This window comes from Spirulina major PCC 6313 (genome assembly GCF_001890765.1).
Lineage (GTDB): Bacteria > Cyanobacteriota > Cyanobacteriia > Cyanobacteriales > Spirulinaceae > Spirulina > Spirulina major.
The window spans coordinates 4,767,695-4,883,037 of record NZ_KV878783.1; the positions used below are offsets into that span (position 1 = coordinate 4,767,695).

Sequence of the window (115,343 nt, forward strand, 5' to 3'; positions counted from 1 at the left end):
CCCCCGTTGATGGCCTCACCGAGGCCGGATTCATCACTAACGAGCAAGTTTTCGCCCTCACCGAATGCCCTAAAACCCTCGCGTTAATCGGTGCGGGGCCCATCGGCTGCGAACTGGGCCAAGCCCTCCATCGTTTAGGGTCGAAAGTGACCATTCTTTCCAGTCGCGATCGCATCTTGCCCAAAGAAGATCCCGACGCTGCGATCGTCGTTGAAAAACAACTCGAATCCGAAGGCATCCGCATCCTCAACAACACCCGCGCCGAAAAAGTCCGCATCATCGACGGCAAAAAACACATCTGGGCCGCCGGCGAAGAAATCATCGTCGATGAAATTCTCGTTTCCGCCGGTCGCCTGCCCAACGTCGATAGCCTCAACCTTGCCGCCGCCGGAGTCGCCTACGACAAAACCGGCGTTAACGTTGACGCTGCCCTCCGCACCAGCAACCCCCGCATCTACGCCTGCGGCGACGTGATCGGCGGCTATCAATTCACCCATGTCGCGGGCTACGAAGCCGTTTACGTCCTCACCAATGCCCTGTTTAGCCCAATCAAAAAATTCTTCCCCAGTAAAATCAACTATCGCGTCATTCCCTGGGCCACCTTCACCGATCCTGAACTGGCACGGGTGGGACTGAGTGAACAACAGGCCCGCGATCGCTACGGCGACGACATCACCATTCTCAAACAACCCTTCTCCGGCGTTGACCGCGCCCAAGCCGAAGGCTCCACCGACGGATTTTGCAAAATCATCACCCGCAAAAATGGCGAAATCCTCGGCGCTCACATGGTCGGTCCCATGGCGGGTGAACTAATCCATGAAATCGTTCTCGCCATGGCCAATAATCTCCCCGTCGCCAAACTCACCGGCATCCACATCTACCCCACCCTCGCCGAAGTCACCAGCAAAACCGCCCTCCTCCACCAAAAACAACGCTACGCCCAACAAACCGGCTTACAAAATTTCCTGTGTAACCTCTTCACTTTCTTCCGTCGCTTTTGATGGGATGTAGGACGGTAATGAGAGGCGATCGCTGTCCTAGGGAGATGCGATCGCCCGACGCAATTTGTCCCGAAAATAACAAAAACTAGGCGATCGATTTCGATCAACCTCCATCTGCGGAGGAATGGTCTGGGCCCACATCATTTTTTCTTGACCAACACTTTTACCCCCTTGGCTCGTTAACCGTTTCGCTCCTCCAGTTGCGATCGCATCCGCTAAAAGTTCCCAAGTGCCACAAATCGCATCATTCTCATAGGAATTCAAAACAGACTCTTTCACCTGTGGATATGCGGATTTAATAGCATTGAAATCCCCTAAATACCATGCCTCTCCCTCCTCAATTGCAAGACAAAAATATGTTTCTGGTTGAGGCGATGACCGCTCCAAGCAGGCGATCAACTCTTGGCGAAACTGATGTAAGCAGCGATCGTCCAAATCACAAATAATCATCAATACGGCGGGATAGCTCGTAGGATACTTGGCAAATGTTTGACCATAGCCCTGAATCAGTCGAGGCAGTTGATCGAGCAAAACTCGTTTTTTGGGATCTAGATTAGGATTTAGGTTTGGCGGAATACGCCCAGTACCTTTATAGGCGTGAACGGTAAAAGTATGTTGATCACAATCGATGATTTTCGGAATGAGAATCTCTAGGGCTGTTTTTCCTGATTGGTCTTCAATCAAAACTTCAAAATGCATACATTATCTTGAGTCTAAGTAATCACTATACCAAAGACCACCTAAAGGCAGACCCTGATCCACAAAACTCTGAATTAAAGGATCATCGCTGGCCCGTCTCATCTGCGAAAACCCATCCTCTCCTTTTTCTAAAACCCACACTTCATCCGGTTTTAGCGCATCCACAAAATAGGGCTGATGGGTTGTGATAAAAACCTGAGACCCTCCTTTTCTTCCGGTGGCATGGTTCCGGAATTCCTGCGCCAAGGTTTCGAGTAACTTATGATATAAACCGTTTTCCGGTTCTTCAATGCAAATAAACGGGGGGGGTGATGGATCTTCTAACAGGAGTAAGTAGGCAAAAACTTTCAATGTCCCATCTGACATTTGCTGAACATAGAACGGATCATCAAACCCTTTATCATTGAACTTCAGTAAGAGCCGACCATCAGGACTTTTTTCGGTGCTTATTTGATGAATTCCCGGTATTTTTTGCGAAATGCTCTCAAGCACCGCACGGAATTTGCGTGGATGCTCTCGCTCCATAAATTGCACCACATTGCCTAAATTATCGCCGTGAATATTCAGATGTTTTTGCGGCCCTGCTAACGGTAAACTACGAGCCGCATCAGGCGTAAAGTAACTGAGATACCACCCTTCAATAAATCTCCGAAATAGGGTAATCCGGGGATGTTGCTTTAATGCACCTAATGTCGCGATACCGAGACGACGTTGATCGCTCAGTTCAACTACCTCAGTTTCCTTGCTTTCCTCAGAATTACTCTGATTAAGCTGCTTAATGAGCGTGATTAAATCGAATGGTTCTTGATCTTCATTCACTTGTTGCCCTTCTTCTTCCCCTTTCCAGGCTATCCCTTTTCCCTCATTGAGCATTAAAAATGACAATGGCCAACCTGTTTTTTGCCCCTTCCGTCGCTGCCGTAGTCGTTCTTTTTTGACAAAGGGCCGACCCGATGGATCAAGATCAATCGCGAGTTCATAGGTGATGGGGCGTGACGTTTGATCTTCTTTGTAATAGAGTTCAAATTCAATGCTGCCGTTTTCACCTTGAGACCGAATGCGCTGAAATCCCCCGCGTCCCCGTGCATCACAGGCTTCTTCCACGCCATTTTTGAGACAATCTGCCAAAAACCCAAAGGCATCAAAAAGGGTACTTTTTCCGGCTCCATTTTTACCAATCACGGCAGTCATGGGGGTGAGGGATTTTTTCGCTTGACTATTCCAGAGTTTGCCGAGGGTGATGTTTTTGAGGGTGCGGTAGTTTTTGATTTTAATGCCTTCAATTCCGGCCATGGTGGAGTTGTTCTATTTTGAGTTAAGCGGGTAGGTTGATGATTTCGACGGGGGGGAGGGATTCGGCGGGGGTGAAGTTGAAGACGCGGCTGTAGAAGTAGAATTCGCCGTCGAGGGCGCGTTTGATGTTTTCGGCTTTGCGGAAGCCGTGTTGTTCGCCCTCGAAGGGGACGTAGGCGACGGGGAGACCTTTGGTTTTGAGGGCGTTGACCATCAGTTCGGCTTGGTTGGGGGGGACGACTTTGTCTTCGAGGCCTTGGAAGAAGATGACGGGGCAGGCGAGTTGTGCGGTGTGGTGGATGGGCGATCGCGCTTCATACACTGCTTTATCCTCAGGATATTTGCCGATCAAGCCGTCCAGATAGCGGGCTTCAAATTTGTGGGTATCTTGGGCGAGGGCTTCGAGGTCGCTCACGCCGTAGTAACTCGCGCCGGCTTTAAACACATCTTTAAAGGTCAAGGCCGCGAGGGTGGTGTAGCCGCCCGCACTGCCGCCGGCGATCGCTAACCGTTCGCGATCCACTCGGCCCTGTTCGGCAAGATAAACCGCCACATTCGTGCAGTCATCCACATCCACAATCCCCCAATTCCCGTTTAAGCGTTGGCGATAGGCGCGTCCGTAGCCGGTGCTGCCGCCATAGTTCACATCCACATAGGCAAAGCCGCGACTAGTCCAATATTGAATCCGGAGGTTGAGGGTGGCTGAGGCGGCGGCGGTGGGCCCGCCGTGGCTTTTCACCAGGAGGGGGGGCTGTTCGCCGTCGGGGGCGGTGTAGTCTTGGTTTTGGGGGGGGTAATACCAGGCGTGGGCGGTGTGGCCGTCGGTGGTGGGGAAGGCGATCGCTTCGGGGCTGGAGAGATAGCCGGGGTCAACGGTGAGGCTGCTGGCGGTTTTCAGGGTTTCATGGTCGCCGCTGGGGAGGTGGAGGCGGATCAGTTGGGTGGGTTGGGTGGGGGAACCGGCGATCGCATAGACCACATCGCCGCTGATTTGCAGCGATCCTAAACTCGTAAAGGGTAGATCGATCGGGGTTAATGTGCCGCTGGTGAGATCCAACTGGGCGAGGTAGTCCTGGCCGTTTTGGCTATAGGTGCAAATCAGGCTCTGGGCATTGCGGAAGCGGTAGGGCTGCACGCCAAAAACCCAATGGGGGTAGCCAAATTCTGCTGCCTGTTCATAAACAAGCTCAATCCCGTTCTGATCGCGGTACAGATTCCACCAATTATTGCGATCGCTGACAAAATACAGCACCCCATCCGGTGACCACAGCGGCGCACAGATCGACTCAGTTTTATTCCCTGCCACGCGGCGCGGTAGCCCTAGTTTCCCGGATCTATCAAATTCCGCCACCCAAAGCTGTGTCCCGTCCCAGGGCATTTGGGGATGGTGCCAATCCACCCAGGCCAGGCGCGAGCCATCGGGACTGAGACGGGGTGAGGCGTAGAAATCGCTGCCGGTGACAATTGGGGTAACAGTTCCTGTGGTGAGGTCAACACTCACCAGTAAATTTTTAGGCTCGTGACCCCCTTGGCTGTGGTCTTCGCCGACGGCAATTAAGCGGTTGCGATCGCGATCCAGTTGCATTTCAGCGTAGCGGTGCTGATTTTCGGGGGTGAGGGGTTGGGGTTCTGCTCCGGGGGCGTGGTGATAGATGCGTTGATCGGCAAAATTGACAAAATAAATCACCCCATCGGCAATCAACGACGCACCGCCGCCGTATTCATGGACACGCGATCGCACATTAAACGGCGCTGGCGTGCAGTCCTGCTCCCCCTGGGCTTGGACAATCACCGTCCGTCCCCCTTCCGAGGGCCGACTTTCCACCCAATACAAAGCCTCTCCATCGAGGGCGACTCCTCCCAAACCAATGGAACTCGACACAATCAAATCAGACGTAATCGGAGATTGCCACGTACCAAAGGGAGCCGTATTCATAGGGGTTTTTAGGAATCAGGAACGATCAAAGCATGACTGGCCAATATTTTACGGGGGATTGTCCCTTGATAGTAAGCTTGATTCCACAGAATATTCAGATCGATGAAGATCTCCCACCATCAGGGCAGCAACGGCGATCGCAACCGGGCCTGCTCAACCGAGACGGGGCGATCGTCGTTAGAATAGGTCAGAATTTTCTGTTGTTGCCATGGCCTCAGAGTCTGATCATCGCCCGCCCACCCCAGAAACCCGCATTCTCAACAGCTACTATGGGATCTTGGGGATTCACCCCTCCGCATCGGTGCTAGAAATCCGTCGCACCTATCGAGACTTGAGCAAAAAATACCACCCCGACACCACCGAATTACCCCAAGCCGTGGCCACGGCCAAGTTTCAACAACTCAACGAAGCCTACGCCACCCTGAGCAATCCCCAACGCCGTTTGCTCTATGATGCTCAAATTGGCTATTCTCGCTGGAACGTGATTCAGCCCGATCCCCCCGATTGGTCAGCCGCTGCGGATCAAGATTGGCCCCGCTCGGCCTATCTCGACCCCAGCGATCGCCCCCTATCTTCCGGGGAACTCTTCGCCCTCTGTATCTTGGGGGTGACGTTTCTCGGTTGTTTGCTCGTCGCGATCGCCGTTGGTCTCGCCCAAGGAGAGACCGCGTTTCAACTGCCCACCCCGTAACTCAAGACCGAACCCATGACTGCCCTACCCACCCCCGAAACCCCCCTGTATAACCACCCCCTCCCCGCCCTCGAACAGTGGCTCACCACCATGGGCTGTCACCAAGACCGCGACCAACTCAACCGCTGGACGATCGCCTGTCCCACCTGGCAAGCCGAAATTCTCTTAGAAGTCGAAGAAGTATCGGTGCGCTACATCGATGCGGGAGACGGGATGAAGGATATTGTGCGATCGTTTAAATATTCCCTCAGTCGCAATGATGTGGAAGCAGCCGTGTTTTCCGGTCCCTAGAGTGCGATCGGTAGGTTGTGACTTCACGTGAACGCGAGAGGCTTGCCCAACATTTCCGCCCCAAAAGCCCAACCATCTCCGGACTGTTGATGTCCCCTGACCCGCCCAAATGATAGTTGAGAGTTGCTCGATCTATTGTGTTAACTGTTGGAGTTGTTCGGTTTCGAGGTAACAATGCAGGCGAGAGGTGTGCTGAGCTCAATCACAACAATGAACGCTGGAGCAATTCCATCTTTGCGTGAAATTCACATTTTTTGAACTCAATTCGTACCATCGATTTTTTGTATCAAGTCTCATCATACAATAGGAACAATATGTAATCATGATCCAGAGACTTGTATGACTCCTTTCACAATATTTGACAGCACGAAAGAATCGCTATCAGATGTCCTCCAAAGTATCAAAACAGGAAAATCACAGCTTCCTGATTTTCAACGTGGTTGGGTCTGGGATGATGAACATATTCGGGGTTTATTAGCCAGTATTGCCTTGTCCTACCCAATTGGTACTGTCATGCTACTCCAAACTGGCAATCCTGATGTGAAGTTTCGACCACGCCTTGTCGAAGGGGTAGAACTTGACTCTCCACCAGAACCAGAACGCTTAATTTTAGACGGGCAGCAACGGTTAACTTCCTTATTTCAAGCCCTATTTTCAAATCGTCCCGTCTTAACATATGACACTCGAAAAAGGAAAATAAAGCGTTGGTATTATCTCGATATTAATAAAGCCATTGATCCTTATTGTGATGCCGAAGACTATATCATTAGTCTTCCTGAAGGTCGAAAACTCTTTAACTTTCGCAATGAACTGCAATATGACTATTCAACACGAGAAAAAGAATGTGAGTCAGAACTCTTACCTCTACCTTTGATTTTTGATGGCGATCTAACACAATGGCAAATGTGTTATTTGAATAGCAAGCCTGAAGGCGTACAAGAAAGACTAAAAAAATGGAATGATTTAGATCGTGTTATCCAGCGTTACAAGCAATATCAAGTTCCGATTATTTCACTGCGCAAAGAAACCCCCAAAGAAGCAGTATGTCAAGTTTTTGAGAAAGTCAATACAGGTGGTGTTGCGCTGACAGTTTTTGAACTCATCACAGCAACATTTGCGACAGACAATTTTAGTTTACGGGATGATTGGTCAGAGCGTGAAAAACGATTCCGTCATCATAATGTTTTAGATTCTCTTGAAAGTACCGATTTTCTGCAAGCTATCAGTTTATTGGTAACCAGAGAACGACGCATTGATTTTCTGGAAAATCAAAGTGAGTCAGACCGTTCGCCTGCGATTAGCTGTAAGCGTAAGGATGTACTGCGTCTCACATTAAAGGACTATCAAAAATGGGCAGATTTGGTCACAAAGGGATTTGAAAAAGCAGCTCGACTATTACAATCAGAATATATTTTCTCAGCACGTGATCTGCCATATCGAACGCAGCTAACCCCCATGGCAGCAATGTTTGCCGTGTTGGGCGATCGCGCTGATAATGATGGTATTCGGCGCAAAATTGCCCGGTGGTATTGGTGTGGTGTCTTTGGTGAGTTGTATGGTGGCTCAATTGAGACCCGGTTTGCGAAAGATTTGCCCGAAGTTTTAGCTTGGATTGATGGAGGCACAGAGCCTGACACGATTAATGATTCTAATTTTGCTCAATCTCGATTAATGACATTAAAAACGCGGAATAGTGCAGCGTATAAGGGCTTATTCGCGTTGTTAATGCGTGATGGTGGTCAGGATTTTCGTACAGGTGAGCCGATGGGTTCTCAGTTGTATTTTGAAGACACAGTGGATATTCATCATATCTTTCCAAAGCAGTGGTGCCAGAAAAATAAAATCGATGATAAACGCTGTAATAGTATTATCAACAAAACACCAATTTCCGCTAAGACCAACCGTATGATTGGAGGCAATGATCCATCTAGATATTTAAAACGCCTACAGGAAAACGCCGAAATTCCAGATACTCGTATGGATGAAATTTTAAAGTCTCATTGCATCAATCCAAATGCACTACGCAGTGATGATTTTAATGTTTTTTTTGAAGATCGCGAGAATGCACTAATTTCTAGGATTGAACGTGCAACGGGTAAGGTTGTGGCGCGTGATGCAGTCTGGACGAATCCGGAGGAGGATGCGGAGGAGTGATGGACAGGACTGATCCCTATGGATGGTTGGAAAAATCCTTGGCGACGATTCGGCGGGCGCAGTGGCATCGGGCGGTGAAGCCGTTGGCGGGGAAGGCGGGGCCGACGATTACCCTAGAGGGGCGATCGCTGCTTAATTTTGCCAGTAATGATTACTTGGGGTTGGCGGGGGATGAACGGCTGATCGCGGCGGCCGTGGCAGCGGTGCGCACTTATGGGACGGGGAGTACGGGGTCGCGGCTCACCAGTGGTCAGCGGGAGATTCATCAGGCCCTCGAAACCGCGATCGCCGCTCTCAAGCAGACCGAAGCCGCCCTGGTGTTTAGCTCTGGTTATTTGGCGAATCTGGGGGCGATCGCGGCGTTGATGGGCCCACGGGATCTGATTGTGGGCGATCGCTATAACCATTCCAGTCTTAAGGCTGGGGCGACCTTGAGCGGCGCGACGGTGCTGGATTTTGCCCATAATGATCTCGCGGATCTGGCCGCTGTGCTCGCCCAACACCGCCCCCACCATCGCCGCTGCCTGATTACCGCTGATAGCGTCTTTAGTATGGATGGGGATCTGTGCCCACTGCCGGGCCTGTTACAACTAGCGCGGGACTATGACGCGATGGTGCTCGTTGATGAAGCCCACGGCACGGGGGTGATGGGGGCAACGGGGGCGGGGGTGGTGGAGCATTTTGGTTGTACAGGACAGCCGTTGATTCAAGTGGGGACGCTGAGTAAGGGTCTGGGGAGTTTGGGGGGGTATGTGGCGGGGTCGGCGATGGTGATTGATTTTCTGCGCAATCGGGCCCCCAGTTGGATCTATACGACGGGGCTATCGCCGGGGGATACGGCGGCGGCCTTGGCAGCGGTGCAGGTGGTGAAGACAGAACCGGAACGGCGATCGCACCTCTGGCGCAATGTGGCCCAATTGCGAGACATACTAGGGGCAACGTTTGACCTGCTGCCTTCGGAGTCCCCGATTCTCTGTGCGAAGATGGCGAGTCCCGCAACGGCGTTACAGATGTCGGCTCAGTTGAGCGATCGCGGCATTTTCGTGCCCGCCATTCGTCCCCCCACCGTTCCCACAAGCCGCCTCCGCTTTTCCGTGATGGCCACCCATACCCCGGCCCAGTTAGAACAAGTGCGGCAGGCGTTGCCGGGGTGATCGAGAGGAACAGGAGTGAGCCAGATTAGCAGGAGTGAGCCAGAGGCTCACACTACCCCATTGCTGTCATTCCCTGGAGTGCGAGCTTCTAGCTCGCTGCCCTAATTAGGGGGAGCAAGTACGACCACGACTGTTAGAGCAGGAGTGAGCCAGAGGCTCACACTACCCCATTGCTGTCATTCCCTGGAGTGCGAGCTTCTAGCTCGCTGCCCTAATTAGGAGGAGCAATTGCAGGCTAGGTCAACATTTGCACGCTATGGATAAGCAGTAGCTCACGCGAAGAGGCTTAACTGTTCATAGCCCTCATCTAAGGGAGTAAGACCTAACGAGGTGGGTTGTTCTGGCCAGCCGTCGGGGTCGCAGGGGGTTTCGCGTTGGAGCCAGGCGGTGAAGACGGCAGCGCGGCCATCGTTGGGGGGTTCGATTTGGTAGACGCGGATGCGCTTGCTGCGGCTGCGTTTGGTCTTACCGGGAATGCGTTGGCCTTCGCACTTGATGCACTGCACCCCATAGCCCAATTGTTCTAAACAGCGCCGCAAAATCAAGACCGCACTGGCATTTTTAGCAATGCCGACCCCCAGAGCGGCTTTGATGAAGGTGCGATTGGCGATCGCTAACTGTTGCAGCGCCACTAAATCCGCGTCGGTGTTGCGAAGCTGGCGCTGGGGATTGTTCAACAGCGTTGAAATTCCTAAAACATCAAGCGTGCCAATCACCGCCCCCAACTGCGACCGATTAAAGTCCGGCGCAAAAATGGCCCCATCTCCCTGCAAAATCATCTGTTGGGCGAGGTTCGCATCCCGTTCCGTCAGGTAGGGACGGCCCAGGGTGAGGTAGTAATGGAGGCGCAGTTGTTGATACCAACCTTGGTCATCCCGTTCCACGAGATCCGGCGTGACTTCGATGCCGTAGCGGAGTTTAAGGTCATGTTTGCGCACTTGGCGGCGTTGGTCAGGGGTTTTGACCAGTTGTTTTTTGAGGTGTTGATAGTCGGGGGTGGTGAGGTCGGCGGCGGTGGCGATCGCACTGCATTCATCCTGATAGTTGCGATCGCGCACCTCCGCCACCACATCCCCCAGGGACGGGCTAGGCTCTTGGCCGGGGTCATGCTCCGCTATGGGGAGGGGGACAGGTTCGAGCACCGGGATCAGGTGATGGCCTTCGCCCCGGAGTGCCGCCAAGACGCGATCGCGATAGTGGATCATCGCCGCATTCACCCGCACCGCCAACTGTGCCCAACAGAGCAACGATTCCGCCTGAAACCCCGTTTCAAGATCATCTAACCCCGTGAGATCCGACTGTTGCAAGAGGCGGATATTCAGTTGGGTCAGCCGTTGTCCCGAATCGAGGAGAGAGGCGATCGACGTAGACCCATTCCCCACCGTATTAAACCCAAAGGGCGCGATCCACAGATGCCGCGACACATTTTCCCGCACCCGACTCAAGGCCTGCCGCACCGAATTTTCCGCCTGCACCCCCTGGGCAATCCCCCACACCGAGGTGAAATGTCCCCGCAGATCAATACTCACCCCCGTTTCCAAACAGGGACTGGTCAGCACCACATCATACTGCTGTAAGAGAACATCGAGTTGCTCCAAACATTGGGCGGCGGGATGGGTGGCATCGGCGAGGGATTCCGAATCAATGCGGAGAATTTTCAGGGTGGGAAACTGTTGGCACAGATAGGCTTCGAGGTTGGAGGTTCCCCATTGACTGCGCACTTTTTGCGCCGACAAACAGACGAAGGGCTTGCCGCCGTCCCGAATGTGCTGCTCTAGATCGTGAACGAGGCGATCGGGGGTGGGGTCGGAATAGTGATAAACGTCCCAGGCTTCGGTGGTGGGTTGCCAACGGTTTTCGACGATGAACGGGGTGAAATCCACCCCCGCGAGGGATCGAAGGTAGTCAATGGATACATCGCTGAGATCCGCATCGGCCACATAGACCTGACCCCGCCCCCCCAAGACGTTTTGCATCAAGGTTTTGAAGGATTTTAAAATGGCGACGCGGTTGCCGCTACAGGTGCTGGAGTTTAAGCCATGCCAGAGGACTTGCTCAATTTCATCAATAATCACTACGCCATCTTGCCAGTCAGCGGCGTTAAAACTGGCGCGGGAATGGGGATGCAGCGAATCAATGCAGAGACCATAACCGCCGGTGGAGCCGTCGGGGTGGGTTTGGACTTCGCTGATGTATTGGAGGCCGAACCGTTGGCAGAGGTCTTCCACGAGGCGGACGCGGTGGCCGATGACGAGCACCCATTGGTGACGGGCGATCGCATCGGCTACCACTTTCTCTAAAAACTGGGTTTTGCCGGTTCCCTTGGGGGATTTAATCCCAATTAATTGGGCTTGGTGGGGAATGCTGAGGGGGGGAATGTAGCGATCGTTGAGGGAAATTTGGGCCGGGTGGGTGAGTTGGGTGAAGGTGGTGGCCTTCCAGGTTTCAAAGGGCAGCGCCTCACGATAGGCGGCTTCAAATTCTGCTTGGCCCATCTGGGCAATCAGATCATCGACACCTTTGCCATCCTGCGCATCCCAGGACACAATCCGCACCTCACACTCTTGCTGATGGAGGAGATAGGCGGTTTGGCGGATCGCGGCGTTGACGGCTTTGATCGTGTGGGGTTTGCGGTCTTGGTCGAAGACGATGTACACCGGGCGGCGTTGGGCGAGTTTGGCCAGTTGGGGAATGAGGCGCGATCGCCCCGTGCGTTCTCCATGGTCATTGCGGGGGGTACGATAGCCGCCATTGACTCCCGGCAGGGCGATCGCCGCAAACCCAGCGGTGAGCAATGCCCCGGCTTTTTTCGCCCCTTCGGTTAAACAAAGGGGAATATCAGGATGATCAGCGAACCATTGCCAAAACGCGGTATCCGAATGGGTGGCGGCATCGTAGGGATGATCATAACGAGCGGCGATTTTTTGGGCGATGTGGAGGGGAACTCGCAGGGCGAACACGCCCGTTTCAGCCTGGGGCGGGTGTTCGTACTTAATCACTTTGCGGCGATCGGCACTGTGGCGCGGGGTAATCGGTTTAAAACAGCCCCAGAGGTCTTCGTTACCGGTGAGCAGATCTACCCCAGAACACCACCAGCCGCCTTGGTCTAAATGGTGGTAACGGTTGAGGATGCGATCGCGCAATCGCCCATCATTCCGGCGGGGCAGCGTGTCGGCATAGAACAAATAATCGTAGCTACTATTGCCGGTTAACGCACGGACGTTTAATTGGGTGAGTTCATGATCCACGCCACTCGCGGCCCATTCCTGTAGATGATTCATGGTGTATGGCTCTCCCTTCTCTGATGCGGACTCTTATCCTACGCTATATCTAGCGTATCAGATTGTTTTTTTTTATAAAAAACACTAGACGTGGAGAAGTTCTAGCAACGTGCGGCTCTGGGTCACTGCCCCACGAGATGCGCACCAACGACGGGAAATTCATTGTAGAGCATGATCCGACAGGCAATCCCACTATTGCCAACGCAAGATCGGCATCCCCTCCGGCAACTCCGCAATTGCCCCTGCTTGCGGCTTTGCTGATGTTGCTCGTTCACCCCTCACCCCAAATCCTTCTCCCACGGGGCTATTGCTTATCTATAGCAGTGGTCGAGATCGTTAGGCCAGGCAAGGCAGCGAGCTAGAAGCTCGCACTACAGAGGATTCCAGGCAAGGCAAGCAAAGGGCTGGAAGTCAGAGAGCATCACTGCCCTGAGTGTGGGTATCGGACTCATCGTGAGCATGCCGCAGCAGAGATGGTTTTGCATCGCGGACTAGAGAACGTAGTAGCCCAGGGACTCTGGGGAACGGAAACAGCCTGTCAAGTCGATCTGTCGGGGGTCTACGACCTAGATAAGTGGCGTGGGGCAGGAATTCCTAATCGTGAGGTTAGGAAGCCCGCGCTCTACCCGTTAGGGTGAGTGTCGGGAGGATGTCACCCAGGGTTCGTAAATTTCGACCCGAAGTTTATCCTTCTGACTCCTGGGGGGACAGCGATCGCCCCAAATTTCTAGCATGTCAAACTCTACCAGGTAGAGGGGCAGGCGTAACACCGTGGACTTGAAATGGGCGAGATCTTCAGGGTTGAGAAAAAAGCCTTGGAGCTGGGCGATGCGTCCTGTTTTCCCTAATAGATAGAGAGGCGTTCTGATATGACCGGGCTGCACCTGGTCTCGCACCTGCACGCAATCCCCGACCTGATAGCGGGCCTCTGGATAGGTTTCGTGATCAATGGCAGGGGCATAGGGATTGTCTGGCGTTGGCTTCGGGGTCTTGGGGGTTGCTGCGGGGGGTTCGGCTCGTTCCAAGGCTTGGCGGAGTTCTGCGGGGGTGAGGTAATTGAGTTCGCACAGAACCGTTTCCACCGCCAAAATTCGCCGCTCTCCATAGGCTGGCAAGCGATCGCGCAAAAAGGTCGGAATATCAAGAGTAAAGTTGTGAGTCGCAAAGCGACCGTCTACTTCCTCGGCGGCTCTGCGGATCGAATCAAAGCTAGGAAGCTGCTTCTTGGCCCGCATCAGGTTATGAATCGAGGTAATCTGCTTCTCGAAAAAGCCAATGGTTTCCTCTGCGGTGCAGATCGTCTCTGTGCTGTCTGGATTGTGGGGAATATGCTGGTGATAGGCTTTTGAGGGAATGTCCTGCATCGGTTTCAATGGAGTGATCTGAGCACATCGGATAGAGGGGCAGATGATACCCGCCGTTAACAATTTACCGGAAAAGGGCGGGAGGTCTGAACGCCCTGTCTCCTGAGAGCCGGAATGAAAGATGACAGGAGCAACTTTAGCCGCCTACCCTCTTTGTTCGTTGAGTGGATGAAGGCATGGCGGCGAGATGCGGGTGTTAAAATTGCGGGCAACTTGAGTCTGGGGTTGGGAGTGGCAGGATGAAGGCGCGGGATGTATTGCAACGCTATGCAGCAGGGGAGCGGGAGTTTCAGGGCGCAAACTTGCGCGGGCGATCGTTTCGGGGGAAATGTTTAGCAGGGGCAGATTTTAGCGGTGCGGATATTCGCGGGACGGATTTTACACAAGCCGATTTGACCGGGGTGAAGTTTTGTAGAGCAACGGCTGGATTGCAGCAACGGCAATGGGTCTTGAGTATATTGATTGCATGGGTCATGGCTGCATTTTCTGGATTTTTGTACTGGATACCAGAAGGTCTGATTGGTTGGCTTTTCAGCGCAGAATCCACGGAAGCGATCGCCGGTTGGATAGCAATTGTAATTTTGCTGGCTTACTTTGCCACGTTAATTCACAGCGGTGTGTTGGCTGGAATTAGCACACTTGCCGTGATCGTTGCAGTCACAGTTGTAATGGCAGTGGCCAGTACAAGCTTATTGCTCATCATCAGTGAAGATATCGTCAGTTTAGTGGCAACGGCTATTGCGGGAGCAGGTGCCAGATCGGCTGCCGTTGCAGTCGTCGTTTTAGGAAGCATCACAATTGCCATTACCATTGCCATGACAGAACAGCTTGTCATTGTCGGAGCTGTCGCCATTGCGTTCATTGTTGCGATGATCGGAGTGATCGCGCTGGCCGCCGTAGAGGCGATCCCCCTTGCCGTGATCGTAGAAATTGCCGCTGCATTGTTCTTAACGGGCCTGAATATTTATTTGGCATGGCGAGCGATGCGCGGTGATCCCCGTGACCTGTGGATTCGTGCGACTGCTGTTGCTGTTGCCGCTTGGGGAGGAACCTGCTTCCGGGGTGCTGATTTAACGGATGCTGATTTCAGCCACGCTCAACTCAAATGTTGCGATTTTAGAGAGTACAAAGGTGAACCCACAACATTGATTCGCACTGTTTTTAAAGCCTCGACTAAAATCGATCTGGCCCGTCCGGGTAAAACACTTCTCGCTCACCCCAATATTCGCAATATTTTGATTAACCCAGGCAACGGCTACAATCAAAATTTCTACAAAATGGATCTTCGTGGTGCGTCTCTAGTGGGGGGGAATTTTGAAAAGGCAAATTTCAAACAAGCTGACCTGAGTGAGGCTGATGTGCGTGGTGCAAATTTGAAAGAAGCCAACTTCACCGATACACTTGTGGTGGGCACCAACTTCACCCATGCCTATCTAACTGGGGCCTGTCTCGAAGCCTGGAATCTCGACCCCACCACCATTTTCAAAGACGTAGACTGCCAATATATTTACCTCCGCGAATATCCCAATACCTTAGGCAGTCGTGAACGTCGTCCCCACGATCCTGACAAAGTTTTTGCACCGGGCGACTTTGAGCGGCTCTATACCCAACTGATGCACACTGTTGAGATTTTGCTCAAAGGTGGCATGGACAATGAAGCCTTCGCCGTTGCTTTTCAGAAAATCGTTGCAGAAAACTCTGAGATTACCTGGGATTCGGTGCAATCCATCGAGAAAAAAGGTGAAGACGTGTTGCTCACCCTCGAAGTCCCCCCCGACACGGATAAAGCCCAGGTTGAGCGCACCTTTGATGCGGCCTATGTTGCCCGTCTCGAAGCTCAAGCCGAAGCCCAGACACTCCGCGCTCAGGATATGAAAGACCTGGCCCTGGCGTTGGCGAATCAACAGAATACAATCAACGTAAAAGCAGAAAGTAAAGCCATGAGTGATAACCCGAATATTTCAGTCGGTGGTGATTTCAAAGGCAACCTCGCCGGGGGTGATCTCGATGCCAGTAGTTCCGTGCAGAACTTCGACAACCTCAACAGCACGATCAGCACTGCCCTGAACCAACTTCCGGAACCCACCGAATCCGACAAACCCAACCTCAAAACCATTCTGAGCGAACTCCACACCGCAATCAACGACAGCGAACTGGAGGACGACGACAAAGCCGAAGCCCTTGCCCAACTGGATATCCTTGTGCAAGCGGGTCAAACCCCCAGCGCCAACGGTATTAAAAAACAGGTGAAACGCGCCACCACAATGCTCACCGGCTTGATCGCCAGCTTACCCGCTGCGGCGAAACTCGTAGACACCGCGAAGACCCTCTTACCTGCGATCGCTACCTACTTCGGCCTCTAATCCCAAACAGAAAAAATCCCCCGCCACTGTGCCGAGGGATTTTGCGCAGGGATGAGAACAGCCTTAGAACAAGGTCAAAATGTAAAGGAGGACGAAGAGAATGATCCAGATAATATCGACGAAGTGCCAATAAATTTCAGTCATTTCAACGCCGGTGTGCTTTGTGGCGCTGTAGTGGCCGGGGCGGCGCGATCGCCACAAGACCCCCACCATCATCAACACGCCCACCAAGACGTGCAACCCGTGGAATCCCGTCATTACATAGAAACAACTGGAAAACACATTGGTTGACAGTCCATACCCCAATTCGGTGTATTCATACACCTGTCCACCGAGGAAGACCAAGCCCATCACAATCGTGGCGGCGTACCAAAGGCGCATTTGTTGCACCTTTCCTTTTTTGATCGCCAGATCGCCCATGTGAATTACAAAGCTACTGGACACCAGAATGATCGTGTTGATCGCGGGTAAAAAGAGTTCGACTTCGGTGCCTTCTGGGGGCCAGACTTCCGCCGTAGAGCGATAGATTAAGTAAGCCGTGAAAATCCCGAAAAACATCAGGGATTCGGAGGCGAGGAAGGTCATCAGACCAAGGACGCGATGGTCGCCGTGTTCACCGTGGCTTTCGCTCGCAGCAGCGATCGTTTCGGCGGGATAGGCTCCATTTTGAGACGCATCTAGGGTGGTGGTCATCGATTGGTTAACTCCTGAATTCGGCAATGGTTCAACCAGGGGGAGGCGGCTCAATGGATGGCCTTAACCATCCGCCTCCCCGATCGCTAGGGTGTAGATTATTTCATTTCTTGACCGACTTCGGCGAGGATTTCCTCGACCGTGGGATCATCGGCTTCAAAGGTTTGGGTATCCACCCCGTAATCGTAGGGGCCAGCCCAGACGATGGGTTCTTCATCGAAGTTTTCGATGGCCGGGGGGGAGGTGGTTTGCCATTCGAGGGTGAGCGATCGCCAGGGATTGCGGCCCGCAGGTGTGCCTTGACTCCAACTCCAAATCATATTGAAGAAGAAGGGCAAAATCGAAATCCCCAGGATCATCGACCCGTAGGTACAGATTTTGTTGATAAATTCAAACTGCGGGTCGTACATGGCGATCCGGCGCGGCATCCCCTGCAAGCCCAAGTTATGCATCGGCAAGAAGGTGAGGTTCGTGCCGATGAAGGTGAGGACAAAGTGAATCCGGCCGAGGGTTTCGTTGTACATCCGCCCTGTGATTTTCGGGAACCAGTGGTAAATCGCGGCGTACAGCCCAAAGACGGAGCCGCCAAAGAGGACGTAGTGGAAATGCGCCACCACATAGTAGGTATCGTGGACATGGATGTCGAAGGGAGCCGCGCCGAGGGTGACCCCGCTTAAGCCGCCGAAGACGAACATGGCCAACAGACCGACGGCAAAGAGCAGGGGACTGGTGAGACGGATTTTACCGCCCCAGAGGGTGGCGACCCAACTGAAGATTTTGACTCCGGTGGGGACGGCGACGATCAGGGTGGAGATCGTGAAGAACATCCGCATCCAGGCGGGGGTGCCGCTGGTGAACATGTGGTGAACCCAGACGAAGAGACCGACGACGCAGATGGCGAGGCTGGAATAGGCGATCGCTTTATAGCCAAAAATCGGCTTGCGGGCGTGGGTGGAAATCACCTCGGACATAATCCCAAAGATCGGCAGAATCATCAGATACACCGCCGGGTGGGAATAGAACCAAAACAGGTGTTGATAGACCACCACATCGCCGCCCATTTCGGGCCGGAAAAAGCCGGTGCCGAAGTTGATATCAAACAAGAGCATGATCAGGCCAATGGCCAAAACCGGGGTGGAGAAGAGGGCTAACAGCGAGGTGGCCACCATGGCCCAACAGAACAGGGGCAACTCATCCCACTGCATGTTTGGCGTTTTGAGTTTGTAGATCGTGACGAGGAAGTTGAGTGCCCCCAAGATCGACGAAGTACCAATCAAGGCAATGGCGAGAATCCAAAGGCTCTGCCCCATGTTGTTGGTGATCAAGCTCAAGGGCGGGTAGGATGTCCAGCCGGCCTGTGCTCCCCCGTAGAACAAACTAGCAAATAGAAAAATGGCGGCAATGGGGTTGAGCCAGAAGGCGATCGCATTCAAATTCGGAAACGCCATATCCTTCGCCCCGATCATCAACGGCACGAGGTAGTTACCAAACCCCCCGATCGCCGCCGGGACAATCCAGAAAAAGATCATCAACGTGCCGTGGTTCGTCAGCAGCATGTTGTAGACTTCCGGCGCGAGGAAATCCGGATCGGCGGTATATAGCTCCGTCCGCATTAGCAGAGCCATCACCCCGGCAATGAGATAAAACACAAACGCCGTGACGAGATATTGAATCCCGATCACCTTGTGGTCTGTGTTGTAGAGAAAGTAGTGATACCAAGACCACTGCTCAGGATGGTGATGACCACTCTGCTCCTGAGGCTGCGGTGATGGCGATTGCATTGGAAGTTGTGCTTGTGCCATACGTTAGTTTTGAGAATCGATCAAGGTCAGAATAATAGGTGAACCGACGGCATTAGAGGGCCGTGGGGGTGGGGATTTGGTCGAGCATCGTTGGGGTGATGGGTTGATCGGCGGTGTGGGCCAGGATGCGATCGCTGTCGGTCAGTTCAGACGCGATCGCCACAGACTCCGTTGCCAAACCCTGGGCCACGGTATTCGATGCCACCCAATCGGCATAGTCTTCGGGGCTATGGACGATAATTTGCGATCGCATCCCGCCATGATACGCCCCACACAACTCTGCACAAACAATCGGGTACGTCCCCGTTTGCGTCGCCACAAAGCGGAGTTGAGTCGTTTTGCCCGGAATCGCATCCTGCTTAATCCGAAACTCCGGTAACCAGAAGGCATGGAGCACATCTTTCGCTTCGATGTTGAGCTTGATATCTTGATCCACCGGCACATGCAATTCCCCGGTGACAATCCCCGTCTCTGGATAGGTGAAAATCCAGGCGTACTGCATCCCCGCCACATCAACTTCTAAATCCGCCATCCGCATTCCTTCTTCCGGCGTTGCCCCGATGCCATAGGCATTGGGGTCTGCACTAGCCAGCAGAGGCATCGCGTCCCCATCCCTGGGTAAGCTTGCCACCTGGACTGCGTGGTGGTGGGTATGGTTGTGGGCCATTTGCCCGGCCGTATCAAAGCCTCCCATCTGGTTGTAGACCTGGACGCTGTAAATCCCTAGTCCAATGACTAAAAAGGCCGGGATCGCCGTCCAAAAAATTTCTAGGGAAAAATTACCTTTGACCGGAAAGCTATCACTTTCATCCCCCGGACGATGGCGAAACTTGATCACGGCATAGACAATCGCCCCCTCGACTACCAAAAATAGAGCTGTCCCAATCGTGACCATGACGTTGAACAAGTCATCGACCAAGGGAGCTTGGAGCGAAACTTGGGCCGGGAGAAGGCCGTTATTCTTTCCGTACCAAACGCTGACGGCTGTGACGACAACCCCAATCGTCAGCGTAATTAATGTACCGGGTACTGTTTCTTTTTCGTTAGCCATAAGAGATTTTATTGTCGCTGTGTTGAACCAGTAGACGCTGGCTTGACACGGAATAAGACCAGGATCGATGCCCCCAGATTCTCATGGGTCTTGGAATCTGGACATTTGACCCTAGCCCCCCTTAAAATTTAGCGAATTTCTCTTTTGAAAATGCAGTGAATCCTACGAGAAGGGGCAATTTTAAGATTCTTTTACGCTTTGGGGAAGGTGATGGGGGGGTGCGCTTGAATTTTCGTGACAAACCACGAGACGCGATACACTAATAGCCAATCTGGGTTATGGTCTGGACTTTTTTCGTTTTCCCTTGACTTAATGGTTCTGAAATTAGGGCTTCAGCGACGTTCTGGGGCGGTGCATCAATCTTCGCAACATCGAGTGTCCCTGTGGTTTTTACCGCTGGTGGTGTTGGCATTAATCGTGGCGTACAAACAGGTGCGGATGATCGTGGCTGAACCTCGTGCGGCCTTGGTGCTGGGGGGGTTGGAGGCGCGAGAATCCTACGCGGCTCAGTTGGCCCATGATGATCCGGGTTTGGAGGTGTGGGTGTCGTCGGGGAGTCCGGAGGCCTATGTCCAGGGGGTCTTTGCGTCGGCGGGGGTGGAGCGCGATCGCCTCCATCTCAACTACGATGCTGAAGATACTGTCACCAACTTCACCACCTTGGTGGATGACCTAGAGGCTGCGGGCATCAAGAGCATTTACCTGATTACCTCCGCTAACCATATGCACCGCGCTCGGATTATTGGGGAAGTGGTGCTCGGTAGTCGGGGCATTGTGATTAAACCCCTGCCCATTGAGGAAGGGGGAATCGCTCAAGAGTCTTGGGCAAAAAGTATGGTGGATGGGGGGCGGGCTATTTTATGGCTTTTCACCGGCCATACGGCGACCGAGTTGAAAGAGGATCTCGGCCAGAAGCTGCGATCATGGTAGGGCCATGGCGTTAGAGAGTGCCGCGATCGTCTAATCCGGGCCGGGGCATGGGGGGGATCACCTGTTGATCCAACTTCCGCAGCCAGAACCAGGCGAGAATGCCTAGGATTAGCCAGATCCAACCAGTGAGCGATCGCAACAACAAGAACCCCCCCACGGAAAACATCGCCCCAAACAGCACAAAGGTCGCCGCAATCACCCGCAAACTATCCAGCTTCAGGTTTTGAATCGGTGCAATCCCGGTGCGCTCCCGTTGTCGTCGCCAGCCAATCCCCGCCGGACGGACTTTGCAATAGAACGCATCGAGGGTTTCGTCAGATTCCGGGGGCGTGACCAACATTACCGTAATCCACACCACCGCCGTGATCCCTGAAATCACCAGCAGGCGCGTCCCAAAGTCGGGGATCGCGCTCAGGGCTTCGGGGTTCAAACTGGTGATGAGGCCAATCACAAAGCCGCAGACCATCGCCGCCCATTCTGCCGCTGCGTTAATCCGCCACCAAAACCAGCGCAACATCAACACCAACCCCGGCCCCGTGCCGATCGCAATGACCAACCGGAAGACCGTGCTCACATCTTCGGTAAAGAAGGCTGCCACACCGCCTAAGACCGTGACGAGGATCGATGCGAGCCGACCGACGAGTACCAGTTCCGTTTGAGGGGCTTCGGGGCGGAAAAAGCGGAGATAGAGATCATTGGTGAGGTAGGACGCGCCCCAGTTGATCGAGGTGGAAACGGTGCTCATGAACGCCGCCACGAGGGAGGCGACGGCTAAGCCGAGTAACCCCGTGGGGAGAAAGTCGAGCATTAGTTTTGGATAACCGAGTTCGCGATCGCTCAAATCCGGATAGATCACCAACGCCACCAACGCCACCAAAATCCACGGCCAGGTCCGCACCACATAATGGAGGATATTAAATAACCACGCCGACTTTTCCGCCTCGGCTTCGTCCTTGGCCGCCGCGAGTCGTTGAATAAATTCGCCACCCCCATCACTGCGCCGGAACGACCACCACTGCACAAACACATAGGCGGAAAAGGTGGTGAGACTAATCCCGGCGGTGTCGCTCCAACCCCAGTTTTCTGTTAAGGGAATGAAGGAAAGAGCATCAAAATCGGTGCTGGCCTGAACCATGGGAATTAATTCGTGAATGCCGCCCACATGGTTGACGGCGATCACCGCCACCATGATCGCCCCCAATAGACCGAGGAAAAACTGAAAAAAGTCCGTGGCCACCACACCCCACAGCCCTGAAAACCCGGAATAGACCAACACAAAAATGCTCACCCCGACCACACTCCAGAGCTTCACATTTTGCCCCGGTTCAATGCCGACGCTCTGCCACAGTTCGAGGGCATCGACGACCTTGACCATCGCCAGCATCGCGTAGCCGATGCCGATACAGTTAATCGGCAGGGCAAAGAGAAAGGCTTTCGTTCCGCGCAGGAAGGCGGCGGGCTTGCCGCCGTAGCGCATTTCTGTTAGTTGGGCATCGGTGACAATTTCCGACCGTCGCCACAGCCGCGCAAACACATAGATGAGGATGACATGGGCGATCGCAAAACTCCACCATTCCCAATTGCCCACGATTCCCCGTGTTCCCACCACACCGGCAATATACAGGGGCGTATCAATGGAAAAGGTCGTCGCCGCCATACTCGTCCCGGCGAGCCACCAGGGGAGCGATCGCCCCGACACGAAAAAGTCCACCAAACTTTTCGACCCCTTCTGAGTCAAAAACAAGCCCAACCCCATCGCCAAGACGAGATAGAGCAGCACAATTAACCAATCCAACAGTTGCATAATCCTCTGGGTTTCCCGTTCTCGTTGCTCAGTCTATGGGCAAGTCTACCGATTAATCGACCCTCTGCAAGATGAACTACACAATAGGATCAACAGACGGTGGATGCCAACCCGCTTTAACCCAGTTACGCCGAACAACCACAGCTAACGGATTATTCAACTGCAATGCGATCGCCGTGGCTCGTCCCACAGCCGTTAAACCCACGATATGCGTTCCCTCTTGATTCCAGGCAAAATGCTCTGACCACGTTTGGTGACGAGGATGAAATATCTTCATGGTTTCACCGGTTTCCGGATCAACAGCATCGGTTTTTGTCCATTTGTATTGATTACAAAGTTCACACGCCAGGCAAAGATTATCGAGATCATCACTACCCCCTTTGGCCACCGGTTGAACATGGTCAATCTGCAAACGCCCCATAATGTAGTCTTGATGGCTGAGGCAATATTCACAATAATTCTTTGCCCGGGCTCGAACCTGTTGGCGAATCGTGTCGGAAAGAGGCATCAGTGAATCGCTAAGCCCCGTTGATGAGCTTCGGCGAGCGCCTCTGATTTACGCAATAGTCCGAGGCGATAAATTTGCATGAGGGTAAACAGTTCGTACCGTTCTGCGGGTGGGAGACCCTGGGCTTTGCCGTGGGCTTGTAACTCACCCAGGCGATGATTTTGGGCAGCATTCATCTTGAGCGCGGCAAGTTCCATCACCTCGGCATCGGTGAGTTGCGCGACTGGGGTGTAGAAGTGGATGGGCAAAGCGTCGTCAAGCTCGGAGGGGTCTGGGTTGAGGGCTTGGTGTAACAGTTGCCCGATCAGATAGTTAAGGTCTTGTCCTTGCTGCTCAGCTTGCGATCGCAATTGAGCTTCCATTTCAGGATTGAGCGTAATCGTGAACGTCATGGGAGGCAGGATATAGAGAGATGTGCCTTTCATTGTAAAGCGCGGAGATTTGTCCCAAGCTGCGATCGCGCCAGGATCCGCCTAGGGGAGACTTGATCAAATTTCAGGGCTAGTCCCCCTAAAATTCTGGCTTGTGCGTGGCAACGTAAGATCGGTGCAGAGTGAAAACTCTTTTCTACTAACTCATGCCGAGTACGACAAAGGGAGATGGAAAAATGATCCCTACTTTTGATCAACAGCGCTATGGTCAACTGTTGGCAGATGCCCTGCCAGCGGTGATCACGACAGAGAATGAATACGATCGCCTCCTAGCGATCGCTGAAAAGCTCACCTTTTCAGAAACGCTAGAACCCGAAGCAGAAATGCTGTTAGATCTGTTGGTTCACCTCATCGAGCAGTATGAAAAAAACACTACTCGATCCCAGAGGTTGAGCCTCATGTGATGTTACAGCACTTGATTGAATCGAAAGAGATTCGGCAAGCGGATTTAGTGGGGATTATTGGTTCTAGTGGTGTGGTTTCCGAGGTGGTGAATGGGAAGCGGGCGATTAGTAAAGCTCAAGCTAAAGCCCTCGGTGATTATTTCCAAATCTCTCCGAGTGTATTTATTTAGACATGAATCAACGGTGAGATTGATCACGATTTTCGGCAAGGAATCAGTGTGATCGCGATTTTTCTAGGGTGAAGTGGCGCGATCGCACCCTGAACCATGGATGAATTGAGCCGAGAAGGAGGCAGAGCGATCGCCCATGCACCGCCTAGGGGTACGGGGCTTGATAGAATCATTGGGTGCTTTAACAGTGCCTCTTTTATTCCTCTAGCCTGACCCCATTACCCTATGAATGCCTTCCAAATTTCCCCTCCCGAAATCCCGGCTTGCGCGTGGCAGCGTGCGATTGGGGCAGAGTGGGAGAAGCCCTATACGGTGCGCTACGCGAGTAATTTAGATGATGGCCCGTGGCATGGGATGCCCTTGGGGGGTTTGGGGGCGGGGTGTATTGGGCGATCGCCCCGTGGGGATTTCAATCTCTGGCATTTGGACGGCGGCGAGCATGTGTTTCAAAACATCCCCGCTTGTCAGTTCAGCATTTTTGAACAGGTGGGCAACGAAGCCCCCCAAGCCTACGCCCTCAGTACCGAACTGCCGGACGATGGCACGCTCTCGGCTTGGCAATGGTATCCAAAAAATAAAGGCACCTATCACGCCCTCTATCCCCGCAGTTGGTATCAGTATGACGGCGTGTTTCAGAGTGAGATTACCTGTGAGCAGTTTTCGCCGGTGTGGGCGGGGTGCTATCAGGAGTCGAGCTATCCGGTGGGGGTGTTTGAATGGACGGTGCATAACCCAACGGACAAGCCGATCACGATGAGCATTATGCTCACCTGGCAAAATGTGGTGGGCTGGTTTACCAATGCGATTAAAAAGCCGACGGTGACGGTGCGGGACGATGGCAGCCCGGAATATGAGTATCAGCCGAAATGGGGCGACAGCGAGGGCTGTTTTAACCAGTGGATTAATGATAATTATCGGGTTGGGGTGCTGATGGGGCGCGATCGCGGCGATCAAGTGCAGGAGGGTGATGGGCAGATTGCGATCGCTAGCGTCACCAACGCCACCATGGAAGCCTATTATCTCAGCCGTTGGAATCCGGCCGGGGATGGGGACGAGGTGTGGAAGTTCTTTTCCACCCAGGGAATGCTCCCGGATCAACAGGACGAAACCCCTGCTGCTGCTGGGGAACAGGTGGCCGGAGCCTTCACGATTCGCTTCACGGTGCGACCGGGGCGATCGCGCAAAATCCCCTTCATCCTCGCCTGGGATTTCCCCGTCACCGAATTCGCCCAAGGCATCAACTATTTCCGCCGTCACACCGACTTTTTCGGCCGCACCGGGAACAATGCCTGGACCGTCATTCGCACCGCCCTCAAACATAGCGACACCTGGCGTGAAAAAATCCTCGCCTGGCAAACCCCGATTTTGAACCGCGACGACCTCCCCGACTGGTTCAAAATGGCTCTCTTTAATGAGCTTTACCTGCTCACCGACGGCGGCACGCTCTGGAGCGCAGGCACAGAAACCGACCCCATCGGCCAATTCGGCATCCTCGAATGTATCGATTATCGTTGGTACGAAAGTCTCGATGTGCGCTTGTACGGCTCTTTTGCCACGATGATGCTCTTCCCCCGTTTGGACAAAGCGATCCTCGAAGCCTTCGCCCGCGCCATCCCCACCGCCGACGACACCCCCCGGATCATCGGCTACAACCAAGCCCCCGCCATCCGCAAGGCCGGCGGTGCCACGCCCCACGACCTCGGCGCACCCAACGAACACCCCTGGGAAAAGAGCAACTACACCAGCTACCAAGACTGCAACCAATGGAAGGATCTCCCCAGTGATTTCGTCCTTCAGGTCTATCGCAACTATCTACTCACGGGGGCGAAGGATGTGGATTTCTTGTGGGAATGTTGGGGTGCGATCCCGATCGCGTTGGACTATCTCAAGGCGTTTGACCTTGACGGCGACGGCATCCCGGAAAATTCCGGCGCACCGGATCAGACGTTTGATGATTGGCAGTTGCGCGGCATCAGTGCCTATTGTGGGGCGTTGTGGATTGCGGCGTTGGAGGCTGCGATCGCGATCGGCGTGATCCTGATCGACAATCCCCCCAACAACCCCCTCCTCCAACCCGCCGACTATCCCCAAGGCATCACCAAACACCTCGAACAATACCGCGACTGGCTCCGCCAAGCCCGCCCCCTCTACCAAGAAACCCTCTGGAACGGCAGTTTCTATCGCCTCGACAGTGAAAGCGGCTCTGATGTGGTGATGGCGGATCAACTCTGCGGCCAGTTCTACGCTCAGTTGCTCGATTTACCCGATGTAGTGGATCGCACCCATGCGGAAACGGCCCTGCGCACGGTGTACGAGTCCTGTTTTAAAAAGTTCTACGACGGCAAATTCGGCGCGGCCAATGGTGTCCTGATCGACGGCAGCCCGGAAAACCCCAACGCCACCCACCCCCTCGAAGTCTGGACGGGCATCAATTTCGGCCTCGCGGCCTACATGGTGTCAATGGGCATGAAGGAGGAAGCCTTTGAAATGGCGGAAGCCGTGGTCAAACAAATCTACGATAACGGTCTCCAATTCCGCACCCCAGAAGCCATCACCCCCGTCGGCACATTCCGCGCCTGTCACTACCTCCGCGCCCTCGCCATCTGGGGAATGTACGGGGTATTGACGGACTTTAAAGGAAAGTAGCAACTCCATCACGGACGAACAAAGTAAGGTGAGTGATCATTTCACCCTACTTTGTTAACTCAAGCAAGAAGTTCAATTGAACTCACAGAAGCTTATATCAATAATTCAAATTTATACTTATAAAGCTATGATGAACAAAATCAGTGAATATTTTAAAAAACAAAGGATACTCACAGAGCATTTATATTTTTATGTCCAAGGACAAAAATATCAAGGAAGAGGGTTTATTCAATGGAAACCAAATAATGGTTTTATATTAGAAGCTTTCCTCGATTCAGTTAAAAATCAAGATAACCAATCAAGTGATATCGGCAAAGTAAAAATTCCTAAAAAATCAGACCGTTGTTCTATCCGAATACAGACAATCTCTGGATGGATACTTATACCTGATATCTATATAAGTGATCAATTTAAGTTAGGGTTGTTACAAAGAAATTTATCTTTACGATTTGAACGTATATTTATTTGTGATTTATGTTTGCCGATTTCTAATAACTATACAGATCCCAAATGGTATGGTAGTGCTTTATATCGAATAGAAAACAATAGTATATTTAGTGATTCTGTTACTATCAAAACACAATTAGAAAATCAATTAATCGAATGTCTTAATAAGACAGGATTGCTGTATGAGGGAACTGATATTAACCTCAAAGGATATTTTCTTGACACAAACTACTTCTGTTTGAACTGGATTTTTGGTCAACAGTCTTATAGTAAATCTGAAGCTTGGAATTGGTCTATTGGATTTCAAGAAGCATTGAGAGTTTTATGTGGAGAAACTGTGCAGATGCTTCAGCGTCAAATGAGAAGAGGCACAAAGAAAATTATTGAAATTAGAACAGAACAAGAACACAAAAGACTAGGTCTATTTACTCTTTTTGAAAATCAAGCATTTAGACAAGATCAGTACAAAAAAATAATTGTGCATACATCAAATTTCTTTTGTCAAAAACGAAAACATCATGAAGTTTGTACAAGAATTTTCTTTCAGATTTTGGAAGCTAGTGAACAAAAAATCCAAAGTAGTCAAGAGCTATTTGTTGCAACCACTCTAGAAGCTGTAATTAGAACAATTTATGAGCTTCCAGTAACAAAACAGGATAACTCTCAAGGATTAGTTGAACAACATTTAAATGGCAAATTCAAAGGCTCATATTTCTTAAATGAAGACAATAGAGAGTTCAAAAAAGAATGGAAAGAGTTTTGTGAATATGCCGTTGAAGCTTTTAAGCGTCTTCGGACTCGTAATGCACACCCAGATTGGCTAATACATGAAAATAATTTAGACATTGATTCAAACAAAGAACAAGCACTGAATGATATGATCTATCTATGTCGGTTTTATGGGCATATGATTCTTGCTCTTACTGGAATTAAACTATTAAGACCTAATCCTCCAACACCTCATCAAAACTGGGGTGCTGTGGCAAATTTTTTTTCATACAAACAGGAGTTAGATAAAGAATCACCTCAAGATGATAAATGGCATAAAAGGATCTCAAAGAGAAGACAAGAAAGGCGAAGAAGCAGAGCGGAAAGAGCCAAAGATTTTCTGGATAAATAGAGTAAACATTTCTCACCTACTGGCTTTTCTGATAGTTTCTACAATAAAATAAAAAACGCTAGAATCCTCAGTATTTGCTATGGTTTCAAACCCCGGAACAGCAGATTTCGGTGAGGGGAACTTCGACATTGAGACTGTGGAGCGTGAGCACATGATCGAGAGTGGTGTAATCTTGCCATTGCCAACGATCGCGCCCTGCTGAATCTCGGTTATAAAACTGCTCGATATAGGGTTCCGTTTGGCTGATCAGGAGATATTCACAAAAACTGGTCAACGAGCGATATTTTTTAAACTTTTCGCCGCGATCATAGGCTTCAGTCGATGGAGATAATACCTCAACAATGAGCAACGGATTGAGAACTTCATCATTGCGATCGCCGTTCAGTTCCGGCTCACCCGCAATAACCATCAGATCAGCATAGGTTCCACATTGAAACGCAGGAATCCAAATTCGTAAATCACTACCATACAAGCGAAAATCCGTATCCCGCAGTAAAAAACCCAAGTAAATCAACAGATTACTCATGATGGCACTGTGAACCTCAGACCCGCCTGGCATCACAATCACCTCTCCATCACGATATTCATGACGTTCTGGGCTGTGCTCTGATAACACCCGATAGTCTGCCAAGGAAAGACGAGTGGCGGTCAGATTTTGGGGAGTTGTTGGCGTAATCACCACAATCAGACCTCTGCACAACTTTACACTGGGTTCATTATCTCGTGTTCCCTCAAAAATGCCCACTGGCTCATCGTGATTCAAGAGCCAGCACACTACACTAGAGGAATATTACAGACCGCCATTCACAGTATGGTTTCACCCCCCGGAACAGCGTCAACTCTCACCCTAGCGGACTTTCTCGCTCAACCCGAAACCAAACCCGCCCGCGAATTTATCGAGGGTGCGATCGCGCCAAAACCCACCCCCCAAGGAAAACACAGCATCATTCAAGGTGAACTCGTGACCGCAATTAACGCGGTGGTGAAGCAACCGAAAATCGCGAGAGCCTTTCCAGAGTTGCGGTGTACCTTTGCGGGGCGGTCAATCGTGCCGGATGTTGCGGTTTTAGAATGGCGCAATATCCCCAGAGACGATAATGGCGAAATCGCGAATCAATTTCTTACCGTGCCCGACTGGATTATTGAGATTCTTTCCCCGTCTCAAAGTCATACTCAAGTTGTGAAAAAAATCTTGGGTTGTTTAAAAGTAGGGTGTCAAATGGGTTGGCTCATTGACCCCAGTGAGCGGACTATTTTTATCTATCAACCCAAGCAAGAAACCGATGTTTTTGATAGTTCAAATGATGAGATTTTAACTGTGCCTGAGTTTGCCCGTGGCTTTGAATTAACCGTTCAAGGACTCTTTGATTGGTTAATGTGAAGATAAACGTTTAGGGGATGAATTCGATCGAGGACTTCTTCGCTCAACCCGAAATCAAGCTCGTGAATTTATCGAAGGTGCGATCGCACCTCAAAATTCTGAACTTTTTCATCCATAGATTCACGATGATGACCTCACCTCAAAAAATGCGGCGGTAGCGAGTCGCATAGTGTAGTTTGAATGCTGATCAGCCTATGCCCCAACTATTTCTCTCATTGCGATATAAAAAAATCATTAAATATCTAACTCAAGCAGCATTTTGAAACTACATTAGGGAGGCTATTTGATGTCAAAGTATTTAAAGGAGAATCAACAAGAATGGAAGGCACAATTGGGGAAATTCGATTATTTGCAGGTAACTTTGCACCAAGAGGCTGGGCATTTTGTGACGGACAGACATTAAACGTTTCCGGAAACGAAGCACTGTATTCGATTCTGGAAAATAAATATGGTGGAAAGCTATACACAACGTTCACTTTGCCTAAAATTGCCCCCGTTCTGGGCGCTGACACTTCTAGTTCTTACGATGATCTAAAGTATATTATTTGTTTGCAAGGCTACTATCCTTCACGCCCGTAATTGAGGTTTTCAACTAAAATTCAATAGTTGGGTAGGGTGGGCAATGCCCACCTTGCTGAATCATGTTAAGTTACAGGCATTTGCTATGGTTTCACCCCCAGGAACAGCGCCAACCCTTACCCTAGCGGATGTTCTCACCCCATCCGAGACCCAAGCGGCCCGTGAATTGATGAGGGGATTTCCGAGCTAGCGAGTCCGACGACCCGTTTTCTGATCGGTGGACAGAGCATCAAGGCTTGGCACTGTTGAAGCAACAGGCGATCGCTGAACGGGAAAACCGATGAATCATCACCCGCCTCCCCGGCTGACCCCCCATAATAGAAGATCGTAACTTCACCGCAAATTTGAACTTTACGATAACGATGCAGATTAAAACCGTTGAGACTTTACCCCTAGACTGGAGTGGCGATGCGTTGGCCCTAGGATTCTATGCTGATGGTGTGGAGATGAGTGCTGAGTTAGCGGCTCTTGATACGCGCTTGGATGGCACGATCGCAGAATTGATCGCCGAAACCGAATTCACCGGCAAAGCGGGCAGCAGTGCCGTGGCGCGGGTGGGCAGCCATAGCCCGGTGCGCAAAATTATCCTCGTGGGCGTGGGAGCCGAAGCGGACTACAGCCCAGCGGTGGCACGCACGGCAGCGGCAGCGATCGCCCGCATCGCCAAACAGCAAAAGGTAAAAACCCTCGGCATTCGTGTGCCCATGGCGGAGGATGTGGGCAAGACCGCGCAGATGCTCACCGAAGGACTACACCTGGCGCTCCATGTGGACAATCGGTTTAAATCTGACCCCCAAGATCAGGGCGCGGTGCTAGAAAGCGTCGATCTGTTGGCCCTGGGATCAGAGGCGGGGGCCTTGGCTACCGGGGCAGCGATCGCCGCTGGGGTGATCCTCGCCCGTGAACTCGTCGCCGCCCCCGCTAACAGCGTCACACCGCTCACCCTCGCCGAACTCGCCCAAGACCTGGCCAGCGAATACGGCCTAGAGTTGAAAATCCTGGAACAGGCGGACTGTGAAGCCCTGGGGATGGGGTCGTTTTTGGGCGTGGCGCAAGCGTCGGATTTGCCGCCGAAATTCATTCACCTCACCTACAAGCCCAGTGGTGAACCCCGCCGCAAAGTGGCGATCGTCGGGAAGGGCTTAACCTTCGATTCGGGCGGGTTGAACCTGAAAACCGGCGGCAGCGGTATCGAAACGATGAAAATGGATATGGGCGGCGCGGGGGCCACCTTCGGCGCGGCGAAAGCGATCGCCCAACTCAAACCCGATGTGGAAGTTCACTTCATCAGCGCCGCCACCGAAAACATGATCAGCGGCAAAGCGATGCACCCCGGCGACATCCTCACCGCCTCCAACGGCAAAACCATCGAAGTCAACAACACCGATGCTGAGGGCCGCCTCACCCTCGCCGATGCCCTCGTCTATGCGGACAAACTCGGCGTGGATGCGATCGTCGATCTCGCCACCCTCACCGGAGCCTGTGTCGTTGCCCTCGGTGACACCATTGGCGGCCTCTGGTCTCCCGATGCCGACCTCGCCGCCCAACTCCAAACCGCCGCCACCCAAGGGGGCGAAAAATTCTGGACCATGCCCCTCGAAACCGCCTATTTTGAAGGACTTAAATCTCCCATTGCAGACATGAAAAACACCGGCCCCCGTGCCGGCGGTTCAATCACTGCGGCCCTCTTCCTCAAAGAGTTTGTGGACAAAACCCCCTGGGCACACCTCGACATTGCGGGCCCCGTCTGGGCGGACAAAGAAAACGGTGTCAACAATGCCGGAGCCACGGGCTACCCGGTGCAAACCCTTGTTAATTGGGTCTTGCAATAAGCGATCGCCGGGTCGTCGGTGTGACCACAGACAAACAAGGGGCTTCAAGCCCCTTGCCTCATTGCATCCGACCCACCCCCATCACTCGGCTTGAAGCTGCGCTCATTGTTCCGGCGTTAGCCCGGTGGCTGTCATCACCTGAGCATCACTCATCCCGGTTTGCCGTAAATTCCGAGCGATTTGCGCCTGGGCAGCGACCCGACCCCGTTCTTCCCCAATTTGAATCCCCTGCTCCTGACCCAGTTGAATGCCGATCAGCTTAGAGGTATTGGTGACTGCGAATGTCGGCCATGGGAAGGAGTAGGGTGGCTTCGATCGCATTGACGGTTTCGGGATCAACGCGGGGGTTGTTGTAGAGGCATTCAACGAGTAATTTATTGGCATTGTAATATTGACGAAGTAGGGCTTTTTGATCCTGATTAAATTGCCAATCATAGCCGACATTACGATGTTCAATAATGACCAAACGGAGATTCCGAATCCAGGCTTGATTGTTGGACTTCCACCATTTTTGATAATCCGCAGCGTCGCGATCGGTATCGGGTAACTGGTTTTGAAAACGATTGAGGGCGAGTTTTAATTCGGGTTCAATGGCTAAATCGCGATCTTCGGCAAAGGTCATAAATAAACTGAGATCATGGGCGAGGGTCACTAATAAACAGTTCAAAATGAGATCAATCACAAATTCACTGTCTAGCTCTTCTAAGACATTGTGATTAAATGCATAGTCTAGTTCTGTATCGAGGTGACAGGCGAGAGACCAGTCATGGAGAGAGGATTTAAGGGCACGATTGACGGCGTGGGAAAAGTCGAGGGGGCGGGAAATCCGGGGATCAAAGATATGATCAATGGCTTGGGAAAAGTAGAAGGCTCGCACCGCTGCAATTTTGTAGGGGACTTTCACTAACATTGATTTTTGATTCACCCAGGATAAAAAGATTTGGATTTTTTTATCGCGGGCAACGAGTTGATCGATTTTGTATTTGATGTGGAGAAGGAAGTCATCGAGGCGGGCGATGCGTTGGGTGAGGTAGGAGAAGAGTTCGTACCAGTTGCGAGTCGTAACATTATCGAGGGATTTATGGAGATGGTTGGGGTCAAAGTTGCGGAGTAGATAGTACCCGACCAAATATTCTTGAATGCGCGGACTGGCGAAGGAATAAATCCCTTGGCTGCGTTCAAAAATAATCCCATGCTGTATTTCAATGTCTTTTAAGAGTCGCTTGGCGTAGTCGGCCATGGTGGTGGGTCCGATGCTAAAGCTGGGGATGGTTTTTAAGTAGAGGCTAATGTGTGATTTTAATTTTTTAAAGTGGATAAAGAGTTCTTTTTTTTCAAAGGTTAAAATTGCTAAGTAGCTGAGGAGGCGATAGCGTTCGGCGATGTCGATGTCGAGGTAGATGGAGGGGGTGTGATGGGGGTGGGGCGGGCTGGCGGTTTCGAGGATGCGGGTGAGGCCGAGTTCGTAGAGTTCAAATTGGGTGTCGGGGAGACGACCGAGGTATTGAAACATCCAGCAGAGGAGTTGCAGGAGTTGCGGGCTTTGGGCGAGTTGGAAGAATTTTTGAGATTTGGGAAGGTTGAGGTCGGTGATGAATTGGCGGGCGATTTCGTGGGTTTGGGGGATGTCGATTTCGGCGGTAAACCAGGCTTGGGCGAAGGCTTCGATTTGGCTGAGGTTGAGGTCGGCGATTTCCACATGGCGAAAGGTGGGGAGGGTGTAGTCGGTGAATTGGGTGCGACAGGTGATGATGAAGCGGTTGCGGTTGTAGCGTTGGGTGAAGGAGCGGAGTTGAAATTGGACGTTTTTGCGGCCTTGGTCGGGGACGATGTCGAGGCTGTCAATGAGGATGAGGAGATGGCCGTAGTCGAGGATTTCTTGGCATTCGGTGAGGGTGTCGAGGTTGAGGGTCTGTTGGACGAGTTTTTCGAGGACGTTGGGGTCGTTGAGGAGTTCGGGGTCAAAGGTGTTGAGGTCGATGAAGACGGGGATGTGATCGGCTTGGTAGTCTTGTTCGCAGCAGGCGATCGCTAAATATTTTAAAAACGTGGTTTTGCCGGCGGCGGGTTGGCCGAGGACGATGAGGCGGGGGTATTTGGTGGCGGCGGTGAGGCCGTCGAGGCGTTCGTTGCGATCGCCCAACCCAAACCGCTCAAACTCCCACTGCGGATTAAACTGCTTCAGGTAGGTGTTGACGTTGACACAAAGATCACGGGGCAGTTTTTCGACGAGATAGACCTCGAATTTTAAGGCGGCGATGGGTAGGTTTTGGAGGTTGAGGAGGTGGATGGTGCGGTGTTGTTCATAGAGGGTTTGTTTAACTTGGGCTTTGAGTTTTTGCCACTGCAAATTAAATTGAGAGACGCTGGGCAATGGGAGGTTATGCCCGCTACCATTACGCGCTTCGGGGATTTGCTCGATGTGAAGATCGGATAAATCAGCAACCTCTTGCCAATTTAATTCCAGAATCCGACAAATTTTATGGAAGAGGGTTTGGTCAATGGGTTGGCCGGTGAAAAACTGCTGCATCGTCGAACGGGAGACGTGCAATTGTCGTAGTTGCGTAATTTTGCTAGCCGAACTGAGACAAACGGATTTCGCTTGCTCCATGCCCGTAGCGGATGCTCTTAATGATTGTTGTGACGATTCCGCCATGCTGACTGATCAAGACCCCCACCTCACTGTAAATGAGTGAGACAAGCTAATTTCCTTTCTCTGCCCATAAATTGTACAGGGTTGGTACAGAAGCCTGACGGATGGAGCAGAAACAAAGCCATGTCCACTCTACAATGGTGACGTGGGCTCCCACGGATGGCCAGGTTCACCCCTGGAGAGACGGGTGGGCGGCGTTTGTGGCAGCCCCCCGATGATCTTGATTTCTGGGACTGTGCCATGACTGCGATCGCTTCTTCTTCCACTCCCATCCCCGCTGCTATTCGCCGCGAATTTGAACAGGCCCTCAGCCCCAAGCAAGTCATTCGCCGCAAGGAAGAACTACTCACCTACGAATGCGACGGGTTGGCGGCCTATCGTCAACGCCCGGCCTTGGTGGTGTTGCCCCGCAGTACAGCAGAAGTGGCGGCGGCGGTGCAGATTTGCGATCGCCATGATCTCCCCTGGGTGGCACGGGGAGCCGGAACCGGGCTATCGGGCGGCGCTCTCCCCTTGGCCAACGGCGTGCTGATCGTCATGGCCCAAATGAACCGCATCCTCAACATCGACTACGCCAACCAGCGCGTCACCGTCCAACCCGGCGTGATTAACAACTGGGTCACCCAAGCCGTCAGCGGCGCAGGCTTCTACTATGCCCCCGACCCCTCCAGCCAAATCATCTGCTCCATCGGCGGCAATGTGGCGGAAAATTCCGGCGGCGTTCACTGTCTTAAATACGGCGTGACCACTAACCATGTGCTCGAACTCACCGTCGTCACCACCAGCGGCGAGATCGTCCAATTGGGGGGGATGGCTCCGGAAATGCCCGGCTATGACCTGATGGGGGTGTTGATCGGCTCCGAGGGAACCCTCGGCGTGGCGACGGAAATCACCCTGCGGATTTTGAAAACCCCAGAGGCGATCGCTGTCCTCCTGGCCGACTTCGACAGCATCGAAGCGGCGGGCGAAGCGGTCACCGCGATCATCAGTGCGGGGATCATTCCAGCAGGGATGGAAATGATGGACAACCTGAGCATTAACGCCGTCGAGGATGTGGTGGCCTTGGGCTGCTATCCCCGCGATGCCGGGGCGATTTTGCTCGTGGAATTGGATGGGTTGACGGTGGAAGTGGAGGGCAATGTGGCGCGGGTGGGGGAACTCTGTCGCCAGGCGGGGGCGCGATCGCTCACCGTCGCCACCGACCCCGAACAACGCCTCAAACTCTGGAAGGGTCGCAAAGCCACCTTCGCCGCAGCCGGGCAAATGAGTCCTAACTACTTCGTCCAAGACGGCGTAGTGCCCCGTACCCAACTGGCGAAAGTGTTGCGGGAAATTGAGGCATTGAGTGAGCGATCGGGCTACCGGATCGCCAATGTCTTCCACGCCGGAGACGGGAACTTACACCCCTTAATTCTCTACGATCAAGCCATTCCGGGAGCCTTCGCCGATGTGGAAGAAATCGGCGCGGAAATCCTCCGCCTTTGTGTCCAAGCCGGGGGCAGTCTGTCGGGCGAGCATGGTATCGGGGCGGATAAAAATTGCTACATGCCGGAAATGTTCACCCCCACGGATTTGGAGACGATGCAATATGTGCGATCGGCCTTCAATCCCAAGGGGTTAGCGAATCCGGGCAAACTCTTCCCCACCCCTCAACAATGCGGCGATCGCGCCAACCGTCTCCAAGGCCTGCCCCCCATTGAAGGCGCAGAACTTTTTTAGGATAGTTCAAATGATGACATTTTTGAGATTGACGGAGGAAACAACTCAAGGTGCGTTGTGACCCTACGAAGAGGTAGGAGTTTGCGATTGACAGGTTAAGAGCGGCTTCATTGACAAGGCAAAACCCGCTGTTGCTAAGGTTAAAAAGCCAGTGACCCAAAATGGCGCACTATAATTAATACTCACTAAAATCCCGGCAAATGCTGGCCCCAATGCATTTGAAATACTTAAATAGGATGAATTGATCCCTTGCACCGCCCCCTGTTCTGTTTCTTCGCTATTGAACGACAAAATTGTGCTGATCATCGGCATGGGAAAAGAATTAAAAACCCCTAATAATACCGCCCCTAGGACAAAGCCGCCCAAGGTGGGAAAGAGGGGAATGATAAAAAAGACAAGCGCACGACCTGCGATCGCATTCACCAAAATATCCGCCACATTAAACCGCTGCGTTAACGGCTTCACCGCAAACACCTGAGTCAGCACCCCCACCACCCCCACCAGCGTAAACATCACCGCCAAACTCTTGGCATCTTGTTGCAACACCTTCAAGAAAAACGGCTGAAATGCAAAGGTAAAAATCGTAAAAGTAAACCCACTAAAAAACGTCAATAAAAACACTGGCCCCAACTTTGGCCGCGTCATCGCCTGGAAAATGCGACCAAACCCAAACATCTGCCATCCCCACTGCATTGGCTCGCGTTTTTTCAAGGTTTCCGGCAACACTACCCAGGCTAAAATCGCAGCAATGAACGCCATCATCGCCCCGGCAAAAAAGCTCATTCCCAAGGGGGTCACCCCCGGAAAGGTCGGTAATGTTTGCGCCACATAACTAATCGCTGGGCCCGTCACAAATCCCAACCGAAACGCCGCATCAAACAACCCAAAAGCCCGCGCCCGATTTTCAGGGGTTGTAGTATCACTAATTACGGCCTGGGCAATGGACATATTTCCCCCAGTTAAGCCATCGAAAATTCGCGCCACAAACAGCAGCCATGCCACAGTTGTAAAGCTAGCGATCGCATTCGCCAAAACAGTACCAAATAGGCTCAAAATCAAGAGTGGTTTACGTCCCATGCCATCGGACATACGCCCTAAAATTGGCGTAGCTAAAAACTGCGAAACGGCAAAACTCGTCGTGAGTAAACTGGCTTGAAAATCACTGAGTCCAAAGGTTTTCGCATAGGGATAAAGAATCGGAATAATAATTGTAAAACTGACAGAATTAATAAACGCAATCAGTGCAATAATCCAAAATCGCAGCGGTAATCGATTAGCATTTGACATGAAAATCCGAAAGAGAACGTGGTATGATCTGAAGAAGAAAAATAGGATGATCCTGTTTATAGCGGATTGCGAAAAGATGAGAACGCGACTTCCCCCTTGAAAAGGGGGATTGAGGGGGATCTTTGTACCGCAATTTTATGAAAACCGCTATAGGCATGAATCAATCCCTTCTGAAGATATAATAAAGCCAACAAAACAGGAGATCAAAACAATTGTCTCATCTCCTGGGGTGATGTTGAGCAGGACTGAATTAATGACTAGAGAAATAAGTGGCTTTCGGGTTGGATATTGATTTCTAAGGGAATCGCAGCGGGTTCCACTTGCAGGGCATGGACGATCGCATTTGCTGCCGTTTCTGGGCTTAATAATTTGGTGCGATCCACCTTCAACCCCGCCTGATTCCAAAACGGCGTATTCACTCCCCCAAAATAACAAAGCGTGAATTTCACCCCATACCGTTTCAATTCATCGGCGAGACATTTACTCATACCCACTGCCCCATATTTCGAGGCACAATAGGCCGTTGCTGTGATCATCGGATGCTTACCCAAAATGCCGATCACGTTGCAAATATGCCCCGCCTTTTGCCCCTTCATCACATTTGCCGCACTTTGGCAAGTATAGAACAAGCCTTTTAAATTCAAGTCCAGCATTGCATCAAAATCCGCTGGCTCTAACTTGTTAAACTGCTTCATCACCCCCGCCCCGGCTGCATTCACGAGGACATCAATCCGCCCAAATTCCGCGACGGCTTGGCTCATCAACCGTTCAACCTGGGCACGATCCGTGATATCCGTGGGGATCGTCAAAACTGGATGAGGGAGAGTTTCGGCGATCGCCTCAAGGCGATCGCGACTCCGGGCCGCCAAGACTAAATTCGCACCCAGGGGGGCCAACTGTTGGGCCACAGCCGCCCCAATCCCCCCAGTAGCGCCAACGATGACAACGGTTCGATTCTTCATAACAATGCTTAATATTTCGTTACATTCATAGAGTGTAACGAAATTTGATCTCGTTACTTGGCAGAGCTAAGTAATGCCAATTGGAGGCTCTGCCTCCTCTCCAGGCGGCGAAGCCGCTCAAGGCGAATGTCACGGCAGAGCCATGACACGAGGGGAAATGTACGACGGAATCTTGATTTTGACGGGGTGAGAGTATCCTACTTCCTATTTTGTCTGAATCCCAGCGGGCAAGATGCCCGCACTACAGACTATGGATTAGGCGGCTCGTGCCAATGGGAAAAAAGGGGGACGGCCGAAAAAGACTAAACCCCGACAACCCCACCCCGACGAGTAGGGGCATAGTCTCCATGCCCTCTTACGACTCTATCTGATCCGGCTCAACGGGGACATCTTCATACACAGCGGGGATCGTGATTTCTAGATCGATGCTGTGGAGTCGGAAGGGCGATCGCGCCTCATCATAGCGTTCATATCGCCAGGCTTGATCCTCACGGCGAAAAATTTCTACACGCTGATATTGAGTGCTCACTAACACATATTCTTCAAGACTCGCCAAGGCTTGATAATCACTAAGTTTATCCCCCCGATCAAACTTTTCCGTACTTTCTAATAGTACCTCAATGATTAATTTAGGAAAACATTTATAAGTTTGAGTTTCTTGATCTCTTTGGTCACACGTTATAAATAAATCCGGATAATAAAAACGATTTTTTACCTCGATTCTGACCTTCAGAGCAGCAAAATAAACCCGACAATCCATTCCTCTAAGATGATTATGAATCAGGGCGACGAGATTACCTGAATAGACGATAGCTTGAAAGCCCTGTGGCTTTAGCCCAGGGATGAAAAGCAACGGCGGCTTTAGCCGCATTCTTACGCCAGATATGCTAGAATAAGGGGATGATTGTACTTGAGTTCAAAGCACGGGTAAAGCCTGCCCAGGCTACCGCTATAGACGACGCTATCCGGACATCTCAGTTTGTCCGTAATAAGGCGTTGCGCTATTGGATGGATAGCCAAGATGTGGGCAAATACGACCTTAGCAAGCTCTGCAAAGCGTTAGCTGAGGAGTTTCCCTTTGCTAAGAAACTCAATTCCATGGCGCGTCAGGCTTCAGCAGAACGGGCCTGGAGTTCCATCAGTCGCTTCTATGAGTATGGCAAAAAGGGTATTAAGCCCGTAGGATTTCCCAAGTTCAAGAAGCATTCCCGCCTCGGTGGAGTACAAAACCTCTGGCTGGAAACTACTGGGGCCGAAGCGCATCAAATTCACCGATGGCTTCGGGATTGGGGAATTGCGGTTGATCGGCACCTACGATCTGGCACGCTATGACGAATCCCTGATTAAGCGAGTTCGCCTCGTTCGTCGTGCTGATGGCTACTATGTTCAGTTCTGCATCCAGGTTAATGTTCAGGTGCAGAGTGAGCCAAGTCAAAAAGCTGTTGGCCTCGACCTCGGTTTGCGGTATTTTATCGCTGCCAGCGATGGCACTGTGGTGGAAACGCCGCAGTTCTATCGTAAGTCTGAAAAGCGGTTAAACAGAGCCAATCGGCAGAAGTCCAGAAAGTACCGCAAGGGGGCAAAACCACAGTCAAGGAACTATCACAAGGCCAGGAACCGGTACGCCCGGAAGCATTTAAGGGTAAGTAGGCAACGTAATGAGTGGGCGAAGAGCATCGCCTACTGCGTCATCCAATCTAACGATTTGGTTGCTTATGTTGGCGAAGCCTGCACGAAGTGCATAGATTTAAATATAAAAGGGTTGGTTCGCAATCGGCATCTGGCTAAGTCGATTAGTGATGCGGGATGGTCAACGTTTCGCCGTTGGTTGGAGTATTTTGGTAGGAAATATGGGAAGGCAACGGTGGCCGTTCCTCCCCACTATACGAGCCAGGATTGCTCAAACTGCGGCAAGCGGGTACATAAGGCACTCTCAGTCAGAACCCATCACTGTCCGCATTGCGGCTATGAGGCTGACCGAGATGTGAATGCTGCCATCAACATCCTGCGCCTTGGACTCACTACCGTGGGGCACACGGGAAGTTATACGCTTGGGGAGATTGGGCCTCTGGCTGAGTTGGAGCAATCCTGCTGAGTTAAGTCCGGTCGATGAACCCAGAATCCCCGTCGCTTCAGCGCGGGGAGTGTCAAACTGCTAAAGGTGCAAATTATCACAGACCTATGGCAACGCGATCGCACAGTGTCGGAATCATCGGCGGGGGTCAATTGGCCTGGATGCTCGCCCTCGAAGCCCAGCCCCTGGGGTTAGACTTGATTGTCCAAACCCCCAGCCCGGATGATCCGGCCGTGGGGACGGTGAGCGATGCGATTTTCGCGGCTATTGATGACGCGGCCGCAACGGAACTGTTGAGCGATCGCACCACCGTAATCACCTTTGAAAATGAATTTATCGACCTCGACGCGCTGCAACCGTTGAGCGATCGCGGTGTTTGTTTTCGCCCCGGTTTGCACGCCCTGCGCCCCTTGGTAGATAAATACGACCAACGCCAAACTTTTCATGATCTTGGCCTCCCTACGCCGCGCTTCAGTTTACCCAGCACCATCGAGCAAATCACCGCTGACTATGGCTTCCCCCTCGTCCTCAAAGCCCGCCGTTACGGATACGATGGGCGCGGCACATTCATCGTCAAAACCGCCGCCGAACTCGCCAAACTCTGGCAGGGCTGGAATCATACGGATTTGCTGATCGAGGCGTTTGTGCCCTTTGAGCGAGAATTGGCGGTGATGGCGGCGCGGAGTGTGACCGGGGAAGTGCAGGTTTATCCAGTGGTGGAAACGCAGCAGGTGGATCAAGTCTGTCGGCGGGTTTTCGCCCCGGCCCCCATTGATTTCACGATTCAAACCCAAGTGGAACAGATCGCCACGACCCTGTTAACGGCCCTCGATGTGGTGGGGATTTTCGGGATTGAATTGTTCCTCACCGACGACGGGCAAGTGTTAGTTAATGAAATCGCGCCCCGCACCCATAATTCTGGGCATTACACCCTCAATGCTTGTGATGTATCGCAATTTTCGATGCAGTTGCGGGCGGTGACGGGGCAGGCCTTGCCGTCGCCGCGCTGGACTTGTGCCGGGGCGGTGATGGTGAATTTATTGGGGTTTGAAACGTCGCGATCGCCGTATCAAGCCCAGCGAGACGCGATCGCACAAATTCCCGGCGCGTCGGTGTGGTGGTATGGTAAACCCGAATCCCGACCGGGACGAAAACTAGGCCATGTGACGGTCTGTTTAACGGCGGAGACCTTGGATCAAGGCGAGGCGATCGCGACTCAGATCGAACACCTCTGGCAGGGAACGCCGTGAAGATTATCCTCATCCCCAGCCCTGCTCCTACGGGAAGACGGGAGTCAGCAAAGCCCTCTCCCACGGGAGAGGGCTGAGTGAGGGCATGAACCAGCATGAACCCCCACACGATCAAAATCGGTCGCCATCTCACCCTGACGGAATTCTGCACCTGCACCCAGACCTACCGCGCCCACGCCAACCACATCAACCCCTATCCCGCCAATCCCGACGCATCGATCGCCGCCCTCCAAGCCTTGGGAGAAACCCTCATCGACCCGATCATCGACCACTACGGCCGGGATCGGTTTCAACTCACCTATGGATTTTGTTCAACCGATTTAAGGAAATTCCTCCACCGCACCAACCCGCAAACAGGTCTTAAAAATGGCCGCATTGATCCCAGCCGCGATCAACACATGGCCCACGAACGGAATCAGCGGGGGCGGTATTGGTGCGATCGCCTCGGAGCGGCCTGTGATTTTCGGATTCTCGATGTAGCGAGCGATCGCGTCATTGATTGGATACTCGCCGCGCAACTCCCCTTTGATTCCCTCTATTTTTATGGATGCGATCGTCCCCTCCACCTCAGCCACGGCCCCCAACAAAAACGCGCCATCTGGGCCTTCACCCCCCAAAACACACCCACCCGCAAGAACCTAGACCCCTGGCTCCGTCTCGCCCGCGAGATCCCTTAAAACCCGCTATCGTCCAATCACCCAATGGCTCTTAACAGTTATCCTATTCTGAGATCATACTTAGCCTGATTAATGCTCTTTTCCTTACTTACGAAAATAGTGCGGGAGTCTGAAAGCCCCGTCAATTGATTGCGGGGATGAAAGACGACACGAGCGACTTGAGTCGCCCTCCTTGGGCCAGTCGTGTTAGGCTAATTATCTTGAATTTCAAACGTCCAAGAACGATCACAAGGCTAAAAACCGACAGGCCTGGAAGCAGTTAAGGGTAAGCAGGCAGCGGAATGAGTGGGCGGATTGCCGACTGCGTCATCCAATCTAACGATTTGGTCGCCCAGGAAGACTTGAATGTGAACGGGTTGGTCTGCGATCGGCATCGGGCTGAGTCGATAGTGAAGCGGGTTTGTATCCTGCGCCTTGGACTAACTACCGTGGGGCACAGGGGAAGTTATCCGCTTGGGGAGATTAGACCTCTGGCTGGGTTGGAGCAATCCGGCTCGGTTAAGTCCGGTGGATGAACCCAGAATCCCCATCGCTGTCTTCGCGGGAAGTGTCAATTCTTGACAAGATCTTCAAATAATCTGACATATTTTTCAGCTTGTAAATGGAGACTAAATTTTTGAATCGCTTTGATCCGTGCATTAGCGACTAGATTCACCAATCGATCTGAATCCGATAAAATCCAGGCAATTCCTTGGGCTAAATCTTCAACACTGTAGGGTTGAGCCAGATAGCCCGTGTGTTGATGGTCAATAATATCCATCAAGCCCGTCGCATTAAAGGCCGCAACTGGTGTACCACAAGCCAAGGCTTCTGATGCTGTCTGGCCAAAGGATTCTTGGAGGGAAGGGACAATCATGACATCGCCCGCAGAATAGATCAGCGATAAAGATAAGTCATCATGGAAGTGTCCCAGATAATGCACTTTGAATCCTAAGTCAATCGGTTTTTCCGGAGCCGATGCCCCAAATACAGCCACTTCCACATCTGCCGCCATTTCCGTGTAACTGAGCTTGCGCAACGCATCTACGAGTAAGTCAAATCCTTTCCGTTTGTCCGACGTTGCCGCTAAAGCACCAAACACAATGATTTTCTTATCTTGGGGTAGATTAAGCACTTGGCGAGCTATTGATTTCTCATGAGGTCGATAGATCTCCGTATCTAAGCAAAAAGGAATGGTTTCCACCCTTAAGTTTTTAAACAAAGCACTAGCTTTTACACACTGGGTCATCCAGTGACTGGGTGTAACAATCGTCAAATTAAGAGATTGCCAAGCTTGATGTTTTCGTTGCCAAATTTGTCGCGAGAGATCCTGTTCACAGTTGCTGTTAAGTTGAGGGCAGTTACCACAGAATTCTTGATAGCGATCGCAACCGGCACTGTAATGACATCCTCCGGTCATCGGCCACATATCTTGTAACGTCCAAACCAGCGGTTGTTTGAACAGTTTTAAAGTTTCAATCCGAAGAAATCCATTAGCGATCCAATGCATATTGATAATATCAGGATTGATCGCCTGCACAGATGAGGCGATCGCATCGGGAAACCATTGAGAAGAAAACAGAGTGCGATCGCGATTGGGATATTTTCGCAATGGCAAATTGTTCATCACCGGCCCTAACTTGGTTAATGCACTTCGTTGGACAAAAACGTCCTTATTTTGGCTCAACTTCGCTCGAACCACCATCTTAGATGTGACTCCGATAGATTGAAAACCAGCATGCAAACGATATGCCGATCGCGCTGCTCCTCCTTCCATATCCGAGGTACTTACAATTAAAGGATAGATCATTTTAATCTTGCCACCAGATACATATACGTCATTACATCGACTCAAACGATAAAACGGCTCTTCACTAGAATTGACGTTTGAACAGAAAGAACGAGAAAATCGAGCAGAAGCCAGGATCTATGGCGATCCTAAATCAATTTTAGATCTAATATCTCCATCAACAATGGGTTCGATTATATTGTTGTTTAATCTAACTTTAGATTGGTGAAGTTAATTGATTAGGGTTGTTTTTGCGAGAACCCAATGTTACAAAAAAACACCTGGACATCATATACAGCTAGGTTTTAGAGGTTTTCCTCAAAGCTCAATCATTCCATAGCGATTCTAAATCAATCGGAGATCTTATCTCCTCATCAACAAGGGGTTTAAGCCCCTTGCATGTTCATGAATCAAATAGGATTGCTATATTTTGTCACCCAAGAAGCTGGCTTTAGGGCGAGGGGGCATTTTAGAAATAATGATGCCTTCCTACTTAGCATAACTTCAAATAGTGAGAATCAAGGCTTAAACAGAACCTGAAATTCTTTGATATCTAAATATAGAGTAAGTCCTAGCTATAGAAGAGATTCATGATCCTATGCCAATTTGTCTCATGATCCTATGCCAATTTGTCTCGTTTTCTCTCCGTCTGTCGTCAAACAGGGAGGAAGTGAGCGATGTATCCCCAGTACCACCCCAATTTTTGCCGTCATGATAGGCGGCAAGACCGGAGCCAGTGGGGATTTTTGCAATAGTTGAACCCCTTTTTTGGTGGGTGATGCCTCAGTATATCGATAAAAAACTAAAAAAGGATACGAGGAGAGGGTGCGATCGCCCTCTAGGCCTTCACCCCCCAAGGAACCCCCACTCGCAAGGGCCTAGACCCCTTCTGTCTCGCCCGTGAGATCCCGTGAAGCCCGCTGACGGCGGCGGATCTGGGCCTTTAAAACCTTGAGTTGATAGGGGTCGGCATCCTTGCGCCAGACGAGGCGATAGCCGCGCAACGCTGTGCAATGTTCTGCCAAGTGCCGCTCCCAGGCGCTGCGGGTGTAGATCGCGGCCACATTATCGAGGAGACCCCATTGGCGTTCTTGGTCGCTGAGGGTTTTGAATTTGGCGTAGTCGGGGTAGTCGGGGGTGAGGAGTTGTTCTTTTTGGTGGAGGATGGGCGGGTCATCGGTGCGATCGCAGTCGCGATATTTCACCTGGAGATCGCGCAAATCGATTTGCATACTGGTGTGGAGGAGGGGGTGGGGAACGCGATCGAAGTCGGGATAGGTGAGATAGGTGATTTTGGGTTGGGTGAAGTGGAATTTTACGACGGTGGCTTCATCAGGGCGGCCAATGGTGCGGGAGGCGCAGCCCTCAAGGAGACGGAGCAGGGGGGATAACTGTTCGAGAGCGGAAATATGCACCCAGAGAGAATTCGGACGTTGTTGACCGATCGCACTCTGACGGCCCTGTTCTTGAATGATGTCTAAATTACCGACGCTCATTAACATCACATCAGCGGCGGCGCAGGCCTGTTGATAGGTTCCAAACAGGGCTTTGATATCCTGCTGCATCGGGGCGGGGAGGGCGCGGAATTTGGGGCGATCGCTGAAATGAGTGAGAGCAAGATAGACGAGTAAATCGTGGCGGCGTTGGGTGGCGATCGCATCCCACGCCGCTGCATCGGTGGCCTGGGTGATGACCTGAAACGCCCGTTTAATCGTGCGAAATTCTGATGTGATCGCCTCCCATTGCTGCGGCTCTAACTCCTCCCGTTGGGGTAACCGGCCCCGCTCCGTCATAAAATCCATCACCGGCTGTAACAGGGTTTGATAATCCTCAAACCGCTTCACCGTTGCGTGAATTCGGGGCGTTTTCACCCGCGATCGAAAGCGCGATCGCCGGAACAATTCCGCCTGACGTTCATCGCGAAACACCGCATAAATCCCTAGCGCGATCGGGATCGCGTCCACTGCCAACACCTGATCAATGTAGTGTTTAAGTTCGGTTTGGTCGTAGTACTTCTGAAACGTGTTGCGGCTGGTGATAATCCCATCTTCGTAGGCAATCAGGCCCCGCGTCCGGTCTTGGATCAACACCTGCGCCGCCACAATCAATACCGATCGCGCTAACTCCCACGCTGTCGCCAAGGCCTGCCGCCGTTCCTGGGGGTCTTCAATCACGTTGATAATGTAGCCAAGGTTGACCACATCAGCCGGGATCAGCGGGGTATCGGGGGCGTAATAGGGGTCATATCCGATGCTCTCGTAGCCGCGATCGCCCACAAACTGCACATCCGTCCCATGGCCACAGCCATAATCCAAAAACCGACAACCCGGCGAAAATAGCCCCGCTTCCAACGCTAACCGCACCGGTTTTGAGAGGGCATTTCGTTTAATCGCGGCGCGGTGGCGATCGATCTGCGGCAGGGCGGTTTTGGGTTGGGTGGGGGTGAGGGTGCAGGCCAGGGCGTGGTTGTGGATTTCGAGATGTTGGGCGCGGAGGCGTTTTTCCCAGTTGAGGAGCGTGCCGATCTGCCGGGCATCGTTAAATAGGCCCAGGGTTTCCTGTTGGCGGGTGAGGTGGGCGAAGCGTTCCGCGTCGGGATGGTCGGGGGCGATAAAGGTTTCTTTGCGGTGGAGGATCGGCGGGTTGGCACTGTCGGCATAGTCGCGGTACTGCAACGCTCCGGTGGTGAGGATGACTTGGGTACTGGCGACAAGGCGGGGATGGGGGTCGCGCTCAAAGTTGGGGTAATGCAGGTAGGAGATGCGGGGCGTGTCGTAGTGAAATTTAACGAGGGTGTAGGGATAATCCGGGGTTAGACAACTCTGGGCGTGGCGTTCATAGGCTTGCAGGCAGGGGTCAAGGTGCGCGATCGCACTGCGATGCACATATAGAGCATTGGGCAACGCTTTCCCCACGGTGCTCTGTTGACACCATTGCACAATTTCAGCCAGAGGAATGAGATCAGCCTGGTTCACGGTACGAAATTTCCGGATCTGTATCGGGTTTCATTCTACGCAACAGCGAGCCAGAAGCTCGCATTACCGAAGACTAACGCAGTACTGTGAGCCTCTGGCTCACAGATCCAAAAGCCGATCCTCATCATTTGCATTGAGGCCATTAGTCCGGAGTCCATCTGTTAGGCGTGGCGGTTGGCTTCTTCTTGGAGCCATGCATCCGTCGGTTGGCCGTCTTTGCGGCGCAGTTCGATTTCCACGGCGATCACTTGGTCGGAGCCGGGCGGGGCGGGGTGTTGATGGAAGATGACATCATAGTCGGCGGGGTCTTCCTTGCGTTCCCGGAGCCAGTCGTGGACTTTGGTTTCCACGAAGAAGGTTTGATTTTGCTCAAACATGCGGGTGATCTGCATTTGGAGGGTATAGGGATTGATTCGGGACATGGCGATCGCAAACATGAACGTTACTCGTCCATTGTAGGCATTAGGTTGCCATCAATTGCCAGATGGTGAGGGGGTCTTGTTTGCCTTTGACGGTGATCGGGGTCAGGGGCTGGACGGCGAGATCAGGGGCGGTGTGATAGACGGCATCGGAGAGGGTGATGTGACCGGCGGGGGTGGCGGATTCGAGGCGTTTGGCGGTGTTGACGGTGTCGCCAATTACGGTATAGGTGCGCAGATCTTGGCTGCCAAAAAACCCCTCCATCACCGGGCCACAATGGACGGCACAGCCTGCGCCGAGACCGTGGGGAGCGAGGCAGGCATGGGACTGATCGCGCATGGCTTGGGCGGCGGCGATACCCTGGGCGGGGGTGGCGTAGATCGCCATAATTTCATCTCCGGTGAAGCTAACGCGGATCGGGTCGTGGGCAGCGGCGGCGGGTTCGACGGCGTAGTAGTAGGCGTTGAGGACATGGGCGATCGCATCGGGTTCGTGCTGTTCACACCAGCGGGTAAAGCCGCGAATATCCATGAAAATAATCGTGCGGTTTTGGAGGGTAAGGGCGACAGCGTCGGGATTGTTCACGGCTTGATTGACGGCATAGGCTCCGATGCCCCATTCGGCGAACTGTTGGAGCGATCGCGCTGTTTCCCGTAACTGCCGCTGCTGCCGGCTCACCTGCAAATTTCGCAACCCCAAAAACAGCCCAATCAACACCACACTCCCCAAAAAGTAGCGATGGCTATGGCTATTCACCATCATCTGGAGATCGTTCCAGGTCACATGACCCTCTGGCTCCACCTGAACGACCAGATAAAACGCCTGGATCATCAACGTCCGCACCACACTTTCGAGGGGAATGAGCAGACCATCAGACTGGGGCCAGACTTGGGTGCGGAGATGCTGGGAAACGGCGATCGCCAACGAAGCCCCCCAAAACACCAGATGGCTGAAATCCGTAAAAAAAGCCCAACCATCCAAGGGCACATCCAGCACCGTATAGACCCCCACCCCGATCAAATTTCCCCAAAACCGCTGGGCCGTCGGTCGGGACAAGTACCACGCCTGAATCGATACGGCGAAGATGAGCAGGTATTCCGGCGGATGGGTGAGGTACACCCGCCACCCATCGACAATCAATTCCGCTAACCCCTTGAGCACCAAAAAATGGCCGCTATTGGTGAGCAATTCACGAATAAAAGCCTGAAAACGTGTGCCTTCGAGCTTGACCGTGAGATGATCGTGAATTTTTGGGGAGTTGATCCTGCGCATAGTTACCGATGGGGATTGCTTCTCACTTCACGGTAGCTGCATCCTGATCGGGTGAGTTTAGCCGATGGACAATTTAGGTAGAACGTCGCCGCTGCCGAACAATTCCCGTCATCCGAATGCCTGTAATTAACAAAATGATTAACCCCACTCCCACCAACAGTACATAGATCGGGTGCAGAATCGTCCCAAAGTAACGGCCTTCGTGGATGCTGAGAAAAATGCCCACTTGATCATAGTCCAGGCCGAACCAGGTACGGGCGAGGCGGTAGATGATGCCGGTGGTGGCGCTGAGGATGAGGGGAAGAAGGGCGATCGCACCCACGATCCGATGCCAGCGGCGATCGGTCTGTTTCGCCGGTCGTCCCCACAGTTGCTTTGTCATCATCCCGCCAGTGACAATCAAGCCCAGCAGCCCCACCCCCATCAGCAGCACATAGACCGGCACGAGGGGCTTTCCTAAAAACTCCCCTTGGTGGATGATCATCAGCCAGTCTTGGTGCGGCAGATTAAACCAGGCCCGCCCAACGCGATAAATCACACCAGTCAGGGCGGTGGCGAAGAGGGGAAGGAAAAAGATGGGTGCGATCGTGCGGTGGAATTTGCGAATTGTCGTGGGTTTCATGGGTGTTATGGGGGTGAGTCTAAAACGCTCGAATCCTACGCTCTAGAAATAGAGATCGTTACAGATGCAGTAGGCGGGAGAAGCCAGAAGCGTATACTTGTATCGCTGTCTGGAGTATGTCACAGAGTCAGAACAGCGGCGGGGTTACACCCATTCTCAAACAGCTACCCATGCAATTGTGCAGGTAAGGGGCTGAGTCCCCTTGTTCTGTAGCCTGACTTGAGCGAATGGGGGTTAAAGTTCAACCCACTTCCGCAGCAGATTCGAGAGGGTTTTACTGAGGAGATCAAACTCAACGGTTTTGCCGTATTTTTCAAAGGTAGCGCGGCGCACGGTGTCCAGTTCAAAGAGGATTTCACGCTCTTGGGGATCGCGGACGAGACTTTGTACCCAAGTGACGGCGGCGAGGCGTATCCCGGTGGTGACGGCGGCGACATGGTGCAGCATCGTGGAGGGATACACCACCATCGAACCGGCGGTAAGTTTAATCTGCTGCTCACCGAAGGCGGTGTCGAGGCAGAGTTCGCCGCCGGTATAGCTGTCAGGTTCGCTGAGAAAGAGAGTCAGGGATACATCAGAACGGGTGCGATCGCGCCCCTTCCCCATCAGGGCATTATCGGTGTGGGTTCCGTAACTCATCCCCGGTTCATAGCGGCTGAACAGCAGCGGGCGGATCGTGTGGGGGCGAATGGCAGCCTGAAAGAGGGGATGGCGTTGGATGGCGGGTTTAACGAGCGATCGCAAGGTTTGCGCCTCGTCTGTTTTGCCGTCGATTTGTTCGTTGGTCTTCACTAACTTGGCATAGCGCCCCGCTGTGATTTTCCCATCGACAAAGGATGCCGTCATTAAGGTGCGTTGCACGGTTTCCAACTCATCCGGAGTGAGAACATTTTCAATCGTTAAAATCATCACCAATCAATACCATCCATCTCAAAACACGTTATTCAGCCCCTGCCCCCTTCGGTTTAGGATTCGTAGCCTTCGCCCGCTTCGTCATCGTCATCATCATCGGACTCGTAGCCTTCGCCCGCTTCGTCATCGTAGTCATCATCGTAGTCATCATCATCGGACTCGTAGCCTTCGCCAGATTCGCCCTTTTCAGCATCCTTCGCCGCATCGGGGCTAGGGATGGTGGACTCGTTCGCCACCAAGGTCGCCGTTTGGGTTGGTTCAACCATGGCACGGGGGGCAGACTCTTGGGGCAATGCGCCGCCTTCTTCGCCACCATCTTCGGCGGGGGGCGGTGTCGTGCCACAGGCGGCGAGGCTGGTGGCCAAACCGAGGGACAAAAAGAGACTAACGGCTTTTGAGGTTGGGTGATTCATGGTCATTATTGGTTGTTAGGTCGTTATGATTCAAGATGCCTGATAAAAGTAAAGAACTCGGAAAGGTCGCTAATGTCACTCTCTCCCCCGCTGAGCCTCACGGTTGACCAGCCCGCACCCCGCCTGGATCGGTGGCTGGCGGATCAGATTCCGGATCTGTCGCGATCGCGCCTCCAAAAACTCATCGAGCAGGGCCATGTGTCCCGCAACGACCAGCCCTGCACCAATAAAAAAACGGCCCTCAATGTGGGCGATCGCCTCACCGTCACGATTCCCCCCACCGAACCCCTCACCCTCACCCCCGAAGCCATCCCCCTCGATATCCTCTACGAAGATGAGGTCTTGATCATCATCAACAAGCCCGCCGGGATGGTGGTGCATCCCTCCCCCGGCCACGATCGCGGCACGCTTGTCCATGCCCTGCTCCACCATTGCCAAGACTTAGCCGGGATTGGCGGGATTGAACGGCCGGGCATTGTCCATCGGTTAGATAAAGACACCAGCGGCGCGATCGTCGTGGCGAAAACCGATCATGCCCTCCAGCATCTTCAGCAGCAAATCAGAACCAAAACTGCCCAACGCCTCTATCACGGCATCGTCTACGGCGCACCCCAAGCGGAGCATGGCACGGTAGACGCGCCCATCGGACGGCATCCGGCGGGGTTGAAAAAAATGGCGATCGCGGATCTCGAACGGGGGCGATCGGCCGTCACCCATTGGCAAGTGTTGGAACGGTTGGGCAACTATACCCTGCTGAAATTTCAACTCACCACGGGCCGCACCCACCAAATCCGCGTCCACCTCACCCACATCGGCCACCCACTCCTAGGCGATCCCCTCTACGGGCCAGGGCGAGCGATGGGGGTGAATTTAACCGGGCAGGCGTTGCACGCCCACCGCTTGAGTCTGGTGCATCCGGTGACGGGGGAGGCGATTGACGCGATCGCACCTCGGCCCGCCCAATTTGAAACCCTGTTAACGGTGCTCAAACGACGAACCCACTCCCAAGGGGCCGGACGCGCCTAGAGGATTTGCGAGAGGAATTGCTTGGTGCGATCGTGTTGAGGGTTGTTGAAGAAAACATCAGGGGGAGCTTCTTCGACGAGTTCACCATCCGCCATCAAGACGACGCGATCGGCCACTTCCCGCGCAAAGCCGACTTCGTGGGTCACACAAACCATGGTCATACCGTCGTCAGCCAGCGATCGCATCGTGTCGAGCACTTCCCGCACCATTTCCGGGTCAAGGGCGGAAGTGGGTTCATCAAAGAGCATGATCCGGGGTTGCATCGCCAAGGCGCGAGCGATCGCCACCCGTTGCTGCTGACCCCCGGACAGTTGCCCTGGATATTTTCGCGCCTGTTCTAAAATTCCCACTTTTTCCAGGAGTTGCATGGCGTGGGCTTCGGCTTCCACTTTCTTGCGGCGACGCACCCAGATCGGCGCGAGGGTGACATTTTGCAACACGCTCAAATGGGGAAACAGGTTGAACTGTTGGAACACCATCCCCACTTCACGGCGGATCGCATCAATATTTTTTAAATCGTGGGATAGTTCAATGCCATCCACCATAATCGTCCCTTTTTGATAGGGTTCGAGGGCGTTAAAGGTGCGGATGAAGGTAGATTTTCCGGAACCCGATGGCCCCATAATCACCACCACTTCACCTTTACGCACGGTCAAACTCACCCCGCGCAGGACGTGAAATTGGTTGCTGGCGTACCATTTCTGCACATCGGTGGCGACAATCATCGCCTCAGCAGGTTTTTTCAGTTCAGCAGCGGGGGCGGTGTCAGAGGTTGGGTTTACCGAAGGGTTGCCAGTCATGGAATCTCCTGTAGAAACATTGGGCAGCTTAAGGGGATTTTAGTTGACAATTTACATTACAACTGAATAATTGCTGACATTCTGGGGGCGATCGCATCAAATGTTCACCCGAATGTGTTGTGGGCCACGCTCTAAAATCCTCCTGCCTTAGGATAGTCCACCCCTGACCATTGGCCCGAAGCCACCCAAATACCGCCGTGTTGCTCCACTAGGGCGGGGCGCATCACATAGCCCCACACCCGGCCAAGGGGCTGGCCCCCAGGGGTGAACACTTCGATGTGTTGGCGATCGTATTCGTTTTGCTCCGGCGATCGCCCCTCCTCATAGGTCTCTAAGGGATCTAAGATCGCCAAAATATCAACCGCCTCGAACGTTAACAACACCCCCATAATCCGCTCCATGCCGTGGGTCATGGCGGGATAGCCATAGGTCGGGAGGTGATAGAGCCGCCCCCAGGTGTAGGCGGGTTGGGCCCGGTGGGGGCGATCGCCACAATAGGCCTGATAATTGGCCTCGCCGGGCTTCAGTGTGCCGTAGACAAAGACTTGAATCATTGCCACCTCAATTGAACAATCTTCCAAAAATTAGGGCCGTAATTCTAGATTTTGTATCAGATTCATCAAATCCACCACCGCACCCCGGCTAAGATAGTGAGGTTAATACGGCGTTAAAGTGTGGCTATTTTTTAGTTATTGAGTCTTTTGCAACAACTCTCTGCACCGCAAACCCATTCCGCGTTTCCCGCCGACGTGATTCGGCTGCCTAATGGTCTGACCATTATTCATCAGCCCTTGCCCGTCACCCCAGTCGTGGCGGTGGATGTTTGGGTCAAAGCCGGGGCCACCACCGAGCCGGATTCCTGGCACGGGATGGCCCACTTTCTAGAGCATATGGTGTTCAAAGGCAGTGATCAGGTTGCGCCGGGAGAATTTGACTGGATCATTGAAGCCAGCGGTGGGGCCACCAATGCCGCCACGAGTCACGATTATGCCCATTTTTTCATCACCACAGCGGCGCAATACCTTCCCCAAACCCTGCCCTATTTTGCGGATATCCTCCTCCATGCGGTGATTGACGATACGGAATTTGGGCGTGAAATGGATGTGGTGATTGAGGAGATTCGGGGCTGCCAGGATGATCCCGATTGGCTGGGGTTTCAAGCCCTCTGTGAAACGGTGTATGGGGATTCACCCTATGGCCGTTCGATTTTAGGCACGGAAGCCCAAGTGCGGGAGCGATCGCCCCAGCAAATGCGCTGTTTTCACCAGACCCATTACCAACCGGAAAACATGACGGTGGTGATCGTCGGCGGGGTGGAACGGGAAACCGCGATCGCCCTGATCAGCGAGGCCTTTGGTTCCTTTGCGGTGCGATCGGAATGTCCCCCGTTAACCACCCATCCGCTGCCCCATCTCGAAAAAATTACCCGCACCGAACTCCGATTACCGCGCCTCGAACAGGCCCGCCTCTTACTGGCTTGGACGGCTCCGGGGGTGGATTTGATGGATGTGGGGATTGGCTTGGATATGCTGTCGGTGCTGTTGGCGGGGGGGCGATCGTCGCGGCTCGTTCGGGATCTGCGAGAAGAGGCGCAATGTGTGTGGGATGTGGGGAGTGAATTTTCCCTGCAAAAGAACGCGAGCTTATTAACGATCAATGCCTGGCTCGATGATGCACAGTTGCCGGACGTTGAAGCGATGATCCAAGACCACCTCCATCACCTCCAAACCACACCAATGAGCAGGGCGGAACTGAACCGGATTAAACGGTTGCTCTGTAATGACTATGCCTTTTCGACGGAAACACCGGCCCAACTGGCGGGGCTTTATGGCTACTACAACACGATCGCCCAAGCGGAACTCGCGGTGACCTATGCTGAAAGAATCCAACGGATGACCCCGGACATTCTCCAGCAGATCGCCCAAGACTATCTCAAGCCGGATTGCTATGCGGTGACGGTGATGCGATCGCTCTAAACGTCCCCAGTTTGTGATCCTACCCCCATCTTTTTAGTTCCCTATGTCGGCCCAACCCTTAACTCAAGCCCGTTTAGCCAACGGGATTACCGTAATCGCAGTGGAAAATAATGCGGCGGATATTGTGGCGGCGCGGTGTTTTGTGCGGGCGGGAGGACGGTGGGAAGCTCCGGCTCAAAGTGGGATTTCCCATCTCCTTTCGGCGGTGATGACCAAAGGCACAACGACCCTATCCTCGGCGGACATTGCCGACCGGGTGGAGTCCACCGGGGCCAACATGGGGACGGATGTATCGGCGGACTATTTTGTCCTCAGTTTGAAAACCGTGACGGCGGATTTTCCGGCGATGCTCCAGTTGGCGGCGGACTTGTTGCGATCGCCCAGCTTCCCCCCGGACGAAGTCCAACTCGAACGCCAACTCACCCTCCAAAACATCCGCGCTCAACAGGAACGCCCCTTTAGCCTTGCCTTTCAACAACTGCGCACCGCTATGTATGCCGGCCATCCCTACGGCGGCTCCATGCTCGGCACACCGGAAACCATCCAAACCCTCACCCCGGAAGCTCTTCATGCTTACCATCGCACCTACTTTCGCCCCGATAATATGGTGATCAGCTTGTGCGGGCGGATTGTGCGGGAAGATGCGATCGCCCAAATCGAAGCCATTTTTGGCAATTGGACTGCCCCCCCTGCCGTGATCCCCCTGCCCCCTGTTCCCACCATCACCCCCCAACCCGGCTGCCACATCATCCCCCAAGACACCCAGCAATCCATCGTCATGCTCGGCTACGCCGCCCCTTCCGTCCACAGCACCACCGACTACATCCCCCTCAAGGTAATTAACACCTACCTCGGCAGCGGCTTATCCAGTCGCCTCTTTGTGGAACTGCGGGAAAAACAGGGACTCGCCTACGATGTTTCCGCCTTTTATCCCACCCGCTACCACCAATCCCAATTTGTCGCCTACATGGGCACGGCCCCCGAAAACACCCAAATCGCCGTTGATTGCCTCCACCGAGAACTGAAACGTCTCTGCGAGGTGGTGCTCAATCCCGAAGACCTCCAAGCCTCGAAAAATAAACTCCTGGGTCAATACGCCCTCGGCAAACAAACCAACGCTGAAATTGCCCAGCTTTTCGGCTGGTATCAAATCATTGATCTCGGCGTGGACTTTGATCAACAGTTTCAAGATGCCGTCAATGCCGTCACCCTAGAGGACTTGCAAACCATTGCCCAACGCTATTTCACAACGCCCTATCTGTCGATCATTGGCCCGGCAACCCAAGTCAGCACCGTTGTTTTCTAAGCTCTGCCGAATCCTGCTGGGGGATTACCGGGCTGTGGGGGGGATTGTCGGAGGGGCAATTTAATCCAAAAACAGGTTTGACCCGGTTGGCTGGTGCAGGTCAATTGACCTTGATGATTTTCGGTGATGATTTGGTAGCTGATCGATAATCCTAACCCTGTCCCTTTGCCGATCGCCTTGGTGGTAAAGAAGGGGTCAAAGAGGCGGGCTTGGGCTTCTGAGGTGATGCCGGAACCGTTGTCGATAATGGCGATCGTGATGCCGTCCGCTTCGGGGCGGGTGACGATGCGAATCTTGCTAGGGTCGGCTTGAATGGCGGCGTGGGAACGGTTCTGATCGCGCTCCTCTAGGGCATCGATGGCATTCACCAGCAGATTCATAAATACCTGATTTAACTGGCCGGCGTAGCAGTTAATCAGGGGCAATGCGCCGTAGTCTTTGATGACGGCGATCGCAGGTCGGGCCTCACTGGCCCGCAGTCGAGTCTGCAAAATCATCAAGGTGCTATCAATGCCGTCGTGAATATTGACATCTTTAATTTCCGACTCATCCAGCCGGGAAAAGGTGCGCAGGGATTGGACAATGGCGCGGATGCGCTCGGTTCCCACCCGCATTGATTGGAGCAGGTGTTGAAAATCCGTTTTCAGAAACTCCAGATCCAGGTCTTCGATCAAGTCGGCAATCTCAGGCTGGGGATCGGGATAGTGGTGCTGATAGGCATTGACCAGTTGAATCAGGCCGGCGCTGTATTCATCCGCATGGGCGAGGTTGCCATGGATAAAGTTGACCGGATTGTTGATTTCGTGGGCGACCCCGGCCACCAATTGCCCCAGGCTCGACATTTTTTCACTTTGCACGAGCCGTAGTTGAGTCCGTTGCAATTCTGCGAGGGCGGCGGCGGCTTCGGCGGCTTTGGTTTGGCTTTGGGCGAGGAGGCTGGCTTGGGTGAGGGCGATCGCTAATTGTCCCACCACCGCTTCGAGCAGTTCCACCTCATCATCTAGCCACGGCCGCACCCCTTGACTTTGGGTACAGGCAAACACCCCGTAGCGATCGCCCACCTCATCCCACACCGGCAAAACCAACATTGAACGATTTCCCAAACCCTGCAACATCGACCGAACCCTCGGATCATCAACAGCGCTCGTATCATCTAAACGAACAATGCGCCGCTGCAAAATCAAATCCGAAAGACTGCCAAACGCCGCCACAGGATGCCGCCCCACCAAACTCGGTAAGCCCGGTATCACCACTTCAGTCACCACCTCCCAATAGTGACTTTCGTCAATGTCCAGATACCAAGCAAAATGACAACGGTCTACCTTTAGAAAGGCTTGGATATCCCGCACACTGGTGTTGAGAATATGATCAAGATGGAGGGTTAACGAGTGGCGAATCTGTTGCGTCAGTTGGTTGAGGAGTTGTTCACGATCGGCCTGTTGTTGAATCTGGGCGGCGGATTCCCGGAGCGCGATCTCGGCGTTTTTCATCTCAGTGATATTCAAGACTGACCCCAACAGGCCGATACAGTGGCCCTCTCCATCTCGCCAGATACTCCCGTTGGCGCGAATCCATTCGACCCCTCCCGTCGGTGTGAGCACGCGATGCTCAATACTGTAGTCGGTTTCTGTGGCGAGGGCTTGCTCTACCGCTGCGAGGGTTGCGTCCAGATCGTCCGGATGGATGAGGGCAACATAGTCTTTAAAGGTGCGGCCCAAGAGTCCCACCTCTAGGCCAAAGACACGTTCAACGGCACTCGACCAAAACACATCGTTCGTGCAGCGGTTCCAGCGCCAACAGCCAAGTTTCCCGGCTTCCAGGGTGGTTTGAAGGAGAGCGTCTTTTTCACGGAGGGCGGCTTCCACTTCCTTGAGGCTGGTGATGTCCCGCGCCACAATGACCACTGTATTTTCTTGCTGGGGGGCAATGATCGAGTCAAAATAGACGATGCGATCGCCCAACGGCAAACTATAATCCATGCGCACCAATTCTTGGGTATCAACCGCTTGTTGGATATACGCCAAAAAGAAGTCCGCCAGATCCACCGGAAAAATCTCATGGAGGGTTCTACCAATGGAGGTCTCCGCCGGTTGATACAGCAGCGGCGCACTACTGGAGGCAATTTTGAGGTAGCGACCGTCCCGATCCATGACGAGGATCACATCTTGAATCGCGCTAAACAAGGCCAGCAATTCAGCGCGGGATTCTCGCAGTTCTTCTTCTGCGGCTTTGCGATCGTCAATATCGGCCATCGTTCCCAACATCCGATGGGCTTGACCCGTTTCATCCCTGAAGAAAATCCCCCGATCTTCCACATAGATATAACTGCCATCCCGCCGCCGCAGCCGATAATCCATATTGTAGGGACGACCCGCCGCCATACAGTCATTCAACAGGCTGAGGGTTTTTTCGCGATCGTCGGGGTGAATCCACTGCGCCCAATCCTGAGCATTAAACGTTTTAAACGCATCGGGCGGATGACCCGTCATCGCCTCCATGGCTCCCATCCAACGAATGTTTCCGCTGGCAATGTTGTAGTCGTAGATCAGTTGTCCCGTCTGTTCACAGACGCTTTGAAAGCGCTGTTCACTGTCCACGAGGGCGATTTCTGCCTGTTTACGGGCCGTAATTTCCACAATTAAGCCATCCCAAACGATCGCACCCTCGGCGGTGCGCTCTGGTTTGGAGAGGAGTTCAACCCATTTGAGTTGCCCCGAAGGGGTGATGATCCGGTGTTCATATTGGGCCCGTTCTAGGGTTTGGGCAGTGGTGGTAATCAGCGTTTGTAGCCCCGGTAAGTCGTCAGGATGGACATAACTAAACGCCGTGATAAAGGATTCGGGTTCGAGTTCATACAGATCCCGACACCCCTCGGAAACATAGGGGAAACGATAGGTTCCGTCGGCATCCATCCGAAATTGATAGATGACCCCTGGTAAATTCGCCGCCACCCGTTGAAGCCGTAGCTGGCTGGCTTCTAGCTCGCGGGTGCGCTCCTCAATCGTGGATCGGAGGTCTTCGGTGAGTCTGTGCCAGGAAAGGGCTTGGGTTTGGGCGGCGAGTTGCTCGCGTAGGGCGGCGTTTTCAGCTTCGAGAGCGGCAATGCGCTGGCGATCGCCTTGAATGTCTGGAGACATACGATTGAGGATAGCGGAGGTGGCCTTTATCTTAACGTGATTACTCGTTGGGCTAAACGTAACTTGGCGGAGCGCGATCGCCGGTTGTCCTGTTTTTCATCGGCTTGGGCCACGATCGGCTTTTTGGTCACAATTTGCAACAGTTCTGACCCCCGAAACGCATATTTCACAATCCGATCTTCGAGGCTGTGAAAACTGATGATCGCGATTCGTCCCTCCGGTTTTAACCAATGGGTTGCCCGATCTAAAAACAGCGCGAGGGAATCCAATTCGGTATTCACTGCAATCCGCAACGCTTGAAAGACACGGGTGGCGGGATGGATGCGACCATGGCGACATTGGGGCGGAATCGCATTCATAATCACGTCCACTAGATCTGTGGTGGTGTGCAGAGGGCGACGGGCCACGATCGCCCGCGCAATCCGTTTAGAAAACCGCTCTTCGCCATATTCAGAGAAAATCCGCACTAACTCCACTTCCGAGCGATGGTTAATGATCTCCGCCGCTGTCACCCCTTGCCCCTGATCCATGCGCATATCCAAAGGCGCGGCGTGCTGAAAACTAAAACCCCGCTCCGGGCGATCCAGTTGCGGCGAACTCACCCCCAAATCCGCCAAAATGCCGTCAAATTGCCCAGCCTGGCCGGGATAGTCGGCAAAATTGCCCTGCCAAAACTGCACCGAGGCGGGGAGGTGGGCTTGGGCAGCGGCGATCGCAGCCTCATCCCGATCAATCGCCGTCAATTGCACCGCATCCGCCGCCGCCAAAATCAGCCCACTATGGCCCCCACCGCCCACCGTCGCATCCAAATAATGCCCCCCAGGGCGCACATTCAGCCCCGCGAGCACCTCCCGGCTTAAAACCGAGATATGGTGAAAGGCGAGATCCGGTAACTCGTTGCGATCGTCCGTCATCACACTGCCGCTGGCGTGAGGGTAATCGGTTCGAGGCGACCCTGGGCAATTTGCCAACTGTGATCTGCGATCGCCGCCATATCCCCCGCATCATGGGTCACCACCAACAGCGTCCAATGGGCTTTTAACTTCTGCAACAGCCGCACCAACTGCTGCCGCATCGACCAATCCAGCCCCGCCGTCGGCTCATCCAAAAGCAAAATATTCGGTTGGCGAATCAGTTGCACCGCCAACGCCAAGCGCCGCTGTTGCCCGCCGCTGAGGTTATTCGGGGAAGTGCTGAGGGAGAGATGATCTAGTCCCACTTCCTGTAATGCCGCGTGAATCTGTTCGCTGATCAACTCCGGATGACCCAAGCGCAACTCTTCAAACAGGGTGTTGCCGCAAAAATGCCGCTCCGGAAACTGGAACACTAGACCCGCTAAATATTGCAATTCATAGCTATCAAGAACTTGGGTTCCCCATTGCACTACCCCGCTGGTATGTTCCGCCAGACCGGCTAAAATTTCGAGCAAGGTGGACTTTCCCGACCCACTCGGCCCCACCACCAGCCCTAATTTTTGGGGCGGCAGTTCTAAATTAATCCTATGCAGAATCGGATTCGGTGCGGCGGGGGGATGGTAGGACAAGTCGCGCAAATGCAGCATGGTGGCGAGGATAAGGCACAGTTCTACGGTATCACTTTCGGAACTTGTCGGATCAGGCGACCGTCAGAGAACCCAACCCAAACAGCTTTGTGATCCCTAGGGGCTGTTGAATTCACCACACTTTTTCATTCAATTTAGGACGAAATCCGATGATCATGAACCGTTTACGCCAACGTGGTTTGGCAATAGTTTCATCCTCAATTTTACTGGTGAGCTTAGGCAGTACGGCGGCTTGGGCGGGTGATCCGTTTCGGGGCGATCGCAACCCTAGCAATATTGGCGATCATACCGAAGCGGCGTTTGAAGCGATTTTCGCCGAGGGAAACTATCGCGCCGCCCTCCACCATATCCAAATGGCCTTGCGGACGGAAGGGAGCGATCCCCTCGCTCCGGCGATTCGTGCCTCCCTAGCCTATAACTTGGATAGTGATTTGGAGACGATGCAACAATACGCCGAAGCAACGAAGACGGCGGCCCAAGCTCTTCTCGATCGCCCCAATGTCTCCCCCCAAGACCAAATTCGCGGCAATCTCTACCTCGCAGCGGGGACGTTTCTTGATGGGGTCTATACCTGGGAGAACGACAAGGACTATGTCTCAGCGGCGTTGACGGTGCAGGAAGTCTTTCGCTATATCAATGCAGCGGAACGCATTGATGATGAAGCAGACTTGAATGATCCGGAGTTGAACCTGGTCAAGGGCTATATTGAGTTGCTGCTGTCGGTGAATTTGCCGATGTCCAGCCCGGAAAATGCGATCGCGCAATTCGAGGCCAGTGCCCGACCGCGCTATTTAGTCGATCGGGGGATTGCGATCGCCTATCGTGACATTGGCTATAAAGCCGGGAAAGCCGAAGATGCCACCAAGGCCCGCAACGCCTACCGCAACGCCCTCAATCATGTCAATAACAGCCTCGACGCAACCCCCGGTAACCCCGAACTCCTTTACCTCAAAGCCCAAATCCTCCACGAACTGGGCAAAGTCAATCAGGGCGTGGCCAAACAAGACCCCACCCCTAGCGATGTGGCTCAGGTCGAAGAAGCCTTAGATCTCTTCAACCAAGCCCTTGCCGCACGGGCGCAATTGCCTGTGAGTTTGCCGGGTCAAATCGAGCGCGAGCGCAATATTGCCCAAACCTGGCTGAATACCCACGGCAACTAGGTCACGGCATACCGGAATCGGTGGGTTACGGCGGCTTACTAGATTGCAGTGATGGCAAGATTTCAAGCCGCCTAACCCACCCTATTGGACTATTTCAGCTAAAATAGTTCAATAGGATTTGGATATTTTTTGCATTGTAGAGGATTTCAGCGATTTTCTAATACACAGCTTTAGCTGAAATAGTCCACCATAGCAATCCTATTGGATTCATGAACAGGCAAGGGGCTTATGGAGGTTAACTATTTAATCCGGTAATTGAAAAAGGCTCTAAACCTCTAGCGAGCAAGATGCTCGCATTACGGAATTACCGGATTATTTCCGTAAGTTTCATAAGCCCCTTGTTGATGAGGAGATCAGATCTCCGATTGATTTAGGATCGCTATACTACACCTCCACGCAAGCTAAACCCCCCCCGATTGTGCGATCGGGGGGGTTTTTAAGAGGAATGCGAGGACTGCACATTCATGGTGATTCAGGATTAATGATTAGTCATGACGTTTGAAATCTTCTAACCAGTTGCGGGTTTGTTCGGCGGCAATATCGCGGCCACCGAGACCAAAGGCGAGGGCAACGGCGACAGCGATCGCACCCCCCAGCAAGCCAAAGGCCAGATTCACAATATCCGGCGCAATGCCCATCTGACGCAACGCCATTGCCGACACGAAAATAATGATCGCAATCCGCGCCGCATGACCTGCAATCCGCGCTTGGCGATTGCCGGAACTGGTGATCAGCGTGAAGGCAAAGTTGGACAAATACAAACCAATGGCAAAGACCACAACACCCACTAACACCTTCCCGGCAATCAGCATCACACCGCCCACCAACTCGGTCAAAGCATCAATGGCGAGAATGTCCACCGCCGTTAGGGTTGCGATCAACATCACCGCAATTAAGACCACCGTGCCGATCAGTTCCGACGGCGTGCGAGCGGGGGTTTTCACTCCTTCGGCTTCGGTTCCGGCTTCATCTTGGACAGGAGGGGCAGGGGTGGCGGCAAACCCCAGCCATTCCATCACGTTGTTGAAGCCCATGCCGGTTAACAAACTGGTGACCAGTTCAGAAATATAGCTGCCGCCAATATAGGCAAGGGTCAACACCACCGCCGCCGTGAAAATTTGCGGCAATGTGCCGAGGATGTCTTCGAGCATGGCGATCGCAGGTTCAGAAATGGCGCTGATTTGCAATGCATTCAACGCCGAAATCGTCACCGGCAACAGCACCAACACATACACCACCGTGCCGAGAATCCAAGACAATTTGCGCGAATCTTCGCCACCATCTAAGCCGAACTTGTTGCCGAGGCGATCGGTTCCCGTGGCGGCTAGTAAATTCGTCACCACGCGGCGCACCACTTGGGCAATCAGCCAGCCCACAAAGGCAATCAACACCGCCGCAAAAACATTGGGCAAGATGGCCAGCAGTTGATTCAGCATGTCCTGGATCGGAACGAGGGTTCCTTCGAGTTGCAACGTGCTGAGAACCGAGGGCAAGAAGAGCAAGAAGATGAACCAATACAGCGTATTGCCAATGGTTTCTGCTAACGAAAACTCACTGTCTTCGCCGGTTTGTTGTCCAAGGCGCTCATCCAGTTGCACTGTCCGCAAGGCTCGCAACACAATGATTCGCACCAGAGTTGCCAGGAGCCATGCCACCGCCAGCAGAATCGCTGCACCGCCCACTTGGGGCAAGAAGCGCGTCACTTCTTCAAGGAGGGATTGCAGCGGTTGAGAGACTTGCTGCAATTCCAGGGTTTCCAGGGCGGCAATGACGGCAAATAAAATTACGACCCAGTGGATAAACTCGGCCACCCATTTTTCAATTGGCGGTGCTTCTCCTTCGCCATGGCCGGTAATCCAGGCCGCGATTTGGTTGTCAATTTGGGTTTGATCGAGGAGTTTTTTGGTGAGCGATCGCAATGCGACAGCGATGATCCAGCCAATGAGGAGAATCAGAACCGCTCGCACCAGGTTCAGCACAGATGTTCCGATATTTTCTCCGACGGCAGCAAACATTTGATCCGCCCAGTTGGGCAGGGCGATGGGCGTTTGGGCCGGCATCGCCGTCCATGGAGCGATGTCGTGGATCGGAATTGATTTCATAGTCAATAGTTTTACTCAAGCGTCAATTTGAGGCCATTACACCATTGATTCCGGTGGAATGCAGCTATTGTTGATATTTGCTCATGTTTTCACCGGTTTTGGTTTAATCCGTCTCCCATTGGGTATAGGGATGATCTACCAAATAGGCGTTGTAATAGCGTCGATCTTCTGATACCTCTGGGCCAATCCAGGGGGGTAGGGCGATCGCTTGCTCTGGGGTGTCGAGTTCGACTTCTGCCAAGATTAAGCCTTGATTGTCGCCGAGAAATTCATCCACTTCCCAGATGAGGCCCGCGTTGGGGATTTTGTAGCGAATTTTGGTGATCAAGGGGCGATCGCACAGTTGCGCTAACAAGTCTTCAGCATCCTCTAGGGGAATGGCATATTCACATTCCAACCGTGCAATCCCCACCGATGCCCCTTTGATCGTCAGCCACGCCTGATCCCCGGCTATGCGAACCCGAACGGTGCGATCGCCGCGACAAATATACCCCTGGCAATATTGTTTGCCCGTTGCCCCCTCGCGCCATGCATCCGTGCTAACTAAAAACTTGCGCTCAATTTCTGTAGCCATGGGCCGAAACTCTCAAAAACAGAATGAGTATTTTACTACCTGGAATCCGCTGTAGTGCGAGCTTCTCGCTCGCTACCCTGACGGAGAGAGGGATCAGATGATGTCGGCACAAGCTGTAAGGGGATGGATTAGGCCGGGGGCCAAGTGGCGAGGAGGTCTTCAAGGGCGATCGCCATGTGTGTCCAATGGGTTCCCCCCTGACAAAAAACAATGTAAGGCTCCCGCAGCGGTCCATCCGCCGATAATTCCGCCGTACTGCCATCCACAAACGTCCCCCCCGCCATCACTAGCTCGCTCTCGTAGCCCGGCATCGCGGCGGGTACGGGATCAACGTAGGAATCAATGGGCGATCGCTGTTGGATGGCGCGACAAAAGGCGATCAACTGCTGGGGGCTGCCCAGTTGGATCGCCTGGATCACATCCCGGCGGGGAACCATTGGCAGCGGGTTCACCGGATAGCCCAGTTGATCAAACACATAAGCCACCAAGTGACTACTTTTAAGCGCCTCCCCCACCATCTGCGGTGCGAGGAATAGCCCCTGAAAGAGCAAGCGATTCAAATTCAAGCTCGACCCGCCCTCGCTGCCAATCCCCGGAGCCGTCAGCCGACAGGCGGCCTGTTCTACCAAATCCGCCCGACCGGCCACATAGCCGCCCGTGGGGGCGATCGTGCCGCCCAGATTTTTAATCAACGACCCGGCGATGAGATCCGCCCCCACCGCAGGCGGTTCCTGGGATTCGATCAGTTCGCCATAGCAGTTATCCACAAAGCAGATCACATCCGGATTCTGCCGTTTCACCATTTCGACGATGCGGCCAATCTCGGCGATGTTGAGGCTGTCACGCCAGGCATAGCCGCACGATCGCTGAATCAACACCAACCGCGTCTGGGGCTGAATCGCGGTGCTGAGACTGTCCCAATCAATGCCGCCGGCGGGGGTGAGGTCGAGTTGACGGTAGGTAATGCCCCATTCTGCGAGCGATCCCTGACCTGTGCCCCGCGTGCCGATCACTTCTTCAAGGGTGTCGTAGGGCGCACCCGCTACGGCGAGCAGTTCATCCCCCGGTCGCAGTACGCCAAACAGGGCCGTGGCGATCGCATGGGTTCCGGACACGAATTGAACGCGGGCGATCGCCGCCTCCGCATCCAGCACCCCCGCGAAAACCTGATCCAAGATTTCCCGACCGAGATCCCCATGGCCATAGCCATTGACTCCGGCGAAATGATGCGCCCCCACCCGCTGCGATCGAAAAATCTTAAGAACTTTTTCAAGATTCAGCTTGACCTGAGCGTCAATTCCCGAAAAGATCGGGAAGAGTGCTTTTTCTGCTTTGTTCAACACCCCTAAGCTGTCCATTTCTCTTCTGAGAATTGCATTTCCAATCGCAAGCCAGTGTAAATCTGCGCTATGTTCAGCATAAGGTTATTCTGTATCGTTTCGTTTTTGAGATTTTTGCATGACACTCGTTTCTCCACAAAAAATGCCTTTGAACTGGCTTAATATCTGGTACGTGGCCCTCATTCACATTGGTGCACTTTTTGCCTTTGTGCCTGGTACTTTTAGCTGGAACGCTGTCGGCGTGATGCTTCTCTTGCACTGGGTGACTGGTGGCTTGGGAATCACCCTGGGCTGGCATCGCCTCGTGAGCCATCGCAGTTTCAAAGCTCCCAAGTGGCTGGAATATTTTTTCGTCTTCTGTGGTACTCTTGCCTGCCAGGGTGGCGTGATCCAATGGGTTGGACTTCATCGCTACCATCACCTTTATTCTGATAAGTCCCGCGATCCCCATGATTCTAGCCGTGGCTTCTTCTGGAGTCATATGGGTTGGATGTTCTATCGTGTGGAAATGGAGCCGGAAGTTCCTCGGATCACGAAAGACATTAAAGATGATCCAGTCTATCAGTTCCTACATAACTATTTCGTGCCGATTCAAGCTGTCCTAGGGTTAGTGCTCTACGCTTTGGGCGGTTGGCCCTTCGTCGTCTGGGGTATTTTTGTGCGCCTGATTGTGGTGATGCACTGCACTTGGTTTGTCAATAGTGCAACCCATATGTTTGGTTACCGCACCTTTGATTCTGATGACAAGTCCCGCAATTGCTGGTGGGTGGCGCTCGTGACCTACGGTGAAGGCTGGCACAATAATCACCATGCCTATCAATATTCCGCACAGCACGGGATTAAGTGGTGGGAATTGGATCTGACTTGGGCGATTATCCGGATGTTGCGCTTTTTAGGGCTGGCAACGGATGTGAAGCTCATCCCCCAAGAGGTGCTCGACTCCAAAGAGTAGCGTTTGGCGATAGTTGAAAAAATTACTTTTAAAATCAAAAGGTGAACTTGAGATAACTCAGGTTCATCTATTTTTTTAGGAGGTGTATTGTGGGGCAATGGGCGATCTCTGTTAACCAATCTCAGGCACGGGAGGCGATCGCCGCTCATATCGCATCTCTCCGCGTCGTGGGACAAGACTTTGGCGATGTTTCCCCCTGGCCGGGATTGCTGCGGTGTCTGGTTTTGGGCGGGATGTGTTTGGGGGCGGTGGTGTTGGCCTGGCAGAGTCCGGGCTGGACGGGGTTTTTAGGTTGGACGGTATTGGGGGCGATCGCCTACGGATTTTGGCTCGTTTGCACCCATGACGGCATTCACCACACCCTCACCGGCTGGGTCTGGTTTGATGAACTCATGTCCCGGCTGATCTCCTGGCCGATTCTCTGGGGCGTGGGAACCTACAGCGCCCTGCACCGTTTTCACCACAGTTGGAACGGCATTAACCTCGCCGACCCGGAGCGGGTGCAGTGGACTCTTGATGAATATCAAGCAGCCGGGCCGATCCAACAATGGTATGTGCGCCATCAGTGGGCCATTGATTGCTTCGGAACCGGTTCATTGGGGCTGATTTTTAATGTGTTTCAGAAAGGGTGGCGGCATCGTCAAGATCAACTCGTGCGGCAACAGTTAGTGCTCGATGTCGCAGGGATGATCGCCCTGCACAGCCTGCTTTTGATTGCGGTCATTCGTGGGGGGGCTGGCTGGCGTTATCTGGTGTTTTGGCTGGTGGTGGAGCGGATTGTGGGGGTGATGATGCAGGCGCGGGATCATCTCGAACATTATGGCCTGTGGCAGCAAGGCATCAACCATCAATTCACCCAACTCGCCGCCTCCCGCAACGTAGCAACCACCCCCATCGTGAATTGGCTCATGGGTGGCTTGCCCTATCACGCGCTGCACCATGCCTTCCCGCAGATTCCCTTTTATGCGCTGCCGGAGGCCGATCGCCGCGTCCGCGAGATTCTCGGTGAGGTTGCCCCGATGACCTGCGATCGCGGCTATTGGCGCACCGCGATCCGCCTGAGTCAAAACCCGGCGGTGATTGGCCCCCAAAACGAACAGATTGCGATCGCGCCCCCTACCTTTACCCATCGCCCCAAGCCCAACCCGCCAGGGATTTAAATCCCTGGCTCATTGTAAAAGTAGGCTAATGGAGGTTAACGATTTAATCCGGTCATTGAAAAAGGCTCTAAACCTCTAGTGAGCAAGGTGCTCGCATTACGGAATTACCGGATTATTTCCTTAAGTTTCATCCGCCCACTTATGACCGAACCTATTTGTACGGGTTGATGTTCTTAGCCGTCGTGGGCATCTCATTTACCACACTTTCACCCCAACAGCATCCCCAACGGACGCAAGGCGAAGGGGTACATCCTCCTCTTGCCCTCTCGCCGCATCAGGGTATGATGAAGGGCACAAACATGAAGTTTTATAACATTTTTACGCCCTAATTGGTGCATTTGTTCGCTTATGCAGGTTATCACCGCCCCCTCTCCGCCCTCTCCACAATCCCCCAAGCAGTCCTACCGTTGGCAAGTTTATGTGTTGATTGCGGCGGGCTGTTTAACGACCATGACTGGCGGGGTGGTGTCGCCGGTGTTGCCGGAGATGGTGCAGGAACTGTCCCTGTCGCCGCAATGGGCAGGAACCTTGGTCAGTATTCACGCCTTGGCGATCGCCCTCTTCACGCCCCTGTTTGGTCTCCTGGCGGATCGGATCGGGAAGCGCACGGTGCTATTGCCGGCCCTCTTGCTCTATGCCCTGTTTGGGGTGGCGGGGGCTTGGATGAATACCCTGCCCCTGTTGCTGATGGTGCGGGTCTTGCTGGGCATGAGCAGCGCCGCGATCGCTGCCGCCAGTATTGGTCTGTTGAGTACGATTTTTGAAGGGGCGGAGCGATCGCGCATGCTCGGCTACGCCACCAGCGCCATGACCATCGCCAGCATCATGATTCCCATCGTCGGCGGCTGGATTGGGGCCACCGAATGGCGCTACGCTTTTTATCTCTACGGGTTCGGCCTTCCGACCGCCATCCTCGCCATCTTGATGATCCGCGAACCCCAAAAACGCAGCGGTGGATTGATTGACCTCGACCAAAACGATCTCCTCTTCACAACTCTCCGCCGCCCCAGCACCCTGATGCTCTACGGCACGATCGCAGCAGCGGCGGCGATCGTCTATACCGTCGTCATCTACACCCCCCTTTACCTCAAAGACATCATCGATGCCGGCCCCGCCCTCAATGGGTCAGTGCTGGGCATTCGGGCGATCGGAGCAGCTCTGATGTCTGCCTTTGCCGCTAGTCGTCTTGCCCGCCGCTTCGGAACCCAACGGACGATCGCGACCGGCTTCATCACCATGGCGTTCACCCTGCTGACGATTCCCCTCCTCAACCAACTCCAATGGATTGTCCCCGCTGCGGTGCTCTTCGGCATGGGCTTCGGGATTACCATTCCCAACATTTACGACCTGCTGGCCGGGTTGGCCCCCGAAGAAGTCCGCGCCACGGTGTTAGCCGTGGGCACAGGGGCGAACTCCCTTGGTCAATTTCTCTCGCCGCTGTTGTTGGGGCCGATTTGGAATGGTCTCGGCTTAACCTCGGTGTTTTATAGTGCAGGGGCGATCGCACTCCTGATTGGCCTTAGAATTGCCCTGCGCCCTCTCTATCGTCTGTCGGCTTAATCTCGCTCAGATTGAAGCAGGTAAAGGGCTTTAGCCCCTGCCCACGGCTGGAGCAACACACCCCTGAAGTTTTAATGCACTACTCGTTCATCATTCCGGTCTACAACGAAGAGAGTACCCTGCCCGAACTGGTGCGGCGTTTAACCGAGTTAGCCGATCGCCTCGATGCCCCCTGTGAATTTCTGTTTGTGGACGATGGCAGCAGCGATCGCACCCTGCCCCTGCTGCGCCAAACCCACACCCAAGACCCCCGCTTCTGTTATCTCAGCTTTGCCCGCAATTTCGGCCATCAATTGGCCGTCACCGCTGGGTTAAACCACGTCAGCGGCGATGTGATCACCGTCCTCGATGGCGATCTCCAAGACCCGCCGGAACTGGTGATCGAAATGATCGACCAATGGCGAGCCGGCTATCAAGTCGTCTACGCCCAACGCATTAAACGCCATCAAGAACATTGGCTCAAACGCTTCTACGCTTATCTGTTTTATCGCCTCTTAAAACGCTTGGCGGATGTAGATATTCCCACGGATACCGGCGATTTTTGCTTGATGGATCGGCAAGTGGTAGATGTGTTCAACGCCATGCCGGAACGCAATCGCTATCTGCGCGGCCTGCGGGCCTGGATTGGGTTTAAACAGACGGCGGTGCAGTTTGAGCGAGATTCACGGTTTGCGGGCGATCGCAAATACACCTTCCGCAAATCCTTTTCCCTCGCCCTCAATGGTTTAGTCTCCTTCTCCCGCGTCCCCCTCCGCCTCGCCACCTACACCGGCCTCCTCGCCGGTCTCTTTTCCTTGTTGATGGCCGGTCTCGTTTTCTATTGGCGGTTTTTCGGTGCAGGCAATCCCCTCGTGGGCATCGCGGCAATCATGATCGCCGTGTTCTTCCTCGGTGCGGTGCAGTTGGTCAGCATCGGCATTCTGGGTGAATACATCGGCCGCATCTATGAAGAAGTGAAAGGCCGCCCCCTCTATATTTTGTCTGAAGTGGCAGGGGTTGAGGGGGTGCGATCGGCTACACAGCCCACCTCCACCACTGAAGGTTGAAAAATCCACCATTCAAGGGCGCAAGCATTGCACCCCTACGCAACACTGCCCAAAACCGGCCAACCGGTTTGGGCGGATGCAATCCGCCCAAACCGCTCAGGGTGCGCTAACCGACAACGCCTTCAGCAATGCTTCACCCATCGCCTGACAGCCCACTAGATTCATTCCCTCCGACAGAATATCCCCGGTGCGATAACCCTGATCCAACACCGTGATCACCGCCGCTTCGAGGCTATCCGCCGCCGCCGGTTGATCGAGGGCATAACGGAGCATCATCGCGGCGCTGAGGACTTGGGCGAGGGGGTTCGCCTTGTCTTCGCCTGCAATATCCGGGGCGGAACCGTGGACGGGTTCAAAAACGCCCGGTTTGCCCGGTGCGCCGAGACTGGCCGAGGGTAACATCCCGATGCTGCCCGTGAGCATTGCCGCCGCATCGGAGAGAATGTCGCCGAAGAGGTTACCTGTGACGATGGTGTCGAACTGTTTTGGGGCGCGGACGAGTTGCATTGCAGCGTTGTCTACATAGAGGTGGGACAGTTCCACATCGGGATATTGGGGGGCCATGGCAATGATGCGATCGCGCCACAATTGCGACACATCCAATACATTCGCCTTATCCACTGAGCAGAGTTTTCCACCCCGTTTTTGCGCTGTTTCAAACCCCACTTGAGCGATGCGGTCAATCTCCGCTTCCGTGTAGGCCATGGTGTTAACACCGCGTTTTTCGCCGCTTTCGGTGCTAAAGATGCCTTTAGGCTGGCCAAAATACACACCGCCCGTCAATTCCCGGACGACCATAATATCCACCCCTTCGACAATTTCCCGCTTCAAGCTCGACGCATCAATCAATTGGGGCAAAATCGTCGCCGGGCGCAGGTTGGCGAAGAGATCCAGCCCAGCGCGCAGGCCGAGCAGCCCCGTTTCCGGGCGTTGATGCCGGGGGAGGTTGTCCCATTTATAGCCGCCGATCGCTGCTAACAGCACCGCATCACTTCCTTGGCATTGCTTCAGCGTCTCATCGGGGAGAGGATTACCCGTTGCATCGATCGCTGCGCCGCCGATCAAGGCTTCACTGAAGGTAAATTGCAGATCAAAACGGGGCGCGATCGCGTTTAAAACATCGAGGGTTACGGCCATAATTTCAGGGCCAATCCCATCCCCAGGGAGCAAGGTGATCCGGTACTGTTGCGTCATGGTATCTGTTCGGTTGACTGCGGTGCGATCCTTGATGATACCCTAGCGCGAGCGATCGCCAAACCCTTCAGAGTCGCAGTGGGTCGGGTTTCGACGACCCTCAACCCTCGGACGGAGAATTAATTGTGAACCTACCCACAGGCGGTCAATCTGTTGACATTCCCCGCGAAGACAGCAACGGGGATTCTTGGTTCATCGACCGGACTTAACCGAGCCGGATTGGTCCAACCCCGCCAGAGGTCTAATCTCCCCAAGCGTATAACTTCCCCTGTGCCCCAATGCTTCCAGGCCTGTTGGTTTTTAGCCTTGTGATCGTTCCTAGACGTTTGCAATCCAAGATAATCAGCCTAACACCACTGGCTCAAGGAGGGCGACTAAATTCGCTCGTGTCGTCTTTCATCCCCGTCAATTTATTGCGGGGATGAAAGACTCCCGCACTATTTTCGTAAATAATCCTGAAGGGTGAAGCGTTGTCGGGTCAGAGTCATCAGTTTAAGGGATGAAGATAGCACCATTTTAACAAGACATCGCTCCCCTAAAAAAAGCCACGTTACCGTGGCTGTTCAGCACTTTCGTGAGATGGGGAAAATCAACACTTAAAAACGGGTCGTGCCGCCCGATCGCGGCACCGTGACCGTTGTTTCATCGAAACAGGGAATCACACCACCCGCCAAAATGGTCACATCATCAAAATCATCATCGGAGATCTCTACCTCTACGGCTCCCGATGGACGCACCCGGCCTTCGCCATCATCTTCCCAGCCCATCAAGATCCCGTTGCCATCATCCAACGCCCCGCGAAAATTCACCGCATTGACATTGGTGGAGGTAAAGGTCGTAATGTAGCGGTTTTCCGTCGCGGTATAGACATCCATGTAAAACACATAGGGAGTATTCGCCCGGAACAGATACTCAATGATTAACGAGCCTTCGCCGTTGGAGCGCGATGCCACCAAATTCGCCCCTGGACTATTCACCGGGCGCACCGTACCGCCCGCCACTGTGCCGCGATAATCGGTGAAACTGGTGATCCCAAAATCATCGTAGGGTTTGACCTCTTCAAAGAGCGGAATTTTCGTGGCTGAGGTGTCGGGGTTCATCATCACCCCCACCACGCCTCGGTTTGCGCCTTGGGTGGAGCGAATTTCAAACTCGACGATCGTATCTTCGGAAAATTGAATAACGCGGTTATTGAGGCGCGTTTGGGCTTGGGTGGGCAACCCGGCCAATACGCCCAATCCTGCGGCCAGAATCACCATGGCCCATTGCTTACATTGTTGAAACATCTTGCATCTACTCCTTAGCTATTCTGTGGGGTGGGTATTGCCCACCCTGCCAAATCTGAACAATTGAGGAACGTTAACGAGGCCGGTGCGATCGCACCTCGTCCCGACAAACCGCGAGCTACCAAATCAAGAAATCGGGATTGCCGTATTCTTCTTCGATGGCGGTCACTTCCTGCCGTAGGGTAATGCTCTCCCGTTCCAGTTCGATCAGACGCGCACAAGCTGGGGGAAGAGGCTTGCTAGCGTTGGGAGAATCGGGGCGGGCGTAGCGGCGGGGGCCGCTGTCGTCGTCCAAGGCTGCATTACAGGAGAGATAGACGGTTTCGGATTCGTCGTTAAACAGTTCAATGCGATTGATCAGGTCTTGAATTTCCGGCGCATCCACATCAAAAATAGGCGAGTTATTGTTCCATACCTGCGTGCCGGTGATGTCCCCTTGGCTGACGTTTTGGGCTTGGGCTGGGGCCGCAACCCCCGCCAGAATCAGTAAACCAAACCAAAAAATAAAGCGTTGCATGGTGAATTATCTCCTCACTTAAAAGCGAAATGCCGTGCCTAAACCAATCACAAAACGAGCGGCGCGGCCGTCGTTGGTGGTGACGATGTCGCGGACGGCGGGGGTGATGGTAATGGGCAGATTTTTAAAGGGAGCAATGGAAAGGCCTAAGCCCAGATCCTGGCCCGTCCATTCCGCGATAAAGCTCACTGGACGAGCGACCCGCAGGGCCATATTCCCAAAGACGTTGATATTGTTATCACCGACAAAGGCGGCTCCGTTGGATCGGTATTGGTTGTTACCCACCCCAGCGGTGACGGCGAGGCGGCTGAAGGGGTCATCAAGGGAATCGGTGAGGCGGAAGACTTTGGTGGCAACGCCGTAGAGGGATTGCTCGAAGTCGTTGCGGCCAATGTTGAGGAAACCATTCCAACCGGCAGCGATGGACAGGTCATCGGCAATGCGGCGATGGACTTTCGCATTGAAACCCCCCTCGCCAAAGTTGTCATTGTTGGCAAAGACGTAGGACAGTTCCACACCGACGGCTTCGGAGGCATCCCCTAAACCGATACCGAGACCGCCGTTAAAGAGGGAGCCGCTGGCATCGGGACGGACGGCGGATTGGTAGTTGGCGTTGAGGAAAACGGTGTTGTTGTCTGCGCCGTAACCGACGGGAATGTAGATGCTCATCGCGGGGGATGAGACAAATTTTTTCGATTCGGGGACTTCGACGGCTTCGAGGGGTCGGGGTTCGTAGCAGTTGACGCGGCCAGCCTGGGCGAGCAGCATGGTGGGGCTGGCGGTTTCGGTGGCGTTGGCTTCGATCGCACCTTCGCATTGTTTGGGTAATGCGGCGGTGTCGATCGCGTCTAGTTCCATTGCGGCGGTTTCTAACTGGAATTGGGATTCTGGGTTTAGTTCCGGACGGATGGAGGTGGAGCGGGCGGCCAATTGTGGCGGCGCGGCGGCTTGGGTTTGGAGGGCGGCGGCTCCGGTGGTTGCTGCGCCTTGATGGGTTTGATAATCGGCCAGGGCTACGGTTTCCGGGGCCGGAGCGATCGCATCGGGTTGGGTTGCGAGCGAGGCGATCGGGTCTGGAGTTTCAGGCGCACTTGCTTCGGCCACAGGCGCGATCGCTTCAGTGGCTGGGGGTGCGATCGCTACCGATTCAGATGCCGTAAACTCCGGCAAGGGCTGGGCCGTGGCAATTTCAAGCGGAGCCCCATCAGCAGTAGCCGATGCAAACTCGATCGCTTGGGCATGAAATTCAGGTTGGCTCGGTTGGCTCCGCTGGGCGGCCTGGGTCACGTCCAAGCCAAGTTGAGGTTGAATGGACTGATCAACGGTGCGATCGCCTGCGGTCAAGGCATCAAGATCTTGGGGTGAAATGCCCTCGTTTGCTTGAGCACTCAGAGTCGGCAGCAGGGGCAAAACCGAGAGAAGGGCAATGTCAGTAACACGCATACGTTTTCCTCACACAAGTGGGTATTGGAAACCATTGCCTGACTTAGAGAAGTTGCAGTGGTCAGTTCAATTTACGAAGGCTCACCGCAACCATCCGGATGTGATCCCCCCAGAGACCTCCCTCACCCCACAAATCCGCCCTTTGGCTCATCGTAGAATTACTTAAACTGGCCCCCCGATCGCCAAATACTCACAATCAACCCAAACCCCAAAAATGTCGCCGCCCCAAACAACACTGCACTAATAATCGACAGTTGCGGAATCGGCGTATTCCGAGCAATCAACGCCGCCCCGATCAACAACGACCCAACGACAATACTATAAGCCAGCCGATTGGCGGAATTTTCTAAACTTTTCCGGACAGAACTTAACTCCCGAATTTTCAAATTCCATTGCAAGGTTTCCGAACTGACGCGATCGAGAATCACCTCCATTTGCCGGGGACTTTGTAACGCCAGGGATTTTAAATCCAGCGCGATCCGTAACCCGGTTTGCAGGGGATCATCCCCTAGTAATTGACGGCTAAATAAATCCGTCATCAATGGTTTAAATTCATCGAGCAAATTCACATCTGGATAGAAACCCCGCGCCACTCCTTCTAGGTTTGCCAAACTTTTCGCATAGAGTCCCATATTACCCGGCAGCTTAATTTTGTTGTTGCGGGCGACTTGGAGAATTTCGTAAAAAGCTTCGCTGAAATTAATATTGGAGAGGCTGATGTTGTAATATTTGCGCAGCATCCGGTCAAAATCAATTTCAAGACGGGCCAGATCCACCGGCTGCGAAGATTCCGACAGATCCAGGGTGAGTTGGCTACAGCGTTTCGCGTCGATATTGACGATCGCAAGCAACAATTCCACCAAAATCGACTGGGTGCGCGGGTCAAGGCGGCCAATCATGCCACAGTCGATCAAGGCGACGCGATCGCTCTGTAAATAGAAAATATTGCCCGGATGGGGATCAGCATGGAAAAACCCATCAATATACATCTGCTGGAAAAATGCCCGAAACAGCAGGGTTGCGATCTGCTGGCGGCGGCGCAAATCCCCCCCCGTCTTGCCATCCGCCGGATGAATCTCCGCATCTAAGATCGGCTTCCCTTCCAGCCACTCCATCACCAGCAGCTTTTCCGTCGTCAGGCTTTTATAAATCGCCGGAATTACCAACTGCCGCGCATCAAACCAACGACTCTGGGCTAAATTACGCCGCAGTTGTTCGGTATAGGCAGCCTCTTTGGTGAAATCTAATTCCGCCTTCAGAGCCGAGGTGAATTCATCGGCGAGGGACACAATATCGTAGTCTTGGCCGAATTCCGTGGCGGAAACGAGTTCAGCGATCGCTTTAATCAGTGCCGTATCTTGGCGGACAATTTTTTCAATGCCCGGCCGCTGCACCTTCATGGCCACTTCTTGGCCGTTGTTGAGGGTAGCGCGATAGATTTGGGCGATGGAACCAGCCGCGATCGGGGTGGTGTTGATCGTGGCGAACACCTCATCAAGGGGTTTCGAGAGTTGCTGCCGGATCAGGGATTCCACATCTTTCCAGGGTACGGTGGGCACTTTGGCCTGGAGCGCAGTGAGGGCTTCGATATAGCTTGGCGGCATCAAGTCTGGGCGCGTGCTGAGGAGTTGCCCTAACTTGACATAGACCGGGCCGAGTTCAACGAGGATATTACGGAGGGCTTCGGGGGGCGGAATTTGGGGTTCTTCTTTCGTACCGCCGGTGAGCAATCCACGCATATAGCCCCAGCCGTTACCCAGCACGATTTCTAAAATTTCACGCTGGCGGGACGTATTTTGGGTTAAGGCAAGAACCATACAGTTAAGTCGGCGGAATAAAAAGCAGCGGCGAGAAACCTGATCCTCACCTGCCTATTGTTTTAGCGTGTTTTCAGGGGGGTTTGGGGGAGCTTGGGAAATATCGAGGGCTGGGGGCGATCGCTCCACACAGGATTTACTGCTCTAGGGTGTCTAGACCGACCGCCGTAGTCGCCTGACGCAGTTCCCACACCTTGAGCAAAATCATATATTCATAAAACGCCTGCAACACACACCAGGTAAACCCCGCCCGCCCATCCCAAATTCCCCCCAAGAGAAAATACATATACAAAAACCGGAGCAAGGGGCGGAACGGTAAGCGCAGGGATAGATCTTTGAGGGCGCGTCGTCGCACAACTTCCGAGGAGCCAGACAGGAGATCGCGCCAATTGATTTCACCCTGTTGTAACTGTTTGATGGTTTCGCGGGCTTCGTCGGTGGAGTAGCGGTTATGTTTTTCAAACCAACGGCTGAAGCCTTTGCCGCTGGTGTAGTGGGGATAGGTGGCGGCGAGAAACGCTGTGGGGCCGTCGCACACTTCGCGTTCGGTGTGGCCGTAGTCGTCGAACCAAACCCGGTCTTTGCGAAAGAGGCGCATTTGGTAGCGCGGGTATTGGGTGCAACGTCGAATCCAGCGGTTCATGAACAGCACCTGTTCGGCGGCATAGTAGCCGATGTACTGGTCTTGCTGGGTGGCTTGGGCGCATTCGGCGTAAAGTTCGGGGGTCATCCGTTCGTCGGCTTCGAGGATGTAAACCCAGGGGTGGGCGGTTTCAACAGTGCGAAGCATCCAGGTGCGTTGCTGGCCGTGGCTGGCGAAGGGGTGCTGGACGAGGCGCACGGGGTGGCCTTGGGCGATGTATTGCTCCGCGATCGCCACGGTTTGATCGGTACTGAAGGAATCAACGATGATCACATCATCACTGTGGGGCAGGATGGAATCGAGACAGGGGCCGATCTCCGATTCCTCGTTATAGGTCAGGATATAAACTGAAAACATCGCAATCACGTCAAAGGGGGTGCGATCGCACCCCAGCCAGCTCCATCAACTTCAAATCATCAGTGATCTTGGCATGATCCCGATGGGGTGACGATAGGCACAGGACGACCATCACCCCGTCACGCCATCGCCAGCCCGATCAGACCCTAGCGTCGTCGGCCACCACCGCCGCCACCGCCGGCCAGGCTCCGAAAGCCCATGCCGCCAATAACTAAATAGCCCACTGACAGCAACAAGCTACTCGCCCCGATCCGGAAACCGGATTTAAAGGCATTTAACTGGGCTTGATTTTCCGCTTCTTGGCGCTGCTCTTCGAGTTGGGTTCGGGCTTCATCAGCCCGTTGGGTGACGGCATCGGGATTGCCTTTCAACTCTTCAATTTGCTGGCGGATAGTTTGTAATTGTTCAAGCTGGGCTCCTTCCACTTGGCCGCTCGCGATCGCTGCATCCAACTCTTGAATCCGAGCCTCATCTCCCAACAACTGCGTCACCTGCTCCAACTGACCCTCAATTTGAGTTTCAGCCTGGGTCGCACTTTGTTCGATCTGCTGCATCGCTTGGGTTCTCGCCCGACTCAGGTTACTGATATGCACCGGAACCAGCAATAAAAACACCAAGCCCAAAACCGCCGCCAAAACAAATGACCAAAAGCGCAAATCCGTGAAGGAAATTTTGCTCGCTTGGCCCGCGCCCATATTTTCTGCCAACCAATAGCCTGTCAACAGAAAAGCAATCCCAATCATGGGGATCACACCACGGTCAACAAATTGATTGGTAAACGCAATCTGCCAGTCTTGATTGAGGGGGCTAAAGGGAATCAACAGCACAACATAGTCGACCAGCGACGACACAATCAAAATGACCCCAACAACCTTTAAGGCAAGGGATGAAAAGAAAGAAAATGCAGGGTTACTCATCGCAAATGGGTTCCGTGTCTCCAAACAGAGAAAATTCAGTCCGCAATATCAATCGTGATTGACACAAATGACAGTGACAAACAGTATTTCTAGATTACTAATGACTATGATGCCATTAGAAATACCAGGCTATCATTTTAAAGGATTCCCGTTCACAGATTGGCGATGATCTTCACAGGACAGGCGATTCCTTCACGCTTCGTTACGTTTTGTATCAATCAATACCCTTCCCAGCGATTCAACGGCACACAGTCCAAGTCAAGTTGATCGAACGCCCGCGCCACGACAAAATCCACCAGGTCTTCAATGGTCTGGGGATGGTGATACCAGGCCGGAATCGCGGGGACAATCCGCGCCCCGGCTTCGGCGAGGGCGGTTAAGTTGCGCAGATGAATCAAGCTAAAGGGGGTTTCGCGGGGCACGATGATCAACCGCCGTCCTTCCTTGAGTTGCACATCGGCGGCCCGTTCGAGCAAGTCCGAGCTTAGACCCTGGGCAATCTTCGCCACGGTGCTCATACTACAGGGCATGACGATCATGCCGTGGGTGCGAAAGGAACCGCTGGCGATCGCCGCTCCCACATTGCCCCAACGATGACAACGGAGCATCCCTGCGGTGGGAACTCCAGCCTGTTCGCGCCAAAAGAGAGCTTGTTCCTCCGGCTCAGGGGGCACACGGGTATTCATTTCCGCCTGCCAGACGAGGAAAGAAGATTTTGAAGCCACAAGATCTACGGTATAGTCTGCCGTGAGCAAGTGTTTGAGGGCCCGCACGGCGTAGATGAGGCCGCTGGCTCCACTAATGCCCAGAATGAGAGATTGGGTCATAACGGGTTGGAATTAGGGCAGGATGCTGCGGGCAATTTTGGCGATGGTTTGGGAAATGGGATGGTCGGGGTAGCGTTGCACAAAGACCCCTTCACTACCCAGGATCATCATCTCATCGGAATGGGGTAAAATTCCCCCAACAGGATTGCCGTAAATGCTTTCCACCCGTTTTTTGAGATCATCAAAGTCAAAGGTTTGGGGGACTTTATTGACCACCATGAGAATTTGTGGCACGTTCAAGCGTTGGGCAACATCGACGGTGACGGCAGTGCCTTGAAAGTCTTGATGGTCGGGACGCAGAATCAAGACCAAAATATCGGAAATGGTGATCGAAAGCAGGGTTTCTTCGTTGAGGCCGGGGTGGGTGTCAATGAAGAGATAGTCGAGGTTGAGGGCCTCAATCAGGTCTTGGAAACCGTCGTTGAGGAGTCCCACGTCGTATCCTTCGCGCAGGACGCGGGCAATTTCTCCGGCTTTGACACTGGAGGGAACGAGGTAGACACGGCTACGACTGGGAATGTCACCGGCGATGACGGCGGTAACATCATGGGCTGTTTCTTCAATTTTGCAATGCCCCCAGAGATAGTCATTAAGGCAGGGGCTCAGGGTTTCCTCGGCATATCCGAAGAGGACGTGAATCCCTGGTGATTGGATGTCTGTGTCAACAATGCCCACGCGGTATCCGTGGCTTGCCACTGCGATCGCCAGGTTAGCTGTGGTGTTGGATTTACCCGTGCCACCTCGGTAGGAATGAACAGAAACAATCTGGGACATAGCGTTTGGACAGCGGAGTTGCAGTTAACTGCTAGTGTAGGCTACTGCTGAGATTTTGCTGTATTTTTTCAGGGGTTTTTAGCGGGATGGAGAAATATCTGAAGGCGATTTTTTCCATGGGGACAGAGGGGATGAGGCGGGGGAAACGGTGGCGGGGATTGTCCGATTGAACGCGATGCCGCCCCTGGCTGGGGAGGCCAGTGATAGGATAATTGAGCGATGCACTGCAACCGGCGGACTCGCACCGTGATCGGTTCGGGTCGGGTTGGGGGTGCGATCGCGGGGCACTGTCCCCACTCAACCCCTGAAAATTTTGATCGTGACTTGTTTAAGGGTGTGTATGGCTGATTCTCTACCGTTGATAGCTGATCTTGACCGTGTTGATGAATCAACGGTGGCTCCTCCGTGGCGCGATCGCCTCACGGCCCTCGATCTCACCCCGCCGCAACTCCTTTTTCCCCAAACCCTCCCCGCCCTCCAAGCGGTGATCCGCCATCTCCACCACAGCGGCGGCACGATGCGACCCTGTGGCATGGGCACAAAACTGACCTGGGGCGGGATTGGCCCACCGGTGGACTATCTCGTCAGTGATGCCGCGCTGCATCGCATCATCGATCATGCCGTGGGGGATTTGACGATCACCGTCGAAGCGGGAATTTCCCTCGCCGCCGTTCAAGCCCATCTCGCCCCCACGGGTCAGTTTCTCCCCCTCGATCCGGCCTATCCAGACCAGGCGACCCTGGGCGGCATTGTGGCGACGGCGGATGCGGGGAGTTGGCGACAGCGGTACGGGGGGGTGCGGGATCTGCTGTTGGGGATGACGATGGTGCGGGCGGATGGGGCGATCGCGAAAGCCGGGGGACGGGTGGTGAAAAATGTGGCGGGCTATGACTTGATGAAGCTGCTGACGGGGTCCTTTGGCACGTTGGGTATGGTGGCAGAGTTGACCTTTCGCACCTATCCCCTGCCGGAAACTACGGCGACGCGAATCCTGACGGGATCAACGGAGGCGATCGCCGCCACCACCCAAACCCTGTTAAACTCCACCCTCACGCCGGTACGCTTGGATCTGTTGAACGGCTTGCTGATGCGGGCTGGGGGGGGACGGGGCGCGTTAGGTCTGGGGGTAGAATTCGCCAGTATTGCGGCCAGTGTGGCGGTGCAGCTTGACCAATTGGACGCGATCGCCACTCAACAGGGCCTAACGATCACCACCCCAGCCCCCGATTTTTGGGACACCCTCACCGCCACGGTGCGCACTCCCGCCCACAGTGACGCGATCACGGCGCGGTTTGGTGTCTTGCCGACGGCGTTACCAGATCTGTTGGCGAATCTGCCCACGACAGCGATCGCCCTCGGCAACGGTGGCAGCGGTCTCGGTTTTTGCCAATTTCCCGCCGGGATCACAGCGGATCAACTGCGGCGGGTGCGGCGACAATGCGCACAGCAGCGGGGCTTCTTCACCCTCCTTGATGCTCCGGCGGCCCTCAAACACACCATCGATCCGTGGGGCTATCCGGGCAATGCGATCGCCCTAATGCGCCAAGTCAAACAGAGCTTTGATCCTCAAAACGGCTTCAGTCCCGGCATCTTTGTAGACGGCATCTAAGGCCAGGCGCGAGCTTAAGCGGGGTCTAACGCCGCCGTCACCGCCGGATCTTCATCTAACAACCAAATCCCCGACGCGATCTTCGGTTGATGCACCGCTAGATTCATCCCCTGCTGTAACCCAAACACCAGCAAAACCAACGTCTCCGCCAATTTCGGATCAAACCGCTTCCCGGCTTGGGCTTGACAGATGGCCAGGGCATCCTGGAACGGTTGGTCACGCTCCGCATCCCTCGCATGGAGCACAGCCTGTTGAAACTGCGCCACGATCGCTAAAATTCTCGACTCCAACGGAATTGCATCATAGGCTAGCCCGTCCGGTCTGCCCGACCCGTCCCACGCCTCGGCTTGGTGGGTAATGATTTGGCTAATCGCTTGCAGTTGGGGCATGATCCGCAACACTGCCGCTTTGGGGAGAATCCCCTGTTTCGCGAACGCTTGATGCTGGGCTTCGGTTTGAAGCTCACCCAGGGGCGCATTCCCGGTGAGGGGAGCGAGGCGATGGAGCAACCCAGCCAGGCGCAACCGTTTAATCTGCCAGGCCGGGAGATCCAAGAGTTGCCCCATGGTTTCGGCCAAGGTCGCCACTTCGCCGGCGGCGTTGGGATTATTCACATCGGCCTGATCAATGAGTTGAGCCATGCGCAGGAACGCTTGCATCTCATTGGACAGAAGATTGTCATGGAGGATGGGACTGGGTTGGGTGGTGCTCGATTGGCTGTCTTGGAGGGCTTGCACCACATTCATTACCACGGTATTGAGGTCATCGCGCTGACATGAGCCAAAGTCCTGGGTCATGGTGGTGAGTTGTTGGCCCCAGTGGTTGGCTAGGGTGGGGTTGTAGGCGTGAATATGAGCGATCGCTAATTGCAGCGTTTCATGCACTAAGTTCGACTCGAACGTCCAAAACCCATAGAATTTTCGCTCTAGATCGTCCTGGGGTTGGCCCGCCTCGCCATAGTCAGCCTCGGAGAGTTCTTGACATAGCACCATGGCGCTATAGGTGGGGGATAGGATGATTAAGTGCCATTCTTGGGCAACGGGATCATCGGTGGTGAGTTCGATAATGTCTACATTGTCCTGGGCGGCGGTGGAATGCTCGACAAACCCGGAGTCAGCGGCGACGAGGATGGCGATCTGGCTGGATTTTTGGGCGATCGCCGCATAGCGTTCGGCTTCTTGGGCGTACCATTTACCCTGCTGAAATGCTGCCATGATCAGGGGAGGGTGCTCCGATTCAAGGACAAAATCTTCGAGGGCGTGGCACAGGGCAATCAAAGTATTTTTGTAATACACCCCTAAGTTAATCGGATGACCTGTGTTTTGGTGGGCCGTACAAAGTTTTTCGAGCAGTGAGCCTGAGCGCATAATAAACCGACACTATATAACAACAAAAAAACGAGATATTTGTAAATGTTCAAGAGCAGTGATGAGCGTAATCGGGACGATCGCACCGCTGTGAATGAGGGCACAGGCTTCGTATCACCACCCCCACTATCCTCCACCATCATGCCTTGTGATCAATAATCTTATCGAGAATTATGACGTGATCCGGTGCTGGAAGGTTCAGGGTTGCCCTCTCTACACTTCCGGTTGGCGATCGGTTTGGGGTAAATTGGGCGATCGCTGAATATCCCGATAGTCGTAACCACGGTGTTCTAAATGATTGACAAACTGATCGGGGTGGGAGGGCTTGGGTGGGTCGGATTGGCGTTGTTTTTTGCGTTTGGCGTTACGTCCCATGGTGGTGGGTAATCCGTTGTGATTGGGGTGCGATCGCGAGAATTTGGAGATATGTTAACCTAGCTTCAGCCTCGATCTAGCTAAACGCAGCAATCGTTTACAGAGCAAGGGGTACGAAACGCAATTCTTAACTTTTTGGTGTGAGTCAATGTCGAAACTAGTCGGTCATCTCCTTCAAACGGCTCCGTTTGTTCTGGCAGCCTCATTCGTAACCCATCAGGGGACTGCCGCAGCCACCCCCAACCCAGTCATCGATGAACTTGAGTCTTCAGATCATGTGGCGATCGCGCCTGACGATTGGCAAGCGGCAACCCCACCCGTACCGAATCCTGAACTAGATTTACGTGACCCCGCTCCCGTTGCTGCGGATTCAGCACCGGTCACCTTCGCCGCCGATCCCCTGCTTCAATCAGAAGGGCTACCGGCGAACATCCCAGCCCCCGTCGCAGCGGCGGCAGTCGCTGAACCCGAATTTGTTGAACCGGCTGAAACAACAGAGTTTGCTGAACCTGAATTTGTTGAACCGGCTGAAACAACGGAATTTGCTGCACCTGAATTTGTTGAACCGGCTGAAACAACGGAATTTGCTGCACCTGAATTTGTTGAACCGGCTGAAACGACAGAATTTGCTGCACCCGAATTTGTTGAACCGGCGGAAACGACAGAATTTGCTGCACCCACAACCGACAGTGTTGATGCAGAACCCACGGTTGTCTTAGAACCCGCAGAGAATTCCCTAGATCCCAGGGTTGCGGTGGAGCCAGTGGCCCCGATCTCTGCATGGGATCGCGCACCGGTTCCCGCTGCGATGCCAACCCCAGGGATGGATGAGGAGGGCGCGAAGTTTGCTCCAGATCTAGCGGTGCAAACGGCTTCAGAGTCCGTTGAAAGTTTAGACGAATTAGATTATGACGGGGTGATTGAGGGGGTGGAATGGATTGTCCCTGCGACGATTCCCACCGCAACACCGCTAGAACAGACCGACAGTCAAAGCACCCCGACGGAATCCCTCGCCCCGTCGCAGTCGCCTCAATTGCCCTTGGATGTGCTGGAGTTGACCCCGATTCCGGGCTTAGATGCCCCTACCCCCGATACAACTCTAGATGAGCTTGAAACCGAGGGCATGGATGAAGCGATCGCACAACCTTCCGTCGATCAACTCCTCCAAGAAATCAATCAATACAGCACCGAAGACACCAACAACAATTTGGGTCAAGGAGTCACCGATGCGTCGCAATTCCGAGATGTGTTCCCCACAGATTGGGCCTACACCGCCTTGGATGACCTCGTGCGTCGCTATGACTGCATCAAAGGCTATCCCGATGGGTCATTCCGGGGGAATCGTGCCCTGAGTCGCTATGAATTTGCCGCCGGTTTAAACGCCTGTGTGCAGCAAATTGAGCGGATTATCGCCGAAACCACCTCCGAATTGGCCACCCGTGCCGATCTTGAAGTGATGCAACGGTTAGTCCAAGAGTTTGAACCGGAATTAGCGACGATCAGTGCGCGGGTGGACGACCTTGAAGGCCGGGTGGCGTTTCTCGAAGAGCACCAATTTTCCACCACTACCAAACTCAACGCTGAAGTCCTCTTTGCCGTTAATGGTATTTTTCCGAATTCCGATGACTACGACACCAACGGTGACGGGGTGACGGAACTCGCTACAGATAACGATGCGGTGTTTCAAAACCGGGTTCGTCTCAATTTAGACACTTCCTTTACCGGGCGCGATCGCCTCCGGACTCGCCTCCAAGCCGGGAACGTCACCAACTGGAGCGGTATCTACGGCCGCGATGGTGTGACTTACGAAACCCGCTACGGCTTCCAAACCAACACTAACAACGCTGTGGAAGTGAGCACCCTCGCCTACCTCTTCCCCGTTGGTGAAAAAGGGACGGCGCAAGTGTTCGCCAACTCCGTCGGCATGGATGATTTACTGTCGCCAATCAACCCTTTCAACTCCTCTGGCGGTGGTTCCATTTCTCGGTTTGGGCAATTTAACCCGATTTTGCGCGTGGGCGGCCAGAACCAAGGCTTGGGCCTGTCCTATCAACTCACCGATCAGTTTGATGTGTCCGTTGGCTACACCACGGGGGATGGTAATAACCCCACTGTGGGCATTTTTGACGGTTCCTATGCGCTGGGGGGACAGGTGAAGTATGCGAGCGATCGCGTCTCGGCGGCGTTGGTTTATCTCAACAGCTACAACCTTAGCGGGCAAGGCCTCAGCCACAGCACCGGCAGCGTTGCCAGTAACTTAATTTCCCCCAATCATACCGTTTCCGCCGATAACTTCGGGGCAGAACTCCTGATCCGACCCAGTGACTCCCTGTTTGTCGGGGGTTGGGTTGGTTTTAGTAAAGCCACTGTCAATAACGTCGGCAATGCTGATGTGTGGAATTTTGCCGTCACTGTTGGCCTCGAAGATGTGGGCGGCGAAGGGAACCTCTTAGGGTTTGTCGTGGGTCAACAGCCCCGCCTCCTCGACAGTAATACCGCTGTGACGGATGCCGTGTTGGGCAGTGCATCGGGCAGCGGCGATTTGGACATTGGCTATCATTTAGAGGCGTTCTATCGATTCGCGGTAAATGAGCGCATTGATATTACGCCCGGTGTGATCTGGTTAACGAACCCTGGCCACAACGATGCGAACAATGACGTGATTGCCGCCACGATTCGCACCCGTTTCCGGTTCTAGTTCTTGATCACACCTTTACCATTTCAACACCGCCGCGTCGATCCCCTCTTCGCGGCGGATTTTGCTGTCGGCTTCAAACCAGGTGATGATTTGCGCGGGGGTGAGGTCTGCGATCGCCACTTCATAATCCGCCGCAATCTTCACCAACAGTCGGAGAGATGAAATCGTCAACCGCGTTAAAAATTTCTCTGGTGTTGATAACAAAGCCGCATCCACAGCAGCAGATTCATCAGGGCTTAAAAATTGGGTTCCGGGTTGTTGAGGGCTTGGCATAATCAAACGTCAGGGTTTGCAGGGTATTTTAAACTCTAAACCTTTGAAACGCTAAACCATCACCGCCCAGAATCGTCACTCTAGCGCGATCGCGCCGCCCTTAAACCCGACCCGCTAAATGGCTCAACTGCTTCAGATTGACAATACATAAACTCCGCTGCTGCTCGTCAAGTTCCACCCAGCTTTTACTGTGGAGTTTTTCAAGGATTTGGCGCACCTCATCGGCGGTCGTGTCGGAAATTTGCGCCAGATCACTATCGGGAACCCGAAGGATCTCGGTGCCTTTTGCCGTGGGTTGGCCATAGTTTTCTGCGAGCATCACCAGCATTTTCGCCAGTTTGATCGCGGGGGGTTGGTTGCGCAGTTGAAAGCGAATATTGGAGTGGCGCAGGCGTTGCACCATGAGTTGCAACATCCGGTGATGGAGTTGGGGGTCTTTAAAGAGGGTTTGGATGAAGCGTTGGGCGGAGACGCTGAGGAGTTCGACGGGACAGAGGGCAACCACATCAGTGGAGCGGGGCGATTCATCGAGGATCGCCATTTCCCCAAAGAAGTCCCCCCGGCCCATGACGGCGAGGGTGATCGCATCTTCGCCCGCCAAACGGCGAACTTTAACCCAACCGGAGACAATGAAGTAGACTGCGTTTCCCCAGGCATCTTCCATTAATACCGCCCGGTCGCGGGGATAGCTGTGCTTGACGGCAACGGAGAGCAGCCATTCGAGGGTTTCGGGACTGGCGGTATTAAATAGGGGGAAAAGCTCGCTAAAAGCTTTGATCTCCATGAAGACTTATCGGGTTCAAGATGCTTTTAATCTTATCACCTGGTACTAAGCTTGCGAGATCTGGATTGCGGTGAGGGGGAGGGAGGCGATCGCACTGACAGATTGCGCTAGATTGGAACGATAAATGGGGATCTCACCATGGGCGATCGCTTTCAAGAACGGTCGTTTCGGCTGTTGCTGTATTTGGAATGGATTTTATTGGGGATTGCAATTATCGCCGCCCTGTCAATCCGCCACCCGCCGCCGATGATGCTGGGGGGACTGCGACCGGGCCCGCCGCCGCCCCGTGACTTACCTTGGGCGGTGCTGGGCTGCATTGTGGTGTTGGGGGGGTTGGGGTTGCGCTTGCCGACGGGATCGCTGGCAGTGAAAATTCTCTACACGATCGCAGGATTTAGCCTCAGTTGGTTAACGGTGTCTTTGGGGGGGCGGGGTAATACGGTGTTTTCGGCGCTGCTGTTGGTGGTGGTGTTGCGGGCCTGTGTGTTGTTTCCCTGGCGGGGGCGGATCGTGACGGCGATCGCGGCCTATGGGGGGTTTGTGTTGCTGTTGTGGCGACGGGTGCAACATTTTGCGATGCGGGGGGACAGGCTGGGGCGATCGCTCGATACCCTGCAACAACAGCAATTTTTAACCAGTTTGACGATTAACGCGGCGTTGCTCTATGGCTTGGTGTTGCTGTTTGTGATGCTCCTCGTGGGGGCGGTGCTCTCAGAACGGGAAAGCCGCGAGGCCTTGCTGATGGCCAATACTCGCCTGCGTCGCTATGCTCTGCTCATTGAAAACCAAGCCATGCTCCAAGAACGGAGCCGCATCGCCCGCGAAATGCACGATTCCGTCGGCCATGCCCTCACCGCCCAAAGCATTCAACTGGAAAATGCGGCACTCTCGTACTGCCAAGGCGACCCGGAACAGGGCCAAACCCACCTCAGCGCGGCGCGACAATTGGGTAAAGATGCGCTGCGGGATGTGCGGCAGTCGGTGGCATCGCTGCAAACAAGTCCGATCCAGGGGCGATCGCTCCCCCAGGCCGTGCAAGCGTTGGCGGATAATTTCACCCAAACAACCCAAATCTCGGTGGAGTTGGCGATCGCCCCCCTCAAAACCATTCCCCCTGAACTCAACACCGCCCTCTATCGCCTCGTCCAAGAAGCCCTCACCAATATCACCCGCTACAGCGCCGCTTCCCAAGTCCAGATCAGCCTCACCGCCGCGCCGGGCCAGATCAGCTTGACGATCGCGGACAATGGCCGAGGGTTTGATCAACGCCAAAACACCACAGGCTTCGGGCTACGGAGTATGCGCGATCGCATCGAAGCGATCGGCGGCCAGTTTCAGATCCACAGTGAACCGGGTCAAGGCTGCACGATTCGCGCCCTCATTCCCCGCTAAGCGATCGCCCCGACGACCCAAAACCACAGAATACCGGTGTTTTAGCCTTTTTTACGGATTGATTCAGTGTCGCCCCACTGCATCAAAAGCGACTGGACAAGTTTGAGGCGGTGATTCCCCTCGGATATGGCTCCAATCCGTCAGCGAATGAGAGAGAAGAGGCGCGATCGCATTCCCTGTGCTGCGATCCCTTGGTCGGGGGAAGCATGGTGCGATCGCCTGCGTTACGAAAATAGTGCGGGAGTCTGAAAGCCCCGTCAATTGATTGCGGGGATGAAAGACGACACGAGCGACGTTAGTCGCCCTCCTTGGGGCAGTGGTGTTGGGCTGGTTATATTGGATTTCAAACGTCCAAGAACGATCACAAGGCTAAAAATCGACAGGCCTGGAAGCATTTCAGGGTAAGCAGGCAGCATAATGAGTGGGCGGATTGCCTGCGTCATCCAATCTAACGATTTGGTTGCCTCGGAAGACTTGAATGTGAACGGGTTAGTCTGGGATCGGCATCGGGCTGAGTCGGTAGTGAAGCAGGTTTGTATCCTGCGCCTTGGACTAACTACCGTGGGGCACAGGGGACGTTATCCGCTTGGGGAGATTAGACCTCTGGCGGGGTTGGAGCAATCCGGCTCGGTTAAGTCCGGTCGATGAACCCAGAATCCCCGTCGCTGTCTTCGCGGGGAGTGTCAACCTATCGATCGACCAGGGTTCGCAGCGGATCTTCTGGGGAAATGTTGGGGCCGACACCGCGAAAATTTTGGGTTTTTGTTTACCAAAATTCATGGGTCTAGAGCAACGTCCTGCCAGGACGGCTTCTTATTGTTTATGATTAGCGTAGCGGATAGGGTAATCAACCGCTTTAAAAACCCGATGCTACCTAACTCGTAGCGACTGAACCTTGGAAATTGAATCTATGGGGTTCTACTTCATTGTTCTAGACCTCCCTGCAAGTAGGTAAAAGATTCACAGGGACTAGACGAATCAGTTTTTGGCAAATATTGCTGCCAATCCAAACAAACTTTGGAGCAATCCAACTACGGTGGGGCACACCGAAAGTAACGCTTGGGGAGAGAACCACCTCTATGTAGGACTTCGCAAGGAATCCTAGGTAAGTGGACTCGGTGAGCCAAGAATCCCCGTGCCTTTAGGCCGGGAAGTGTCAAAGTGTTAAGAGAGAAGCGGATCAAGTCTACGGTGCTTGAAGGATTCACAGGTTGGTTTGCAACCATTCAAACCCAGTTTCTGTGGATGTTCAGCCGGGGGAATCTTTCCAACCGTGTTGCTAAGGAGTCGGTTCTCTCACTCCATTTATTGCGATCGCTGTCCATGAATTACCCGCTCAAACAACTGAGTCTGTATCTAGGCCTACTCCTCGTCGGGGGGGGCGTTGGTGTGGTGGGTCATCGTGCCTTGATGGCCCCACCGGAACCCGTGGTCATCGAACGCCCCGCCCCCATCACCCCCACAGCGACCCTCTCCACCACCCCCACCGCCCCCATCCCCACGGCTGCCCCCGACAACATCAACTTCATCGCCGCAGCAGTGCAGCGAGTCGGGCCGGCCGTGGTGCGGATTGATGCCGGTGGAGCTTTCTCCAACCCATCCCCATCCCCTGACTCCGAAACGCAACCCTTTTTCCGACGCTTTTTCCGCGATGATCCGCCCCCAGTTCGCCCCCCGATCCAACGGGGCACAGGTTCCGGGTTTATTCTCAGTGCCGATGGCCGCCTGATGACCAATGCCCATGTGGTAGAGGGGGCAGACTGGGTTAAAGTGACCCTCAAAGATGGACGGACGGTGGATGGGCAAGTCGTGGGCCGTGATACCGTCACTGATATTGCGGTGATTAAAATTGAAGCCGAAGATCTGCCAACGGTGCAGTTGGGTCAATCGGAAACCTTAACCCCAGGGGAATGGGCGATCGCGATCGGTAATCCCCTCGGCCTGGATAATACCGTCACTGTCGGGATCATCAGCGCCCTTGATCGCTCCAGCAGCCAAGTGGGTGTGCCGGATAAACGGGTGAGCTTCATCCAAACCGATGCTGCGATTAATCCCGGCAACTCTGGCGGCCCCCTCCTCAATGCCCAGGGTGAGGTGATTGGGATGAACACCGCGATTCGGGCCGACGCCCAGGGCCTTGGCTTTGCCATCCCCATTGAAACGGCGACCCGGATTGCGGATCAGCTCTTCGCCAGTGGCAGTGCTCAACATCCCTATCTTGGCATCCGGATGATGACCATTACCCCGGAAAGCCGGGCCGAATTTAACCAAAGCCCCAATGCGCCCTTCACCATTGAGCGCGACCAGGGGGTGATCGTGATGGGGGTGATTAATGGGTCACCAGCGGAACAGGCGGGGTTTGAGATGGGGGATATTATTGTGCGTGTGGGCGAAACGGCGGTGATGACGGCGACGGATGTACAGCAGCAGGTGGAGCGGAGTGCGATCGGTGCACCGTTGGCGGTGGAGGTGGAGCGATCGCAGCGCACCGTATCCTTAACCGTGCGACCGGGTGCGTTTCCCAACAGCCCCTAAGTACCGATGATCACCAGTCGCCAAAATCCCCTCGTCAAAGACCTGCGCCAACTGCACCGCAGCAAAATCCGCCGCCAACAGCAATGCCTCCTCCTCGAAGGCACACACCTCCTCGAAGTGGCGCTTCAGCAGGGCTATCCCCTTGAGGTGCTGTGCTATACCGAAGCGTGGCAGGGGAAATATCCACCATTGGCAGCGGCCGCCCAACGCCAAGCCTCCCGTACAGAAATAGTGAGCGAAACGGTGTTAGCCAGCATGGCGACGACGGTACATCCGGATGGTGTGGTGGCGATCCTAGATGATCATTACTTGCCTCGCCAGGCTGCGTCTCCCTTGCGTTTGGGGCTGTTGTTGGCGGCGATTCAAGATCCGGGTAATGTGGGGACGATGATTCGGACGGCGGCGGCGGCGGGTGCGGATGGCCTGTGGTTGGGGCCAGGCACAGCGGCGGCGGATCATCCGAAGGTGTTGCGGGCTTCGGCGGGGATGGCGTTGCGGTTTCCGGTGCTGCCGACGGCGGATGTGGGCGAGATGATCGCAACCCTCAAGCAGCAGGGTGTGGCGATCGTGGCGACGACGATGGGGGCGGATTGTGTCTATTGGGATTGGGATTGGCGATCGCCGAGTTTGATTGTGCTGGGCAATGAAGGCGCGGGGTTAGGTGACGAGATCCAGGCTTTGGCCGATGGGCAAGTCTCGATTCCCCAAACATCGGGAGTGGAATCGTTGAATGTAGCGATCGCAGCGGGTCTACTGCTCTACGAAGCCCAGCGCCAACGCCGCAGCGCGTGATCCGACCGCTGCCGTTTCTCCAAGACAATCAAAATCAATCATTACAATGGAATGGGCCAGACGTGGTCTATGAAAATGTTTCTAATTAATACTTACGACTATGGTTGATCCCAAAGACAACTTCATCTATCCCCGCGCGTCCTATCAAGGGCACTTTGAGCCGGGTAATCTCGTGTTTAATGCGAACTTGCAAGAATTTGCCCAACGGGTCAACTATATCTGCAACCTAGAAACAGCAGGCAAAATCTCATCCAATGATGCCTATGTGCAAATTAAAGACCTTTGGAAAACCCTGAAGCAAAGCTCGAAGGAACTGGGAATCTCGAAAAAATCTCCCCCCGATGAGCCGACGACTTAGGGGTCTGGGGCTTCAGCATCTGTTGCCGCTGATGATCGACGGCGGCGACAGCGATCGCTACAATATTTCACCTCATCCCAACAGGTCGCCCATTTCTTACGCCAAGTGAACGGGCGATCGCACACGGGACAGATTTTTGAGGGGCGATCGGACGGGTTCCGTTGACGAGCCATGGATTCAGACCCCGATTTAACAACAGGCTCTTGCTATTCTATTCATTCCCCCATGATCCCCGCTGCCTCCCTCACCGCCACCCAGGTTAAACAAGAAGCCCACCGCCTCGGATTTCACCGAGTGGGGATCGCCGCCGTGGATGATGAGGCGGATCATGCCCGCCATGCCGCCCGTCTCCAGCAATGGCTCGCCCAGGGCTATCACGCCGAGATGGCCTGGATGGCCAACCCCAAACGCGCCCATATTCGCGACTATTGGCCCGAAGTCGCCGCCGTCATCGCCGTGGCCCTCAACTACTACACCCCCCACCAACACGGCGATGATCCAGCGATCGGCAAAATCTCGCGCTACGGCTGGGGACGGGACTATCACCGCATTTTACAGCGTCGCCTCAAAGCCCTAAGCCGCTGGCTAGAATCCCAAGGGGAGGGCATCAAAACCCGCTACGCTGTCGATACCGCCCCGATTCAAGATAAGGTCTGGGCGGAGCGGGCGGGGTTGGGCTGGATTGGCAAACATAGCAATGTGATCACCCGTGACTATGGCTCCTGGGTGTTTTTAGGAGAAGTGTTGATCAATGTGCCTTTAACCCCCGATGCGCCCCATAGCAACCATTGCGGCACTTGTACCCGCTGTTTAGACGCTTGCCCAACGGGGGCGATCGCCGCCCCCTACGTCGTCGATGCCAACCGCTGCATCGCCTACCACACCATCGAAAACCGCGCCGCCACCCTCCCCGCCCATATCGCCCCACACCTCAACGGCTGGGTCGCCGGGTGCGACATCTGCCAAGACGTATGCCCCTGGAATCAACGCTTCGCCCAAACAACCGATGTCGCTGAATTTCACCCCTATCCCGACAACCTCGCCCCCGATCTCCCCAACCTCGCCCACCTCAGCGAAGCCGACTGGCAGCAACGCTTCCCCGCCTCCGCCCTGCGTCGGATTAAGCCCACCCAATGGCAGCGAAATGCCCGTGCTAATCTGGACAACAGGAGCGATCCTGATGCCCCCTTTTCCCCACCCCCATGACCGAGCCGATCATTCTCTTCGACTTCGATGGCACGATCGCCGATACCCATCAAATGCTGATCGCTATTCTCAATCGCCTCGCTGATGAATTTGGCTATCCGCCCCTCAGCCCTGCCCAAGTGGAAACAATGCGGGGCCTCAGTTCCCAAGAAATTATTCGCCAGTCCCAAGTTTCAGTGTTTAAAATTCCATTTTTAATCCGCCGGGCCAAGGAAGAGGTACAGCGCACGATGCCCGACGTGTTGCCGATTCAGGGGATGGTGGCGGCCTTGCATGCCCTGGCGGCTGAGGGGTATCAATTGGCGATTTTGACCTCAAATTTTGAAGAAAATGTGCGGATTTTTCTAGAGCATCAGGCCCTAGATGGGCTGTTTCGTTGGGTGGATGCCGGGATGACGATTTTTGGCAAACATCGGATGATTCAGCGGGTGCAAGACCGCTATGGGGTGACGACGGCGGATCTGATTTATGTGGGGGATGAAACCCGTGATATTGATGCCGCCCATCGCAGTGGGATTCCGGTGGTGTCGGTGACGTGGGGGTTTAATACCCGCGAAATTTTAGAAATTCATAATCCGGATCGGTTGATTGATGACCCGGCCCAGTTACAAGAGGCGATCGCCACCCTCTACAAAGAACGCATCTAGAATTGGTCAATTTCACTTGCTGCCTTGATCCGTCTGTCTGCAATTCTGCCGTTGGCTATACTAAAGCCAGTCGTTTATTTGCATCATTCGTCATGGTTGCGACCCCCCTGCAATCCACCCTCACCTGGGAAAAGCTACCCGATGACTTCGTGCTGCCCAATGATCCTGTGGATAATATCAATCAACCGGCGCTCGCGGCGGCCCTCACCGAAAGCCTCCAACTCGCGCAACGCCTACCCGAAACCGCCTTCACTGCTACGAATTACGGCATCTGCGCCACCTTAAATCAAAAATTTGTCATCAAAGCTCCCGACTGGGTCTATGTCCCTGAAATCACTGTGCCGCGATCAGACGTGGTACGCAGCTATACCCCCCATCTGCAAGGTGCGATCCCGACCCTCGTTTTAGAATTCCTCTCTGACACCGAAGGGGGTGAATATTCCTCAAAAGCGAGCTATCCCCCCGGCAAATTTTTCTTTTACGAGCAAATCGTCCAAGTCCCCAACTACAGCATTTTCGATCCCGATGCAGGTCGCCTCGAACTCTATCGTTTCGACGACCAAAAACGCTATACATTGCAAACACCCAACGCAGATGGCCGGTTCTGGATACCAGAGATGCACCTATTTTTAGGGGTTTGGCAGGGAATGCGCGAGGGTCGGGATGGATATTGGTTGCGCTGGTGGGATCAGTCTGAAAATCTACTGTTATGGGGTGGAGAGTTAGTAGAGCAAGAACGCCAACGAGCGGAGCAGGAATCCCGACGAGCGGAGCAGGAATCCCAACGAGCGGAGCAGGAACGCCAACGGGCAGAACGCTTAATGGCGCAACTCCGAGCGGCGGGGCTTGAACCGGAGTCTTAACAGAGATTCGTGGGTTCGCGAGGCTTTACCCTGTGGCGGATCTTGAATGGATCGCATCCTGATTGTTGAGCGATCGCACCACAGACGGGATCAGGTGGTGAGACTGAGGGGATTGGGTTGTCATGTGAACTTCTGTCGTGCGAGCTTCTAGCTCGCTGCTTTTTCCCTCAACCCTGGTGTTACAAAACTTTATAATAAGGAAATTGTTCTGTTACTCTCCCCTAATTGTGTCTATCCTCACTCCTGCTTCCCCTGTTGAGTCCGTTCCTGGTCAATATTGGACTTGGCGCGACTATCAAATCTATGCCGTCAAAGCGGGGGACAATCCCGATCGCCCGCCGTTATTGCTTGTCCATGGTTTTGGGGCATCAACGGATCATTGGCGGCATAATATTGCCGAGTTGCAGGCTGATTTTGAAGTGTGGGCGATCGATCTATTGGGTTTTGGGCGATCGCAAAAACCCGCGATCGAATACAGTGGTGACCTCTGGCGAGATCAACTTCACGACTTCATCACCGATGTGATCGGTCGTCCTGTGGTTCTGGCGGGGAATTCCCTCGGCGGCTACAGTGCCCTCTGTGTGGCTGCCCAACGCCCAGAATCGGCCCGCGGCCTGATCCTGCTCAACTGTGCGGGCCCCTTCACCGCACCACCGGACACGCCCCAACCTTCGGCGATTCAAACCGCGATCAGCAAAATCACCAAAACGGTGTTGCTCCAATCCTTTGCCAGCTTTTTTCTCTTCCAATACCTCCGCCGCCGCCGCATCATCCGCAAAACCCTCGAAAAGGTCTATCTCGATCAAACCGCTGTGACGGATCAACTCGTGGAGGATATTTATCGCCCGTCCTGCGATCGCGGCGCGTTGGATGTCTTTCGCTCCGTTTTTAAATCCCCCCAAGGCGAAAAAAATGACCTGCTGCTCAGTCAGATGCACTGTCCCCTCCTGATGTTGTGGGGTGAGGGTGATCCTTGGATGCGGGTCAGTGAGCGATCGCCCAAATTCCGCGCCGCCTATGCCAACCCGGATCACTACACCGAGCATTACCTCAACGCGGGCCACTGTCCCCACGACGAAGCCCCCCACCAGGTCAACCCCCTGATCCGCGACTGGGTCAACACCCTCTAACGTCCAGCGATGGCGAATGGAGAGCGGCTTAGAGTGCGGTGGCTTGCTCTAGTTGAGCGATCGCCGTCTTCAGGATCTTGGCTGATTTTTCGAGGGAAGCTTGTTCCGTTGTCGTCAGTTGACAGTCCACCACCCGCTCCACCCCATTCGCCGACACCATGGCAGGCACACTTAAACAAACCCCATCAAGACCAAACTCGCCGTGGAGTTGCGTCGAAACGGTCATGATGCGCTTTTCGCCTCGCAGCACGGCGGTCGCAATTTTCACCAACGCCATCCCAACCGCGAACCAGGTTGCGCCTTTATAGTCGATGATGTGGTAGGCCGAGTCGCGCACCTGCTGTTCAATAAGCTGCTGTTCTGCTGGCCAATCGGAGGGTGTCCCGTCAAGCTGGCGAAAGTCAGCGATCGGCACTCCGGCGATATTGGTCATCGACCAAGCCGCAAACTCGGAATCGCCATGTTCACCCAAAATGTAAGCATGGATGTTGTGAATATCAACGCCGCAGCGTTCACTGAGGAAATACCGAAACCGCGCACTATCGAGTACCGTACCCGCTCCAAACACACGCCCTTTGGTCGTGCCGGCACTCGCGATCGCCACATGGGTCATAATATCCACCGGATTACTGACGATCAGCATGACCGCGTTGGAATTTTGCGCGACGATATCCCCGACAATACGGCGCATAATCGCGGCGTTGCGTTGGAGCAGATTGAGGCGACTTTCTCCCGGTCGTTGGGTTGTGCCTGCGGTGATCACGATTAAATTTGCATCGCCGTAGTCGCGCACCGTACCGGCTTGAATTGTCACGGCTGGGAAAAAAGGCTTCCCGTGGGCGAGGTCAAGCACCTGTCCTTGTAGGAGTTCTGTGTTGGTATCAATCAGGGTAATCGTGTTCGCGAGGCCGGTTTGGGCCAGGGCATAGACAAAGGTGGAGCCGACAGCGCCAGCGCCGACAACGACAACTTTGCGTTGGGGAGATGAGGTCATGGTGCTCGGTAAAGGGTTGTGCCTTAGCTATCTTAACGATGATTGTGGCAGGCTTGGGCACAGTGATTCATGACGATCGCTCGCCTCCGATGTTTTGCCGTAATCCTGGACAGGGACGCGATCGCTTACGCTGTGGGATTTTCCACCGCGAGCCACGGGGGGAGCGGCGCACTTTGTTCGCGGTGGGCCCAGTGGTGGTAATCGTGGAGCAGATGGGAGAGAATGCGCTGTTTGATCCGACCGAGGACATTCTGAACCAGTCCCACCCCGGCTGTTTCGAGAACGGGAACCGGGGCGAGGAGGAAGAAGGGCGGCACATCCACGGACACCACCACATCGGCTCGTCCTTCGAGGTAGGTTTCGCCTTTGCGGTGAACGGGGATCAGCTTGCCTTTCAGTTCAAGACTAAAGCGATCGTTAATGTAGTCAATGCCGCGAATCTCACAATCGAGAGACCGGATACTCACAATGCCGTAGCTATCCGATTTCACCTCTAGGATCACCGTGGGCTGAAAATGATACAGATTGAGGAGGTTGAGGGGGTTGAGCTTGAGGCGGTAGCGATCGCCCCCTAACACTTCCATCAGTTTTGGGTTAGCGATCGCATTCACCAAGCGTTGTGGTTGCCGGAGATAGTGGTGAATCGGAATACTCTCTTCCCGGACATGGAGGGTGACCGGCTCAGACGCTGCACAACGGATTTTCATAAAGCAGGGCTATAGATGAGGATTTAATATTATTTTATTCATCCTACTTTACATTTAGTGATTAGTCGCAACAAATTCCCCTCCCGCTAACCATCAGGAGCCGCAACCGAACGCCCAGCGGCTCATTCAGGCCCCGGTGCTGCCATCGGGGACAAGAGTTCGATATGCTCCAAATATTGCCAACATTGCGCCGGAACGAGCAAATCCGGGTCCTGTTGCAGTTCCGAGAGGTGAACCCAGCGGGCCTCTTTGGTTACACCGTTTTCCTCAAAGGGAATCACTGACTGTTGATAAAAGTTGGGATCGGTGAAGTCCGCCCGATAGAGTTGAATAATTTCATGGCCCGGTTTGCCTTCGTAGGTGAAAAGGCTTTCCACGCAGCCTAAATATTGGATATTACAGAGCGTGGCGTTGAGTTCTTCGGCAAACTCCCGCTCCAATGCTGCCGCACTGGTTTCGCCAAAATCCACACCCCCCCCCAAGGCGCGGTAAAAATTCCGCCCCGCGATCGCATCATGGCCCACTGACAGGAAAATGCGATCGTGGTCTTGAATTAAGGCCAAGGCAATCACTCGGATTTTCGCTTTTTTACCCATGGAATTCTGTTTCACTCTCAACGACTCATTACAAAAAACTAGAACTAATTGAACATTGCCGCGCTGGATTTTTCAACGGGCCAATCTTCGTTTTCACCCCCAAAAATCACTTGCCGGATGGCGATGTAGTCGTTGCTTAAATGGGTCAGGGCGTTGATTAAGATATCCAGGGCGATCGCATCACTCGTCCCCAAATCAAACCAACAGCGGCCCCAGGTTTGTAAATATTCAAACTCCCCCATATTGTGCATCGGTGCAATCATCGCCTGTTCTAGTTGATCCTCGCTATAGTCCATATAGCTAATCTCGATGCCGCGATCGTTCACCTGCATATTTTCGGCATTGAATGCCCCCAACTTCCCCAGATAAAACCACGAGTTAAATACTTCTTCCACATACTGTTGCTCTTGGGGCGTGGAGACGGTTTCAAACTCTAGCCAAATCCACAGATCAAAGGGATTAAATTCACGAAAAACAATATTCATCTCAGATCACACTCTCGCTAGGGAAACCCCTCGCACTACGTCAGTCCGTAAGCAGGGGTCATGGGTGGGGGTAGTGATGCCGTCTCACGATCAAGGAAGACATCCCATTGACCGCTAAGCCCAGAGGGCAAAGCCTTCAGCATGACACGCCGTTGCTTATCTTGCCATGATTCTGGCCCACTCTGGGCGGCAAGTACGGCGCGATCGCCCTAGGGCTTGACCTTACCAAAGCGGCGATCGCGGTCTTGATAATTGAGCAGGGCTTGATGGAATGCCTCGCGATCAAAATCCGGCCAGGCCGTCTTTGTCACATAAATTTCAGCGTAGGCCATCTGCCAGAGCAGGAAATTACTAATCCGCATCTCGCCACTGGTGCGAATCAGCAAATCCGGATGACTCAATCCGGATGTGTAAAGATGCTGCTCAAACAGGGGTTCATCGATCGCATCGAGGGCCAGTTCGCCCTGTTGGACTTTTTGCGCGATCGCTCGGCAGGCTTGGATAATTTCCTGTCGGCCACCGTAATTCGTTGCCACCGTAAATTCCACATCCTGATTCTGCCGGGTATCAGCCATCGAGCGGGAAATTTCAAGTTGGAGCGATTTCGGGAGCGCCGTTAAATTTCCCACAAAGCGAATGCGGACATTTTCCGCCATCATTTCCGCCAACTCACGCCGCAAAACCTGCTCAAACAACGTCATTAAAAAGTCCACCTCGTGCTCCGGTCGCCCCCAATTTTCCGTCGAAAATGCATAGGCCGTCAGCGCCGGAATTCCCCAGTCTTTACAACAGCGGAGCAAATCTCGTAGTGAATCCACTCCCCGCCGATGGCCCATCACCCGTGGCATCCCCTGTTGTTTTGCCCATCGACCATTGCCATCCATGATGACCGCAACGTGTTGAGGAAGGCGATTCGGATCGAGATCGGGCGGTAAGGTTTCCAGCAGGGGACTTGACTTAACCATCATAAAAGTGTTGCAGCTTGGAGAATGGTCCGCACGATTCACACCAAAACGGACAGGTCAACTAGTTAAAACAATCAAAACTTGCGTTAAACGTTAAGCGCAATCAGCAGGACTTGCAATAAATCTTAAAATACACCGTTGATTATACCCTCTGCCTTTCTGCTTCTCTGCATCAATTTAGTCGGATCAAGACTGGTTTTCTGTCGGTTGGTCGGCTGCCGATCGCAGCGATACCAAGGCGCTTGAGGACTGAATCTGCCTAGACTGCGCTGCGGATATCGTGGATTCGTTCTGGGTTGGGTGGATTGGGACTGCGAGCTTATTTGGAATCGGTGGTTGTGCCGAGCTTGAGGATTCGTTTCACCAGTTCCCAACTTTGGGCCCCCAATTGCCGCCCAATCCGGCCTACGGCTTCGCGTTCGACGGTGGGCGAGAGTCGCTCTTTCAGGAGTTCGCGGAGTTTGCTACTGGTGAGGGGGCGATTCAGTTGGCGATGTTCAGCGAGGGAAATCGATCCCGTTTCTTCGGAGACGACAATACAAACACAATTATCCACCCGTTCGGTGATCCCCATCGCTGCCCGGTGGCGCGTCCCCAGTTGCCGCGAGGCCACCCGTTCCGAGAGGGGCAAAATGATCCCCGCTGCCATGACGCGGGAGCCGCGCACATGCACTGCGCCATCGTGGAGAAGGGTGCTGGTTTGGAAAATAGTTTGCAGGAGTTCTTTGGAGAGTTCGGCGTTCAGCGCAACACCGGGAACGGAGAAAAAGCGTTCGTCGAGGGGTAGGCCGGTTTCTAAGATAATCAAGGCTCCGGTGCGATTTTGAGAAAGTTCCTTGATCGCATCCACCATTTCATCGATGACGTTGTCGGGGCGGGAAATGGGGCGGGCGGAGGGTTTGAAGAGTTGGAAGATTTCGCCGCGGCCGAGGCGTTCGAGGAATTGGCGAAATTCAGATTGGAAGACGACGGCCATGGCGACGGCGGAGCCTAACACCAAGCGTTCGAGGACAAAACTCAGATGCCGGAGACCAAGGCGATCGCTCACCACCGCCGACAACATCAAAATTAGCAAACCCCGCACCATCCATAGGGTACGCCGCTCTCCAATGACCAGTAAAACGGTATAGGTCAACAGGAGAACTAGGGCGATATCAATGAATTCGCGGATTGAGAGCCAGGGCAGACTCACAGCGAAACCCAGCGGCGGCATGAGTAATGGTGGTGGGTGATCATTCCTATTATTAACGATTTAACCCACGCTCTCAGGGGGACGGGGGGGAAGATTCTCATCTTGGCATCTTTAATCCCCCCCTTGTTCTGTGGCATTTAGGGATTGAGGCGGGCGGGTAAGCGATCGCACCGGATCAGATCCTCGTAGGTTTCCCGTTCTAGAATCACCTCCGCCTCGCCCTGGTTCACCACCACGGCGGCCGGGCGGCCGATGCGGTTGTAATTGGAAGCCATGCTGTAGTTGTAGGCTCCCGTGGAGGGCACAACCACCACATCCCCGGCTTCCGTGGGGGGCAGTTGAGCATCGTGGATCACCACATCGCCGGATTCGCAATGTTTCCCGGCCACGGTGACGGTTTCCGTGGCGGCGGCGGACATCCGATTGGCGAGGACGATGCGATAGAGGGATTGATAGGTGATCGGGCGGGGATTGTCGGACATGCCGCCATCAACGGCGATGTAGGTGCGGATGCCGGGGACGGTTTTGCAGGAGCCGACGGTGTAGGCGGTGGCGCAGGCGGTGGCAATTAGCGATCGCCCCGGTTCACAAATTAAACGCGGCAGGGGCAGGTTGCGGGCTTCACAGGCAGTTTGGACGGCCTTGGCGGCGGCTTGCACCCATTCGTCAATGGTCGGGGGATCATCGGCTTCGGTGTAGCAAATCCCCAAACCGCCGCCAATATTGAGGGTATCGATGGGCAGACCGGCGGCGATCGCTTGCACCATCCAATCCACCAACACGCCACCCAGATCTTGATGGGGCTGCCGTTCAAAGATTTGTGACCCGATGTGGGCATGGAGACCCGTACAGCGCAATTGGGGGCGATCGCCAATCCAGGCAAACACCTCCGGCAATTGGGTCGGGTCAAAGCCAAACTTGCTATCAATGTGGCCCGTGCGGATATATTCGTGGGTGTGGCATTCAATGCCGGGGGTGAGGCGCAAGAAGATCTGCGCCGGATGGGCTGGGGTCGCCAATTCTGCCAGGTGCTCCAATTCCAACCAATTATCCACAATGATCGTGCAGCCCTGCTCGACTCCAAAGCGCAATTCCTCCACGGATTTATTATTACCGTGGAAATAGATGCGATCGCTCGTCACCCCCGCTTGCAGCGTCGTCTGGAGTTCGCCCCCCGACACCACATCAAACCCTAAGCCCTCGCTGGCAACGATCGCACAAACCGCCAAACAACTCCAGGCCTTCGACGCATAGATCACCTGCGACTCGCCGCCATAATAGCGCCGGAACCCATCGCGATACTGTTGGCAGGCCGTGCGCAGGGTTTGCTCATCCAAAATATAGAGGGGCGATCCGTAGGTTTTAACGAGGTCTAAAACATCACAGCCGCCAAGGGTAAGGTGATCCGCTGCGTTAACCTGAGCCGTGAGGGGCAAGATGGCTTGGTTGGGTGCGGTATCTGCGGCGGGTAAATACTGTTGGCCCGTGGTGGGGGTAGATTCTGTCGCTAACATTTTCAATTTGGCGTAAGTATAAGAAATCAACCATTAAAATAGTTAATCCTCCTAGTGTACAATCCCCCCTCGTGACTTTATCAAGCCTCCAGATTAAACCTCCCACCGCTGACCAATTAGAGGCGGTGGTGGAACTCGATCGCCACTGTTTGGGGGGAATGTGGAGCCTCGACGGCTACCAACGGGAATTAGAGAGTTCCAATAGTGAACTTCTGGTGATTACGTCGGATCGGGAGGCGGTGCGATCGCTTCCCCTCCTCGGCTTGGGTTGCTTTTGGGCAATTCTCGAAGAAGCTCACATCACCTTACTAATGATCCATCCCGACTATCACGGTCAAGGTCTAGGGCAATGGCTGCTGGGGGTGCTCTTGGCCCAAGCAGCGGCGCGGGGTCTAGAGCGGGCGACGTTGGAAGTGCGCGAAGGGAATACGGGAGCGATCGCACTTTATCAAAAATTCGGCTTTCAAGCCATCGGGCGGCGACCCGGATACTATGGCACCACAGGTGAAGATGCGTTAATTTTTTGGCTCAATGGCTTGCATCAGCCAGGGTTTACTCTAGAATTAGATGCCTGGCACCATCAGCACCAGCATCGTTTAGCGCAGCACGGCTGGCAGGTTGATGGCCCCATGCCGATTCGTTGTTGAAGATACCGTCGGGAGAAAAGCAACCCAGAATTCACCCCAAAATCTGACCGGATTTCGCGCCCCAAATCAATTCCAGTCAACCGATCCCTGCAATGCAACAGGGATCAAAATCCCTGTGCTAGAATGAGCGCACAACGGGCCAGCAACAGGTGATTAAAGAGCATTATGTTTGAACGCTTCACGGAAAAAGCTATTAAGGTGATCATGCTCGCCCAAGAAGAAGCGCGTCGCCTCGGACATAACTTCGTGGGGACAGAACAAATTCTTCTCGGGCTGATTGGCGAAGGCACAGGCGTTGCTGCCAAAGTGCTGAAATCCATGGGGGTCAACCTTAAGGATGCCAGAATCGAAGTTGAGAAGATCATTGGGCGTGGGTCGGGGTTTGTCGCCGTCGAAATTCCCTTCACACCACGAGCCAAGCGCGTTCTGGAGCTTTCTCTTGAGGAAGCACGGCAATTAGGTCACAACTACATTGGAACAGAGCACCTCCTTTTGGGGTTAATCCGCGAAGGAGAGGGTGTTGCCGCACGGGTTTTAGAGAACCTGGGGGTTGACCTCTCGAAAGTGCGGACACAAGTGATTCGGATGTTGGGTGAAACGGCGGAAGTGTCTGCTGGGCCAGGTCAAAGTGGCCGCACCAAAACCCCAACCCTTGACGAGTTTGGCTCAAACTTGACCAACCTCGCCAAGGAAGGAAAACTTGACCCTGTTGTTGGTCGTCAAAAAGAAATTGAACGGGTGATCCAAATCCTGGGTCGCCGCACGAAAAATAACCCGGTGTTAATCGGGGAACCGGGGGTGGGTAAAACGGCGATCGCCGAAGGCCTCGCCCAACGCATTTCCAACCAAGACATCCCCGACATTCTCGAAGATAAACGGGTGGTCACCCTCGATATTGGGTTACTCGTCGCCGGAACAAAGTACCGGGGTGAGTTTGAAGAACGGCTCAAGAAAATCATGGATGAAATCCGCTCAGCGGGGAATGTCATCCTGGTGATCGACGAAGTTCACACCCTGATCGGCGCGGGGGCAGCGGAAGGCGCGATCGATGCAGCAAACATCCTCAAACCTGCTTTGGCACGGGGTGAACTGCAATGTATCGGCGCGACCACCCTCGATGAATACCGCAAACATATCGAACGGGATGCCGCCCTTGAACGCCGCTTTCAGCCGGTGATGGTGGGTGAACCCAGCGTCGATGAAACCATCGAGATTCTCTTTGGCTTGCGCGAACGCTATGAGCAGCACCACAAGCTGAAAATCCTGGATGAAGCCCTCGAAGCGGCGGCGAAACTGTCCGATCGCTATATTTCCGATCGCTACTTGCCGGATAAAGCCATTGACCTGATCGACGAAGCGGGTTCACGGGTGCGCTTGATGAATTCGCAACTGCCCCCGGCGGCGAAGGAACTCGATAAGGAACTGCGCCAAGTCCTCAAACAAAAGGATGATGCGGTGCGATCGCAAGACTTCGACCAAGCCGGAGAATTGCGCGATCGGGAAATGGAAATCAAAGCCCAAATTCGCACCATCGCCGCCGCCAAAAAAGAGGAAAACTCTGGCGGTAGCGAAGAGGGCCCCTCTGTGGATTCAGAAGAAATCGCCCACATCGTTGCTTCCTGGACTGGCGTTCCGGTCAACAAACTGACGGAATCCGAATCCGAAAAACTGCTGCATATGGAGGACACCCTCCACCAGCGGCTCATCGGCCAAGAGGAAGCCGTGCGTGCCGTTTCCCGCGCCATCCGCCGCGCCCGTGTCGGACTGAAAAACCCAAACCGACCGATCGCCAGCTTCATCTTCTCTGGCCCCACCGGGGTCGGCAAAACCGAACTGACCAAATCCCTCGCGGCCTACTTCTTCGGTTCCGAAGAAGCGATGATTCGCTTGGATATGTCGGAATACATGGAGCGTCACACCGTTTCCAAACTGATCGGCTCCCCGCCGGGCTACGTGGGCTACAACGAAGGCGGCCAACTCACCGAAGCGGTGCGTCGTCGTCCCTACACCGTGGTGCTCTTCGATGAAATCGAAAAAGCGCACCCTGATGTTTTCAACATGCTGCTGCAAATCTTGGAAGATGGTCGCTTGACCGATGCCAAGGGTCGCACGGTGGACTTCAAAAACACCCTGCTGATCATGACCTCCAATATTGGGTCTAAGGTGATCGAGAAAGGGGGCGGTGGTCTAGGGTTTGAACTCGAAGACGACCAAAACGAAGCGCAATACAACCGGATTCGCTCCTTGGTGAATGAGGAACTGAAGCAATACTTCCGTCCTGAATTCCTCAACCGTTTGGATGAGATCATCGTCTTCCGTCAACTCAGCAAACCAGAGGTGAAGGAGATTGCCGATATCTTGCTTGCTGAGGTCTTCAAGCGTCTGACGGAGAAAGAAATCAGCCTCGGTGTGACCGACAAGTTCAAAGAGCGTCTTGTCGAAGAAGGGTACAACCCCAGCTATGGGGCACGACCTTTACGCCGGGCGATTATGCGCCTCTTAGAGGATGTGCTCGCTGAAGAAATTCTGTCGGGTCGTCTGAAAGCGGGTGATTCTGCCCAAGTTGATGTTGATGAAGAAAATAAGGTTGTGATTACGCCGCAAGATAGTCCCCGGATCTTGCTGGAGAAAAACTAACCTCCAATCCGTGCATCTACATCCAAAAAGGAGGTGAATTCACCTCCTTTTTTTGTGGGGTTTAGGTTTAAGGTTTAGGATTCGGGGGAGGTTTTGAGGGTGCGGACGTAGCGTTCAAACCAGAGTCCAGCCAGGATGACACCCATGCCGCAGAGGAAAAAGACTAGGGCTTTGGCAATTAATCCGGTGTCGTACTCCACCATGCGCGAGAGAATCTGAAGCACGAGGAGGCTTAAGCCCCACCAAAAGCCTTCCCGTGCGCCTTGGCTGAGGGCTTCTCGGATGCAGGCGATCGCAATCAACAACAACAAACCGTTTAACAAGACCGGGGCAATGATCGCGAACGGGCCAAACTGATGGTGACTCCACAGCACCCCCCCCAGGATGAGTAAGAGTCCAGCGAAGGAACTATCCGTCAGGGTCAGCCGCCACGGGCCGCCCCGTCGTTGTCCCAATTGCCACCAGAGAGCGATCGCGATTGCTCCAAACAGCAGGATCTGAATACTGCCTGCTGTTAACTCTAGAGCGGCTGGGGTGGCGGTGTTCCAATCGCGACCGTCCCACCAATAATGAAACGAGGCGATATAGCTGTAAATACTGACATAGGCGATCGCCAGTTTCGGCCCCAAGGCTCCCACCCGCGCCACGGTCATCGGTCGCCACGCCCATAGCAGGGCCGGAATCAGGCACACTGACGCGATTTGAATCACCACCAAACCGATGCTATTCGTCCCCGCAACCTGCGCCAGATCCCGGAATAAAATCAGTTGAAACATCGCAGCAGCGAAGATGGTCGCAAGGGTAAACAGCGATCGCGACCGACACCATTGCGCCAAGGGGAGATAGAGCGCGATCGCCACCAGGGGAAAATAGTCCAACAGCAGCAACCAAAAACGCGGCGTTTGAGGATCAGGATAAAACCAGAACGACCCCAGCGCCGCCAGAATCATCGAAAGCATTCCCAACATCGTCAGGCGTAAACTGTAGGCCATCACCAAAACCGCCCCACCCCACACCAAAAACAGGGTTTGGACGCTGCCCGTTTGGTGAAACATCTGGGAAAACAGCGCCAAATTCGCCCCCACCAAGAGGCTACCCAGTAACAATAACGCCTGACCCAGCCGCGATTGCCACCGTTGTGCCGCCCCCCGCCACAAATAAAACCCACCACTATTGACCCCGATAAACACCCCCATCAGCAGCATAATTTTGACCGGGCGAGACCAGGCTTGCCAATTGGCCGCCACCAAGGTGATCGCCGCCAAGCCGATTAAAATGCTGCCCAAACCGAGCAAAATCATCACAAACTGATTGCGCGTGGCGCGATCGAGGTGCTCGAATTGGTAGCGATCGCCCAACTGCCGATACAGTTCCGGTGAAATCAGACCCTCATCACGCCACTGCGTCGCCTCTTGGCGCAATTGATAGCGAAATTGATTAGAAGCCATAGTGTTTGAGTTGAGAGGAATTGCATTCATTGTGGCCTGCATCATGAAGCCATTTCACCCGACCCTGTGCCACTTTCTCGCCCCTCCAATCCATAGACACTGTAACCAAGCTGACCCGCATCAATCCGGCTCAGTTCATACCTGACTCACCCCAAAAATCGAAAACGTGATCAGCATTATGGCTCACAGATCAGCGATCAGTTCTAGGGAGTATTCAACCCGGTGGAAGCAGTATTTTGTTGCGTCACTTGGAGGAGAGATTCAGCCCCGGTGGGACTAACATCAATCACAAATTCTGTAAACTTGCCCACCTCAGAATTCACGGTAATATTACCTTGATGGACAGAAACAAGGGTTTGATGGGCGAGAGATAGTCCTAAGCCAGTTCCCTCACCGGTGGGTTTAGTGGTGAAAAAAGGGTCAAAAATTTTCTGATGATGCTCTGGGGGAATTCCTTCGCCATTATCCCAAATCCGAATCCAAACCCGCCCCTCGTTTGCGGATGTGCTGACCTTTAAATGGGGTACATAATCCGGATTATTCCCCTGTTGACGTTTCCGCTCCATGGCTTCGAGGGCATTGGTCAAAATATTGATCAGGGCCTTACTAAAATCCTTGGCCACCAACAGCAATGGGGGCAATTCAGGAACTAATAAAATCTCTTTTTGAAGGGGCCATTGAGATTGTTTCGCCACCATAGTATGCTCAACCAATTCAATAGCATCATGGAGGATGATATTGAGATCCACTAATTCCGCTTGCCCGCCTCCTTCACGAGTATGACTGAGCATACTGTCCACAATGCGCTCAATCCGTTGACCATTGTGGCGAATGGTATCGACACATTCTTTGAATTCTGAGAGGATATCGTCAATGAGTGTTTGGGTGTCGTCTTCAAGTTCCACGCTTGCTAACTCTTCGGCCATTTCTTCGGTTAATTCTCCAGAAATGCGGGCGAAGTTGTTGACGAAATTCAGGGGGTTTTGAATTTCGTGGGCGACACCTGCTGTGAGGGAGCCGAGGGAGGCGAGGCGTTCTTGGGCGATGATTTGTTGTTGAGCGGTTTTCAGTTTAACGAGGGTCTGTTCGAGTTCGTGGTTTTTGTGGCGAAGTTCTTCGGTTCTTGTTTCAACTTTGAGTTCAAGGGTGCGGGCGTAGTCTTCAATTTGGCGATAGGACTGGAGGAGATATTCCAGTAGGGTGACCCCAAATTTGACGGTGGTGGCTCCACTGAGGGCGAGCAAAACTGGGATCATCGGCATCCACCAACTGAGGAGAAAGGCCCCGTAACTTGCTCCCACGATGACAGCGATCGCACCTGTGAATTGCAAGATGGTGCGCAGTGCGGCCGGACGGGTTAACCCTTCAACGGTGCGCCAGTGACTCACCCAAAATGTGCCCACGCCTGCGCCGAGAATGATCAGGATGATTTCGACAAGTTCGGGAAGGGTGCGGATGGGTTGACGATTCCCCAGAGCGACATCGATTAGGAAGCGGGTGGCGTTGGCGTGAACTTCTACCCCCGACATCAGGGTGCTGGGTTGGCGATAGGGGGTGGTGCTAAAGTCTTGGAGACTGGGGGCAACGGAGCCGATCAGGACGATGCGATTGCGAAAAATAGTCGGGTCAAAATCATCCGCGAGCACCTCATGGAGAGCAATTCGCGGAAAGTCACCACTCGCCCCGGCATAGTTCAGCATCACCTGATGACCGCCCATATCTTCTCGGATATAACCGCCATCATTGGGATTCAGGGGCGATAACCAGCCTTTACCGAGTTGGACGGTTTCCCCATCCGGGGCCATCGTCGGTTGTATGTTTTCCGTTGCGTCCAGATATTGCATCGCCAGCTTAAAACTGAAGGAAAACCTAGTCTCTTCCTTCGTATTTTTGGCGTAGAGCATGAGACGACGGATAGAATTGTCACTGCTATCAGCGGGGAGATCGTTAAAGCCGATTTGTTCAGCGGGGAGATCCGGCGGTTTGGGGATGATTCGGCCATCTTGGGACGAGTCTGTGCTACTGAGGGCTATTTTCGGAATGATTTTTTCAATGGCGATCAGGTTAGGGGTGGATTTAAAAAGGGTGCTGAGTTCTTCATAGCCTTCTCTGACGGGCTGATCGCGATAGACATCTAACCCGATCAGCCGAGGTTGTCCGGCCGTGATCGTTGCTAACAGCTTGGCCATGGTGGCATCGGAAAAGGGCCAATCCAGCTTTTGAATATCGATTTCGTCAAATTCAACGATGATGATGCGTTGATCTTGGGGCAGAGGGGGGCGCGATCGCACCAGCCAGTCATAGGCCAACAGCTCCCACAGTTCCAGCCCTCCCGCGAAACGAAGGAGAAGCAAAGCCAGGGAGACTCCCCCCGTAATCACTAAATTACGTCGGAGATGATCGATCTGCTTGAGGTGATTCAAGCACCGTGAACCGAAATTCAGCACAAATTTAGAACGGTGATAGGCGTAAAAAAATGGAGCGGCAACAGAGCCGATTGGACAGGATACCCGCGCAATTCCTTTCGACTTTAGCTCACCTATTTGGTTAACGGGTAATGCGGTTGAGCAGAATTAACGACGAGACAATCCCGGCAAAGTGGGCGGCGATCGTGTTGGTGTTGGCTTGGATCACCAAGAGATCAATGGAGTTCACCAATTTGGTGGGGTCGAGATTTGCGATCGCCCCCGGTGGATTCGCCAAGGACTTCGCCAGAACAATCCCCACGATCGCCTCCGCCCCGATAATCGTCAACAACATCCCCACCAAATTCACAATCAACCCCAGGCGAATGATGCTAATCGTATCGGCTCGGTTCGGGCGTTGGGCGGGGTTTTTCGTTTGCAGGAGGCGAGCGATCGTCATGTAGCGAAACGAAAAATAAATACTCACCGTCAGGGCAATCAGCCCCCCCACCGCGCAAAACACCCCAAACTCCGTCCCCTGGGTATTCGTCGCCTCAGTCCGATTCAAAAAACTCGTACTCGAAAACAACACCGTCACCGTCGAAATCACCCCCAACACCAACTGCACCCAAAACCCAATCCGCCCGGCAAACTTCAAATCGGCTGAAACCTGCTGAACTTTGGCAGACAATGGAGCGATCTGATTCGTCTTATCATTCATCAAAAACTCCTTGTGGAAACCCCCACCTCGCACCGCAGGTGGGGGAGGAAACAAGCGTCAGGCAGCGGGGTTAAATGCCCCACTGACTGACAATCTCTGCGGGCAACTGACTAAAATACCCGTGGCGCGATAGAGTAGCTCAACCTTTGGCAGCACTAAACTGCCCAATACGCTTCCAAGTGAACTCAGAAACAGAAACTTGCCGAGCCGTATCCCCACTCACATAGCCCACCGAGACGCGACCTGCCATCTCAGCCCGCACTAGATCGCCCTTCCGGAATCCATGGCGGGTTACTGTGCCCCCATATTTGCGGCGTAGACCCTTCTGACGGGGAACCATGAGGTGCAGTTGCCTGCGACTGATGGGTGGCCGTTTAATCACCACAAATGGGGCAGATGTGAGCTTAACCTCTCCAAACCAAAGATAACCGTGACTGCGTTTCCGGTGGAAGGGACGATACTCGATGAAGTATCCACAGGCTAAAGCGATACCATCTACCGCATGGGTTTGGGGAATTTGTTCTGCTTTGTCCTGAGACCTCTTCAATCCCAAAGCAGAGCGAAGTTGAGCGGTGCCATTGCCATCCTGCTGCCACCCGTAGCGAGTGTAGACGGGGGCAATCTGCTCCATTTTCTCAATGGCATAGGCTTGCCCCACCATGACCGGAGAGAAACCTTGCCCAGATTTTGCTCCCTTTCGACCTGAGGTTAAGTCCACGTCGGCGCGAACTTTCTCGTAGCCAATGGTGGCAATGGGGAATAGTTGGGACAACTCCTGAACAACTCGAAACTCTAGGTCTCGGTTAGCTCGGATACTGGGCGCGACTTTCTTTTTTCTACGGTTGTTAAATCGCTTTTGGCGATGATTTCGTAGCTGGAAGGGTAACTCTCGATTAATCCGCCGACTGCGGCGAGAACGCCGTAGCATTCTGCGATGATCCATCCGTTCACGCACCCTGGGGTAGGGGAGTTCTAGGTGGGACTGGAATAATGTCGCTTGAGCGGATTGAACGGCAATCCCTGAATAGAGTTTGCCGGGATCGACCCCGACCACGATGGGCTGGGTATTGCGACCCGATGGCTCCGCTTTCAGGCGCACTACCTTAATCCGTAGATCGTTCTGCACCCATGTAGCTCTGCCCTGCGCTACCCACCGTTGAGCGCGACTACTCTTGGTGGGCATGGCAGGAGTACCATCAGGGTTTTGGACTGGGATGCGTTGCATGGAAGATAATTCCAAAACTATAGGTCTCTTCAGCCAGTGAGTACGGTGTTTCTGGGCTGAACCCACTCCCTGAGATTCCAGGGCCTTACAAATAATCCGATTTAGAGAAGCAACCGGAAGTGTTGCCGTACTAACCTTGGTGGCCTATTCGCAGCTACGACCGGGTTATCTCCGGTCACTCCCCCACCTCGGCGGATGCCAGGTGGGGGTCATTGAAAGAGGTGTCGTCAGAGAAGCTAATCCGTTCATTCTAAGATGGTGGCATATTCTGGGCAGGCTCCTCCACCGACTTTGCAACGGTGTTCGCGTCCGAGTCTGCACCGCAACACCCCCCAGCCACACCATGGCACTTCTAAAGAAGAGCCTGCGTCGTTAAGCTGGCGTGAGTCCTTCGCTGCGATCGTTGTGTGCAATCGCTTGAACCTATGGCATTTTCTTCCCCCCAATCATCAGGCTTGACCATCTCCCATGAGCAATTTAGTCAGCGTTTAAAGCAGATTAAAAATAACCTGCGCACCATTGGCAATAATATTAAAATTCGCAGTACCACTCATAAAAATGACACGACAGAGCAAACTCGCCTCGTTCAACTGCAACAAGAAATTGCGGCCCTTGTCGTCCTCTTGCCTCGCATTGAAAAGCTCCTGTTAAAGCTCAATACCAACTCTTGGCAACGCTTTTTACGAGTTTTAAAGATGAGTTCTCGACAACAAGAACTCAATATTTTATTTGACTATATTGAGATGGCGATCGAGGTATTGAGCTATGAACAACCTAGCTTGTTAGTCGCTCAAAAAATTCGCATTGATATTGAACGCACCGTCAACCGTTATCAACATCCGATGTTGGGAATGGTGATTAATCGGTTTATGGATGTGTATCGCTCCGACTCTGACCCGCTCAAGGTGGTGTGTGGTTTGGCGCTCACCTCGTCGGTGTCGGCGATTTTGTTTTTTGGGGGGTTAGTGGGTCTCTCGCATCAGAAAGACAATATGGCTAATGCGGAAATTAATGAGGTGCAAGAACGGCTCACGGAAATTCGTGAAATTTTAGCCCAAGACAATATTGTGATTACGGATTCAGGGGATGTTATTGATGGGAATACCTCGGTGAATAATGCGAATCCGTTGGGTAATGCGATCGGGGGTGCGATCGCAGACGAAAATCAACAGGAATTAATCCGTGAATTTCGTGAAAAAACGGTGCGTCTCGATAATCTCGAAGACCGCCAAGCCCAAGAACAACAGGACGCATCAATCTTATTTTTAATTGTGCTGGTGGTGTCCTCCGGAACCCTCGGTAGCGCGATTAGTATTTTGATTCGGATTAATGATTTTGAAAAACAGGATGCCACTGATCCGATTATTCCGATTTTTACCGGGGCGTTTAAACCGATTATCGGGTCATCCTTTGGGTTGTTACTCTATGCGATGTTTAGTTCGGGGATTATTTCGGTGCAAATTGTCCCGACGGATACGGTGCGCGGTCGTGAATTTTTCTTCTGTTCCCTGGCGTTTGTGATTGGGTTTAGTGAGCGGCTGGCGAAGGATGTGATTAAACGCACCGAAGAAACCCTCTTGGGGGAAGCGGAACCCTATCAGCCGCCGCCGCAATCCCTCCCTGCACCGCCCGCCGAGCCGCACCATCCAGACGTGCCACAGGAGTAGCGATCGCACCCCAACCATTAGGGCATCCAGCGATCGCGCCACAATTCAAACATCAACAGCGTCCACAACAGCTTGCGATGATCGCGCTGGCCCTGGCAATGTTCCTGCCAAAGACGCTGTACATAGTCCGGGTCGAAAAACCCCGCATCGCGAAGCCGTGCCGGGGACAGCATCTCTTCGACTAGGGGCCGCAGCGGCCCGACGAGCCATTTCGCCACGGGCATATTAAACCCTTTTTTGCCACGGCGGAGGATGGCGGGGGGGAGATGGTGGCGCAGGGATTGGCGGAGGATGTATTTTGTGGTGAGGCCCTTGAGCTTGAGGCCGTGGGGCATTTGGGCCACATAGTCCACAAGGGTATGGTTGAGCAGCGGCACCCGCACTTCTAAGGAGTTGGCCATGCTGGCGCGATCGACTTTGGGGAGGATGTTGCCTTCGAGATACAGTTTCATGTCGCAGTAGAGCAGTTGGTTGATCGCGTCTTGGGCTTGCGATCGCTGCTGATGCTCAAACGCCACCTGATAGGTGTCTTTTTCCTGTAATTGTGTCCAGGGTTGGAGCAATTGACGTTTTTGCGCCACAGCGAAGGAGCCGAGCCATTGGTGATGGCGCATCAACACCGGAATTCCCCGCCCCGCAATGAACCGCCGCACCTTAAAGTCAAAACTGATGTTATCAAAGGACACCGGCAAGCGATCCACACACCAGGGAATGAGGCGATGGCGGATCGGGCTGGGGAGGAGGCGTTCGTAATATTCGACGAGACGATGGGCTTGGAGGGTGGAATAGCCGGCGAACAATTCATCGCCACCGTCGCCGCCGAGGGCAACTTTGACATGGTGGCGGGTGAATTGAGAGAGCAGAAAGGTGGGAATGATCGAGGAATCCCCCAGGGGTTCGTCGAGGATGTGGCCGAGTTTGGGGACGAGGTCTTGGGTGAGTTGGGGGGTGAGGGTGAGTTCGTAATGTTCGGTTTGGAGGTGGTGGGCCACTTGGCGGGCGTAGCTCGATTCATCAAAGGACGGGTCATCAAACCGAATCGAGAAGCTTTTCACTGGGTTGGGGGAAAGTTCGGCCATGAGGGCAGCGATCGCGCTCGAATCCACCCCCCCACTCAACAGCACCCCCACCGGCACATCGCTGACCATTTCCTTACGCACCGATTCTCGCAGCACGTCGAGGAGTTCAGCAGCATACTCAGCGGTGGGCTTGGGTTTGATGTTCTCGCTGCGGGCGAGGTTAATGTCCCAATATTGCCAGAGTTTCAATTGACCGTCTTGGTAGCTGAGGGCATGGCCGGGGGGCAGTTTGGCGATGCCTTGGAAGAGGCTGCGAGGCGTGGGGACATATTCAAAACTGAGGTATTCATTGAGAGACACCAAATCCACCGAGCGGGGAAAACCGGGATAGGTGAGGATGGTTTTCAGTTCGGAGCCAAAGATCAAGGCGTTGTCGTGCAGGGCGTAATACAGGGGTTTGATCCCGATGCGATCGCGCCCAATCACCAACCGCTGCTGCCGTTCATCCCAGAGGGCAAAGGCAAACATCCCATTGAGATGCTCTAAAAATTCATCGCCAAATTCTTCGTAGGCATGGACAAGCACCTC

At 53.7% G+C, this 115,343-nt stretch carries 97 protein-coding genes and 4 pseudogenes (2 of these 101 running past the window's edge); 43 read left to right on the forward strand and 58 right to left on the reverse strand.

Annotated elements, in window-relative coordinates; genetic code table 11:
- On the forward strand, positions 1–1,001 hold the 3' portion of the coding sequence (locus SPI6313_RS21105) for a dihydrolipoyl dehydrogenase family protein (RefSeq protein WP_072622770.1). Its footprint begins 436 nt before the window's first position; the window shows 1,001 of its 1,437 coding nt (coding positions 437–1,437); its start codon lies beyond the left edge, outside the window; the stop codon is at positions 999–1,001.
- Between the two features lie 36 nt (positions 1,002–1,037).
- Here SPI6313_RS21105 and SPI6313_RS21110 read toward each other — a convergent pair whose 3' ends face one another.
- Genes SPI6313_RS21110 through SPI6313_RS21120 form a run of 3 tightly spaced genes read right to left on the reverse strand, consistent with a single transcriptional unit; the run spans position 1,038 to position 4,929 of the window.
- Positions 1,038–1,700: a DUF4276 family protein gene (locus SPI6313_RS21110; RefSeq protein ID WP_072622771.1), complete on the reverse strand. Its 663-nt coding sequence runs from the start codon at positions 1,698–1,700 to the stop codon at positions 1,038–1,040.
- A 3-nt stretch (positions 1,701–1,703) separates the two neighbouring features.
- Positions 1,704–2,993 (reverse strand): AAA family ATPase, encoded by a 1,290-nt coding sequence (locus SPI6313_RS21115; protein ID WP_072622772.1) that lies wholly within the window; start codon positions 2,991–2,993, stop codon positions 1,704–1,706.
- A 22-nt stretch (positions 2,994–3,015) separates the two neighbouring features.
- Complete coding sequence (locus tag SPI6313_RS21120) at positions 3,016–4,929, reverse strand: S9 family peptidase (protein WP_072622773.1); 1,914 nt, start codon at positions 4,927–4,929, stop codon at positions 3,016–3,018.
- Positions 4,930–5,137: 208 nt separating this feature from the next.
- Between SPI6313_RS21120 and SPI6313_RS21125 the strand changes: the two genes are divergently transcribed.
- The 4 genes from SPI6313_RS21125 to bioF all read left to right on the forward strand — a co-directional run bounded on the left by SPI6313_RS21125 (position 5,138) and on the right by bioF (position 9,219).
- Complete coding sequence (locus tag SPI6313_RS21125; RefSeq protein ID WP_072622774.1) at positions 5,138–5,620, forward strand: J domain-containing protein; 483 nt, start codon at positions 5,138–5,140, stop codon at positions 5,618–5,620.
- 15 nt (positions 5,621–5,635) lie between these two features.
- Positions 5,636–5,911 carry a DUF3143 domain-containing protein gene (locus SPI6313_RS21130; protein WP_072622775.1) on the forward strand — a complete coding sequence of 92 codons (276 nt, stop codon included), beginning with the start codon at positions 5,636–5,638 and terminating at the stop codon, positions 5,909–5,911.
- A gap of 339 nt (positions 5,912–6,250) precedes the next feature.
- Positions 6,251–8,065: a GmrSD restriction endonuclease domain-containing protein gene (locus SPI6313_RS21135; protein ID WP_072622776.1), complete on the forward strand. Its 1,815-nt coding sequence runs from the start codon at positions 6,251–6,253 to the stop codon at positions 8,063–8,065.
- Positions 8,065–9,219: an 8-amino-7-oxononanoate synthase gene (gene bioF / locus SPI6313_RS21140; RefSeq protein ID WP_072622777.1), complete on the forward strand. Its 1,155-nt coding sequence runs from the start codon at positions 8,065–8,067 to the stop codon at positions 9,217–9,219. Before SPI6313_RS21135 ends, bioF begins: the two co-directional genes overlap by 1 nt.
- 272 nt (positions 9,220–9,491) lie before the next feature.
- Here bioF and SPI6313_RS21145 read toward each other — a convergent pair whose 3' ends face one another.
- Complete coding sequence (locus SPI6313_RS21145; RefSeq protein WP_072622778.1) at positions 9,492–12,500, reverse strand: plasmid replication protein, CyRepA1 family; 3,009 nt, start codon at positions 12,498–12,500, stop codon at positions 9,492–9,494.
- A 629-nt stretch (positions 12,501–13,129) separates the two neighbouring features.
- A complete protein-coding gene (locus tag SPI6313_RS21150) occupies positions 13,130–13,864 on the reverse strand; it encodes an SH3-like domain-containing protein (protein WP_084669143.1) in 735 nt (244 codons plus the stop codon).
- 239 nt (positions 13,865–14,103) lie between these two features.
- On the opposite strand from SPI6313_RS21150, the gene SPI6313_RS21155 reads away from it, so the two are divergent.
- Positions 14,104–16,227 carry a pentapeptide repeat-containing protein gene (locus SPI6313_RS21155; protein WP_072622779.1) on the forward strand — a complete coding sequence of 708 codons (2,124 nt, stop codon included), beginning with the start codon at positions 14,104–14,106 and terminating at the stop codon, positions 16,225–16,227.
- A 63-nt stretch (positions 16,228–16,290) separates the two neighbouring features.
- Here the strand turns inward: SPI6313_RS21155 and SPI6313_RS21160 are convergent, their stop codons facing one another.
- From SPI6313_RS21160 to SPI6313_RS21170, 3 genes are all read right to left on the reverse strand, one after another.
- On the reverse strand, positions 16,291–16,920 hold the full coding sequence (locus SPI6313_RS21160) for a cytochrome c oxidase subunit 3 (protein ID WP_072622780.1): 630 nt from the start codon (positions 16,918–16,920) through the stop codon (positions 16,291–16,293).
- A gap of 98 nt (positions 16,921–17,018) precedes the next feature.
- Positions 17,019–18,701: a cytochrome c oxidase subunit I gene (ctaD, locus tag SPI6313_RS21165; protein ID WP_245788928.1), complete on the reverse strand. Its 1,683-nt coding sequence runs from the start codon at positions 18,699–18,701 to the stop codon at positions 17,019–17,021.
- A gap of 73 nt (positions 18,702–18,774) precedes the next feature.
- The gene (locus SPI6313_RS21170; RefSeq protein ID WP_072622781.1) at positions 18,775–19,773 is read right to left on the reverse strand and encodes a cytochrome c oxidase subunit II; all 999 of its coding nucleotides are present in this window, start codon (positions 19,771–19,773) and stop codon (positions 18,775–18,777) included.
- A gap of 312 nt (positions 19,774–20,085) precedes the next feature.
- Between SPI6313_RS21170 and SPI6313_RS21175 the strand changes: the two genes are divergently transcribed.
- Positions 20,086–20,703, forward strand: a complete 618-nt coding sequence (locus tag SPI6313_RS21175) for a YdcF family protein (RefSeq protein WP_072622782.1) — start codon at positions 20,086–20,088, stop codon at positions 20,701–20,703.
- A gap of 10 nt (positions 20,704–20,713) precedes the next feature.
- On the opposite strand, the gene SPI6313_RS21180 is transcribed toward SPI6313_RS21175, so the two are convergent.
- The 3 genes from SPI6313_RS21180 to SPI6313_RS24155 form a co-directional block, all read right to left on the reverse strand.
- Positions 20,714–22,507: a sodium:solute symporter family protein gene (locus tag SPI6313_RS21180; protein WP_072622783.1), complete on the reverse strand. Its 1,794-nt coding sequence runs from the start codon at positions 22,505–22,507 to the stop codon at positions 20,714–20,716.
- A gap of 76 nt (positions 22,508–22,583) precedes the next feature.
- Entirely contained in the window at positions 22,584–23,015 is a 432-nt protein-coding gene (locus SPI6313_RS21185; RefSeq protein ID WP_072622784.1) for an HNH endonuclease, read from the reverse strand.
- Positions 23,015–23,407, reverse strand: a complete 393-nt coding sequence (locus tag SPI6313_RS24155; protein WP_072622785.1) for a hypothetical protein — start codon at positions 23,405–23,407, stop codon at positions 23,015–23,017. Before SPI6313_RS24155 ends, SPI6313_RS21185 begins: the two co-directional genes overlap by 1 nt.
- Positions 23,408–23,622: 215 nt before the next feature.
- On the opposite strand from SPI6313_RS24155, the gene SPI6313_RS25440 reads away from it, so the two are divergent.
- From SPI6313_RS25440 to SPI6313_RS21205, 4 genes are all read left to right on the forward strand, one after another.
- Positions 23,623–23,850 (forward strand): hypothetical protein, encoded by a 228-nt coding sequence (locus SPI6313_RS25440; protein ID WP_217650699.1) that lies wholly within the window; start codon positions 23,623–23,625, stop codon positions 23,848–23,850.
- Positions 23,850–24,020: a helix-turn-helix domain-containing protein gene (locus tag SPI6313_RS25445; protein ID WP_217650700.1), complete on the forward strand. Its 171-nt coding sequence runs from the start codon at positions 23,850–23,852 to the stop codon at positions 24,018–24,020. The genes SPI6313_RS25440 and SPI6313_RS25445 overlap by 1 nt, the downstream gene beginning before the upstream one ends.
- Positions 24,021–24,245: 225 nt before the next feature.
- The gene (locus SPI6313_RS21200; protein WP_072622786.1) at positions 24,246–26,666 is read left to right on the forward strand and encodes a GH116 family glycosyl hydrolase; all 2,421 of its coding nucleotides are present in this window, start codon (positions 24,246–24,248) and stop codon (positions 26,664–26,666) included.
- 127 nt (positions 26,667–26,793) lie between these two features.
- On the forward strand, positions 26,794–28,233 hold the full coding sequence (locus SPI6313_RS21205; RefSeq protein WP_072622787.1) for a hypothetical protein: 1,440 nt from the start codon (positions 26,794–26,796) through the stop codon (positions 28,231–28,233).
- A gap of 85 nt (positions 28,234–28,318) precedes the next feature.
- On the opposite strand, the gene SPI6313_RS21210 is transcribed toward SPI6313_RS21205, so the two are convergent.
- Entirely contained in the window at positions 28,319–28,921 is a 603-nt protein-coding gene (locus tag SPI6313_RS21210; RefSeq protein WP_425443133.1) for a Uma2 family endonuclease, read from the reverse strand.
- Positions 28,922–29,044: 123 nt separating this feature from the next.
- Between SPI6313_RS21210 and SPI6313_RS21215 the strand changes: the two genes are divergently transcribed.
- The 4 genes from SPI6313_RS21215 (at position 29,045) to SPI6313_RS21225 (ending at position 32,025) form a co-directional block, all read left to right on the forward strand.
- On the forward strand, positions 29,045–29,614 hold the full coding sequence (locus SPI6313_RS21215; RefSeq protein ID WP_072622789.1) for a Uma2 family endonuclease: 570 nt from the start codon (positions 29,045–29,047) through the stop codon (positions 29,612–29,614).
- 17 nt (positions 29,615–29,631) lie between these two features.
- Positions 29,632–29,772, forward strand: coding sequence for a hypothetical protein (locus SPI6313_RS23780; protein WP_175551204.1), 141 nt, complete (start codon positions 29,632–29,634; stop codon positions 29,770–29,772).
- A 160-nt stretch (positions 29,773–29,932) separates the two neighbouring features.
- Positions 29,933–30,193: a phage tail protein gene (locus tag SPI6313_RS21220; RefSeq protein ID WP_072622790.1), complete on the forward strand. Its 261-nt coding sequence runs from the start codon at positions 29,933–29,935 to the stop codon at positions 30,191–30,193.
- Between the two features lie 362 nt (positions 30,194–30,555).
- Positions 30,556–32,025 carry a leucyl aminopeptidase gene (locus SPI6313_RS21225; RefSeq protein WP_072622791.1) on the forward strand — a complete coding sequence of 490 codons (1,470 nt, stop codon included), beginning with the start codon at positions 30,556–30,558 and terminating at the stop codon, positions 32,023–32,025.
- Between the two features lie 102 nt (positions 32,026–32,127).
- Here the strand turns inward: SPI6313_RS21225 and SPI6313_RS23160 are convergent, their stop codons facing one another.
- Together SPI6313_RS23160 and SPI6313_RS21230 are read right to left on the reverse strand one after the other, a co-directional pair.
- Complete coding sequence (locus SPI6313_RS23160; protein ID WP_139276723.1) at positions 32,128–32,346, reverse strand: hypothetical protein; 219 nt, start codon at positions 32,344–32,346, stop codon at positions 32,128–32,130.
- On the reverse strand, positions 32,285–34,636 hold the full coding sequence (locus SPI6313_RS21230; RefSeq protein WP_072622792.1) for an NACHT domain-containing protein: 2,352 nt from the start codon (positions 34,634–34,636) through the stop codon (positions 32,285–32,287). The genes SPI6313_RS23160 and SPI6313_RS21230 overlap by 62 nt, the downstream gene beginning before the upstream one ends.
- Before the next feature lie 282 nt (positions 34,637–34,918).
- Between SPI6313_RS21230 and SPI6313_RS21235 the strand changes: the two genes are divergently transcribed.
- A complete protein-coding gene (locus tag SPI6313_RS21235) occupies positions 34,919–36,397 on the forward strand; it encodes an FAD-linked oxidase C-terminal domain-containing protein (protein WP_072622793.1) in 1,479 nt (492 codons plus the stop codon).
- Between the two features lie 63 nt (positions 36,398–36,460).
- Here the strand turns inward: SPI6313_RS21235 and SPI6313_RS21240 are convergent, their stop codons facing one another.
- The 3 genes from SPI6313_RS21240 to SPI6313_RS21250 form a co-directional block, all read right to left on the reverse strand.
- On the reverse strand, positions 36,461–37,684 hold the full coding sequence (locus SPI6313_RS21240) for an MFS transporter (protein ID WP_072622794.1): 1,224 nt from the start codon (positions 37,682–37,684) through the stop codon (positions 36,461–36,463).
- A gap of 257 nt (positions 37,685–37,941) precedes the next feature.
- Entirely contained in the window at positions 37,942–38,646 is a 705-nt protein-coding gene (locus SPI6313_RS21245; protein ID WP_072622795.1) for an SDR family oxidoreductase, read from the reverse strand.
- 355 nt (positions 38,647–39,001) lie between these two features.
- Positions 39,002–39,517 carry a Uma2 family endonuclease gene (locus tag SPI6313_RS21250; RefSeq protein ID WP_072622796.1) on the reverse strand — a complete coding sequence of 172 codons (516 nt, stop codon included), beginning with the start codon at positions 39,515–39,517 and terminating at the stop codon, positions 39,002–39,004.
- Positions 39,518–39,546: 29 nt separating this feature from the next.
- On the opposite strand from SPI6313_RS21250, the pseudogene SPI6313_RS21255 reads away from it, so the two are divergent.
- From SPI6313_RS21255 to SPI6313_RS25250, 4 genes and pseudogenes are all read left to right on the forward strand, one after another.
- Positions 39,547–40,746: pseudogene (locus tag SPI6313_RS21255) on the forward strand (RNA-guided endonuclease InsQ/TnpB family protein).
- 81 nt (positions 40,747–40,827) lie between these two features.
- Entirely contained in the window at positions 40,828–41,970 is a 1,143-nt protein-coding gene (locus SPI6313_RS21260; RefSeq protein WP_072622797.1) for a 5-(carboxyamino)imidazole ribonucleotide synthase, read from the forward strand.
- Positions 41,971–42,080: 110 nt separating this feature from the next.
- Positions 42,081–42,647 carry a hypothetical protein gene (locus SPI6313_RS21265; RefSeq protein WP_072623269.1) on the forward strand — a complete coding sequence of 189 codons (567 nt, stop codon included), beginning with the start codon at positions 42,081–42,083 and terminating at the stop codon, positions 42,645–42,647.
- 214 nt (positions 42,648–42,861) lie between these two features.
- Positions 42,862–43,162 (forward strand): annotated as a pseudogene (locus SPI6313_RS25250) (hypothetical protein); the annotation flags it as partial.
- Positions 43,163–43,197: 35 nt separating this feature from the next.
- On the opposite strand, the gene SPI6313_RS21270 reads toward SPI6313_RS25250, so the two are convergent.
- From SPI6313_RS21270 to SPI6313_RS21300, 7 genes are all read right to left on the reverse strand, one after another.
- Positions 43,198–44,433, reverse strand: a complete 1,236-nt coding sequence (locus SPI6313_RS21270) for a glycosyltransferase (protein ID WP_072623270.1) — start codon at positions 44,431–44,433, stop codon at positions 43,198–43,200.
- Between the two features lie 860 nt (positions 44,434–45,293).
- The gene (locus tag SPI6313_RS21275; RefSeq protein WP_072622798.1) at positions 45,294–47,390 is read right to left on the reverse strand and encodes a DNA phosphorothioation-associated putative methyltransferase; all 2,097 of its coding nucleotides are present in this window, start codon (positions 47,388–47,390) and stop codon (positions 45,294–45,296) included.
- Between the two features lie 161 nt (positions 47,391–47,551).
- Entirely contained in the window at positions 47,552–47,812 is a 261-nt protein-coding gene (locus SPI6313_RS21280; RefSeq protein ID WP_072623271.1) for a hypothetical protein, read from the reverse strand.
- 40 nt (positions 47,813–47,852) lie between these two features.
- On the reverse strand, positions 47,853–49,082 hold the full coding sequence (locus tag SPI6313_RS21285; protein ID WP_072622799.1) for an adenylate/guanylate cyclase domain-containing protein: 1,230 nt from the start codon (positions 49,080–49,082) through the stop codon (positions 47,853–47,855).
- 73 nt (positions 49,083–49,155) lie between these two features.
- Positions 49,156–49,704 carry a PepSY domain-containing protein gene (locus SPI6313_RS21290; protein WP_072622800.1) on the reverse strand — a complete coding sequence of 183 codons (549 nt, stop codon included), beginning with the start codon at positions 49,702–49,704 and terminating at the stop codon, positions 49,156–49,158.
- A gap of 234 nt (positions 49,705–49,938) precedes the next feature.
- Entirely contained in the window at positions 49,939–50,613 is a 675-nt protein-coding gene (locus tag SPI6313_RS21295; RefSeq protein WP_072622801.1) for a Fe2+-dependent dioxygenase, read from the reverse strand.
- A gap of 56 nt (positions 50,614–50,669) precedes the next feature.
- Positions 50,670–51,029 carry a hypothetical protein gene (locus tag SPI6313_RS21300; RefSeq protein WP_139276724.1) on the reverse strand — a complete coding sequence of 120 codons (360 nt, stop codon included), beginning with the start codon at positions 51,027–51,029 and terminating at the stop codon, positions 50,670–50,672.
- A gap of 72 nt (positions 51,030–51,101) precedes the next feature.
- Between SPI6313_RS21300 and SPI6313_RS21305 the strand changes: the two genes are divergently transcribed.
- Entirely contained in the window at positions 51,102–52,055 is a 954-nt protein-coding gene (locus SPI6313_RS21305) for an RluA family pseudouridine synthase (protein WP_072622803.1), read from the forward strand.
- On the opposite strand, the gene SPI6313_RS21310 is transcribed toward SPI6313_RS21305, so the two are convergent.
- Together SPI6313_RS21310 and SPI6313_RS21315 are read right to left on the reverse strand one after the other, a co-directional pair.
- Complete coding sequence (locus tag SPI6313_RS21310) at positions 52,052–52,780, reverse strand: amino acid ABC transporter ATP-binding protein (RefSeq protein ID WP_072622804.1); 729 nt, start codon at positions 52,778–52,780, stop codon at positions 52,052–52,054. The two genes, SPI6313_RS21305 and SPI6313_RS21310, sit on opposite strands and share 4 nt — an antisense overlap.
- 206 nt (positions 52,781–52,986) lie before the next feature.
- Complete coding sequence (locus SPI6313_RS21315) at positions 52,987–53,409, reverse strand: gamma-glutamylcyclotransferase family protein (protein ID WP_072623272.1); 423 nt, start codon at positions 53,407–53,409, stop codon at positions 52,987–52,989.
- 147 nt (positions 53,410–53,556) lie between these two features.
- Here SPI6313_RS21315 and SPI6313_RS21320 point away from each other — a divergent pair, with 147 nt between their 5' ends.
- Positions 53,557–54,831, forward strand: a complete 1,275-nt coding sequence (locus SPI6313_RS21320; protein ID WP_084669147.1) for a M16 family metallopeptidase — start codon at positions 53,557–53,559, stop codon at positions 54,829–54,831.
- Positions 54,832–54,874: 43 nt separating this feature from the next.
- Positions 54,875–56,137, forward strand: a complete 1,263-nt coding sequence (locus SPI6313_RS21325; protein WP_072622806.1) for a M16 family metallopeptidase — start codon at positions 54,875–54,877, stop codon at positions 56,135–56,137.
- On the opposite strand, the gene SPI6313_RS21330 is transcribed toward SPI6313_RS21325, so the two are convergent.
- Genes SPI6313_RS21330 through SPI6313_RS21340 form a run of 3 tightly spaced genes read right to left on the reverse strand, consistent with a single transcriptional unit; the run spans position 56,134 to position 60,835 of the window.
- The gene (locus tag SPI6313_RS21330) at positions 56,134–59,274 is read right to left on the reverse strand and encodes a PAS domain-containing protein (protein WP_072622807.1); all 3,141 of its coding nucleotides are present in this window, start codon (positions 59,272–59,274) and stop codon (positions 56,134–56,136) included. The genes SPI6313_RS21325 and SPI6313_RS21330 overlap by 4 nt on opposite strands.
- Before the next feature lie 26 nt (positions 59,275–59,300).
- Entirely contained in the window at positions 59,301–60,188 is an 888-nt protein-coding gene (gene rsmH / locus SPI6313_RS21335) for a 16S rRNA (cytosine(1402)-N(4))-methyltransferase RsmH (RefSeq protein WP_072622808.1), read from the reverse strand.
- A complete protein-coding gene (locus tag SPI6313_RS21340; protein WP_072622809.1) occupies positions 60,188–60,835 on the reverse strand; it encodes an ABC transporter ATP-binding protein in 648 nt (215 codons plus the stop codon). The genes rsmH and SPI6313_RS21340 overlap by 1 nt, the downstream gene beginning before the upstream one ends.
- 155 nt (positions 60,836–60,990) lie before the next feature.
- Here SPI6313_RS21340 and SPI6313_RS21345 point away from each other — a divergent pair, with 155 nt between their 5' ends.
- Positions 60,991–61,995, forward strand: a complete 1,005-nt coding sequence (locus tag SPI6313_RS21345; protein ID WP_139276725.1) for a Sll0314/Alr1548 family TPR repeat-containing protein — start codon at positions 60,991–60,993, stop codon at positions 61,993–61,995.
- Between the two features lie 485 nt (positions 61,996–62,480).
- Here SPI6313_RS21345 and SPI6313_RS21350 read toward each other — a convergent pair whose 3' ends face one another.
- The 3 genes from SPI6313_RS21350 to SPI6313_RS21360 form a co-directional block, all read right to left on the reverse strand.
- Positions 62,481–64,097, reverse strand: coding sequence for a mechanosensitive ion channel (locus SPI6313_RS21350; protein WP_245788935.1), 1,617 nt, complete (start codon positions 64,095–64,097; stop codon positions 62,481–62,483).
- Between the two features lie 103 nt (positions 64,098–64,200).
- Entirely contained in the window at positions 64,201–64,671 is a 471-nt protein-coding gene (locus SPI6313_RS21355; protein ID WP_072622811.1) for a CYTH domain-containing protein, read from the reverse strand.
- A 128-nt stretch (positions 64,672–64,799) separates the two neighbouring features.
- Positions 64,800–66,029, reverse strand: a complete 1,230-nt coding sequence (locus SPI6313_RS21360; RefSeq protein WP_072622812.1) for a methionine gamma-lyase family protein — start codon at positions 66,027–66,029, stop codon at positions 64,800–64,802.
- Positions 66,030–66,129: 100 nt separating this feature from the next.
- Between SPI6313_RS21360 and SPI6313_RS21365 the strand changes: the two genes are divergently transcribed.
- From SPI6313_RS21365 to SPI6313_RS21380, 4 genes are all read left to right on the forward strand, one after another.
- The gene (locus tag SPI6313_RS21365; RefSeq protein ID WP_072622813.1) at positions 66,130–66,963 is read left to right on the forward strand and encodes an acyl-CoA desaturase; all 834 of its coding nucleotides are present in this window, start codon (positions 66,130–66,132) and stop codon (positions 66,961–66,963) included.
- A gap of 89 nt (positions 66,964–67,052) precedes the next feature.
- Complete coding sequence (locus tag SPI6313_RS21370) at positions 67,053–68,123, forward strand: fatty acid desaturase family protein (protein WP_072622814.1); 1,071 nt, start codon at positions 67,053–67,055, stop codon at positions 68,121–68,123.
- A 348-nt stretch (positions 68,124–68,471) separates the two neighbouring features.
- A complete protein-coding gene (locus SPI6313_RS21375; RefSeq protein ID WP_084669149.1) occupies positions 68,472–69,683 on the forward strand; it encodes an MFS transporter in 1,212 nt (403 codons plus the stop codon).
- 74 nt (positions 69,684–69,757) lie between these two features.
- Positions 69,758–70,729, forward strand: coding sequence for a glycosyltransferase family 2 protein (locus SPI6313_RS21380; RefSeq protein ID WP_072622815.1), 972 nt, complete (start codon positions 69,758–69,760; stop codon positions 70,727–70,729).
- A 96-nt stretch (positions 70,730–70,825) separates the two neighbouring features.
- On the opposite strand, the gene leuB is transcribed toward SPI6313_RS21380, so the two are convergent.
- From leuB to SPI6313_RS21425, 9 genes are all read right to left on the reverse strand, one after another.
- The gene (gene leuB / locus SPI6313_RS21385) at positions 70,826–71,923 is read right to left on the reverse strand and encodes a 3-isopropylmalate dehydrogenase (RefSeq protein ID WP_072622816.1); all 1,098 of its coding nucleotides are present in this window, start codon (positions 71,921–71,923) and stop codon (positions 70,826–70,828) included.
- Between the two features lie 596 nt (positions 71,924–72,519).
- Positions 72,520–73,209: a hypothetical protein gene (locus SPI6313_RS21390; RefSeq protein WP_072622817.1), complete on the reverse strand. Its 690-nt coding sequence runs from the start codon at positions 73,207–73,209 to the stop codon at positions 72,520–72,522.
- Between the two features lie 118 nt (positions 73,210–73,327).
- Complete coding sequence (locus tag SPI6313_RS21395) at positions 73,328–73,726, reverse strand: hypothetical protein (protein ID WP_072622818.1); 399 nt, start codon at positions 73,724–73,726, stop codon at positions 73,328–73,330.
- A gap of 18 nt (positions 73,727–73,744) precedes the next feature.
- Entirely contained in the window at positions 73,745–75,169 is a 1,425-nt protein-coding gene (locus SPI6313_RS21400; RefSeq protein WP_072622819.1) for a hypothetical protein, read from the reverse strand.
- A gap of 158 nt (positions 75,170–75,327) precedes the next feature.
- Positions 75,328–76,986: an ABC1 kinase family protein gene (locus SPI6313_RS21405; RefSeq protein ID WP_072622820.1), complete on the reverse strand. Its 1,659-nt coding sequence runs from the start codon at positions 76,984–76,986 to the stop codon at positions 75,328–75,330.
- Positions 76,987–77,122: 136 nt separating this feature from the next.
- A complete protein-coding gene (locus SPI6313_RS21410) occupies positions 77,123–77,986 on the reverse strand; it encodes a glycosyltransferase family 2 protein (RefSeq protein ID WP_072622821.1) in 864 nt (287 codons plus the stop codon).
- A gap of 146 nt (positions 77,987–78,132) precedes the next feature.
- Positions 78,133–78,903 carry a hormogonium polysaccharide biosynthesis protein HpsJ gene (gene hpsJ-B / locus SPI6313_RS21415; RefSeq protein ID WP_072622822.1) on the reverse strand — a complete coding sequence of 257 codons (771 nt, stop codon included), beginning with the start codon at positions 78,901–78,903 and terminating at the stop codon, positions 78,133–78,135.
- A gap of 218 nt (positions 78,904–79,121) precedes the next feature.
- Positions 79,122–79,730, reverse strand: a complete 609-nt coding sequence (locus tag SPI6313_RS21420) for a flavin prenyltransferase UbiX (protein WP_072622823.1) — start codon at positions 79,728–79,730, stop codon at positions 79,122–79,124.
- Between the two features lie 12 nt (positions 79,731–79,742).
- A complete protein-coding gene (locus SPI6313_RS21425) occupies positions 79,743–80,504 on the reverse strand; it encodes a MinD/ParA family ATP-binding protein (protein ID WP_072622824.1) in 762 nt (253 codons plus the stop codon).
- A gap of 340 nt (positions 80,505–80,844) precedes the next feature.
- Between SPI6313_RS21425 and SPI6313_RS21430 the strand changes: the two genes are divergently transcribed.
- A complete protein-coding gene (locus SPI6313_RS21430; protein ID WP_072622825.1) occupies positions 80,845–82,113 on the forward strand; it encodes an FAD-binding oxidoreductase in 1,269 nt (422 codons plus the stop codon).
- A gap of 14 nt (positions 82,114–82,127) precedes the next feature.
- Here the strand turns inward: SPI6313_RS21430 and SPI6313_RS21435 are convergent, their stop codons facing one another.
- Together SPI6313_RS21435 and SPI6313_RS23785 are read right to left on the reverse strand one after the other, a co-directional pair.
- Positions 82,128–83,480, reverse strand: a complete 1,353-nt coding sequence (locus SPI6313_RS21435) for a DICT sensory domain-containing protein (protein ID WP_072622826.1) — start codon at positions 83,478–83,480, stop codon at positions 82,128–82,130.
- Positions 83,481–83,693: 213 nt separating this feature from the next.
- Positions 83,694–83,855 (reverse strand): hypothetical protein, encoded by a 162-nt coding sequence (locus SPI6313_RS23785; protein ID WP_175551205.1) that lies wholly within the window; start codon positions 83,853–83,855, stop codon positions 83,694–83,696.
- A 148-nt stretch (positions 83,856–84,003) separates the two neighbouring features.
- On the opposite strand from SPI6313_RS23785, the gene SPI6313_RS21440 reads away from it, so the two are divergent.
- Positions 84,004–86,553, forward strand: coding sequence for an iron uptake porin (locus SPI6313_RS21440; RefSeq protein ID WP_072622827.1), 2,550 nt, complete (start codon positions 84,004–84,006; stop codon positions 86,551–86,553).
- 15 nt (positions 86,554–86,568) lie between these two features.
- Here the strand turns inward: SPI6313_RS21440 and SPI6313_RS21445 are convergent, their stop codons facing one another.
- Both SPI6313_RS21445 and SPI6313_RS21450 read right to left on the reverse strand, forming a co-directional pair.
- On the reverse strand, positions 86,569–86,826 hold the full coding sequence (locus SPI6313_RS21445) for a hypothetical protein (protein ID WP_175551206.1): 258 nt from the start codon (positions 86,824–86,826) through the stop codon (positions 86,569–86,571).
- A 100-nt stretch (positions 86,827–86,926) separates the two neighbouring features.
- Entirely contained in the window at positions 86,927–87,610 is a 684-nt protein-coding gene (locus SPI6313_RS21450) for a Crp/Fnr family transcriptional regulator (RefSeq protein WP_072622829.1), read from the reverse strand.
- 138 nt (positions 87,611–87,748) lie between these two features.
- Between SPI6313_RS21450 and SPI6313_RS21455 the strand changes: the two genes are divergently transcribed.
- The 6 genes and pseudogenes from SPI6313_RS21455 (at position 87,749) to SPI6313_RS21470 (ending at position 92,687) form a co-directional block, all read left to right on the forward strand.
- A complete protein-coding gene (locus SPI6313_RS21455) occupies positions 87,749–89,002 on the forward strand; it encodes a sensor histidine kinase (RefSeq protein ID WP_072622830.1) in 1,254 nt (417 codons plus the stop codon).
- A gap of 126 nt (positions 89,003–89,128) precedes the next feature.
- Positions 89,129–89,251, forward strand: a complete 123-nt coding sequence (locus SPI6313_RS24880; RefSeq protein ID WP_281248445.1) for a hypothetical protein — start codon at positions 89,129–89,131, stop codon at positions 89,249–89,251.
- 101 nt (positions 89,252–89,352) lie between these two features.
- Positions 89,353–89,650, forward strand: a pseudogene (locus tag SPI6313_RS25450) (hypothetical protein); the annotation flags it as partial.
- 675 nt (positions 89,651–90,325) lie between these two features.
- On the forward strand, positions 90,326–91,537 hold the full coding sequence (locus SPI6313_RS21460; protein WP_072622831.1) for an HhoA/HhoB/HtrA family serine endopeptidase: 1,212 nt from the start codon (positions 90,326–90,328) through the stop codon (positions 91,535–91,537).
- Positions 91,538–91,543: 6 nt separating this feature from the next.
- A complete protein-coding gene (locus tag SPI6313_RS21465; protein ID WP_072622832.1) occupies positions 91,544–92,329 on the forward strand; it encodes a TrmH family RNA methyltransferase in 786 nt (261 codons plus the stop codon).
- 100 nt (positions 92,330–92,429) lie between these two features.
- Entirely contained in the window at positions 92,430–92,687 is a 258-nt protein-coding gene (locus SPI6313_RS21470) for a DUF7219 family protein (RefSeq protein WP_072622833.1), read from the forward strand.
- On the opposite strand, the gene SPI6313_RS21475 is transcribed toward SPI6313_RS21470, so the two are convergent.
- Positions 92,684–92,860, reverse strand: a complete 177-nt coding sequence (locus tag SPI6313_RS21475) for a DUF2256 domain-containing protein (RefSeq protein ID WP_072622834.1) — start codon at positions 92,858–92,860, stop codon at positions 92,684–92,686. The genes SPI6313_RS21470 and SPI6313_RS21475 overlap by 4 nt on opposite strands.
- A 52-nt stretch (positions 92,861–92,912) precedes the next feature.
- Between SPI6313_RS21475 and queG the strand changes: the two genes are divergently transcribed.
- The 4 genes from queG (at position 92,913) to SPI6313_RS21495 (ending at position 96,533) form a co-directional block, all read left to right on the forward strand.
- Positions 92,913–93,893 carry a tRNA epoxyqueuosine(34) reductase QueG gene (gene queG, locus SPI6313_RS21480; RefSeq protein ID WP_072622835.1) on the forward strand — a complete coding sequence of 327 codons (981 nt, stop codon included), beginning with the start codon at positions 92,913–92,915 and terminating at the stop codon, positions 93,891–93,893.
- Positions 93,890–94,540, forward strand: a complete 651-nt coding sequence (locus SPI6313_RS21485; RefSeq protein ID WP_072622836.1) for an HAD hydrolase-like protein — start codon at positions 93,890–93,892, stop codon at positions 94,538–94,540. Before queG ends, SPI6313_RS21485 begins: the two co-directional genes overlap by 4 nt.
- Positions 94,541–94,632: 92 nt before the next feature.
- On the forward strand, positions 94,633–95,403 hold the full coding sequence (locus tag SPI6313_RS21490; protein WP_072622837.1) for a Uma2 family endonuclease: 771 nt from the start codon (positions 94,633–94,635) through the stop codon (positions 95,401–95,403).
- A gap of 227 nt (positions 95,404–95,630) precedes the next feature.
- The gene (locus SPI6313_RS21495; RefSeq protein ID WP_245788939.1) at positions 95,631–96,533 is read left to right on the forward strand and encodes an alpha/beta fold hydrolase; all 903 of its coding nucleotides are present in this window, start codon (positions 95,631–95,633) and stop codon (positions 96,531–96,533) included.
- Positions 96,534–96,561: 28 nt separating this feature from the next.
- On the opposite strand, the gene SPI6313_RS21500 is transcribed toward SPI6313_RS21495, so the two are convergent.
- From SPI6313_RS21500 to lysA, 7 genes are all read right to left on the reverse strand, one after another.
- Positions 96,562–97,527 carry an L-lactate dehydrogenase gene (locus SPI6313_RS21500; RefSeq protein WP_072622838.1) on the reverse strand — a complete coding sequence of 322 codons (966 nt, stop codon included), beginning with the start codon at positions 97,525–97,527 and terminating at the stop codon, positions 96,562–96,564.
- 125 nt (positions 97,528–97,652) lie between these two features.
- Positions 97,653–98,234 (reverse strand): DUF1997 domain-containing protein, encoded by a 582-nt coding sequence (locus SPI6313_RS21505; protein ID WP_072622839.1) that lies wholly within the window; start codon positions 98,232–98,234, stop codon positions 97,653–97,655.
- A 122-nt stretch (positions 98,235–98,356) separates the two neighbouring features.
- Complete coding sequence (locus SPI6313_RS21510) at positions 98,357–98,845, reverse strand: NUDIX hydrolase (RefSeq protein ID WP_217650702.1); 489 nt, start codon at positions 98,843–98,845, stop codon at positions 98,357–98,359.
- A gap of 29 nt (positions 98,846–98,874) precedes the next feature.
- Positions 98,875–99,315 carry a DUF3531 family protein gene (locus tag SPI6313_RS21515; protein WP_072622841.1) on the reverse strand — a complete coding sequence of 147 codons (441 nt, stop codon included), beginning with the start codon at positions 99,313–99,315 and terminating at the stop codon, positions 98,875–98,877.
- A 209-nt stretch (positions 99,316–99,524) separates the two neighbouring features.
- Positions 99,525–100,280, reverse strand: a complete 756-nt coding sequence (gene uppS / locus SPI6313_RS21520) for a polyprenyl diphosphate synthase (protein WP_072623276.1) — start codon at positions 100,278–100,280, stop codon at positions 99,525–99,527.
- 319 nt (positions 100,281–100,599) lie between these two features.
- Positions 100,600–101,493 (reverse strand): diadenylate cyclase CdaA, encoded by an 894-nt coding sequence (gene cdaA / locus SPI6313_RS21525; protein WP_072622842.1) that lies wholly within the window; start codon positions 101,491–101,493, stop codon positions 100,600–100,602.
- Between the two features lie 116 nt (positions 101,494–101,609).
- Entirely contained in the window at positions 101,610–102,986 is a 1,377-nt protein-coding gene (lysA, locus tag SPI6313_RS21530) for a diaminopimelate decarboxylase (RefSeq protein WP_072622843.1), read from the reverse strand.
- A 71-nt stretch (positions 102,987–103,057) separates the two neighbouring features.
- On the opposite strand from lysA, the gene rimI reads away from it, so the two are divergent.
- Both rimI and SPI6313_RS21540 read left to right on the forward strand, forming a co-directional pair.
- On the forward strand, positions 103,058–103,633 hold the full coding sequence (gene rimI / locus SPI6313_RS21535) for a ribosomal protein S18-alanine N-acetyltransferase (RefSeq protein ID WP_072622844.1): 576 nt from the start codon (positions 103,058–103,060) through the stop codon (positions 103,631–103,633).
- 165 nt (positions 103,634–103,798) lie between these two features.
- Positions 103,799–106,270 carry an ATP-dependent Clp protease ATP-binding subunit gene (locus SPI6313_RS21540; RefSeq protein WP_072622845.1) on the forward strand — a complete coding sequence of 824 codons (2,472 nt, stop codon included), beginning with the start codon at positions 103,799–103,801 and terminating at the stop codon, positions 106,268–106,270.
- Positions 106,271–106,344: 74 nt separating this feature from the next.
- Here the strand turns inward: SPI6313_RS21540 and SPI6313_RS21545 are convergent, their stop codons facing one another.
- The 4 genes and pseudogenes from SPI6313_RS21545 to SPI6313_RS21560 all read right to left on the reverse strand — a co-directional run bounded on the left by SPI6313_RS21545 (position 106,345) and on the right by SPI6313_RS21560 (position 112,069).
- The gene (locus tag SPI6313_RS21545) at positions 106,345–107,718 is read right to left on the reverse strand and encodes a DUF2157 domain-containing protein (protein WP_072622846.1); all 1,374 of its coding nucleotides are present in this window, start codon (positions 107,716–107,718) and stop codon (positions 106,345–106,347) included.
- A gap of 203 nt (positions 107,719–107,921) precedes the next feature.
- Entirely contained in the window at positions 107,922–110,072 is a 2,151-nt protein-coding gene (locus SPI6313_RS21550) for a CHASE2 domain-containing protein (RefSeq protein ID WP_139276726.1), read from the reverse strand.
- A gap of 193 nt (positions 110,073–110,265) precedes the next feature.
- Positions 110,266–110,844, reverse strand: a complete 579-nt coding sequence (locus tag SPI6313_RS21555) for a DUF3611 family protein (RefSeq protein WP_072622848.1) — start codon at positions 110,842–110,844, stop codon at positions 110,266–110,268.
- Between the two features lie 57 nt (positions 110,845–110,901).
- A pseudogene (locus tag SPI6313_RS21560) lies at positions 110,902–112,069 on the reverse strand (RRXRR domain-containing protein).
- Between the two features lie 425 nt (positions 112,070–112,494).
- Between SPI6313_RS21560 and SPI6313_RS21565 the strand changes: the two are divergent.
- Complete coding sequence (locus SPI6313_RS21565) at positions 112,495–113,736, forward strand: hypothetical protein (protein WP_072622849.1); 1,242 nt, start codon at positions 112,495–112,497, stop codon at positions 113,734–113,736.
- 17 nt (positions 113,737–113,753) lie between these two features.
- Here SPI6313_RS21565 and asnB read toward each other — a convergent pair whose 3' ends face one another.
- Positions 113,754–115,343, reverse strand: the 3' portion of a protein-coding gene (gene asnB / locus SPI6313_RS21570; RefSeq protein ID WP_072622850.1) for an asparagine synthase (glutamine-hydrolyzing). Its footprint extends 303 nt past the window's final position; the window shows 1,590 of its 1,893 coding nt (coding positions 304–1,893); its start codon lies off the right edge, out of view — the gene reads right to left on this strand; its stop codon occupies positions 113,754–113,756.

Bases quoted from the DNA above. Each gene is read 5' to 3' on its own strand.
- SPI6313_RS21375 (WP_084669149.1), top strand. From the start codon at position 68,472: ATGCAGGTTATCACCGCCCCCTCTCCGCCCTCTCCACAATCCCCCAAG.
- hpsJ-B (WP_072622822.1), bottom strand. From the start codon at position 78,903: ATGAGTAACCCTGCATTTTCTTTCTTTTCATCCCTTGCCTTAAAGGTT.
- SPI6313_RS21145 (WP_072622778.1), bottom strand. From the start codon at position 12,500: ATGAATCATCTACAGGAATGGGCCGCGAGTGGCGTGGATCATGAACTC.
- SPI6313_RS21220 (WP_072622790.1), top strand. From the start codon at position 29,933: ATGGAAGGCACAATTGGGGAAATTCGATTATTTGCAGGTAACTTTGCA.
- SPI6313_RS21485 (WP_072622836.1), top strand. From the start codon at position 93,890: ATGACCGAGCCGATCATTCTCTTCGACTTCGATGGCACGATCGCCGAT.
- SPI6313_RS21440 (WP_072622827.1), top strand. From the start codon at position 84,004: ATGTCGAAACTAGTCGGTCATCTCCTTCAAACGGCTCCGTTTGTTCTG.
- SPI6313_RS25440 (WP_217650699.1), top strand. From the start codon at position 23,623: ATGATCCCTACTTTTGATCAACAGCGCTATGGTCAACTGTTGGCAGAT.
- SPI6313_RS21295 (WP_072622801.1), bottom strand. From the start codon at position 50,613: ATGATTTTAACGATTGAAAATGTTCTCACTCCGGATGAGTTGGAAACC.
- SPI6313_RS21450 (WP_072622829.1), bottom strand. From the start codon at position 87,610: ATGGAGATCAAAGCTTTTAGCGAGCTTTTCCCCCTATTTAATACCGCC.
- SPI6313_RS21360 (WP_072622812.1), bottom strand. From the start codon at position 66,029: ATGGACAGCTTAGGGGTGTTGAACAAAGCAGAAAAAGCACTCTTCCCG.
- SPI6313_RS21245 (WP_072622795.1), bottom strand. From the start codon at position 38,646: ATGAAGAATCGAACCGTTGTCATCGTTGGCGCTACTGGGGGGATTGGG.
- SPI6313_RS21390 (WP_072622817.1), bottom strand. From the start codon at position 73,209: ATGTTTCAACAATGTAAGCAATGGGCCATGGTGATTCTGGCCGCAGGA.
- SPI6313_RS21120 (WP_072622773.1), bottom strand. From the start codon at position 4,929: ATGAATACGGCTCCCTTTGGTACGTGGCAATCTCCGATTACGTCTGAT.
- SPI6313_RS23785 (WP_175551205.1), bottom strand. From the start codon at position 83,855: ATGGGACGTAACGCCAAACGCAAAAAACAACGCCAATCCGACCCACCC.
- queG (WP_072622835.1), top strand. From the start codon at position 92,913: ATGATCCCCGCTGCCTCCCTCACCGCCACCCAGGTTAAACAAGAAGCC.
- SPI6313_RS21365 (WP_072622813.1), top strand. From the start codon at position 66,130: ATGACACTCGTTTCTCCACAAAAAATGCCTTTGAACTGGCTTAATATC.
- SPI6313_RS21125 (WP_072622774.1), top strand. From the start codon at position 5,138: ATGGCCTCAGAGTCTGATCATCGCCCGCCCACCCCAGAAACCCGCATT.
- SPI6313_RS21115 (WP_072622772.1), bottom strand. From the start codon at position 2,993: ATGGCCGGAATTGAAGGCATTAAAATCAAAAACTACCGCACCCTCAAA.
- leuB (WP_072622816.1), bottom strand. From the start codon at position 71,923: ATGACGCAACAGTACCGGATCACCTTGCTCCCTGGGGATGGGATTGGC.
- SPI6313_RS21400 (WP_072622819.1), bottom strand. From the start codon at position 75,169: ATGCGTGTTACTGACATTGCCCTTCTCTCGGTTTTGCCCCTGCTGCCG.
- SPI6313_RS21150 (WP_084669143.1), bottom strand. From the start codon at position 13,864: ATGCAGGACATTCCCTCAAAAGCCTATCACCAGCATATTCCCCACAAT.
- SPI6313_RS21505 (WP_072622839.1), bottom strand. From the start codon at position 98,234: ATGAAAATCCGTTGTGCAGCGTCTGAGCCGGTCACCCTCCATGTCCGG.
- rsmH (WP_072622808.1), bottom strand. From the start codon at position 60,188: ATGACGGACGATCGCAACGAGTTACCGGATCTCGCCTTTCACCATATC.
- SPI6313_RS21285 (WP_072622799.1), bottom strand. From the start codon at position 49,082: ATGCGCAGGATCAACTCCCCAAAAATTCACGATCATCTCACGGTCAAG.
- SPI6313_RS21380 (WP_072622815.1), top strand. From the start codon at position 69,758: ATGCACTACTCGTTCATCATTCCGGTCTACAACGAAGAGAGTACCCTG.
- SPI6313_RS21235 (WP_072622793.1), top strand. From the start codon at position 34,919: ATGACTGCGATCGCTTCTTCTTCCACTCCCATCCCCGCTGCTATTCGC.
- SPI6313_RS21185 (WP_072622784.1), bottom strand. From the start codon at position 23,015: ATGCCTCTTTCCGACACGATTCGCCAACAGGTTCGAGCCCGGGCAAAG.
- SPI6313_RS21290 (WP_072622800.1), bottom strand. From the start codon at position 49,704: ATGAAACCCACGACAATTCGCAAATTCCACCGCACGATCGCACCCATC.
- SPI6313_RS21155 (WP_072622779.1), top strand. From the start codon at position 14,104: ATGAAGGCGCGGGATGTATTGCAACGCTATGCAGCAGGGGAGCGGGAG.
- SPI6313_RS21130 (WP_072622775.1), top strand. From the start codon at position 5,636: ATGACTGCCCTACCCACCCCCGAAACCCCCCTGTATAACCACCCCCTC.
- SPI6313_RS21300 (WP_139276724.1), bottom strand. From the start codon at position 51,029: ATGAATCACCCAACCTCAAAAGCCGTTAGTCTCTTTTTGTCCCTCGGT.
- SPI6313_RS21460 (WP_072622831.1), top strand. From the start codon at position 90,326: ATGAATTACCCGCTCAAACAACTGAGTCTGTATCTAGGCCTACTCCTC.
- SPI6313_RS21305 (WP_072622803.1), top strand. From the start codon at position 51,102: ATGTCACTCTCTCCCCCGCTGAGCCTCACGGTTGACCAGCCCGCACCC.
- SPI6313_RS21170 (WP_072622781.1), bottom strand. From the start codon at position 19,773: ATGGCTAACGAAAAAGAAACAGTACCCGGTACATTAATTACGCTGACG.
- SPI6313_RS21420 (WP_072622823.1), bottom strand. From the start codon at position 79,730: ATGACCCAATCTCTCATTCTGGGCATTAGTGGAGCCAGCGGCCTCATC.
- SPI6313_RS21455 (WP_072622830.1), top strand. From the start codon at position 87,749: ATGGGCGATCGCTTTCAAGAACGGTCGTTTCGGCTGTTGCTGTATTTG.
- SPI6313_RS21490 (WP_072622837.1), top strand. From the start codon at position 94,633: ATGGTTGCGACCCCCCTGCAATCCACCCTCACCTGGGAAAAGCTACCC.
- SPI6313_RS21330 (WP_072622807.1), bottom strand. From the start codon at position 59,274: ATGTCTCCAGACATTCAAGGCGATCGCCAGCGCATTGCCGCTCTCGAA.
- SPI6313_RS21565 (WP_072622849.1), top strand. From the start codon at position 112,495: ATGGCATTTTCTTCCCCCCAATCATCAGGCTTGACCATCTCCCATGAG.
- cdaA (WP_072622842.1), bottom strand. From the start codon at position 101,493: ATGCCGCCGCTGGGTTTCGCTGTGAGTCTGCCCTGGCTCTCAATCCGC.
- uppS (WP_072623276.1), bottom strand. From the start codon at position 100,280: ATGGTTAAGTCAAGTCCCCTGCTGGAAACCTTACCGCCCGATCTCGAT.
- ctaD (WP_245788928.1), bottom strand. From the start codon at position 18,701: ATGCAATCGCCATCACCGCAGCCTCAGGAGCAGAGTGGTCATCACCAT.
- SPI6313_RS21260 (WP_072622797.1), top strand. From the start codon at position 40,828: ATGGCAACGCGATCGCACAGTGTCGGAATCATCGGCGGGGGTCAATTG.
- bioF (WP_072622777.1), top strand. From the start codon at position 8,065: ATGGACAGGACTGATCCCTATGGATGGTTGGAAAAATCCTTGGCGACG.
- SPI6313_RS21240 (WP_072622794.1), bottom strand. From the start codon at position 37,684: ATGTCAAATGCTAATCGATTACCGCTGCGATTTTGGATTATTGCACTG.
- SPI6313_RS24155 (WP_072622785.1), bottom strand. From the start codon at position 23,407: ATGACGTTCACGATTACGCTCAATCCTGAAATGGAAGCTCAATTGCGA.
- SPI6313_RS21325 (WP_072622806.1), top strand. From the start codon at position 54,875: ATGTCGGCCCAACCCTTAACTCAAGCCCGTTTAGCCAACGGGATTACC.
- SPI6313_RS21540 (WP_072622845.1), top strand. From the start codon at position 103,799: ATGTTTGAACGCTTCACGGAAAAAGCTATTAAGGTGATCATGCTCGCC.
- SPI6313_RS21350 (WP_245788935.1), bottom strand. From the start codon at position 64,097: ATGAAATCAATTCCGATCCACGACATCGCTCCATGGACGGCGATGCCG.
- SPI6313_RS23780 (WP_175551204.1), top strand. From the start codon at position 29,632: ATGAATTCGATCGAGGACTTCTTCGCTCAACCCGAAATCAAGCTCGTG.
- SPI6313_RS21425 (WP_072622824.1), bottom strand. From the start codon at position 80,504: ATGTCCCAGATTGTTTCTGTTCATTCCTACCGAGGTGGCACGGGTAAA.
- SPI6313_RS21470 (WP_072622833.1), top strand. From the start codon at position 92,430: ATGGTTGATCCCAAAGACAACTTCATCTATCCCCGCGCGTCCTATCAA.
- SPI6313_RS21355 (WP_072622811.1), bottom strand. From the start codon at position 64,671: ATGGCTACAGAAATTGAGCGCAAGTTTTTAGTTAGCACGGATGCATGG.
- SPI6313_RS21545 (WP_072622846.1), bottom strand. From the start codon at position 107,718: ATGGCTTCTAATCAATTTCGCTATCAATTGCGCCAAGAGGCGACGCAG.
- SPI6313_RS21135 (WP_072622776.1), top strand. From the start codon at position 6,251: ATGACTCCTTTCACAATATTTGACAGCACGAAAGAATCGCTATCAGAT.
- SPI6313_RS24880 (WP_281248445.1), top strand. From the start codon at position 89,129: ATGGCTCCAATCCGTCAGCGAATGAGAGAGAAGAGGCGCGATCGCATT.
- SPI6313_RS21315 (WP_072623272.1), bottom strand. From the start codon at position 53,409: ATGATTCAAGTCTTTGTCTACGGCACACTGAAGCCCGGCGAGGCCAAT.
- SPI6313_RS25445 (WP_217650700.1), top strand. From the start codon at position 23,850: ATGTTACAGCACTTGATTGAATCGAAAGAGATTCGGCAAGCGGATTTA.
- SPI6313_RS21465 (WP_072622832.1), top strand. From the start codon at position 91,544: ATGATCACCAGTCGCCAAAATCCCCTCGTCAAAGACCTGCGCCAACTG.
- SPI6313_RS21345 (WP_139276725.1), top strand. From the start codon at position 60,991: ATGAACCGTTTACGCCAACGTGGTTTGGCAATAGTTTCATCCTCAATT.
- SPI6313_RS21555 (WP_072622848.1), bottom strand. From the start codon at position 110,844: ATGAATGATAAGACGAATCAGATCGCTCCATTGTCTGCCAAAGTTCAG.
- SPI6313_RS23160 (WP_139276723.1), bottom strand. From the start codon at position 32,346: ATGCGATCGAAGCCACCCTACTCCTTCCCATGGCCGACATTCGCAGTC.
- SPI6313_RS21205 (WP_072622787.1), top strand. From the start codon at position 26,794: ATGATGAACAAAATCAGTGAATATTTTAAAAAACAAAGGATACTCACA.
- SPI6313_RS21250 (WP_072622796.1), bottom strand. From the start codon at position 39,517: ATGCGGCTAAAGCCGCCGTTGCTTTTCATCCCTGGGCTAAAGCCACAG.
- SPI6313_RS21160 (WP_072622780.1), bottom strand. From the start codon at position 16,920: ATGACCACCACCCTAGATGCGTCTCAAAATGGAGCCTATCCCGCCGAA.
- SPI6313_RS21110 (WP_072622771.1), bottom strand. From the start codon at position 1,700: ATGCATTTTGAAGTTTTGATTGAAGACCAATCAGGAAAAACAGCCCTA.
- SPI6313_RS21445 (WP_175551206.1), bottom strand. From the start codon at position 86,826: ATGCCAAGCCCTCAACAACCCGGAACCCAATTTTTAAGCCCTGATGAA.
- SPI6313_RS21515 (WP_072622841.1), bottom strand. From the start codon at position 99,315: ATGAATATTGTTTTTCGTGAATTTAATCCCTTTGATCTGTGGATTTGG.
- SPI6313_RS21395 (WP_072622818.1), bottom strand. From the start codon at position 73,726: ATGCAACGCTTTATTTTTTGGTTTGGTTTACTGATTCTGGCGGGGGTT.
- SPI6313_RS21175 (WP_072622782.1), top strand. From the start codon at position 20,086: ATGGTTCTGAAATTAGGGCTTCAGCGACGTTCTGGGGCGGTGCATCAA.
- SPI6313_RS21230 (WP_072622792.1), bottom strand. From the start codon at position 34,636: ATGGAGCAAGCGAAATCCGTTTGTCTCAGTTCGGCTAGCAAAATTACG.
- SPI6313_RS21435 (WP_072622826.1), bottom strand. From the start codon at position 83,480: ATGCGCTCAGGCTCACTGCTCGAAAAACTTTGTACGGCCCACCAAAAC.
- SPI6313_RS21280 (WP_072623271.1), bottom strand. From the start codon at position 47,812: ATGTCCCGAATCAATCCCTATACCCTCCAAATGCAGATCACCCGCATG.
- SPI6313_RS21200 (WP_072622786.1), top strand. From the start codon at position 24,246: ATGAATGCCTTCCAAATTTCCCCTCCCGAAATCCCGGCTTGCGCGTGG.
- SPI6313_RS21180 (WP_072622783.1), bottom strand. From the start codon at position 22,507: ATGCAACTGTTGGATTGGTTAATTGTGCTGCTCTATCTCGTCTTGGCG.
- SPI6313_RS21410 (WP_072622821.1), bottom strand. From the start codon at position 77,986: ATGTTTTCAGTTTATATCCTGACCTATAACGAGGAATCGGAGATCGGC.
- SPI6313_RS21500 (WP_072622838.1), bottom strand. From the start codon at position 97,527: ATGACCTCATCTCCCCAACGCAAAGTTGTCGTTGTCGGCGCTGGCGCT.
- SPI6313_RS21225 (WP_072622791.1), top strand. From the start codon at position 30,556: ATGCAGATTAAAACCGTTGAGACTTTACCCCTAGACTGGAGTGGCGAT.
- lysA (WP_072622843.1), bottom strand. From the start codon at position 102,986: ATGTTAGCGACAGAATCTACCCCCACCACGGGCCAACAGTATTTACCC.
- SPI6313_RS21215 (WP_072622789.1), top strand. From the start codon at position 29,045: ATGGTTTCACCCCCCGGAACAGCGTCAACTCTCACCCTAGCGGACTTT.
- SPI6313_RS21475 (WP_072622834.1), bottom strand. From the start codon at position 92,860: ATGGCTCGTCAACGGAACCCGTCCGATCGCCCCTCAAAAATCTGTCCC.
- SPI6313_RS21405 (WP_072622820.1), bottom strand. From the start codon at position 76,986: ATGGTTCTTGCCTTAACCCAAAATACGTCCCGCCAGCGTGAAATTTTA.
- SPI6313_RS21310 (WP_072622804.1), bottom strand. From the start codon at position 52,780: ATGATTGTCGCCACCGATGTGCAGAAATGGTACGCCAGCAACCAATTT.
- SPI6313_RS21340 (WP_072622809.1), bottom strand. From the start codon at position 60,835: ATGCTGCATTTGCGCGACTTGTCCTACCATCCCCCCGCCGCACCGAAT.
- SPI6313_RS21430 (WP_072622825.1), top strand. From the start codon at position 80,845: ATGGCTGATTCTCTACCGTTGATAGCTGATCTTGACCGTGTTGATGAA.